Below are 113,213 nucleotides of genomic sequence, written 5' to 3'. Positions count from 1 at the left end.
CTGCGCAACAACCTGCGCCTGGCGGGCCTGGCCGGCGAGGCGATTGACGGCGCGCTGGCGGCCTGTGGGCTGCGTCCCGATGTCAGGGCCGAGGACGTGCCGCTGGGTAACTTGCGTGACATGGCCGTCAAACTTGGCGTGGTACGGTAGGCGCACGCGCTCAGCCGCACCACACGCTCTTTCCCAGAACAGGGGCCAGCCCGCGCCCTTGGAGGTTGAATGAAGTTCTATGTCATTGGCGACGTGACTGTCGACCACCTGTATCACCTCGACCGCCTGCCCAAACCGGGCCAGGAGGTCACGCCGACCCAGGCCAGCATGAAGCCGGGCGGCGCAGGCGGCACCATCAGCGTGACGCTGGCTCGCCTGGGCCACACGGTCACCCTGGCGGCCCGCGTAGGTGCCGACCCCTTTGCCGACTATGCCCTGAGCCACGTGCGCGGCAGCGGCGTGCAGGACAGCGCTATTCAGCGTGACTCGCAGTACCTGACCAGCACCATCACGGTGATGCAGACCGCCAGTGGCCAGCGCGCCATGATCAGCGACGGGGCGGCCAACCGCCAGCTAGACCCGGCCCAGCTAAAGACGAAAGACATTGAGGGCTCAGACGCGCTGATTATCAATGCCTACGCCCTGACCGAGGGCCCGCAGCGGGCCTACAGCCTGGCCGCGATTGCCGCGGCCAAGGGTGCCAAGACGCCTGTGCCTGTGTTTATTGACCTCGGCACAGGCGCCGTGAACAAGGCCGGAACCTCACTGCTGAACGATGTGATTGCCGCCGACTACCTGATGCTCAATCAGCACGAGTTGCAGGCACTGACCGGCACCGGGTCCATCAGCGCGGCCCTGGCTGATCTGGGCGCGGCAGGTGCTCAGCGCGTGGTGGTCAAGGTGGGCAAGATGGGCTCGATCACCTGGACCCCCACCGACACCGAACTGGTGGACGCCATTCGCCCTGACGGGCAGGTCGTGGACTCCACGGGCGCGGGCGACACCTTTACCGCCACCTTTGCCCACGCAGTCCTGAACGGCGCGGGGATGTCCGAGGCGGCGCGCGCGGCCAACGCGGCAGGTGCCCTGGCGGCCACAGGGATTGGGGCCCAGGAACGCCCGATCACGCCCGCTGACCTGGCCGACGTGCTGCCCGGTGTGGCCGTTCCTCAAGTGGCCGCGCCAGCGCCAAAAGCGACGCGAAGCCGCAAGACGCCTGCCAGCTAACGAGGGTCTAGACACTGCCCGCCCGTCCTGATGACGCGGCGGGCAGTTGTGTTGGTGGGAGCGAAAGGTCTTATTCCGGCCAGACCACCTTCCTGGCCAAGGCGCGCAGCGGGACGAGAAGAAATCGAACGACACTTCATGTAAGGGGTGGGCCGACCGCCCGAAACCAGGAATGCGACAGGACAGCGGGGTTTTGCTGCTGACTCAAGGGCAGGCCCCCCTCTTCACTTCAACGGAGCCCCTGTCTACGCGCCGCTTCTTCCAAGATGACGAGGTGCGCCTGACTCTGATCGAAGAGCCGGTGGTGGGGAGTCGTTTCAGCGGCGCAAGCTGACGGAGACACCCGCCTCTCCACGCTGACTACCTGGGGCCTCCTTTTTCCCGAACGCGCTAGCCTGCCGCTGTGACCTACACCCCGGACTTTCCCACCGTGCGCCGTCCTGTCTACGCCCGGCGCGGCATGGTGGCCACCAGTCAACCGCTGGCGGCCCAGGCTGGACTGCGCGTGTTGCAGCAGGGCGGCAACGCTGTGGACGCCGCCATTGCTACCGCCGCCGCGCTGACGGTGGTGGAACCTACCAGCAACGGGATTGGCGGCGATCTGTTTGCCCTGGTGTGGGCAGATGGGCAATTGCATGGGCTGAACGCCAGCGGCGCGGCTCCAGCGGCGCTGAGTCTGGACGCCCTCCAGGAGCGCCACGGGGGCCTGTTGCCGCGTCACGGCTGGACACCCATCACCGTGCCCGGCGCCGTGCGCGGCTGGGCGGACCTACACGCGCGGTTTGGCCGGCTGGACTTTGCCCAGGTGCTGGCCCCGGCTGGCGAGTATGCCGAAGAAGGCTATCCTCTCTCGCCCGTGCTGGCTGGCAACTGGGCGCGCGCCGCGCAGATTTACCGCCGCCTGAACCTCCCTGAACTGGCCGAGTGGTTTCGCACCTTCGCGCCGGACGGCTTCACGCCTGCCCCCGGTGCCTTGTGGCGCAGCCCGGCCCACGCCCGCACCCTGCGCACCATTGCCGAAACGCACGGCGCCGCCTTCTACGAGGGCGACCTGGCCGCCCAGATAGATGCCCACGCCCGCGCGGAAGGGGGGCTGCTGCGGGCCGCCGACCTGGCCGCGCACCGCAGCGAGTGGGTGACGCCCATCCACACCGATTGGGACGGGCACCGCGTCTACGAGATTCCGCCCAACGGTCAGGGTATTGCGGCCCTGATTGCCCTGAACGTCCTGCGCGACCTGCCTTTGCCAGGGCGCTGGGACGACCCGGACAGCCTCCATCTGCAAATTGAAGCCATGAAGCGTGGCTTTCTGGACGCCCACCGTTTTGTGGCCGATCCCCGCCAGGTGCCGGTGGATGTGGCGGGCCTGCTGTCGGAGGCCAATGCCCAGAGCCACCGCGCCCATCTGGGCGAACGAGCCCACGATCCTTCAACCCACGCCCCCAGCACCGGCGGCACGGTATACCTGGCCACTGCCGACGAGGCCGGGGGCATGGTCAGCCTTATCCAGAGCAACTACATGGGCTTTGGCAGCGGCGTGGTGGTGCCCGGCACCGGGATTGCCCTGCACAACCGGGGCCACAACTTTCACACTGACCCCGCCCACCCCAACGCTCTAGCCCCTGGTAAGCGGCCCTACCACACGATTATTCCGGGCTTCTTGGCCCGCACGGACGGCACGCCAGTTGGTCCTTTTGGCGTGATGGGCGGCTTCATGCAGCCGCAGGGGCATCTACAGGTGGTCCTCAATACTGTGCGCTACGGCATGAACCCGCAGCAGGCCCTGGACGCCCCGCGCTGGCAGTGGCTAGACGGCACCCGCATTGAGGTTGAACAGGCCCTGGGGGAAAGCCTGACCCGTGAGCTGCTGCGGCGCGGGCACAGCGTCACCGTGCAGCCGGACGCCGGGTCTTTTGGGCGGGGGCAGATGATTCGCCGGCATCCGGAAACTGGGGTGCTGGAAGGCGGCACCGAGAGTCGCACCGACGGCCATATCGCGGTGTGGTGAGCTTGCCGACTCTAGCTGACAAAGGCAACCTCGCTTGAAGCTATGTGGAGGGCGGGGCAGACTGGCGGTCATGCGCCGCGCCGTCTGTCTGTTGTGTTCTGCCCTGATCTCTGGAGCGTCGGCGGGTGGAACAGACCTGATCACCCGCAATGAAGTGCTGCGCTGGGTACCAGGCAGTTCAGGCATAAGGGTGACGCCGACGGATGACCTTGGGTTCACGCCTTACACGGCTAAGCTTCAAGTCAATGTGCGCGGGACGAGGGTTCAGGTTTATCTCACCACGAGTGCTGGACTAAAGGCTGTGAATTCAAATCTGGACCGCATCGATGGTGTCATGGCCTGGGTCCCGGTCCCTGTGCCCAGTGCCGCGCAGAAAGAAGCGGTGGTGAGGGTGGTCCTGACTTATCTGCGGGTCTGTAGCCGCGTCACGCCGGGGCAGGTGGCCCAGATTCAGGGCCTGAGTGGGCAGGACTGGCAGGCCCAGCTGGGGTATCAGGAGCGCTGGATCGGTCTATTCAAGCTCGGCTGGGCGGACGGGGACGGCCTGAACGTTGCTGGCAGAGACCGCGCGGGCATGGATGTCAGCTGGCCTGCTGTCCAGAGCCGCTGCACCTTTTCCACGCCTACAGCGCCCTGGTTGTAAAGACCATCACGTCGCTGCTCGCTTCCAGCGGGCCCCCTTGAAACGAACCGCTGACGCGCGGGCTCTCGAATCCAGCAAAGCGCAGCAGCCACTCCACCTCGTAGCGAGTGTAGTAGCGCTGGGTCAGAGTGTAGTGGCGCCGACTCAGGGTGCCGTCCGGGGCCGTGGTATCTACGTGGTATTCAGTGGTGATGTGCTGGCGCGGCTTGTCATGGCGCTGCACCAGAAAGACGTCGGTGCGGCCGCCGTCCGGCGCGTGAAAGGTTTCGCCCTCGTGGCGCACGGTATTCGGTTTGCCAAAGCGCGGCACATACAAGTCAAAGGTAAAAGTGCCGCCCGTGTGTAGGTGCGCGTGAATATTTTCCAACGCCTGCAACTGTTCGCCCGGCGTGTACAGGTGCATCAGGGCGTTGAAGGGAGCGATGACGGTGGCAAAGCGTGTCTCAAATTTGAAGGTGCGGGCGTCCCCCTGCACAAAACGCACCTTGAGGCCGTCCTGTGCCGCCCGCGCCTCGGCCCGCTCAATCATGCGGGCGCTGGGCTCCAGGCCCACGACATCCGCACCGCGCCGGGCCAGGAATGCTGTGACCCGCCCAGTCCCTGAACCGATTTCCAGCAGTGGCCCCGCTGACCGCTCGGCCACCCGCGCATAGTAATGCAGGTCGTCGCGGTAGACGTCGTACTGGTGGTCGTACAGGTCAGCGAAATCGTCGTAGTTCACGGCCTGTAGGGTAATACGAGGGACTTGTTAGAAGTGCTGGGGCGGAGGCTGGGTCTGGTTCACTGGTACGACTTGGCGTTGGCTTCTGCTCGCTGCAACTGTTCAACTCTGTTTGCTTCCCGACCAGCCAGAATGCCATCAAGCCGAACAAAGCAGGGAAAGGGGGCTAAGGACGTTGGCCGCCGAACACTTCTCTGGCGTTGTGACCAACATCTGCCCCTATCTGGCAGGACATAAAAACGCCCCCACCACAGGGCGGGGGAGAAGAGGGCAAGCGCTCCGGTTAGTTCACGCGGACGCTGTTGGTCAGATTGCGGACCACTGCTTCATTCTTTGAGTAGTCCTTGACGTTGCCCGCAATCGTGACCACCAGCATGCGCCCGGCCACGCTGGTGACCATCAGTTCGCGGCGCAACTCGTCCCCCTGGCCCGGCGTGGTGAACACGAACTGCGCCCACGGCGAGCCGCCCAACTGCACCAGACTGGCCTTCAGGGTCTTGACGTTGGGCACCTGCGCGCGAATCACACCAGGAAACTGCTCGACCAGCTTGGCCACTTCGGTCTGGGCCAGTTTGCTGGTGCGCCACTCGAAGGCCACGCTGACCTTACGGTCCTCGGTCATGAACACGGCGTCGGGGCGCCCAGCGGCCGAAGGAAAGGCCGTGCGGATGCCAGCGGCGCTCAGCGTCAGGAGTTTCGCGTTGGGTTCAACCGTGACCGGCACGCTGCCCAGCTTTACAGGCACGGCGCTGGCGGCGGTGGCCGCCGTCAGAAGGGCGGTCAGCGTCAGGGCAAGAAAACGGCTCATGTCTGTGCCACCCTACCCGCCCGGCCCCAGGTGCTCATGAAGCCGACATGAGGAACGTGCGAGGCCGCGTGATTTTCTTCTAAAGCTGCTGGGCAAGGTGAGACCTTTGAAATGATGCCTGTGCCAATCAGCTTGAGAGGGAAAAGCGGCGCCCTCCTCAAAGCCCAGCTTCCACAAATTCGGCGGCTCGGGCGCCAATCATCATGGCGGTGGCGTTGGTATTCGCGTGGATGATGCGGGGCATCACACTGGCGTCCCCCACCCACAGGCCCTGGGTACCTTGCACCGCTAGCCGGCGGTCCACCACCGCGTGCTCTCCGTCGCCCAGCGCCGCCGTCCCGACCGGGTGGTACAGGGTCGAACACTCCTCCTGCACATACCGGCGCAGAGCGGCCTCGCTGCGCACGCCCTCGCCGGGCAGAACCTCAGCGCCGCGCAGGCGGGCCAGCGGAGGGGCGCCTGCAATCTCGCGCGCCTGCCGCACGCCGGCCACCAGGCTTTGCACGTCCCGCTCGTCGGTCAGGTACTGCGGGTCAATGGTGGGCGCCGCGAAGGGGTCGCGTGAGGCCAGCGTGATCTGGCCCCGGCTGTGGACATCCACCAGCACCGGCCCTACCGAGAAGTGCGCGCCACGCGCCGTCTGAAAACCGTGGTCGCGGAAGTACGCCGGGCCAAAGTGAAATTGCAGGTCGGGGTCGCCGGCTGGGTCCAGGCCGGGGCGGGCATGAGAAAAGGCGGCGGCCTCGGCAATGTTGCTGCTGAGGGGCCCGCTGCGGTTCCAGGCGTACTGGGCCAGGGCGGCGGCGGGGTGCCCGCTGTCCAGCGACGCCACGCGCGAGCGGCTGATGACGGGCACAGCCAGGTGGTCCTGCAAGCCCCGTCCAACCCCATCCAGGGCCACGCGCACGGGAATATTCAGGCGCGCCAGTTCGGTGCGGGGTCCCACGCCCGACAGCATCAGCAGGTGCGGCGTCTGCACGGCCCCAGCGGTCAGCAGCACGCCGCCAGCGGGGGCGTCCAGGGTGCGGCCCTGCCAGCGTAGGCGCACTCCAGCGGCGCGCGGGCCGTCCCACAGCAGTTCTAGAACGTGGGCGCCGGTCAACACCGTCAGGTTCGGGTGCCCCAGGACTGGTTGCAGGAAGGCGCGAAAAGCGCTGTAGCGCTCACCGCGCAGGTGGTTGCTTTCCAGCAGGCCGGCGCCGTCCAGTACCCCATCGTTGAAGGTGTCCACGGCCTTCAGGCCCAGGCCCAGCGCCGCTGAGGCCACGAAGGCATGGCTCAGGTCGTGGGATCTGTCGCGCGCGCCCACGGGCAGCGGGCCACCTGTGCCGCGGGTCTCGCCGGCTTCGCCCCGGTAGTCTTCCAGGGCGCGGAAGGTCGGCAGCACCTCGGCCCAGGTCCAGCCCTCGCCCCAGCGGTCGTAGTCGCGGCGTGAGCCCCGAATCCAGATGGTCGCGTTGATGGCGCTGCTGCCGCCCAGCACCTTGCCGCGCGGCCAGTAGAAGGTGCGGCCGGCGGCGCCCGGCTGCGGCGTGGTCGTAAAGTTCCAGTCCAGTGGGGTGCGGAAGAGCTTTGAAAACGCCCCAGGTGCACGGATCAGGGGGTGGCGGTCCGGCCCGCCGGCTTCCAGCAGCAGCACCCGCAGGCCCGCGTCCAGCAGCCGGCGCGCCGCCACGCAGCCGCCAGAACCGGCCCCCACGACCACCACATCTGCTCCAGTGCGCTCTGTTGTCATGCCAGGCGAGTATAGGCGGCGCGTTCAGGCGGCTACACTCCTGGGCATGAGCCTCACCTTTCCCCTTGGCTTTACGGCGGCGGCGATGGCCGCTGGCATCAAACCCAGCGGCAAGACCGACCTGAGCGGCGTGACTTCGGCCAGCAACTGCACCTGGGCCTTTGCCGGCACCCGCTCGACCACTGCCGCCGCGTGCGTGACCCGCAACCGCGAGTTGTACGCAGGTGGACAGCCGGTGCGCGCCCTTCTAGTCAACGCCGGTAATGCCAACGCCGCCACAGGCCGGCGCGGCGCCGCCGATAACGCCGACATGGCCGACGCTTTTGGCAGTGTGCTGAACGTGCCCGCCAGGGGCGTACTGACCGCCAGCACCGGCATCATCGGCCACCTGCTGCCCATGGACCGGGTCCTGAGCGGGATTGAACACCTGCCGGACGAACTGACAGAGGGCGCCGACGCTTTTGCCAGCGCCATCATGACCACCGATACCCGGCCCAAAACGGCGCAGGCCACGCTGAGTACGGGCGCGCGCATCGTGGGCACCGCCAAGGGCAGCGGCATGATTCACCCGGATATGGCGACCATGTTCGCTTTTGCCTTCACCGACGCGGCAGTGGAGCAGGAGGCCCTGCGTGCCGCGTTTCCGCCCATCGTTAACCGCACTTTCAATGCAGTTACGGTGGACGGCGATACCAGCACGAACGACATGGCGCTGGTGCTGGCCAACGGCCAGGCAGGCGAGGTGCCCCTAGAGGAGTTCCTGACGGCTCTGGAAGGCGTCATGCGCGACCTGGCCCAGCAAATTGCCGCCGATGGTGAGGGCGCCACTAAGCTCCTGACCGTGCAGGTGTCGGGCGCCCGCACCGAGGCCGAGGCCCTGGCGGCAGCGCGCACCTGCTGCGTGTCCCCCCTCCTTAAAAGTGCCGTGCACGGCAACGACCCCAACTGGGGGCGCGTGATTATGGCGGTGGGCCGCAGCGGCGCCGCCGTGGACGTAGGGCGCCTCACCGTCAGCGTGCAGGGTCAGCCAGTCTTTGCAGGCGGCCCGCTGCCCTACGATGCCGCGCAGGTGAGTGCCAGCATGAAAGCGGAAGAGGTGCGGTTTGTCATTGACTTGGGTGTGGGCAAGGCGAGCGGTGAAGCCTGGGGCTGTGACCTGAGCGCCGACTACGTCCGCATCAACGCGGAGTACACGACGTAAGGCAGACTCTGAAGTGCTCTGAGAAACGTGTCGGTGCAGGTTACTGACGCAGCAGGACAAGACCTTACGGTCTGAGCGACGAGGCCGACTGCGGATGGGGCGCGTCGTGGCTAAGGGGATGAGTGGAGCCAGGATTGCCCATCGGGCGTCGCCTCGGCCGCATGACAGCAATGGGCCGCCCACCTGGGCGGCACATCGTGACCGAGTTGCCGGATGACCTCTATACTCTTAGCTTTGCAATTCGCGCAGGATTCGCGCAGTCAGTTCAACGTGCTCTGTAAATTGATTGAGGGCGAGGGTCGCAAGGTGACGACCTTGCTGTTCAGCGAAAGTCTTTTCGTTTGGCACTGTGTTGCTCAAGTAGGCCGTAGCCAGGTCACGTAGAAAAATGTGATTCTCGTGCTGTGCGGTGATATAGGCCAGGTCAAATTCACGCCCAGGGGCGGCAGACTGAATTTTAGTCAGAGTCGCTTTTGCTTTTGCATCCATAGGCGGAACTGGTGTACCGAGCTCCTTCAGCACTGTCGTGACAGCGACGGCTTCACGAAGTTCGAAACCGGCAAATTCTTTGGCATTGGCCTGAGTTGCACGACTGACTGCGATCCGACTCGTGATGAGTGAGAGTTCGGCAGGACCAATGACACCGAGACGAAAATCCCGTTCGGTCAAACCCATCTTCATTGGTGCGCCAGCACCACCGGCTTGAGCGGTCGAGTTTACATTCAAGAACCCTATCCCGATTCCTGTTGCGGTTAGACCGGTAATAAGTGTGCGGCGGTTCAGCTGAGTAGAAGTTTCACTGTCCTGAGTCATATAAGTTCTCCTAGATCTAGTTTAAGTCATCTATTAATAAAAATTGAGTAGATGCCTTCTGCGAAGATAGGCCAAATTTTGCAGATGTAGGAATGGGTTATATTTTTAAAAGCTAACCCTCTCCTTATAATTCGCTAGCTCATCTATAAGCTTTTAGACCAGCGCTGAGGGCACAATCCTAGCCCTCTTAAGCGAGAGCGGAGTCAGTCTGAACTCAGCGCAGGCGCGTCCCTATACGCGGTATGGGCAGACACCGACCATGTCGAAAAACCAGGTGTAGACCGTATGCACGGAGACACCGAAGTCATCTTCACTGTCTTGGTTGCGCTGCGTGCCGCACATGATTCATTCGAGGGCAGCCAAGTAACGCTCCTTCCATTGACTGCGGGCGAAGTGGTTGGGCTGCCAGCCAGGCACACCGCCGACGTCTCAACTCAGACTCACACTGCTGTCAGTGAGGGAACTTCATATGCTCTCGGCGCTTGAGCGTGTCTTGAGGCTTGAACGCGGCCTCGCCCGCCTGCGGGTACGGTGCCGTATGGCTGCTCTGTCTCCCTCGGCGCTGGCACGTCCCCTGGATTTTCGGTATGGGTCAAATCGGCTGGCGGCGTTGGGCCTGCTGGGGGTCACGTTGCTGGCCCGGCGCCGGGGCCAGAGTTGGCCCCAGGCTCTCAGCGCAGGCGGCGCCGCCTTTGCCGCCTGGGCCACGGCACGCGAGCTGGACCCCGATTACCCCCAGACCGCCAACGCCGCCCTGCCCGTGGCGGCGGCGCTGGTCCTGCTGGGTCGGCCAGGCACTCTGGCAATCCTGCTGCCCAGCCTGACCGCCCTCAGTGGCTTGCGGGTGATCGCCGGCACCACCGGCCAGGCGGCCACCCAAAGCGACCTCACCGGCCTGTTGGTGCAGGGGCTGCTGACAGCGGGCACAGGCGGCCAGGTGGGCGCCGCAGTGGCAGGAGCAGCGCCGCTGCTGACCCCCAGCGCCCGTAGCGCCGTGCCGCTGATGGGGGCGCTGCTGCCCACCCTGACGACTGGCGGCCGCTGGTCGTGGTTAGGTGCAGGTCTCAGCCTGGCAGCCCTGCCCCTGACGGGCACCCTGACGGCCCCCGAAGCGGTGCAGAGTGTCTGTGACCGTGCCGGGCGCCCGGTGCGCGCCGCTGAAGTGCAGCGGGCGCGGCAGGTGGCAGCGGCGGCGTTGATGGTCGGCCTGCTGACGCGGCAGACGCGCGGTCTTTTGCCGCTGGCAGCGGCCTGCCTAACCGTGGCGGCCCGGCGAGAAGGGGCGAAGCTCAAGGCCAGCTCAAGCCGACCGTTGCCCAGCTGACATCTTGGGCGGCTTCCCGCTGCTTACCGTGGAGCCATGACCGGATTTGCGCGACAGGTGACTTTGCTGCTGGCCACGGTGCTGACGCTCGTCATGAATTATCTGAGCAATGCGCTGCCACTCTTTGGGAACAGCAACAAGGCGGTGAGCGATTCGCTGCCCAACGCTTTTACCCCGGCGGGCCTGACCTTCGCGGTGTGGGGACCTATCTTCCTGGGGCTGCTGGTGTTCGCGGTGTATCAGGCGCTGCCGGCCCAGCGCGCCCCGCGCTACGACCGCCTGTTCTGGCCCTTTCTCCTGGCTAACCTGCTGAACAGTGCGTGGCTTCTGGCCTTTCAGAGCCTGAATATCGTTCTGAGTGTCCCCATCATGCTGGCTCTGCTGGGCAGCTTGGTCTGGCTGTACCTGGCAGTGCACGATCTGCGCCCGCTGGGGGCTGAAGCCTGGGCCCTGCAGGTGCCGACCAGCCTCTACCTGGCCTGGATCAGCGTGGCCACGATGGCGAATATCACCGCCTTTCTGGTCAGTGTGGGCGTGACGGCCGGCGCCTTGGGCCTGAGTGCGCCGCTGTGGTCGGCGCTGCTGGTCGTGATTGCGGCCGTGGTGGGCGTGTTTTTCCTGATGCGCTTTCATGACTACGCTTTTGCGGCGGTGCTGCTGTGGGCGTTCTACGGAGTCTATGTGGCCCGCACAGAAGTAGGCCTGGTCGGCGCTGGTGTGGCCTTGGCCGGCGCGCTGGTCGTGCTGGGCGGCCTGGTCAGTGTGCGGGGCCGCCGAGCCGCCCTGTAAAGTAGAGGAATCTCTTCAGCCCCTTCTTGTTTAAGGAGGGGCCTTTTGCTGTCAATTTAAGGCGGACGCTCGAAGATCAAATCGACTCTGAGCTGTGCTGGCCGTTTTCTATAAGCCTTTCAGACAGATTCGGCTCAATTAGGGCACAGCGGGCACCTTGCTGGCTGGGCCTCCATAACGCAGTGTCTGTCTGCTTTCTCGCTCGTTCTGCCCGGACTTCATCCGGCGTTCTGTTGGATTCAATCGGAGTTCGTATCAATCCCACTCCCAGGTGCGCCAGTCACTGGGCTTGGCGGTGCTGCCCTTTGGCGGTCGGTCGTCCGACTTGCTGCCATCTGGATGGGGATACCAGGGATAGACTGTCGCCAGCGCCTCATCCAGCCGGCGGCGCAGGCCATCTGCTAGGGTCGCGCGCTCTCGTTCAGTAAGTGGGGCCAGGGGCGTGGCCAGGTGGTCGAGGGCGGCTTCCAAGCCCGGCAGGTAGGGCGCGCGGGCCAGCCGGACGGCGCCCTTCCGCAGCGGCTGGGGCTGCACCACCGGCACGAAGGACGCAGCGGCGGCGTCCAGCGCCTCGGCCCGGACCTGAGCCCGCTGGGCGCGGGTGCGTTCGGCGCGCTCACGGGCGTCGGCGGCGCGGGCCTGCGCGGCCAGGAAGGTATCTTGGCGCTCCACCTCGAACACCCGTATTTCCCTGTACAGCTTGACGGGCGGCAAACGGCGGCGCCCCATTTTCAGGCCGTTGGGCCGGGTCTGGTCGTGTTCACCCAGAAAGCGGCGAATCAGGGCCGGGGTCCAGCCCCGCTCCTTGAGGTCCTGGGTGGCCAGAAAGCCGGGTGGATTGACTGGGGGTCCATCGCTGGCGGTGCGCTTGGCCATCGGGTGCTAGGCCTCCTCGCCGGGCCACTCGCGGCGCAGCAGGTCCAGTTTGACGCTGTCAAAGCGCTCGCCCCGCACCAGGCGTGCTTCACGGACCCGCGCACTTTCACGGAACCCCAGCCGCTGCGCCGCGCGGATCATGCGTTCGTTGCCGCTCCAGGTGCTGAAGGTCAGGATGTGGGCGTCTGTTTCGTCCAGGGTGGCCTGGACCCACTGCCGCAGCGCCTCGGTGCCCAGCCCGCGTCCCCAGTGCTGCGGATCGTAAATCAGGATGCCCAGGTCCCACCAGCCGCCGCCGGCCGGGTCTTCCTCGGCGCGGTTGACCATGCCAGTGCACTGGCCGCCCAGGTCAATCACGCGCTCGTGGGGGCTGGGCGGGGTCTGCGCCAACGTGTCCACATAGCGTTCCAGCGCCTCGGTGGTCGTGCCGGCGTGAAAGTAGGGCGCGTCCCACTGGCGCCACGCCGCCTGCGGGTCGGTCAGCCAGCGCCGCAGCACCGGCAGATCACGGGGCCGGCGGCCACGCAGGGTCACGGGCAGCGGCTCCAGGAAAGACGCACTCACGCCGCGCATCCTGCCACGGGGGCCGCGCGCAGAACTGTGCGCTTTATGGCAGCCCGCCCCGCAGCACTCCCAGGAGCGGGGGCCCCAGCACCACGGCGCCTACCCCCAGCGCGCCCAGGCTGGCCAGCAGCACGGCGGCGGCGGCGGCGTCTTTGGCCACCTTGGCCAGCGGGTGAAGCTCTGGGCTAGCCAGGTCCACGACCGCTTCCAGCGCAGTGTTCAGCAGTTCCAGGCTCAGCACCAGGGCGCAGGTCAGCAGAATGGGGGCCAGAGGTGCCCCCAGCACGGCGGTCAGGCTCAGGGCCAGCGCGGCGGCCCAGCACTCGATCCGGAAATTGGGCTGGCTGCGGTAGGCGTGGCGCACCCCGGCCCAGGCAAAGCCCGCCGAGCGCAGAAAACGCCGCAGGCTCAGGGCTGAGCCGCCGGTCATACCCCGGCAGGCAGCGCGGCGCGGGCCGCGTCCCACGCGGCGTGAAACACCGCCCACTCCTCGCCGGTGGCGCCTTCCTCAAAACCCAGACCCTCGGCGTGGGGGTGGTCGTGCCCCACCAGATGCGTGACGCCGTGGCTGGCCAGCAGCGCGACCTCGCGCGTCAGGCTGTGGCCCCGCGCCTCGGCCTGGCGCGCCGCCGTGTCCAGACTGATGATGATGTCCCCCAGATGCGGCGGCATAAACGGGTCGCCCGGTTCCCAAGTGGGAAAACTCAGGACATCGGTGGCGGCGTCTTCGCCCCAGTGTTCGCGTTTGAGGGCACGAATGGTGCGGTCGCCGACCAGCACCACCGTGATCTCGCGCTCCTGGACCCCAAAGTGCGCGGTCACGGCCTCCAAGCTGGCGCGCAGAGCGCCCCTGAGGCCCGCTGGCGGCGTCTTGCGAACAATCAGGTCAATCATGGGGCCTCCAGCGGCCAGCAGGTGCCGGTGGTCTGGTCCGGGGGGAAAGAAACACACTTCTCTTCACACGTTGCAGGGTAGCGGCAAAGAAAAGCCCCCGCCACTGGGGCGGGGGAGAAGGGCCTAGCGGGCCGCGCTGGGCGGGTCCCCCTCAGCTTCAGGAATAGAGGCGAACTCGCCCCGGCGTGCGGCGCGTTTGTCCTCCTCGGCCTGCTCGGCGGCCTCGTAGGCCTTGATGATGCTGCCCACCAGGGGGTGACGCACCACGTCGGCGTCGGTGAATTCGTGCCAGGCGATGCCCTCAATGCGGCTCAGGACACGCTTGGCCACCGCCAGGCCGCTGGTGATGTGGCGCGGCAAGTCAATCTGGGTCACGTCGCCCGTCACCACGACCTTGCTGGAAAAGCCCATGCGGGTCAGGAACATCTTCATCTGCTCGCCGGTGGTGTTCTGAGCCTCGTCGAGAATGATGAAGGCGTCGTTCAGCGTCCGGCCGCGCATGAAGGCCAGCGGAGCAATTTCAATCACGCCGCTTGTCAGGTAGGACTCGAACTTCTCCTGTTCAAGCATGTCCTGCAAGGCGTCGTACAGCGGGCGCAGGTAGGGGTCAATCTTGGCCTGCAGGTCGCCCGGCAAGAAGCCCAGTTTCTCGCCCGCTTCCACGGCGGGGCGGGTCAGGATGATGCGCTTGACCTTCTTGGCTTTCAGCGCCTGCACGGCCATCGCCACGGCCATATAGGTCTTGCCGGTACCGGCTGGGCCGACGCCAAAGGTGATGTCGCTCTTGTCGATGCTGTCCAGATACAGCTTCTGGCCGGGTGTTTTGGGTTTCAGACCGCGCGGCAGGCTCAGGCCTGTGACCTGAGTTTCGGCGGCCAGACTGCGTCCTTCGCCGCTGAGGCGAGCCGAGCGCAGCAGACTGTCGGGGGTCAGTTCGCCGCCGGTTCTGACCACGTCCAGCGCGTCGCGCACCAGTCGCTCGCCCTGCTGCACGTCGGCCTCGTCGCCGCTCACGGTGACGGTCTCGCCGCGCGCGACCAGCTTGGCTCTGGTCAGTTCCCGCATGCGGCGCAGGTTGGCGTCGCCGGGGCCCAGCAGGGCGTAGGCCTCACGGGGGTTGTCCAGGGTAATGGTGGCGGTCACGGTGGCGGGGCTACCTTGGGAATGCTGTGTCAAACGGTCTCCAGTCGTGCCAAAGCACAGCCCTCCCCCGGCACGGGGCCGCAGGAGGGAAGGGGGGTGTTTCGCCTCAAGTTCGCGTTTCATTCTGTGCGCCTCTGGGGGGGTGCGGCGTGTGCCGGGGCACATTTGCCCTGGGTGCATTGGCGTACCGGACCTCTGTGCCATCTGGCGGGGGGTCAGGGCGCTGCGTGGCCTCTGACGCAAGAGAAAACCGCAGGGCTGCACAGGGCCAACTGCCAGGGAATGGTGCGGGCGGCGGCCGGACGCCCTTGAGCGTTCGTTCAGAGACAGGCTGGCGGGGCAGCTTGGCCCCCGGCAGCGGACATCGGCGCAGCGCGGGTAGACTGGCGGCGTGAGCCTGCCGGACGCTACACCTCTGCGCGCCTTCCTGTTTGCCGACCCGGCCGCGCATTCCCTGTCCCCCGCGATGCACGGCGCGGCGTTCCAGGCGGCTGGCCTGGCGGGCACATATGAAGCCCGGCGCGTGCCGGCCGCCGACCTGCCAGCGGCGCTGGAGACCCTGCGTCAACCGGGGGTACTGGGCGCCAACCTCAGCCTGCCGCACAAGGAAACGGCGCTGGGGCTGCTGGATGACCTGACGCCTGCCGCGCGGGCCATCGGAGCGGTGAACACCGTGGTGCACCGAGAAGGGCAGTTGACCGGCGACAACACGGACGCGCCAGGCTTGTGGCAGGCGCTCTCTGAAGAGGGGTACGCCTGGGAGCAAGGCGGCAATGTGGTGGTCCTGGGGGCTGGCGGCGCCGCGCGGGCCGCCGTGTACACCGCCCTGATTCTGGGAGAGCAGAACGTCTGGGTGGTCAACCGCACCTTTGGGCGGGCCCAGGCCATCGCGCAGGCCTGGGCCAATCCGGACGCAGAGTTTCAGGTGGTCGCCGCCGAAGCCCAGGCGGTGCCCTGGCCAGAGGTCTCTCTGGTCATCAACGCCAGCAGCGCGGGCCTGAATGCCCCCACAGAGACCCCGCTGGACGCGGCGTGGCTGGCCCAACTGCCTGCCCACGCCCTGGTGTACGACATGGTCTATAAGCCGCTGGAAACCTGCTTGATGCGGGACGCCCGCGCCCTGGGGCTGCGCGCCGCCAACGGCCTGGGGATGCTGGCCCATCAGGCGCGGCTGGCCTTCACCGCCTGGACCAGCGCCGAGGTGCCGGCCCAGGTGTTTCTGGACGCGTTGGTTCCCCAACCAGCAGCACCTGGGGATCAGGCATGAGACGGCGCCTGCGCGCTCCCCAGGCGCCGCTGGTGGTCATGGTGCTGGTGCTGGTACTGACCCTGGCGGTGGCGCTGGTGGTGAACGCCTTAGTCCGGGAACAGCAGCGCAGCCGCTTTGAACGGGAGGCGGGGGTCTACAGCCAGTCGCTGCGGGGCCGCTTGCTGGTGTACGAGCGGCTGCTGGAGGCCACGCGGGCCAATTGGCAGGCCCAGGGCGGCACCCTGAGCGAGGCCACCTTTGCGCGGTACGTGGACGGCGTGGACCTGCCCCGGCGGTATCCCGGCGTGCAGGCGGTGGGGTACGCGGCCTGGGTCACGGCGGCGCAGACCCCGGCGCTGGTGCAGGCCCTGCGGGACGCGGGCAATCCGGGCTTTCAGGTGCGTCAGGCCGACCAGCCGCAGGCGCAGCGGGCCGTGATTGCCCTGGTGGGGCCGCTGAACACGGAAAACAGCCGCGCCCTGGGCTTTGACATGTACAGCGAGCCCATCCGCCGTCTCAGCTTTGACCTGGCCCGGCAGCAGGGCCGCGCCCACGCCACAGGGGTCTTGCCGCTGTTGCAGCGCGACCGCCAGGGCCAGCCGCTGCGCGGGTTTCTGGTGATGCTGCCGGTGTGGCGCGGCGCGGTATCAGGGGGTGACTTAGAAGGTTTTCTGTATGTGGCGGTGCGCGCCGACCACTTTTTGCAGGAGCTGGCCCCGCTTCAGGGGGGGCGACTGCTGGTGGACGTGCGCCTGGCGGGCGCCTCGCTGGTGGCGGCACCGCCCGATACGGCGGGGCAGACCTTTACCGTGCAGGTGCCGCAGCAGATCGTGGGTCAGGACTGGGTGATGGCCTTTGGCGCCGGCCCCGATTTTGCGCGTGACATGGCGGCGTGGGTGCCGGCGCTGGTGTTTCTGCTGGGCCTGCTGATCGCCGGGGCGTCCTACCTGCTGGTCAAGTCGCAGGTGGACGCCCGGGGCCGCGCCGAGGCCCTGAACGTGTCGCTGGCCCAGGCCCGTACCCGGCAGGAACAGGCGCGCGCCGAGTTCGAGGCCATCTTTCACGCCATGCAGGACGCCGCCGCCTTTACCGACGAGGACGGGCGCATCCGCATGGTTAACCCGGCCCTGACCGCGCAGTTTCGCACCACAGCTGAGGCGCTGACCGGGCAGCGGCTGGGCAGCCTGCACCTGGACCGCCGCCTGGACGGGCGCGCGACCTTTCAGGCCCTGACCACCCCCTACGCCCGCGTGGACGGCACCCAGTTCTCGGGCGAGACCCAGCGCTCCGAGGTGCTGGGCCGGGCCGGTGAGCGGCTGGGGGTGCTGGAGGTCATCCGGGACGTGACCGAGCGTGTGGCCGCCGAGCGCGCCCTGCAGGCCGAGGAACGGCGTTCGCGCAGCATTCTGGACGCCATTCCGCACATCGTTCAGGTCAGCGATTCCAGCGGCGAGGTGACCTTTGTCAACCGGCAGCACGCCGCGCGGCTGGGGGCGGGCAATCTGCTGGGCCACGTGGCGGCCAGTGACCGCGACGCTTACCTGGACATGTGGCGCGGCGCTGTGGCCGCCGAGCAGGGCGCGCAGACCGAGGCGCGCCTCAGTCTGGACGGCGAGGAACGCTGGTTTGTGCTGAAACTGGTGCCCATGACCGGCGAGCAGGGCCGCGTGACCGGCTGGGTGACCACCGCCACCGACATTCATGACCGCCTGCACGCCGAGCGGCTGGCCCAGCGCAACGAGGAGCGCTACCGGGGCGTCATCGAAGGCATGCCGCAAATCGTGTGGCTGGCTGACCCGAGTGGTCAGGCGCTGTATTTCAACCGGCAGTGGACGGCGTTCGTGGGCCAGGACCGCGCGGCCCTGGGCTTTCTGCCCCTGCTGCATCCCGATGAGCGCGAGGACTATGGGCGCCGGTGGCAGGTGGCCCTGCGCCAGGGCCGGCCCTTTGAAGCCGAGCACCGCCTGCGCGGCGAGGACGGCGCCTACCGCACCTTCGTCACGCGCGGCCTGCCGGTGCGCGACGCCGCAGGGCGCGTCATTGAGTGGGTGGGCACGAGCACCGACGTGGACGACTCGGTCTATGCCGAGAACGCCGCCCGCTTGCTGGCCGACGTGACCGAGGAACTGACGGCCCGCAGCGAGGACGGCGACCACATTCGCCATGACCGCTACCGCGCGGCCCTGGCCCGCCTCAGCGCCCGCGTGGCCGACAGCGGCGCCCTGTGGACGGTGCAGCCCACCCGGCTGGTGGCCACGTCTTCGCCGGGGGCCACCTGGCACGCGGCGGCGCTGCACCTCGTGGCGGCGCAGGCTATCGAGCGGGTGCTGCAGACCGAAGACCCTGTATTTATTGACCACGACCCGGCGCTGCACCGCGTCAGCGCCACCGGCGCCGTGTTCTATCCGCTGGTGGGACGCGGCGGGGTGCTTGAAGGCGTGCTGGGGCTGCTGTACCGCCAGACCATCACCAGCCGCGACTCGGACCTGGCCCAGGAACTCGCGCAGCGGTTTGCCTCGGCGCTCAGCAACGACCGCCTGCAGGAGCGGGTGCTGGCGGCCCAGGCCGACCTGCAACAGCTCAACCAGTCCCTCGAAGAGCGGGTGGCCCAGCGCACCCTGGACCTGGAAGGCGCCAACCGCGAACTCGAAGCTTTCAGTTACAGCGTCAGCCACGACCTGCGCACGCCGCTGCGGCATATCGTGGGCTTTGCCGACCTGCTGGGCAAGGACCTCGGCGAGGGGCTGCCGCCCAAGAGCGGGCGCTACCTGGGTGTCATCCGGGACTCGGCCAGCCGCATGAGCCAGCTGATTGACGACCTGCTGTCTTTTTCCCGCATGGGCCGCCAGGAACTGCGCCGGGTGCCCGTCAATCTGCGTGACCTGACCCTGAGCAGCTGGCGGGGCCTGGAGCCCGACCGCGCAGGCCGCGACGTGGCCTTTGAGCTGCCAGGGGCGATGCCCCAGGTGCAGGGGGACGAGGCGCTGCTGGGCCTGGTTATGACCAACTTGCTGTCCAACGCCCTGAAATACACCCGTGGCCGTGACCCCGCGCGCATCTGGGTCACGGCTGACGCTCAGGGCGGCCAGGTGCAGCTCACAGTGCGGGACAACGGCGTGGGCTTTGACCCCCGTTACGCGGATAAACTGTTTGGTGTGTTTCAACGTCTGCACCGCGCCGATGAATTTGAAGGCATCGGCATTGGCCTGGCGAACGTTCGCCGCATCGTTTTGCGTCATGGGGGCGCCGTGAGCGCCGACAGCCAACCGGGCGAGGGGGCCACCTTCACGGTCACGCTGCCGGTGGGTGGGCCGGCGTGACCGCGCAGACCCTGCCCGGTGAGGAAGGCCAGCTCAGAATTCTGCACCTCGAAGACAACGAACTGGACCATGAGCTGGTCACCATGCACATTGACGACCTGCCCTGGAGCGTCGAGGTCACGCGGGTGGAGGACGAGGCCGGGTTTGTGGCGGCCCTGGACGCTGCCGCGCCGCACCTGATTCTCAGCGACTTTGCGCTGCCCAGCTACGACGGCCTGAGCGCCTACCGCGCCGCCAGCGCCCGCTGGCCGCAGGTGCCGTTCATCATCGTGACCGGCGCGATGGGCGAGGAGACGGCGGTGGACACGCTGCGCGAGGGCGTCACGGACTACATCCTCAAGCAGCGCCTGGAACGCCTGCCGTCCAGCATTCGCCGCGCCATGGCCGAGGTGGAATCCCAGCAGCAGCGCGCGCGCGCCGAGCAGGAAATCCGGCAGCTGAACGAGAATCTCCGGGCCCGCCTGCAAGAGGTCGAGCGCCTGCGCAACACCGCCGAGCGCCAGAGTCAGGTGCTGGAGGTTCAGGCCCGGCAGCTGGAAGAGGCCCTGAACCTGCAAAAGACCTTTCTGGCCGAGACCAGCCACGAACTGCGCACGCCGCTGACCGCCCTGCACGGCTACCTGCGCCGCGCCGAGCGCGAGGCCGGCGGCTCGCAGACCCTGATGGACGCCCAGCGCGTGGCCGAGAACATGACCCGCCTGGTCAACGACCTGCTGCAACTCTCGCGCGGCGAGTTGGTCCAGAGCATCGAAATGCACTTCATGAATCTGGGACAGCTGCTGCGGCAGGTGGGCCGGGATTACGGTGTGCGGGCCCCAGAGGGCGCCTACGAGATTGTGGGAGACCCTGGGCGCCTGACCCAGGTGTTTGTCAATCTGGTGACCAACGCCGTGCGCGTCACTGGCAGCGCCGAGCTGGTGGGGCTGGAGATCGAGCCGCGCCCCGGCGAGCTGGAAGTGAGGGTGGTGGACCACGGCCCCGGCGTTCCCGACGCCGTCAAGCCGCGCATCTTCGACAAGTTTTACCGGGGCAAGGAGGCGGGGTCGGCGGGCCTGGGCCTGACCATCGCGCAGCAGGTGGTCACAGCGCACGGCGGCACCATTGATGTCGTGGACACGCCGGGCGGCGGCGCGACCTTCCGTGTGCGCCTGCCACTGCCCGAGGAAGACGATGACGCCGGCCTGGACACCGAACTGAGCCCTGGTCTGGACGGCGACCTGGACACCCCGCAGGAAACAGGCCCTGGGGGCGCGCTAGCGTAGAGGGCATGAAAAAGACCCTGAATGTGACCTGGCTGGGCGAGCAGCGCTACCTGGGCGTCAGTGAAAGCGGCCACCAGCTGCTGATTGACAACAGTGCCGTCAAGGTGGGCGTGTCGCCCATGGAGGCCCTGCTGGGCGCCCTGGCCACCTGCACCGCCTACGACGTGGTGGAAATCATGCAAAAGCGCCGCACCCCGCTGGCCCGCTACCGCATTGAGGTCGAGGGCACGCGCGCCGAGACCACCCCGAAGCGCTACACGCAAATTACGGTGCGTCACATTGCCAGCGGCGCGGGCATCACCGAAGAGGCGCTGCACCGGGCCGCGCATCTGAGCCACGAGAAATACTGCTCGGTGGCGGCCTCACTGAATAGCGACATTGTGGTGGAAACGCGCGTGGAAAGTGAAGAGGCCGGGGAGGCCTAGCTCACAGGCTGATCAGGTGGTCCCCCGGCCGCCGCATCCGCCATCTGGTCAGGCCGATGGGGGCAGCCCTAAGCCTGCCTCACCCCGTAGACTGGGCGTCCGGGACTCCTACGGACACCGATGAACTCCGGGTGAAGCGAGAAGGAGAAACGGCGGATTTCGTGCTCTGGAGACGCAGACAGCGCCTTCCCAGCTGTGCCGGAATGAAGCGAAATCCGTCTCACTGGTCGCGCCGCCCAGACACCGGGGCGGGAAGGGCGGGCGATGGCACACCTCCAACTCAGTCCAGTTATTCCGCGGCCTCTGCGCGGTGAACTGCCGCGCGCCAGTGTGGCGGCCACGTTGGCCGAGGCCGAGACCCCGCTGGTCGTGCTGGTCGCGCCCTCCGGGTACGGCAAGACGACGGCGCTGGCCCAGCATGCACGCCAGACTGCCCGCGCCGTGGCCTGGCTGACCGTGCAGGAGGATCACGCCGAGAGCGGCGCCCTGGAACAGGCGGTGGTCGCGGCGCTGAAGGCGGCCCTGCCAGAGGTGCAGGTGCCGCAGTGGCAGGCGGCCCAGCTGTCGCCCGCGCCTGCCGCGCGCGCCCAGGCCCTGGCCCGTGACCTGGACGGCGCCCCGGCGAACCTGGACCTGGTGTTGGACGGCGCCGACCTGCTGGGGACTGCCGCTGGCCGCTGGCTGGACGTCCTGGTGGGCGCCCTGGGCGAGGGCCACCGCCTGCTGCTGAGCGGCTGCGAGCGCCCACCTCTGCAGCTGTCGCGCCATCTGGCTGCCGGAACGGCGCGGCTGTTGGGCGCAGAGGATCTGGCATTTTCTCTGCCCGAAACCCAGACGTATTTTGCTGGTCGGCAGGCCGCTCAGTCGCCCGAGGCCGCCCATCAGGCCCTGGAAGGCTGGCCAGCGGGCCTGGCCCTGGTGGCCAGCGGCGCCGCGCCCCTGCTGCTGCCCGATGACCTGCTGCGCGATGTGCTGGGCCGCCTGCCGCCCGAGGTCCGTGTTCGGCTACCCGAAGCGGCGGTGGCCGACACCTGGCATGAGGCAGGGCTGGCGCGGCTGGGCGTGGCCCTGCCCACAGGCTGGCTGCGCGTGGCGCGGGCAGTGGGCCTGCCCCTGACGCCGCTGGGGGGCGAGGCTGCGCGGCCTCACCGCCTGGTGCTGAACCTGTTGGAAGCTGAACTGCGCGCGCAGCCAGAGCGCCACCAGCAGCTGCATCTGGCGGCCGGGCAGGCGGCCGAGGCCGACGGCGAGGAGGTGCGCGCCCTGGGGCATTACCTGAAAGCGGGCGCGCAGGACACGGCGCTGGCGCTGGCTGAGCGGCTGGTGCGCCGGTACGAGGTGCGCTGGGAACCCCGGCTGGTGCGCCAGGTGGTCGAGCAGTTGCCCGAAGTCCACCTGACCCCACAGCTGCGCCGGGCCTGGGGCCAGGCCCTGCTGGAAACCGGAGAGGCGGCGCGCGGCGAGGCGCTCTTGCGAACCCTGCGGGCCGAGGGTCACCGCGACCGCCGCCTGTTGTTTGCCCTGGGCACGCTGGCGGCCCGCAGTGGGCGCTTTCAGGAGCAGCTGGCCCTGGCCGATGAGGGCCTGGCCCTGACCCAGCCGGACGAACCGACCCTGAGCCTGCGGCGTCTGCGCGCCAGTGCCCTGCTGGGTTGTGGCGAGCTGGCCGCGGGCTTACAGGAGGCGCTGGCCGCTGCTGAGCAGGCCGAGGCTGAAGATGATCTGCTGGGGTTAGGCGCGGCCCTGGCGCTGGTCCATGAGGCATACATGGTGCTGGGGCAGCCGCTGGACAGCGAACGGGCGCTGCGCCGGGGGCTGGAGGTCTATCAGGCGCTCGGGATGCCCAGCCGGGCGCTGGCACTTCAGAACGACCTGGCCTGTCTCCTCCAGGGGCAGGGCCGGATTGACGAGGGGCTGACAGTGGGCACGCAGGCGCTGACTCTGGCCACACAGGAAGGCAGCATCATGCAGCCGCTGCTTCAGGCCACGCTGGGCGACCTGCACCGGGCTGCAGGGGAGTACGAGCAGGCCAGGGCGCTGTACGGGGCGGCGCTGGCTGGCAGCGCGGCTTTTAAGCTGGACACTCTGCCGCCGCTGATCTGGCCAGGGCTGGCCGAAGCGGCGCTGCGCTGCGGTGACCTGCCGGCCGCCAACGAGGCGCTGACGCGGGCGCGGCACGCGGCGCCGCACGGCGCCAGTGAATCCGCCCATCAGCTGGCGCTGTGTGAGGGGCTTTTTGCCTTTGAGCAGCGGGACTGGGCAGCGGCCCAGACTTACTTTGCTCAGGCCGCCCAGTCCAGGGCGGCGTTCGGCGTCCAGGAACGGGCGCAGGCGTATCTGGCCGAACTGGCCCGGCAGGTGGGCCGCGTTCAGGCGGCCCACCTGGCCCCTCTGCGCCTTGCCCTGCAGCACCCCGAACGCAGCGTGCTCCGTGCCGACGCGGCGGTGCTGACGGAGTTGTTCGCCCTGTGCCAGGGAGCCGGTGAAGTGACCACTGGGCACCCGGCCTACCCCGCTGCGCCGGGCGTTCCCTGTTTGCGGCTGGACCTGCTGACCCTGGGCAGCCTCCGGGTCCAGGTTCAGAGCGAGCCTCTGCATCTTCCCAGGGCTAAATCTGGCGAGATTCTGGTGTGGCTGGCCCTGCATGGCCCCGGCACGCGGGAGCGCATTGTGGACGCCCTGTGGGACGGCTCGGCAGAACGGCGGCACGGTGAACATTTCCGGGTGGCGGTCCGGCAGTTACGCTGCGCGCTGGCGGCCCATCCGGCGGTCACGTTCAATCCTCTGCCGTTCGAGGCGGGACTGTACCGCCTGGCCGAGGAGTTTGAGGTGTGTTTGGATAGCCGCCTGGCCCGCGCTGCTCTGGCGTCTGGAGAGCCAGAAGCGCTGCGCCGCGCTGCAGAAGCTTACGCCGGCCCGTTTCTGCCGCAGCAGGACGCTGAATGGATCGCCGAGCTCCGGGGTGAGGTGGAAGCCGAGACGCTGGCAGCGGCCCTGACCCTGGGGGCGCAGACGCAGGCCACCGATTCGGCGCTGTCACTGTGGGCGTATACACGCGCAGCCGACTTGGACCCCATGAATGAACAGGCCCAGCGCGGCCTGCTGCGCGGTCACTTGAGGCTGGGTGATCAGGGGGCGGCTGACCGTGCCTACGCCCGGTACGCCCGCCGTCTTCTAGATGAACTGAACGAGGCCCCCGGCTTTACCCTGCGCGACTTGTAACTTCAGAACTCAAGCGGAAATAGATTCGCAGCGGTCTTCCGGTCCAATGATGCTGGGATAGTGCCGCCACCGAGTCGTTAACAGTTGTTTTGTGACATTGCTCTGTAAAGTTACTCACCTCAAAGCAGTTGAGGGGTAAAAATCAGGGTCGCTCTGAGAGCCGTCTGGAGCAGAAGGCTTCAGAGGTTGTCGATCAGCTAGGCCTCTGGCGATTACAAAGTCTGTCAGTGGACTCTTTGGCAGGCCTCAATATCAGAATGGTCTTGTCTGAACGCGGCCATTGGTCTCACTCTCGCAGGGCACCAGGCCCCCTGTTCCGATCTGTTACCGTGACGGACAGAAGCCGTGTGGCACAGTAGAAGAGGGCGTTGTTCCTGCTCTGTTCCTGTGCTCGGTCCATACTGCAGGCGCTTCGGCCAGAGACGCCGAGAAGAAGGAGCTGAATCTGTGAGGAAAGCCAAGAAAGGTCTATGGGTCATGCTGGTGGTCATGCTGACGGCGTGCGGTGAAGCAGTAACGGAAGTGCCGGTCAATGCAGCGCCTCAAGCCGCGCTGTCAGCGGCGGCGCTGCCCTCCTGCCCAAGTCGCTGCGACCGTGGCCCCAGCTACCGGGCGGCCCTGGAGGAACTGAACCGCGTGCGCGAGTACATGCCCAACTCGGGCGTCATTATCGTGCCGGACGGCGGAACAGTGAATCTTGAGGCGGGCGCGATGGGCCGCCTGTCTCAGGCCCTGCTGGACCAGTTGCGGCGGGGCCTGACTGAAGGCTTCTGGGATTCGCCGGGCAGCGAGCAGGCCCGTGGGCAGGGTCTTTCTCTGCTGACTGGCTTTCTGCTCAAGGCCCAGGCCCGAATCGTGAACGACCAGCCTTACATCGTGGTGCTGCCTTCGCAGGTCAATGAGCTGTATACCGCCCTCTCGACCCTGAAGTAAAAGTTTCTCTCTCGAACTGGAGGCCGCCCAGAATAACGCCTGGTGTGGCCTCTGGTTCTTCGTGCGGTCTACCGCTGCCAGATGACGTTCCCGTTGTGGTACACGACCAGATTGCCGTCCACCTGCACCGCCAGAGCGGCGCCGGGGTGGCCGCCCGTGCCGGTGTCCCAGATCTTCGCGCCTCCGGCGTCCAGCAGCACCAGATTGCCGTCCGCCTGCATCCGCAGCTGGTGGCCGCGTCCGGCGGTGTTGGTGGTCCACAGCACCCCGCTGGGACCGTACAGCGCCAGGTTGCCGTCGCTCTGCAGGCACAGGTGATAGCGCCCATCACTGGAATGAAAGCAGTCGTCGGTGGCGCTCAGGCCCTCGCCGCTCGTCAGCAGGTCGTCGCCGTTATGGGTTGGTGGCGGTGGGGTCGGCGTGGGTGACCCGCCCGGCCCGCTGCGCCACGCGACCTGCGAGCCGTGCCACAGGACCAGGGCGCCGCCGTCCTCAATGGCCAGCCAGGCACCCGCGCGGCCGGAGGTGTTCGTGGCCCACAGCGCCTGGTTGCCCGTGCCGTAGATGACCAGATTGCCGTCGCTCTGCATGATGAGGCGGTGAACGGGTTTGCCGTAGGTGCCGGTCGGGATGATGCGCGGGCTGCCGCTTGCGCTGTAGAGCACCAGGTTTCCATCGGCCTGCATGGCCAGGCGGTACTGCCCATTGTTCGAGAGCACCGAGTCCCCATTGGCCATCAGGCCTTCGCCCGCCGTCAGGTCGCCGTTGCCGCTGTGGGTCACCGTGGGGAGTGGTGAGGGCGGCGCAGAAGTCACCGCTTTGGAGCGCAGCAGGTCGTACTCGCCGCCGTATTGCACGATGGTGTAGCGGCCGTTGGTTAACTTGCGCAGGGTCAATTCTGAACGGATGGCCTTGCCTGCCCCACCATTCTCCTCGTAAGCGATGAACACGCGGTCATTCGGCTTGTTGACCTCATTGGGGGTCTTCCATTCCACGAACAGCACGACATGGCCGTCGTTGCCTGTCCGGGGGTTGTTGACAGCGTCGCCGGGCAGCAGGTCGTTATAGCCAATCTTGTCGGCGTACCCCGGCAGCGTGGCCGTGTTGGGGCCGCCCCAGGTGCCTGCGGTGCTCAGGCCCCAGGCCATGCTGACCAGGCCCGAGCAGTCCTGGCGGTAGCCGTCGCGCAGCGTGGTCTGGCTGTAGGGCACGCGCGCCGCCACCCACGCTTTGGCCCGGTTGACGATGTCGGTGCGGTTGCTGATGGCCTGGGCCGAGAGCAGCGTCGGCTGCGGCGCCGCAGCCGAGACAGAGGCGGAAGGCAGCTCGGCGGTCTGGCTGCACGAGGCAAGGGCGCAGGCGCCAGCCAGCATAAGGGTAACAATACGGAAGACGTTCAAGTTCAGCACTCCTTGGGGGAAAAGGCGGCAGGGGGTTTGGGAAAGGGCAGAGGAAAACCACCCGAGCAGGGCCGGATGGTCGGTGAGTGCAGGTTGGGCTTGCTGAATTCAGATGGCGTTGATGCCGCCCTGAGGGCTCAGGTCACTGGGGCGACCTGCTCCTTCGGTGGCTGCACCCGAGACGTCGCTGGGCCGCGTGGCACCGTCCGGGGCTTCACTGGGGCGGGTGACACCGTCCACCTGCACCGCTGCTGTGCGCTTGGGAGCGCCGCCAGCCCAGGACTGGTAAGAGGCGAAAGCAGAGCTGCTCAGGAGCAGGGTGGCCAGGACAACAGCTTTTTTCATGTAGTTCCTCCAGGGTGCAGGCGGTGGCCCGGTGGGGGCTGGTTCCGCCGCCTGCGGGGCGCACTGAACCTGCACTGACCTTAGCCGGGCCCCTGGGACAAGCCAGGAACAGAGGGTGCTGTTCCTGCGCTGCGGCGAATGCCTGGTCAGGAACAAAGAGAAGCAGGCCCAGGTGCTCCTCGTGGCAGAACTTGGAGCCGCTTCGACATGAACCTGAGGTGGTTTCAGGACGGGCAGACGTGTCAAACGGCTTATGGGTGCGGAGCTAGCCACCTCACTGGGACAGAGAGGGACTGTCCACCTGTGCAGGAAGGCGACAGCCCTTGGCTGGGCAGGGTCGGCGTATTTTGTTGATCCACCGGCACCTGTCTGGCTCTGTTCATGTCACGCCAGTCATCCCGCTCTGCGCGCTTCCCTATAGAACTGCCCCCGGCTGCGGCGTTGCTCTTTGACTCCGTTTGTTAATGGGATCAGAAATTGCTCAAGATGGCGTTTTGCCAGTTAGCTGCTCGCCGCAAGGTCAGTGGATGCTGACCTTCGCCCGCACACCGTAGAGGCCACGCCTGGAAAAGCGCCCTGCCTCCGCTCACTCAGTCTCACTCGCTGTTATCAGCAGCGGAAGAACGAGCTGCAGCGCTGGTGCGGCAGAGTCGGCGCGCCCACGCTTACAGGCTCAGCTGGACCACCAGGCGTTCCATGACCGTGCCGGCGTCCTGTCCGCGCTTCATGGCCAGGTCGGCGGCCAGAATACGCTCCAGGTGCGTGCGAATCCTGGCTTCATTGAGGCGGCGGGCCACCTCCAGTGCCTTCTTGGCGGGGTAGGGCTTGACGCCCAGGCGCTGCGCGGCCACGCCCTCACTGACCGGCCCTCCTTCCTGCTGCAGCGCCACGCAGCGCGCGACCAGGCTGTACTGCCACACCACCGCGCCCATCAGCTTAAAGGGGTCCTCGCCGGCGGCCAGCAGGCGGCGCAGCTGGGTCACGGCCTCGGTGACGCGGCCAGCGGTGGCGGCGCCCAGCATGGCAAAACTGTCGCCGGGCGGCTCCAGGCCCACCACGCGCTGCACAGCCTCCTGGGTAAAGGGGCCGTCCAGCAGCGCCAGCTTATTCAGTTCGGCGGCGATGCCCGCCAGGTCGGCGCCGTAGACCTCGGCCAGGTAAGCGCAGGCCCCCTTATCCAGCGGCACCTTCTGGGCGCGGGCCCGCTGGGTGACCCAGCCGGTCACGTCACCCGGCTTGCTGGGCGCGGCCGAAGGAATCACCTCGCCGCGCGCCTCGTACAGTTTCAGGCGCGTGGCCGGGGGCGCCTCGTCCAGCAGGGCCACCGTCACGGCGGCGCCCGCCAGGCGCTCCAGCAGCGCCTTGTCGGGCTTGACCCCGGCCAGGTCCACGATGACGCCGCCGTCGCCAAACAGGCCCGGTTGCAGGTGCGCGTCCAGAAGGTCCGGCGTCACGTCCTCGCCGCTGACGCGCGGAAGAGAGCGGGGGTCTATCGTGCGGGCCCGCAGGGTCAGGCGCAGCGTTTCTTCCGCCAGAAAGGGGTTGCCCGTAAAGGCTAGAAGGGGCACAGGTCCTCCGGCACCGGGGCCAGCCCCAGGGCCACGCGCGCCGCCTGAACCTCGGCCAGCATGGCGCCCGCACTGCTGGGGCGGTCGTCCGGCTGGCGGCCCAGCGCGGCGCGCAGGACGCCGTGCAGCTCTGGCGGGCCAGGAAGGGCTGCGCGCCGCTCGTGAATCCCCGCCAGCCAGCCCAGCGCGTCCTCGTAGGGCGGGTGCCCGGCCAGGCAGTCGAACAGCAGCACGCCCGCCGAGTACAGGTCGCTGCGGGGGTCGCCGCGCAGCCCCAGAAACTGCTCGGGCGCCATGAAATGCGGCGTGCCCATGCGTGTGCCGCTGTGGATATCCAGCGGCAGACCTCTGGCGTGGCTCATGCCAAAGTCAATGACCCGTACACTCTGGGCACTGGGCTCCCCCCCGGCCAGCAGCACATTCTCCGGCTTGAGATCGTGGTGGGTCACGCCGCGCGCGTGCAGGTGGGCCGACGCCAGCAGCACCCCCGCCGTGACGGCCGTGGCTTCCTCGACATTCAGCTGGCCCTGTTCCAGCCGGTCGCGCAGGGTGCCGCCGGGGACAAAGGGAAAAATCAGGTGATCTGGGGTGCACTGGAGCGGCGAGACAATCAGGGGGCACGCCACGCTGGCCGCCACCTGACCTTCGTGGACAAAGCGGCGCTGCACCTCGGGGCTGTCCACCACCAGGGTCTTGACAAAGACGCTCTGGCCGCGCCACAGCGCCTGCTCGCACAGCACGCCGCCGTGTTCCGTCAGGGGCACGCGGGCCTCTAGCGTCCCGGCCGCGCCCGTCACGCTGGCCTCCAGACAGGCAGCGGGGCGGCGCCGGGGCAGACACAGGACACGAACAGGGGACGGGAGAGGGCGGGCAGGCAGCTCACTGGGGTTAAGTCTTTCACACTCGGCCGACTCTGGGCCACCTCCGCCCCACAAATGGGCTGAGGCGGCGGCGGAACCTGGCATTTGAGAAGCGCTCTGGGGCCGCTGCGCCTCGGCATTCCTGACCTATTCGCCGCTGGGAAAGGTGGCCGGCTGCTCCCCAGCTTCTGCCTGCTCGGGCAGTTCGCCGGGGCTGTCCAGCGGCACCAGGGCGCCCGTGCGGTCCAGGTGCAGCACGGCGTCGTACTGTTCGGCCAGGCGGGTGTGCAGGTAGTGGCTCTGCCGCTCGGTAGCGGGCCGGTAGAGGACGCCGATAAAGCGCTGCAGGCGCTCGCCCTGCAGGGCAGGCGGCACCTCGCCGCGCAGGCTCAGCCAATAGTGAGAGGGCCGCAGGGCGTGCAGCGCGGCTTCGACACTGCCGCTTATGGCGGGGCGCACGGCCTGGTGGCGCGCGGGCTGCCCCCAGTCGTCGGCGGCCGTCACGTGGCCCTGAAAGGTGGTCTGGCCCAGCACAAAGGTTTGCCCAGGGTGGCGCTGGCGCAGGTACTGGCCCAGATTTTCCTGATCCTGGCGCCACCCCACCTCGGTGGCCCGCGCGTCGCCCACGTGAGAGTTGTGCGCCCACACGACCAGTTTGCCCGCCTGACCCTGGGCCTCAAGATGCCCGGCCAGGGCGTCCACGGTATCGGCCATGTGGGTGTCGCGCAGATTCCAGGTGTCCTGCCGTCCCCGGAACAGCTCGCGGTAGTAGCGTTCGGCGTTCAGGGCCAGGCGGGCGTTCTGTTCGGCGTAAAAGCGCTCGTCTTCGGCCAGGATGTCCTCGCCTGCCCTGCGCAGCGTGCGCGCCTGCAACTCCACCAGCTGGGCCACTGCGGCGTCCTCGCACGGTTCGGCCACCCCGTAGCCCGTGGCCAGGCCGTAACTCTGCGGGTCGGTGCCGTACGGCTCAAAGCAGCTGTACCGCTGCCGGGCCCGCTGGGCGGCTGCCGGGTCCACACCCTCCAGGTAAGCCACCACCGCGTCCATTGAGCGGTGCAGGCTGTAGAGGTCCATGCCGTAAAAGCCAGCCTGCGCCTGGGGACGGCGTGCATTGTGCGCCCGCAGCCAAGTCACGAAGTCGCGCGTGGGCTCGTTGCGCCACATCCAGCGTGGAAAGCGCCCAAAGTCACCCAGGGCAGCCTCGGCGCGGGTGTCCGCCGGCGCCTGCCCACGCACGAAGCGGTTGACGCGGTAGGCATCGGGCCAGTCGGCTTCTGCGACCACCGCCTCAAACCCGCGCTCCTCAATCAGCCGCTGCGTCAGGCGGGCGCGTTCCTTGTAAAACTCGTGGGTGCCGTGCGAGGCCTCACCGATCAGCACGAAGCGGGCGCCTGCCATCTGGGCCAGCAGGTCGTCGTAGCACGCAGGGTCGTCGGTGACGGGATGCAGCTGGGGCGAGGGGGTCATGCCCCCCACCATGCCGGTCAGGGGCCAGAAGCCGGGTCAAGTGCACATGAACGCCGCTCCAGGCTTTGGAAGAAGAGGCTTCAGGAACAACGGCTGTCCTGAGCCCCGACGATCAGCCAGAAGTGGGGCTTACACCTGAAGATCTGGAGCACAGCCGTCTCCTATCTCTCTGATGGCGGCGGCTGTCCTCCAATGAACAGGAGGCCGCCGCCTTGCCGCGGGGCCTCGTTCTCCCCAGCCAGTGGTGCTGGGCTCAGGCCTGCCCCCTCACCCCTCTACCCCTTTTCTCTCAGTTCTGGCCGGCCAGGAACGCCGCCTGATTGCGGTAAAACGCTTTCACGTCGCGGAAGGACAGGTTCCCCGTGATGTCAATGTGGTCGTAGCCGCTTACCCGGCCCAGCCGTGACCAGCTGCCCGGCGCAGTCACACCGCTGCTGTATGCTGCGCTGGTCTCATTCAGGGGCGCGTTCATGGATTTGTTGGGCACCAGGCCGTCGTTGGGCCACCAGCTGCGGTCGTAGGTCACGGCCCCCGCTGGACTGCGCCCGCCGATGTTGCCCAGACCGGGGCTCAGGGGCGGCGCGTAAGGAAAGGCCACCACCGACATCACAGGATTCATGGTGAGGGTAGGGTAGTGCCAGCCGCTCAGCAGGCCCGGCGTGGTGGCGTTGGTTTCCCACGAGAAGTACCGGGTGGTGCGGCTACGCCCGACCCAGCGGTTGAGCGCCGCCGCGCCGTCGGGGCTCAGGTCGTAAGCGGCCTGGTCGGTGCTGGTCCAGATTCTGGAAGCAAATACGCGGTTCTGGTAGGCGCTGAAGCGCTCGCCTGGCGCGCGGGTCAGGCCCCAGTGACCCAGGTCAAAGTTGTAGACGAAGTTCTCGGGGTCGGCGGCGCCCACGCTGGCGGCAAAGGCCAGAATCAGGTTCTTGAACATGGGAATGGCGCCCTGCAGCGTGTCGGCGGCGGGGCTGCCGCTGTTGGGGCTGCTGACCGTCATAACGCTGCGCACCCAGCCGGCACGGCCTCCGGAGTACAGGCTGCCGCTGGCGTTGGCCCCATTGGCACTGTGACCGTCGTCCAGCAGTTTGACCAGCGTGCGGGCCGTCTGCCCGCCCATCGAGTGCCCCAGGAGATTCACCGGATGCGCGGCGTCCCAGGCCGGATAGAAGCCGGCGTAGCACTTGGCGGGGTCGGTGCGGGCGTGCCCATGCTGCGCGGCGTGGGCGGCGCCGTAATCCACGCAGCCGCCCTTGATCTGCGCGTACAGTTCGGCGGCGCGGTCCCAGTTGCTGCTGACAGGCCCCATGCTGGCCGTAAAGACCCGGTAGCCCTGGGCACGTAGGTCCTGTTCCACGTCCAGCAGGCCCCCCCAGTAGCGCAGGCCCAGCGCCTCATCCCGCCCAAAACCGCCCAGGCCATGCACCAGAATCAGGGGCACGCTCTTGTCCAGCGCCTGCGCGGTCATGGGCTGGCCCCCCGGATAGGTCTTGCTGAGGTCGGTCGTGGGCGTGGGTGCGGCGGTCGGTTCTGGGGGCGTGGGGGTGCGGGTGGCTGCAGGGGCCAGCATCGCGTCGGGCGCTGGGGGCTGCGTGGGGGCCGTACACGCGGCGAGCAGGACAGACAGGGTCAGGGCAGCAGGCAGGGCAGAGCGGCGAACAGTCATAGGGCTCCTGGGGCCACCCCAACGGCCAGACTGCGCCCCGCCCACGTCAAGGCAGGCGTGGGCCTGAGAAGCGCGCCGCGCGGCGGCAAACTGAATTTTTGGTACAGCCTGAACTGTGACAGAGTGCAGAATGTATATCTTGACCCGGGTCCAAAAAAGCCGGTCACTGGGCTTGTGGTGCGGGTTAAAGCCCATCATGGACTGGCACATCATTCCGTTTGATAAGAAAAGCCGCAGTTTTCAAGTCAAACTCACGCTGCCGAAGGTCAAAAGCGGCATGATGGGGTCATGACTGTTCCCGAACTCCGCCCACAGACGATGGCGGAAAAGATTCTGTCCCAGCGCGGCGCGCAGCGGGTGTATGCCGGCGACCTCGCCGTGGTCGAGGTGGACCAGGTGATGGTCGTGGACTCTATCGCCCAGAGCTTTATTGAGCGCATGGAGCGCGACCTGGCGGCCCTCCCCAAATATCCTGAGCGCGTGTCCATCGTGATTGACCATGTGGCGCCGGCCAGCACGGTCAGCGTGGCGCAGGCGCAAAAAGAGGCCCGCGAGTACGCGGCCCGCACCGGCGTGCGCCTGTTTGATGTGGGGCGCGGCATCTGTCATCAGGTGCTGATGGAAGAGGGGCTGGCCCGGCCCGGCTGGATTGTGCTGGGCTCCGACAGCCACTCGACGACCTACGGCGCGGTGGCTGCCTTTGGCAGCGGCATGGGCGCCACCGACATCGCCCTGGCGGCGGCCAGCGGCAAAACCTGGCTGAAGGTGCCTGAGAGCGTCAAGGTGACGTTCACTGGCGACCTGCGCCCTGGGGTGGGGGCCAAGGACGCCGCCCTGGAGATGATCCGGGAGCTGGGGGCCGACGGCGCCACCTACCAGAGCATCGAGATGCACGCCGGAGACCGCTTTACACGCGGGGAGCGCATGACCCTGGCCAACCTGTGCGTCGAAGCGGGCGCCAAAGTCGGCCTGGTGGTGCCGGGCGGTGAAATCCTGACCGGCTACGGCTACGAGGTGCCTGGGTGGGTGTACCCGGATGAGGGCGCGACCTATGTCCGGGAACTGACGCTGGATCTCTCAGCGCTGAATCCGCGCATGTCGGCCCCCAGCGAGGTGGACAACGTGCATGACGTGGCGGCGCTGCGGGGCTTGCGGGTGGATCAGGTGTTTATCGGGACCTGCACCAACGGCCGCATTGAGGACCTGCACGCCGCCGCCGAGGTGCTGCGCGGGCAGCGGGTGGCCGCCGGCACACGCCTGCTGGTGATTCCCGCCAGCAGCGAGGTCATGGAGCAGGCGATGGCCGACGGCACCCTCCTGACCCTGCAGCGGGCCGGGGCGGTGCTGGGTACGCCGGGCTGCGGGCCGTGTATGGGCCGCCACCAGGGGGTGTTGGCCCCCGGCGAGGTCTGTGTCAGCACCAGCAACCGCAACTTTATTGGCCGCATGGGCGACAAAGACGCGCAGATTTACCTGGCCAGCCCGGCGGTGGCGGCGGCCACGGCGGTGCTGGGCCACATCGGCTTGCCACAGGACGTGCAGAGGGACGTGGCATGAGCGGCGGTGTGAGGTTCCTTCAGCCGTCGGGCCTGGCCCCGGCTATGGGCTACACCCCGGCGGTCGAGGTGAGCGGCGGCCAAACCCTGTACATCTCCGGGCAAGTGGCGCTGGACGTGGCGGGCGCTCTGGTGGGTGACCGCGACTTTGAAGCCCAGGCGCGGCAGTGTTTTCAGAATATCGGCCACGCCCTGGCTGCCGCTGACCTGACCTTTGGCCATGTGGTCAAGCTGGGCCTGTACGTGCTGGACATCTCGCAGGTGGGCACGCTGCGCCGGGTGCGCGACGAGTTCGTGACCACGGCCCAGCCGCCCGCCAGCACGCTGGTGCAGGTGAGCGCCTTCTTTCGCCCCGACCTGCTGGTCGAAATCGAGGCCATCGCCGTGGCCCCTATGCCCCAAAGGACGCCCTGACATGCCCCGACTCTGGAAGTTTGGCGACAGCGTGAACACCGACGACATCCTGCCCGGCAAGTTTGCCCCCTTTATGGCCGGCGAGGACGTGTTTCAGACCTTCGCCTTTCATTACATTCGCCCCGAGTTTGCGGCGCAGGTGCGCCCAGGCGACGTGCTGATCGGCGGGCGCAACTGGGGCCTGGGGTCCAGCCGCGAATACGCCCCGCAGGCCCTGAAGAAATTACAGATTGGCGGCATCGTGGCGCCCAGCTTCGCGCGCATTCATTACCGCAACCTCCTCAACCTGGGGATTCCGGCCTTCGAATACGACCTGACCAGCCTGCTGGATGACGGCGCCGAAGTTTCGCTGGACGTGAACACTGGCCTGCTGACCCACACGGGCGGCACCGTGCAACTGCCCCCGCCTCCCGAATTTCTGCGTGAGGCGCTCGCAGAGGGCAGCATCCTGGCGTTTTTCAAGAAGCACGGCCGTTTTCCCGGCGAGAGGGCTTGACCCTCAGAGTTGCCACGCTCCTTACACTGGGGTCATGGCGACCCTGGAAGTAGATTGCCCCGTGTGCGCGGAAGTGCTGGAACTCACCGACGCTGACCGAGCCGAACTGGCAGTGGGAGACGTAATTGTCTGCGCGGCCTGTCACAGCGAGATGGAAGTCACGCGCAACGGCGGCGGCGAGGATTTCGAGCTGGAACTGCTGGGGGCCATGACCACCTGCCCCCACTGCGACGAGGAATTTGAGGTCACGACCGAGATGCTGGCGGCGGCCCCGACCACCCGCGCCCAGGACGGCGTGGAGGTCAGCCTGATGACCTGCCCCCACTGCAAGGCCAAATTCGAGCTGGAACTGGCCGACGATGAAGTCGAGACCCGTTAAGGTTGTCTAGTCAGCATCGTTTGCCAAGTAGAAGATCGTTTAACCTATCAAACGCGAGGAGATAAAGATGACTATCATTCAATTTGAAAATCCTGATACGGGTGCCACCATCGAACTGACCAGCCCCGAGCTGGGCGAGCTTGTGATTGATGACGAAACTGGCGTGGAGTACGAGGTGGTCTCGGTAGACCCCCCCCGCCTGGAAGCGGCTCCGCAGGAAGCGGAGGACTGGGGCGAGTAAGGCGGCCTCAGGGCGGTCGGGTGGGGCCCCGCTGGCGCCTGCACCTGACCGCCCGCCGCTTTGCCTGCCCTGGACAGCGCTATGGCTGATCTTGCCGTGCTGTATGACCGGATTCGTCCGGATGAAAAGATGCTCTTTGAGGCCCTGGACGCGCTGGGCACGCCCTACGACAAGGTGTATACCCCGCACCTGAAGGTGACCTTCGATGACCAGGGCCGCGCGGCCGTGCCCTGGCGCGTGGCCATCGAACGCTGCGTCAGCCAGAGCCGGGGTCACGGCGTGACCCGCGCCCTGGAAGGCTTTGGGGTCCAGGTGATCAACCCGGCGCACGTCATCGAACTGTGCGGCGATAAACTGGCCACCAACGCCGCGCTGCATGCCGCCGGGCTCCCGACCCCGCGCACCGGCGTGGCTTTTGACGGCGAAACGGCCCTGGCCCTGATCGAAGACCTGGGTTACCCGGTGGTGCTCAAACCCACGGTGGGCTCCTGGGGCCGTATGGTCAGCCGCCTGAATGACCGCGCCGCCGCCGAGGCCGTCATCGAACATAAGGAAGTGCTGGGCGGCCCCCAGCACGGCATCTTCTATGTGCAAGAACTGGTGAACAAGCCGGGGCGCGACATCCGCGCTTTTGTGGTGGGCGGCCAGTGTATCGGCGCCATCTACCGCACCAGCGAGCACTGGATTACCAACACGGCGCGGGGGGCCAAGGCCAGCAACTGCCCGGTCACGCCTGAACTGGCCGACCTGGCGGTGCGCGCCGCCGCCGCCGTTCACGGCCAGATTGTCGCCATTGACCTCGTTGAAGACCCGCAGGCCCAGAACGAGTGGGGCGGCCTGAAAATTATCGAGATCAACCACACGATGGAATTCAAGAATTCGGTGGCGACCACGGGCGTCAATATTCCGCGCCTGATGGGCGAGTACGCACTGTCCCTGCTGTAAAGAAAAGAGGGAAAAGGCCCGGTCGGATGTGGCGGCCGGGCCTTTTGCCGTAGGTGTTCAAGCGGCCTGGTTCATGGCCCATGAGCCGCAGAGGCGTCCCTCTGTTTCGTGGACGCCGCTGCCTGCTCACTTGATCTGGGTTCTGTGATCAGTCCATCACTTCAATGCCGGTGGCCTGCACGCGCTGGCGCACGTCGCTTACTCCGTCGCCGTTGACCCGCATCACGAAGCGGCGGCGGCCATTTTCCCCGCCAAATGTTGCCACGCTGATGATGTTGCTGGGCAGGATGGCACCAGTGGCGCGCTCCAGGCTGCCGGGCACATCGGGCATGTCCAGGGTCAGGCGCTTGCCCCCCTCGCGCATGCCCAGAATGCCAGTAAAGGCGCGCAGCACGTCCATTGTGGTGATGATGCCGCTCAGCTGCCCGGCGTCATTGAGGACCGGCAGGCCGCCCACATGGTGCTCCTGCATCCGCAGCGCAGCGTCTTCCATGTATTCGCCTTCGGCGGCCGTGACCACCGGGCGGGCCATCATTTCTTCAACGGTCAGCTTGCTCAGCAGGTAGTTCAGTTCCCAGACGCTCAGGGTCGTGGCCTTGCTGGGCATGGCGTCTTTGAGGTCCTTGCGCGTAGTAATCCCGACCAGGCGGCCATCCTGCACCACCGGCAGGCGGCGAAAGCCCCCTTCTTTCAGCACCCGCAGGGCGTCCATGACAGGTGTGTCGGGCGTGACAGTCACGGGGTCACGGGTCATCCAGTCGCGTACAAGCATGACCCCCAGTCTAGAGGCTCAGGTGCGGGCCAGTTGCCCTGACCGCCGCCTGATCCCACATGTGAAGCGGCTCTGAGGACCTTCATTCGGCTCAGAAACATGCGTGCTACGTTGCCGACCATGAAGATTAGCGCCAAAATTGCTGCTCCCCTGGCCCTTGCGGCTGCGTTCGGCCTGGGCACGGTGGCACCCCACGCCCAGACGACGCCTCAGAAAGTTGGTTTTGTCGACGTGGCCAAACTGCTGGCCGCCCACCCCGCCGACAAGGAAATTCAGGAGATTCAGAAGAAGGCCGACGCTGAACTGGGCGCCATTGACAAGCAGATCAAGGCCATTGACGCCAAGGGCACGGCGGCCACCGCTGCCGACAAGCAGACGCGCGAAACGCTGGTGAAGACGATTCAGTCTAAGGCCGACGCCTACGACAAGCAGATGCAGCCCAAGATCGCGGTTGTCGAAAAAGCCGTGGACACGGCAATTAGTGCCGTGGCCAAGAGCAACGGGTACGGCATCATCATGGACCGCGACGTCGCGTCCAAGAGCGGCTTGGTGATCTACGCCGACGCCACTGCCGAGATTACCGACGCCGTGGCCAAGGCCGTCAAGTAACCCGAGCTGGCCCCGCCTGCCCCGCCTGGTGGTGCGCGGGGCCTTGTTGTTGCCCCACCTACAGGAGGCCCGCCGCATGACCCGATTTCTGTTTCTTCTGCCTCTGGCCCTGCTGGCCACCGTGCCGCACGCCCAACAGACCAAATCCCGCCTGGGCATCGTGAATGTGCAGCAGGCCGTCAAAGCCCTGCCCGAAAGCAAAGCGTACCTGGACCTGAACAGCAAGGTCGCCGCCGACCTGGCTGCCAAAGAAAAAGCGCTGAGCGAGCTGAATGCCAAGGCTGGTGCCACCCGCAGCGCTGCTGACCGCGCGGCACTGACCAAAGCGCAGCAGGCCTACAGCGCGGCCCGCGCCGACTACGCCAAGCGTATTGACACCACATTTGCGCCGCTGGCCACCAAGCTGAATGCGGCGGTGGCCAAGGTCGCCAAGGCCAACGGCTACAGCGTGGTGCTGGATGAGCAGGTAGCTGCCCAGACCAGCCTGGTGGTGTACGCCAACGAAAGCGCAACGAACCTCACTCAGGCTGTGATCAAGAGCCTGAAGTAAGACGGGAGTAGCGGGCTTGAGCCTACTGCTGACCGCTCAACAGCACCGCCCCCGACGCCAGAGTGTCGGGGGCGGTGCCTCTTGTGTTTACAGATTGACGGTTTCGTTCTCGCCCTGCTTGGCTTCCTTGCCGGTCAGCAGGCCCTTGGCCAGCCCAATCAGGCTGCGCACCTTGCCGTCGCTTTCCCAGTATTCGGCGCCATCGGCTTCAATACGAATGAGCTGAATGTTGGGGTCATCAATGCCTTCGGGGAAATACGCCTTGTAGAAGTCGCTCCAGACCTCTTCTAGCTTGGCGCGGTTCTCGACCAGGCTGGCGGCGCCGCGCACGCTCACGTAGATGCCTTTGTCGGGGCGCGAGTAGCTGACATTGACCTGGGGCCGGGCGCCCATGTTGCGTACCTGCTCAGTGTCCTTGCCGCCCAGGAACCAGATGTCGCCGTCAAATTCAACGTCCTGCGTGGTCATGGGGTGGCCCTTCAGGTGGCCGTGTTCGTCCGTCACGGTCAGCATGGCAAACTTCACGTCTTTAATCAGCTCGCCCACTTTGTTCAGGGCTTCTTCGCGGGTTGTGGTGGTCATGGCGTCACCGTCTCATGGGGCAGGGCAGCGAAATTGAAAGGTGCCCCACCGTCTGAACGCTGCCCCAAGATGTCCTGAAGAAAGGTGCGGTCGCCCGGTCGAGTGCGCCAGGACGCCTGCGGCCTCAGGCCGCCGCGCGGGCGTGGGCGCGCTCGGGGACGTTTCTGACCAGCACCACGCCCAGCACAAAAAACAGCGCGGCAATGCCGAAAACCAGGGTGTAGCCCAGGTTGCCGCCCTGCGCGTTGCCCCAGTCCAGCAGGGCGCCCTGCGGGGCACTCGTCATCTGCGGGCCCACGAACGCAACGTGCCAGATGCCCATGTCACGGGCAAAGCTGCTCTGGCTGGGCATGGCGTCGCTGCCCAGCGCCCAGTCCACCGAACTGAAGGCGCCGTAGCCCAGACCAAAGGCCAGCGCCAGGGCCAGCGCCGCGCCAAAGCTGGGGGCCACCAGCAGCAGCAGGGCCGCCCCAGCCATCACGCTGCCCGCCACGTAAATCACGGGTTTGCGCCCAATGCGGTCGCTGATCCGCCCCCCCACCAGCGCCGAGGCGATACTGCCCACGATGATGCACGCCAGCATGATGCTGGTGCTGGTGCCGGGGTCACTCTGACGCAGCACGTCTTTGTTGTAGTACTGCAAGAAGGGCTGCACCGAATACTGCCCCAGCGCAAACAGCACCCGCGTGACAAAGACCCAGAGGAAGGGCTGGTGGGCGAACAGCTGCTGCCAGCTGAGAGTGGGTGCGTGTGGATCGCGGGCCACCACCGTATCGGGTTCAGGGACGCCGCGCAGGGTGACCAACGCGGGCACAAAGAGCATGGCGGCAATCAGGACGAACGAGGCCAGAACAGGCAAGTGCAAGGCGCCCACCGCAAACGCCGACACGGCCGCCAGTAATTGCCCCAGCGCCTGCAACATGGCCATGACGCCGCTGTAACGCCCCCGCGCCTCGGGGCGCACCAGTTCGGGAATCAGGGCGGAATACGGGGCAGTGGCGTAGTTGTTGCCAAACTGCACCAGCAAGAAGCCCAGCAGGTACACCCAGAAGCCCGGCAGGCCCGGCACCAGGGTCACAGCCAGCGCCATCACCCCCAGACCGGCCAGATTGACGCCCAGCCCCAGTTTCAGGTACGGCAGCCGCTTGCCGGTGCGGTCGCTGTGGGCGCCCACGAGCGGCGGCAGCACGAGCGCCATGATGGCCCCGATGCCGGCCAGCAGGCCCAGGTACGTGCCTTTGCGCTCGTCCCCCACAAAGGTCACCACGTTGGCGGGCATCAGGATCAGCAGCAGCAGCAGCCAGTGAAAGGCGGTGCCAAACCAGAACGCAGACAGCACCCACGGGCTGACGCGCGGGCGTTCGGGGGACAGGGCAGTCATGTGCGGCGAGTATACGGGGCCGCTGAAGTGGCGGGCAGCTCAGGTGACCTGGAGGGGTGTGGGCGCTGCCGTAGGTCTCCGTAGCGTATTGGGGAGAGACCAGGCGCCAACCAAGTTACGTCGAGGACACTTTTTGGCGCTGATCGCCGCACTCAGGTCCTCATGCGGCTGCTGACCCTCTTGCGGCAACCACGATTGAAGCTGAGTGGCTCTAGACAGAGGGGTCACAGGCTGAGCCAGCACTGTAAGCAGGCGGGCAGAAGACAACGTGGACCTGACGGGCATGGCGTCAGCTCACCGACTCTCCCCTGATGTGTCAACAGGCCGAAGCTACAGAACAGCAGCAGTCTGGCGTGACAGCAGTCGCCTGAGCCTCGGCGGCGCCCTTACTCCAGCGGCAGCGCGTCCCAGTACGCCTGAAGGTCGCTGGCCAGGGGCACCTGCGCGCTGAACTGCGTGCCCCCCCACGGAAAGGCGATGCGCACGGCATGCAGCGCCTGCCGGGGCAATCCCAGACGGGCCGTGAGTTCCGGGGTCTGGCCCACCTCCATGAACTCCAGAAAGACACTGGGGTCGCGGCCATAGATCTTGTCCCCCACCATCGGCAGGCCCAAGTGCGCCAGGTGCGCGCGAATCTGGTGCAGGCGTCCACTGCGGGGAAAGGCTTCTATCAGCGCGTGGCCGGCCCGCCGCTCGACCACCCGGAAGTCCGTGACCGCCGGGCGGCCGTCCGGCACCACCGCTTGCCGAATGGCAATCCGGTTGGCGCCGCCCAGTCCCAGGTCGCCCAGGGGAGCGTCCAGGGTTCGGCGCTCCCAGTCCGGCACGCCATGCACGATGGCCAGGTACGTTTTGCCCACCAGATGCGTCTTGAACAGGGTAAAAAAGCGCTGCGCGGCTTCGCGGTCGCGGGACAGCACCTGCGCGCCGCTGGTCTCGCGGTCCAGCCGGTGCGGTGGGGCCAGGTCAGGCTCGCCCGTGGTGCGGCGCAGATAGGTCAAGACATCCGGCACGTCAACCCGCGCCCGCACCGGATGGGTCAGCCACAGCGCGGGTTTTTGCACCACATAAAAGTCGGGGTGCTCAACCACCACACGCGGCTTTTCGGTGGGGGGCAGCAGCGGCGCGCGGGAGGCATTCATAGTCACAGTTCCCACACGCTGCGGTAGGGGCGGCCGCGCAGGCGCCCGGCCAGGTCCACGCCCCGCGCCACTGTGCGTTCCAGCCGCGCGGCCAGCCACTCGTTGGGTATCCCCGGCGCGGTCCAGTGCGCGCCCGTGGCATACACGAAGTCCGGGTTGACCACGCAGCGGAAGTCCACCATCAGGCCAAAGGCAAAGGCGCCGTGGCTGAGGTAGCCGTGGTCCAGGCCGCCCGACACCAGAAAAGTCACGGGCCGGTCAAACCAGGCGCCGTGCAGGCCGCGCGCCTCGTCGCTGCTGCCCGTCAGTTCCACCAGCGCCTTGACCCCCGACCCCAACCCCCAGTTGTAGACCGGCACCCCCAGAAACACGCCGTCGGCCCCGCGGATGGCCTGGTGATACCGCGCGGCGTGGGGGTGGTCGTAGCAGCCGCCCGGCCCCTGCACATTGTCAAAGGGCGGGAGCGGCTGGGCGCGCAGGTCCAGATGCGTGACCTCATGCCCGGTGCGGCGCAACTGCGCGGCAGCCAGGTCGCAGAGCCACGCGCTGCGGCTGTCCGGGTCCAGGCTGGTGGAAAGAACCGTCAACTTCACCGGGTTAGCCTAGAGCATGGGCGCCGGTTCACCGCCGCTTCCCGTGCCGGCTCTGTCTGTTTCGTTCACATATCCGGAAAGGGCCAGTGGACTGACGAGCTCACGCGGTCGCCTCCTCGCTCTCTTGCAAAGCTGTCCAATTCTGCTTGGCTTGCCCCGGTGGGGTCGGCGTCCACCCTACTTATCCAGCGATTTGAGCAGTTCGATGCGTTCCTCGGTGACCGGGTGAGACCGCAGCACGTCCAGCAGCGAGGCGTCTTCTGACCCCTGGTCGTCTTCCTCTTCCAGCCGTCTCAGGATGGCCTGAAGCGGCGCCGTGGTGCCGTAGGCGCGCTCCATGTAGGCCGCCGCCACCCGGTCGGCCCCAGTTTCGGCGGCGCGTGAATAGCCGCTTTGCAAGATGGCTGCTGGCACCGCTGCTGCAAAGGTGCTGGCGCTCACCAGGTCGCCCGTCAGCACAGTCACGACCAGCGAGATACCCAGCGCCTGATACACCGTCGCCACCCCATGCCGCCCGGTGACATGCCCGGTTTCGTGGGCCAGCACGCCGATTAGTTCGCGGTCACTGCGCGCCAGCGCCACCAGCTGGTCGGTCATGACAATGGTGCCGTTGGGCAGGGCAAAGGCGTTGGCTCCCAGCCCGGCCTTATTGCCCGGTTCGCCGTCGCGCAGCAGCAGGCGGTAGGGGTAGCCGCCCCCAGCCCAGTCGCGCACCGGGGCAAAGGCGGCCTGCAACTGGGCCTGCCGGGCAGCGCTCAGCTCGGACGGTCCCAGCAGGTCCTCGTGCTCCAGCAGCTCCAGCGTTTCGCGATCGAAGGTGGCCAGGACGCTGCGCGGGGTCACGTTGGCCGCCTGCGCCGCCAGGGCCGGAATGCCCCAGACCACAAAAGCGCCCATCAGGGCGCCGGCCACCACCAGGGCGCCCAGGGCGCTGCTCCAGCGGGCCTCCAGGCCGCGCACACCGCTCAGGACGCGGTTGCGGCCGGTCAGACGTTCCCAGCGGCGCACGGCGTCGTCGTCGGGGGTTTCAAAGCGGCTGCCGTCGGGAAACTTCAGGCTACGGCGCACACCGGGAATGGCCGGGTCCACGCAGACCTGTGAGGCGGCCCAGCGGTATAGCCCCTGCGGCCCTTCGCCGCTGAGGGTCAGGGCGGCGCCTCCGGCGCTCAGCTCGGCCTGGGCCGGGTGGGGGCGGCTGCTGCGGCCATCGAAGTACACGCCACTGACGCGCATGACCGTCGTGCCGGTCATCTCAGAACCCCACCTGAATGTCCAGCAGCTCAGAGGCGGCCTCACCCAAGGCGGATTCCTCGTGCGCGGCCTGGCCGGTGAAGGTGTCCAGCGGCACCAGGCTGCGCACCCCAATGCCTTCAAGGACATAGCGCGTGCGGCGAATGGTCGCCCAGGGAGTAGCCAGCCCCAGGGTCAGAATCTGCGCGGCCGTGTTGGTCACGCCAATCCACACCAGCCGCCACGGCGAGAACGTCGCGCCGGTACGCACCACGCCGCCCAGCTCGGCGTTGTTCAGCACATAAGCCATCACAGCGGCGCGCACATATTGCCAGGCCACGGCGTACAGCAGCAGGGCGCCCAGATAGATGGCTCCGGCCGCCACGAAGAAGGCCGCAGGCGGGGTATCGGCTTCAAACAGGTCGCTGATATCCCCCCAGTTGCCCAGCCCAGCGACCAGCGTGCCCACGATGGCGACCAGCAGCAGGGCCACCAGGCCGCCGCCGATCACCAGCCCCACGCCGGTCAGTCCAATCATAAAAAAGGGCGCCACGTCCCCGCGAAAGCGGGCGCGGGCCGTGCCGTAGGCCAGGTTGTTCACCTGATACTGCCGCTGCATGAACCACGCCCAGGGGAGGGCCAGCCCAAACAGCCCGGAGACCACGTTGGCCGCGCCGTAGGCGACGTAGGCCTCGCCCACCGACCCCTGAAACGAGAAGCGCAGCCCACGGTGAACGGTGTTGACCGCCTGAAAGCGCAGGGATTGCCTGACCAGCCAGGGATAAAACCCCGCGTAGACCAGCAGCAGCACCAGGCCCAGCACGATAAAAACGGTGTTTTCAGAGCGCAGCGCCAGGCTGTACAGCACCGCCAGCCCGCTCACCAGCAGGTAGCCGCGCAGCAGCGCCCAGGGGTTGGCGCGGTACTCGAAGTTCTGGCCGTCCAGCCAGGTATGCCCGTACATGTACTGCCGCGTGCGCACCCGCGCCCAGGGCATGTACAGCCCCAGCGTCACCAGGGTCAGCGCCACGTTGACAATCCAGACCCGGAAGTATTCGCCGGCCTGGCCGGTAAAGGACAGGGCGTGGTGGCTGACTGCCGGCGTGGACAGAGACGCTGGCTCTGGCCGGGGAGAATTGAGGCCGCTGAGGGCCGCGTGGGCGTCGGTCATGGCTGCATCCTATCTGGCCGGGGCCAGGGCGCGGGCCGCATGTACGGGCCTGAGCGCCGCGCAAAAGAAGAGGGCCGGCGCCCAGGGGCCGGCCACCAGGAAAGAGAAAACCTACCAGCGGCTGCTGCGGGCCATGTCCCCACCAGCCGGAGCCGGCGCAGCCGTGGTCACCACGACATTCTTGGCCTGGGGGCCCTTGCTGCCCTGCCCGGCCTCGACTTCAAAGTCCACTTCATCGCCCTCGTTCAGCTTGCGAAAGCCGCCGCTCTGGATGGCGCTGTAATGCACGAACACGTCCGGGTTGCCGGGATGCTCGATGAAGCCGTAGCCCTTCTCGACGTTAAACCACTTCACTCGACCTTGCGCCATAACTCTCCTTGCATCCCAGCCTGAAGCGGCCAAATTCCTGTCCTCTGGACGGAATTTAACGGCGGCGCTTCAAACGGAGACGGGGCGATTATCGCATGTTTATGATGACCGGATGTGCAGGCCTGTGGGTCAGAGGGGGTGCCGGGGTCAGTTGACCAGATGAGGCTTGCCGGCTCAGTCCCCGGCCTGAAGCGGCCCTGAGCGGCAGGCGAGGGCGGCGAAGCCGGGGCGCAGGGACGTGAAGTTTTCTGGGCGGCTCAGCGGGCGTCGCCCACCAGACAGCAGGGCGCTGGGCGCGGCGGCGCGTGCTACCCTGGGCGGCAACTCAACCCCTGCCCCGAGTGCGTGTGGACGCTGCGGCCCTGGCCTGCCCCGCCCGTGACTGTGGCCCCCGGAGGAAGTCATGCCCCGCTACGCCCTGGACGGGCACGTCCCCGACATCCACCCCTCTGCGTTTCTGGCGCCCAGTGCCGACATCATCGGTCAGGTGACGGTCGCGGCGCAGGCCAGCGTGTGGTACGGCGCGGTGCTGCGCGGCGACCTGGAAGCCATCACCGTGGGGCCCGGCAGCAACGTGCAAGACGGCGCGGTCCTGCACACCGACGCGGGCTGGCCCTGCACCCTGATGGAGCGGGTCACGGTGGGCCACCGGGCCGTGGTTCACGGCGCCACCTGTGGGCCGGGCAGTCTGGTCGGCATGGGGGCCATCATGCTCAGTGGGTCCAGCCTGGGCGCGGGCGCCATGCTGGGGGCCGGGGCGGTGCTGCCCGAGGGCGCCCATGTGCCAGACGGCATGCTGGCGGTGGGGGTGCCGGCACGTGTGGTGCGCCCCGCCCCCAGCGGCGGAAACGCGCAGCGCTACATCCACAATGCGGCGCGCTTCCGGGACGGCGCGCGGCGCCTGGATGACGGGGCCAGCGAGCTGACGCTGGGCGCCGCGCCGCTGCCCGAGGCGCAGTAAAATGCTGTCCTCAGGGCTGTTGACGCTCCGGAGTGGAGGATGCGATGACTGACGCCAGCCTGCCCCCCCAGGACCCGGCCCGGCCAAAAGGTCGCCCGGCTCAGCCGCCCTCCACACCTGACCCCGAGCCAGAACTGGCCGAGCTGATTGCCGAACTGCCGCCCATGTTTCCGGGCGCCGCCCCTTTTCTGGCGCGCTTCTTGCCCCAGGCCAGCGCCGCGCACGCGGGTCTCAATCACAGCTTTTGCGACTTGCACGCCTTTCTCAAATACCTGCACGAACAGAGTTGGTACGGCTACCTGTCGGCTGCCCTGGGCGACCACAGCGCCTATGTGCTGCTGTTCGAGGGCCGAGCGGTAACGGCCGCCGCTGGGAGCGCCACGGGCGAGCAGGCCCTGGGCGAACTGCTGAGCCTCTATGAACAGGGGGCGTCTCTCAATGCTTATCCCCTGGACGCCCCGCTGGCCCACGTCCTGAGCGGCATCGGGTCGCGTGCCTGGAAGTTCAATCTGACCGAGGACTTTACTGGCCTGCATGCCCGGCCTACCGGCGCCATCTTCTATGTGCGCGGCGAGATTGTGGCGACCATGCCGGCCACCCTGCCCTACGAGGGTGCTTTTCCCGCCCCCCTACGCCCCCAGACCCTGATTCTGCCCCGCAGCCTGGCCGGCTGGGCGCACCACCAGTACGCCCTGACCCTTAGGGGCAAAGACGCCCTGAACGCCATTACGGGTGTTCACCAGGCCTTCCGCACGCGGCATGGGGCGCCTGGCCTGGCCTTCCTGCGTGCCCTGGGCGAAGACCTGAGTCCGGCTGAGTACGCCATGCGCTCAGACGAGGCGCTGCACGACCTGGAACTGATGGTGCAGGAGTTTTTGCAAAGCGGCCTGGTCCGCGAGAAGTAGGTGAGCATGCCGCTCTGTTCTCGGGGTGGAAAGTGCAGAACTGGCAGGACGGCGCTTCTGGTCATCCCGGTTCACGGTGTCCAAGAGCGCTGATACGGCGTTCAGGGATGACGTTCACTGCCTGGGCATGAACTGGCTTATCCACACTCGACTTCCCTTCTACGCATCCCTGGGTGCCAGTTCGGCGAAAACTGGTCGGAGTGGAGACTCTTCACGGCCCTATTACTTTGCTTTGAGGACTCCAGTTTGCTGCTGTTGAGCTGAAGCCGACAGGCGGGCTTGGTTCAACTGGAATCCTGAATCACTCGCCTGATACAGAAGTGCTCGGAAGACAAGGCACACCCACGGGACAAGCCGACGCCCTACTAACGCTTCTGTCACTGTCATTTGCTCTAGCCGCCTTGCTCAGAGATTGTGGCGGTCATGCCGCCCACTCACCGCCATGCCGCCTTACAGGTCTGCCAGATATGCCTCACTCAGACTCCACAGCCTCAGGGCGGCGCCGTCATCCTGGGCCTGGGGGGCTGGGGTCGCCTCGCGCCTGCTGCTGTAGTACCGCCCGGACGCAGCCAGCGGCGCTGTGGCCGCATGGAGGGTGGTCTGGGCGCCCTCTTCTGGTGTCAGGGCAAAGCGGTCAATGAGGCGGTAAGCCCGGCTGAGCCAGCCGCCGTTGTTGTGGGCAAAGCCGGTGGCGACCATGCCGGGGTGCACACTGCTGCTCAGCAGACCGGGTTCACGCCGGGCCAGTTCGCGGGCAAACAGGATGTTGGCCAGCTTGCTCTGGGCGTAGGCCGCCCAGCCGCCGTAGCCCCGGCGGAATTCGGGGTCGTCCAGCCGCAGGCGCCCGAAAGCGTGCGCGGCGCTGGCCACCGTCACCACGCGCGGCGCGGCCGACCGGCGCAGCAGCGGCAGCAGCTCGCGCGTCAGCAGAAAGGGCGAGAGGTGATTCAGGGCCCAGGTTTGCTCGATGCCCTCACGGGTTTCCTGGCGCTGGCTGTACAGGGCGCCGGCATTGTTGACCAGCAGGTCCAGTTGGGGGAGTTGCGCGGCAACCTCCTGCGCCAGCCGCCGGACCTGCCCCAGTTCCGAGAGGTCCGCCAGGAAGGTCCCGGCCGCGCCCGTGGCCTGCGCGGCGGCCTCGGTGCGACTGGGGTTGCGGCCCACCAGCAGGACGCGGTGCCCCTGCTGTGCCAACTCGCGCGCCGTGACCAGGCCAATCCCGCCAGTAGCCCCCGTAATCAGAATCGTGCTGCCAGCAGGCAGGGCAGAGAGGAGGGCCGCCTGAGAGGAGGTCACAGGCCTCTCCCGTCAGACCAGCATGTGCCTGAAACGGGGCCCAGCTGCGGGCCAGTCGGCGGAGCCCCAGTGGTGGTGTCCTGCGCTTCGCCTGCGTGCGGTGTCATGTGCGCCAGCATAGGGCAGAGGCTGGGGGCCAAAAAAGGAAGCCAGAGGGGTTGGGCCTCTGGCTCCGTGCGCTGCGGACTTCACCCGGCCCGCCCCTGCTTTTAATTGTGCGCTGATGGGGTCAGTCTACGTGACCTGAGTCACAGGAGTGTCACAGGTTGCGCGCGGGCCCACCTTCATCGTCCAGCCCCTGGAGACCGGCGTTGATAAAGCGTTCCAGCGTACCGGCCAGCTGCGCGGTCTGGTCCGGGCTGAGGCCTGCGGTGACGGCGTGGGTGGCCGTAGCCTGAAGCAGCAGGGTGACGCAGGTCAGCAGATAAGGCGTGCGGGTGCGGCCTTCGGGCGGGTGCAGGCTCTGGGACAGGCGCTCCTCTAGACCCGCCAGCACGGCCAGGCGCCGCGCCGCGAAGGTAGGGCCGCTGCCGCTGCCCAGCAGGGTCAGCAGGGCCCGCTCCCCGACCAGCAGCTGAAAAATAGCGGCCAGCGGCCGTTGGGCATGCGTGCCGGTCAGCAGCGGCACCAGCCGCCGTTCCAGGTCGGCCAGGTGGCCTTCCAGCAGCTCGGACAGCAGGTCGGCCGTGGAAGCGAAGTAGCTGTACACCGTGGGCCGCGAGATGCCCAGGGCCGCAGCGATGTCCCCCATGCTGACGGCCTCAAAGCCGTGGGCTGTAAACAGCGCTTCACTGGCGCTCAGCAGCTGCTGGCGGCGGTCAGCAGAGGGCAGGCGGCGGGCGGGGGAGGCGGTCACCTGCACAGTCTACCCCAAGATGACAGAAAGTCACTTGACACTTTGTCAAAATGTGTCAAGCTAGGAGTTGTTGACAAGGTGTCAGCACCTTGATCCTCCGGTTGCGGCTCTTCGGTGATGGAACAGACATCAATTCGTTTGCCAGCCGAGCCCTCCCCAGCACCGTTCTTCTTTCCAGTTGCCACCTTTCCTCCTTGCCCTGAGGCTGCCTATGACCCGACCGCCTGCCCGCTTGACCGTCCGCACGGATTACCGCGCCCTGACCCCCGCCGAACGCTCACTGTGGCGCGCGCCTCTGATGTGGGCGTCGGCGGCGCTGTTTCTCTTTATTCCCATCATTTACGTCACGGTGTATCTGCTGGGCGTCTGGGACCCAGCGGGGCAGTTGCCCCAGCTGCCAGCTGCGCTGGTCAACCTGGACCAGGGCACTGTGCAGCGCGGCAAGCGGGTCAACGTGGGCCACGATCTCGTGACCGAACTGCGCCGCGACCCTCCTGTGGACTTCCGCCGCTACCCCACCCAGGCCGCCGCCGAGGAGGCCGTGCGCCGGGGCGAGGTGTACTTTGCCCTGACCATCCCCGCCGAATTCAGCCGCAAGGCCGTGGGGGGGCGCAGCAGCGAGCATGGCCTGCTGCGGCTGTACCGGGCGCCGGGCCTGAATGCCTACGCCAGTGCGGTGGCTGACCGGGTGGCCGGCGAACTGGCCGAGACCCTGAACCGTGACCTGGGCGAGCGCCGCTGGGAAGTGGTGCAGAGTAGCCTGAAAGACGTGCAGCAGGGCTTTGCCGACCTGCGTGCGGCCACTGGTGACCTGGCGGCGGGTGCAGAGCGGCTCTCGGACGGCGCTGAGGAGTTACAGAGCGGCGCGGCCACCCTGGCGCGAGGCGCAGGGCGCCTGGCCAGCGGCTCGGCTGACCTGGCCACTGGCGCCGGGAAGCTGGCCGGGGGCGTGAGCACCCTGACGGGCGGCGTGGGCCGGCTGTCGGGCTCGCTGCGGCAACTGGAGGCCGCCGCTCCCACCAGCGCAGAGGTCGCCCCACTGAAAGAGGGGGCGCGGGCGCTCTCGGCCGGCACCGGTCAGCTGGCCGGGCAACTGAAGAAACTGGCCGCGGGCAGCGGGGACCTGGCGACCGGCGCGCGCACCCTCTCGGGCGGGGCGGCGCAGGTGGGGACAGGCAGCGCCCGGCTGGCCAAAGACCTGCCGGCGCTGGCCGGCGGCCTGAGCGAGCTTCAGGCCGGTGCTGCTGAACTGGGTGGCCAGTCCGGGACCCTGCGCCGCGCGCTGCCAGCTGGACAGCCAGTGACGGCGGGCGCCGCCCAACTGGAGGCCGGTGCCCAGACGCTGGCCCAGGGCCTGACCGCCGCCGGGCAGGGCGCCCAGCAAGCGGCCACGGGCGCTGCGGCCCTGGCCAAAGGCGCGGCCCAGGTGCAGGGCGGCGCGGCCCGACTTCAGCAGGGGACGCAAACGCTGGCCCAGGGCAGCCGCGCGGCGGCGACGGGGGCCGGGCAGCTGGCCGGCGGCGCCGCCAAGGTGCAGACTGGTGTCACCAAGCTGGCCGACGGCAGCGTGAAGCTGGGCGCGGCGCTGGGGCAAATCAACCGCAAGGTGCCGGCCCAGGCCGAGCTGACAAAACTGAGCAGCGGCGCTGACCAACTGGCCCAGAGTGCCGGGGTGCTGGCGGCCCGCACGGGTGATCTGGCGGCAGGCTCTGAGAAGGTGCAGGCTGGGGCGACTGATCTGGCCAGTGGTGCCGGGCAGCTGGCGGACGGCCTGGCCCGGCTGCGCCGCGAAATCCCCGCCACCACCGAGGACCTGGGCGGCGACCCTGAAGGCCTGGCCCAGAGCGTGCAGGTGCGTACCCAGACCTTTGCCGACGTGCCCAACAACGGCAACGCTTTCGCGCCCTACTTTGTGGCCCTGGCGTTGTGGGTGGGGGCCACCATGACCACCTTTATCTTTCCGTATCTGCTGCTGCCCGCCAGTGGCCGGCAGACCTCGCAGGCGGCCCGCGTGCTGCGCAAGCTGGCGCAACCTGGCCTCATCGTGCTGGGGCAGGCGCTGCTGGTGGTCGCGGGCCTGCACCTGCTGGACGTTCATCTGCTCAGCCCGGCGCTGGTGGTGCTGACGGCCCTGGCAGCCAGCCTGACCTTTCTGCTGGTCGTGGTCGCTCTGAACCTGCTGTTTGGCCCGGCTGGGCGCGTCCTGGCCTTGATTCTGCTGATTGTGCAGCTGGCCGCCAGTGGGGGCAGTTACCCCGTTGAACTCTCTGGCCCGGTGTTTCAGGCTATTCATACAGTGATTCCAGTCACGGCTGTCGTGAACGCCCTGCGCGCGGCGATGTTTGGGGCATTCGAGGGACAATACTGGGTGTTTATGGGCCATCTGGCGCTGGTGGCCGCTGTCAGTCTGGGGGTGGCCCTGCTCAGTCGCCGCCGCTGGGTGTACACGCCCGACGACCGCTTCCGTTCACCCATCCTGACCGACGTGGGGTAAGTGAAAAGGTGTGAAGTGAGGTTGGGGGAGGAAGCGGGCTCACAGCGGTCTTCTATGAGGTTGGAGTCTCCCTGTTTCCGCAGAGGTGGACGTTACTGGCGGGAGCATTGAGGGGCGTCTGGTTGACCCTCAATGCTCTGCCTACCTTTGTTGGAGGCGGGGTTTCTCTTGAGTGCAGACGGCACTCATAGCGGAACCCAGAGCAGATGCGGGGAGGGGCCCCTTGGCCGAAAGAGGTAGCGGTGTAGGCGGAATTGAACAGCCAATAACGCTCCTGAGCGTCACTGGCCGCCACTCTCAGTCGAGCGCAACCTCAAAGAGGTCGCGGGTAGAGGGGCGGGCCAATGACGGTGGCGAGAGGCGCAGGCCCACGTCCCGCACGACGCGCAGCCAGGTCGCTTCCAGTTGTCCGGCGCGGCCCAGCTGCCGTGACTGGGTTTGCACGCGGTTCACGCGCGCCTGCCGAAGTTGTTCGTAACAGGCCAGGGCGGCGGGCGCCTCGGCTACGGCCAGCTGCCCGCCCAGCACCCAGGCGTCTTCCAGGCTCATGGCCGCGCCCTGGCCCAGATTGGGGGTCATGGCGTGGGCCGCGTCGCCCAGCAGGGCTGCCCGGCCCCGGACCCAGCAGGATAGGCGCACCTCATGGATGTCAGTTCGGATGACCGGCAGGTCGGCACGCAGCTGCGCCGTTACAGCCGGGGCGAGCCCACCAAACGGGCGGCAGAGGGCCTGCAACTCCTGCATAGTATCGGTCTGACCAGAGGTCGGCCTTTCCCTTTCCGGCGCATTGGCCGTGACATAGCCGTAAAGTTGCCCCTGACCTATGGGTACCAGACCCAGCCGGCAGCCTCGGCCCCACATTTCCACCGCGTAGTCGTGCGGGCCGGTTTGAGGTACGTCCACCAGGAAGCGCCAGCTGGTGTAGCCCGCGTAATGTTTCGGAACGTCACCAAAAACCAGCTGGCGGACTGACGAGTGCAGCCCATCGGCGCCCACCACGGCATCAAAACGTCCCTCTGAACCGTCGCTGAGACCGACTTCCACACCCCCAGCATCCTGATGAAGGGCGCGAAGAGTGGTTCCAAATTGAATCTGGGACTCCACGCCCCGGCTGAGCAGGTCTTGCAAGGTGGCGCGGTGTAGGGCAACAGCGCCGCCCGCACTGCTCTGGGGGTAAAGGACGGTCTGAAGGGGGCGGCCTGCTGCGTCTGTAACCTGGGCCGAGGTGAGCCGCTGGCCCCGGTGCGCGGCGCCTTCGGCCAGGCCCAGCCGCTCCAGCACCCGCAAGGCATTGACACTGAGAATCAGGCCGGCGCCTACTGGCCGCCACGCCGGTACCTTTTCGATGAGCCTGACCTGGATGCCGGTCTGAAGCAGCCGCTGCGCCAGGGCCAGCCCACCAATCCCCGCCCCCACAATCAGCACTGAGCGGGTCATGCGCCGTCCTCTGGGGCGCTGGGGCGAAGTGCCCGGCAGTGCAGGTGAAGCAGCGCGGCGAGCTGAGCGCGCGCAGCTTCCAGCGAGGTTCCACCCGTCAGCCAGCCCACCAGACAGACCTGATACAGCGCAAAGATGGCCAGGGCAGCAGTCTGAAGATTCAGGTCTGGCGCCACCTCGCCAGTGGCCTGCCGGTCCCGGAGAAGAAGACCCACCCGGTCCACAAAGTCGCGTGCCTGCTGCATCTCCCGGTCCCGCCAGGGGCTCTGGTGAAACAGGGTCAATCGCAGGAAATCCTTTGAGAGCACCTGATGCTGCTGGTAAAACTCAAAAAACGGCTCGAACAGTTGGGGCAGGACCTCGGGAAGCGGGCCGTCCAGCTGGCCTGGCGCCAGCGCGCGTTCGGCGGTGCGGGCAATTACGTCATGGAAAACCATCAGCAGCAGGTCGGCCTTGTCGGTGGCGTAGCGGAAGACGGTCCCTGTGGCGAGGTCGGCCTCATCAGCGATCTGGCGAATGGTGGTGGCTTCGTAGCCCTGTTGGGTGAACAGATGGAAGGCCGCCGCACGGAGACGTTCCTGCTTGTCCTGTTTGTGCCGCTCGCGGCGGCTGACCCCTGGCAACGCTAAATCTTCCGTCATCTGGCTCCTTTACTTCCGTGGGTAGCACCGGCAACTGAGCAGGAAATGCGCAACTCGACACGCCTACTTATGAACACGGTCAAAACTGAACATGTTCATTATTTGCCTGTCCTGTTGGTGATTACCAAGAAGAATGTCCTGGGGGTGGCAGTCCAGAGCGGCCGTTGGTAGTCAAGCGGTCTATGCTTGGCTTTCTGAGGCCTGCCGTCCTGCGCTCATTAGCCCTGATCTCAAGAAGTCGCCTGACCAACCCTGGAATCGCAGAATCTAGACGAGCCGCAAGCCCAGAGCTGTCGTAGACAGACTGGCTACCCTGTTGGAGAAGACCGCTCTAGATCAGCGCCCGCCTCAGCGTTCTTCAGTGGGCTCGCTTAGGGACAGAGGCCTGGACAGCCGCGCCCGGTAAGAAGCCACGGTCTCGCCCTCACAACTCAGCGGATGCACCTGCACCAGGCGCCGCCAGGTACTCACGGGCTGGTCGTCCAGCATGACCTGGGGTTTGGGCAAAAAGGCCGTGAAAAGAGCTTCCAGGCCAACTTCGTGCGCACTCTCGCGGGCGTAGGCCGCGCCGCCCGAACTCCAGCAGTACAGCTCGGCGCCCTGCGTGGCCAGATCGCGCACATGCTGCACGGCCGCCGGAATGGGAATACGCGAGCGCCCCACATTGCGAATTAGGGTCTCGTCTATGTCCACATAGACAACGAGCGGAGGAGCTTTATGTATTAAAGCCTGTGCTTCCATCCGACGTGCCTCAGCGCTGCGCTCAGCCAACCTGCGAAAGTAACTCGCGACATAGAGGTCATAGAGTTCTTGGAAGAGAGGAGCCACCCAAGCATCTGAGAAAGAAGGATTGCGGTGGAGTAGCTCTTCTAGAGCTGCTTTGGTTTCGGGAACGTAGGTAAAAGTCCCGTTCGATAAAGCCATTCGAAGATTGGTCATCCATGCCGATTCCTTAGAGAAGTCTTCGACCTCGCACCAATGGTCGTAGACCCCACAGAGGATAGAAACCGCCGCTCCCTGGCGCAAAAGGTCAAAGTCGAGGAGATGGTGTTCCGAAAGGTCTGCGGCTGCAGCAGCATTGACAAAGTGGAAAGGGTCAAATGCAGACCTATCGCAGCCATGACCGAAGCCACCATGTGATTAGGCTAGGTCAACATACAGGCGCAGAATCTCCTTGATGATTTCCTCTCCAATGCCAATGTTAGTGAAGTTTGCAATGTACATCAGGTACCTCTGAAAGGGTCTGCTGCTAAATCACTTCCCTGTACGCCACGCTCTGGCTGCGGTTTTGCAGTTCGCTGCGCAGGTACTGGAGCCGGGGATGTTCCAGTTTTGGGTCGTGGGCCAGGATGTGTTTGGCCAGGGCGCGGGCCTGCTCGATAATGTCGGCGTCGTTGGCCAGGTCGGCCAGCCTGAGGTCGGGAATCCCGCTCTGGCGGGTGCCGCGCAGTTCGCCGGGGCCGCGCAGCTTCAGGTCCGCCTCGGCAATCACGAAGCCGTCGGTGCTGCCCTCAATAATTTTCAGGCGTTGGCGGGTTTTCTTGCTGTGTTCGCCGGCAATCAGGACACAGTAACTCTGCGCGCTGCCACGGCCCACCCGCCCCCGCAACTGGTGCAACTGGGCCAGGCCGAAGCGCTCGGCGTTTTCAATGACCATGACTGTGGCGTTGGGGACGTCCACCCCCACCTCAATGACGGTCGTGGACACCAGAATGTCGAACTCGTGCGCCCGGAAGCGGTCCATCACGTGGTCTTTTTCAGCCGCCGGCATCTTGCCGTGCAGCAGGTCTATGCGGGCTTCGGGCAGGATGGTTTTCAGGTCGTCGGCCAGCTGGGTGGCGGCCAGCAGTTCCAGGGTGTCGTTTTCTTCAATCAGCGCCGTGACCACAAAGGCCTGCCGCCCTTCCCGAATCTGGCGCATGACAAAGCCGTACGCCTGCTGCCGGAAGTTGTCCTGAATCAGCTTGGTTTCAATCGGCGTGCGGCCCGGCGGCAACTCGTCAATGATGCTCAGTTCCAGGTCGCCGTAAGCCGTCAGGGCGAGGCTGCGTGGAATAGGTGTGGCCGACATCACCAGCACGTCGGGGCGTCCGGCCAGTAATTTGCGCCGCTGCTGCACCCCAAAGCGGTGTTCCTCGTCTACCACGGCCAGGCCCAGGTGGTCAAAGCGCACGTTGTCCTGAATCAGGGCCTGGGTGCCCACCACCACGTCCACCTCGCCTTCTGCAATGCGGGTCTGCATCTCCAGCTTGGCCCTGGCCGTCATGGCGCCAATCAGGAGGCCCACGCGCACATCCAGCTGCCCCAGGTAGCCGCGGAGGTTCGCGTAGTGCTGCCGCGCCAGAATCTCGGTGGGGGCCATCAGGGCGCCCTGGTAGCCGTCGCGCACGGCGAGGTACAGCGCGCAGGCGGCCACGGCCGTTTTGCCGCTGCCCACGTCGCCCTGCACCAAGCGGGCCATCTGGCGCTCGCTGCGCATGTCGTCGGTGATTTCCAGTAGCACCCGCCGCTGCGCGTTCGTGAAGCGGAAGGGGAGCGCCGCCTCAAAAGTATGAATGTCGTCGCCGCTGGCCTGAAAGCGTTTGCCTTGCAGCACGGCGTCTTCGCCCTGCAGCAGCATCCGCAGTTCCAGAAACAGGTATTCGTCAAAGCGCAGCCGGGTGTTGCCGCGCCGCAGATGGTCTTCATCGTGCGGAAAATGAATGCCCCAGAGGGCGTCGGCCAGGTCGGTCAGGCTGTACTGCCGCCGCCAGTGGGCCGGCAGGTAATCGTCAGGCGGGGCCGCCTGCAGGGCGCGGTGCGCGGCGCGGCGCAGGAACTCCTGCGAAATGCCTTCCTTGCTGTCATACACGCCCACGATGCGCCCGGTGCTGAGGCTGTCCTGCGCGCCGTCCAGCGTTTCCAGGTGTTCCACGCCCAGCTGCACCGAGCGGCCAAACTTTTTAACGCGCCCCGTCAGTACCAGCTGCGCGCCCTCCCGCAGCTGCTTTTCGACCCACGGCTGATTAAACCAGGTGGCCTTGACGCGGCCGCCTGCCGGGGTTTCCAGCGTCACATCCAGAATCATCATGCCGGGCTTGGGGCTGCGGCGCGACTTGGCCACCACGCGGCCCGCCACCGTGACCTTCTGGCCTTCTTCGACCTGCGACAGGTCCGGCAGGGCGCGGCGGTCTTCATGGCGGTGGGGGTAGGCGTGCAGGACATCGCGCAGCAGGTGCAGGCCCAGCGACTGCAATTTGCGCGCGCCGCCGGGGCCGGTGTCCAGCCGCGCCACCGGCGTGTCGGGGGCCAGGCGCTCGCCCGGCTGGGCGGTGGGCACGGCCTGACGGGCGGCTTTGGGGGCGCGGGCGGCCGCTTTCGGTGTTTCAGTCAGGAGGGCCAGAGCGCGTTTCAGGGCTGCTTCCCGGTCGGGCTGGCCCAGCTCGGCGTAGCCAGTCAGCTCTTCGCGTACTTTCGGGAACGGATTGCCCAGCGGCGAGGCCAGCAGCTTGTCCACACCGCCCGCCACCACGCGGTTCTGGCAGCCCGCATTCAACTCCGCCAGGAGGGGCCGCCGCAGTTTCTCCCGAAGTTCCGCCACGGTCGCCATGCGGGGCACAGGCTACCAGAGCCGGGGGCAGGGAGACCGGGCCGCGCGGCACTTTCGCGGGGTCAGGCCGGCTGAAGGGACGTTTTCTGACAGTGACCTGGGTGGCAGGGAAATGCTACGGTCCAGTTCGCGTGCGTCACCACCTGATTGAGGAGAGTCAGCCTCATAGGGTGGTTCGCCCCAGTGTTATCCGAGCTAGGCGCCGGGTTCATTGACCTGGCTGGCTGAGGTCTCGGGATGGCACCAGAACCTCCCTGCGGTTGCAGAGCGGGCGCTTTGCCTTTCCCCTCAATCCCCTCTGGCTCGGAATCAATCTTTGATACAGATTCCATCTATTTCATTTCCAAATTGGGCGAGCGCCGATTTGCACACGCTACACCCAGAACCCGTTTTGCTCCCGCTGCGGAACAGCTTTTCAAATCCGCTTGGATTCAAGCGTTTTTCTAGACGATTCAATCTGAGGCTCTACTAATTCAGCAGTTTGGCTTGCTGAGGCACCTGGGCCAGCAGGAGGTCCAGGCGGGCGCGCAGAGTCGGCGCACGCAGGGCCGCCTCGCGCTGGGTGGCGCTGAGAGGCAAGTTGGCGGCGGCGTAGCTGCTCAGCAGCAGCGGGTCGTCCGGGGCATTCTGACCCAGAGCGTCGGCCCGATCTGGATTGAGCCGCAGCAGGGCCGACAGCAGCTCACGCGCCAGCCCGTCCTCTGCACCGTCGGCGGGCAGCGGCCAGGGTTTGACTTCGGCCGACAGGTAAGGAGTACCGAAGTCAAAGCTCTGCACCTCAAAACGCTCGCCGCCGCCAACCAGAATGGTGCTGGTGCCGTCCTCGTGGCCCTGGGCCTGCTGAAGGTGGGCCAGCGTGCCCACCAGCGAGACCCGTTCATGGAACGGTTTGGAGGATTCCTGCGCCGACTCCAGAATCCGCACGATGCCAAACGGGCCTCCACTGGCTTGCACGTCTGCCAGCAGGGCGCGGTAACGCGGCTCGAAGACGTACAGCGGCAGCAGCACCCCTGGAAACAGCACCAGATTGGGAAGGGGAAACAGCGGCACGCGCATAGGCGTCATGGTGCGCCCAATGGGCACAGGCAACTTGGGTACAGACCACACAAACGCTGCCGGAATGCGGGTTTTCTGACCATCTGGCGCTCAGAATTCATCAGAAAGGTGCTAGTCCGGTTGGACAGGACGCTTTGGCCTGCGCTGGCGTTTGGGAACTGGCGGTGGCGGCGCGCCCCAGGCGGTCAGCTGCTCTGGCGTGACCCCCAGGCCCAACAGCACCGCGCTGTCCTGTGGCGTCAGTGGGGCGGCTGTCAGGAGGTCGGGTCGCCGGGCCAGGGTACGGGTCAGCGCCTGCTCGCGTCGCCAGGCCGCCACCGCCGCGTGATGCCCACCACGCAAAACCTCGGGGACAGGCTGGCCACGCCATTCGGGGGGGCGGGTGTACTCCGGGTAGTCCAGCAGCCCCGAACTGAACGAATCCATCTGGTGAGACTCGGGGTCGCCCAGCACGCCTGGGCGCAGACGCGCCACCGCTTCGAGTACGCAAGCGGCGGCGGCCTCCCCACCCATCATCACGAAGTCGCCAATGCTCAGCTCGCGCGTGACGAGCGTCTCGACCCGCGCGTCAAAGCCCTCGTAACGGCCACACAGGAAGACCAGGTGGGTTTTCTGGGCCAGTTCCTCGGCCACCGCCTGCGTAAAGCGCTGCCCCGCCGGGCTGAACAGAATCACCTCGTCGGCGGGGGGCAAGCTCTCCAGCGCGCGCCCAGCGACATCGGCGCGAATGACCATGCCGGCGCCGCCACCGTAGGGCGTGTCGTCCACCTTCAGGTGCTTGTTGGCGGCAAAGTCGCGCAGATTGACGAGCTGTACCTGCACCAGCCCTCGGGCCTGGGCTTTGCCCACAATCGCCTCGGCGGCAAAGGGGGCCAGCAACTCGGGAAACAGCGTCAGGAAGGAAAAGGTGAGGGGCGAGGTCGCCAGGGGCTCACTCATGCCCGGTGTCGTCCTCATCCTCATCGCCCAGCAGCCCAGCCGGGGCATCTTCGGTCAATGTGACCGACTCGGGGCGCTGCGCCGCATTCAGGTTCACCACCACATAGGGCGCCTGGAGCGGCACGAATGACTCGCCGCCAGCATGACGCACCACCAGCAGGTCCTGGTGCCCGGCGTCCTGTGCGTCCGTCACCTCACCCAGCTCGGTGCCGCTGTCGTCCAGCACCCGCAGGCCGCGCAGTTCGTGGTAGTAGTACACCCCCGCTTCAGGCACAGGAAGTTCGGCGTCGGCGGCGTAGACATTCAGGCCCCGCAGGTCCTCGGCGCCCTCCCGGGTGGTCAGGCCCGCCAGATGCAGCGCCACGCCAGGGGACAGAGGCTCGGCCTTCAGCACCCGCAGCCAGCCCCGGTTCTCCACGTATACCCGGCCCAGGGCAAGCAGCTGCGCCGGGTCACCCAGCACATACACCTTGACGCCGCCGCGCACGCCGTGCGGCCCCAGAAAATACCCCAGGCGGGTGCGGTTAGTGCTGCCCGTCACGCTTTGCGGGGCGCGTCCAGATCGACATTCAGGCGCTCGCGCGGGTCAGAAGCGGCGCGCACCAGCGTCCGGATGGCCTGAATCACGCGGCCCTGGCGGCCAATCAGGCGGCCTTCCTCGCCGGGCCCCACGCGCACCACGACCGTGGGGCCGCGCCGCGCTACGCGCACCAGCGCCGGCTGGTCCACCACGCTCTGCGCGAGGTACAGGGTCAGGTCAACAGGGTCAGTTTTCATCCTGGGCATTGTACTCTGCGCGCCACAGCACAACAAAAAAGACCCCCGCAGGGGTCTGTGGATGACTTGGGTAGATGACGTGTCGCGGCTCTCCGTTGCGGGACTGGAGCGCACGGCCTTCCAGTCTCTTCACTTCGGCCGCTTAAGCCACGGCTGCTCGCTTCGCTCGGGCTGGAAAACCAGCCCGCCGCTTAGGCGACCTTGACGCCCTGGCTCTTCAGCAGGCGGCGGGCGGTGTTGGTGGGCTGGGCGCCCTGGGCAATCCAGTACGCGGCGCGCTCGGCGTCCACCTTCAGGTAGTTCTCAGTCGTCTTGCGGGGGTCGTAGTGCCCCAGGTTCTCGATGTAGCCGCCGTCGCGGGGGCGGCGGGCATCGGTCACGACGATGCGGTAGTGGGGGTTATGGGTGGAACCAAAGCGGGACAGGCGAATCTTAACCATCTGAAGAACCTCGGATTGGGGGAGATGAGGGTGCAGCGCCCGTTAGGAGTACGGGGGTCATGCGCCCGTCAGCAGCCAACCGGGGAACGCACCGAAGGAGGTTATCAGACGGGCCCGCCTGTCGGCAAGAGCGCTGCCCAGCCGGTCGCCCTTCAGTGCCAGCAGCGGCGAATGGCAAGAAAAGTCCGTCTCTGCGGGAGCGGAGTGACTTGAGTGCGTTACCGAAAACAGCCGGGACGGCCTGAGGCGGCGGCCAGTTTTATCCTGGGGCCAGGGGCGTCCCCACCGGCGCTGCTGCCTGCGACGGCCCCCGCGTTCGTCAAGGAAGCGGCCAAAGGACAAGCTTGGTGGCCGCTCCGGGTGCCGCTTTCAGAACGTGGGCGCGACGGTGACGCCGCCCCGGCGTACCTGAAAGGCCATGCTGCCCGGTCCAATCACCGAACTGCCGCCCACCGTGCCCAGCGGCGCGCCTCTGGCCACGCGGTCCCCCACGCCCACCGAGAGGTCGCGCAGGCCCATGTACACCGTGACCAGTGGGCCGTGATCCATCAGCACGATGCCGCCAATGGAAGCGTAGTAGGTGGCGCTCAGGACGTTGCCGTCCAGGGCCGCGACCACCTGCTCGGCCCCAGAGAGCACGGTCCAGGGCGTGCCGCCGGCCCCGTAGGGCGCCGACACCCGGCCCCCCGGCAGGGGAAAGCCCAGGGCGCCCGTCTGCGCGGGCAGCGGCGCCAGCTGCACCTGCACCTGAGCCTGCGCGGCCTGCACCTGTTGCTGGCGCTGCGCCAGGGCGGCCTGCTCCTGGCGCACCTGGGTTTCGCGGGCCTGGGCCTGCTGGGCGCGCAGCTGGGCCTGCCGAATCTGCGCCTGACGCTGCTGCGCGGCCAGGCGGCTGGCGGCCTGCTGCCGGGCCAGCCGCTCCTGCTCGGCGCGCACGCGGGCCAGCCGCTCGGCTTCCAGGCGGGCGCGCTCCTGCGCTTCACGGATACGGCGGGCCTCTTCCTCTCGGCGGCGGCGCTCTTCTTCCAGGCGGCGCTGCCTCTCCTGCTCCAGGCGGGTCTGCTCGGCCTGCACCTGCGCCACCAGCGTGTCGATGGTGCGCGCCGCCAGCGCCTGCTCGGCCTGCCGCTGCGCCGCCAGGGTGCGCTGCCCGGCCTCGCTGGCGCGCAGGCTGGCCAGCAGGGTGTTTTGCTGGGTGCGCTGGGCCCGCAGCGCGGTCAGCTTGGCTTGCCGCTGGCCCTGTAAAGTCCTGAGCTCCTGGGCCTGCTGCGCCTGGACGGTGCGCTGGCGTTCTAGAATCTTGACCTCGGCGGCCAGCGTCTCGATAACGAGGGTGTTGTACTCCCCAGCGCGGTTGGCATATTGCAGGCGGATAAGCAGGTCAGACAGGCTGCGGGCCTGCGACAGCAGTTGCAGGTAGCGCCCGCTGCGGTCCCGGTACTGGGCGCGCAGAATCTGGCGCACGTCTCCCTGGAGCCGGGTCACGCGGGTCTGGGTGACCCCCAGCTGGGTGCCGGTGTCGGCCAGGGCGCGCTCGGCCAGGGCCACGCGGGCCGTCACCGTCGCCAGTTCGTTTTCCAGTTGCCCGGTGGTCCGCGCCAGGCTTTCCAGCCGGGTCAGGGTAGCCTGCTGCTGGGCACTGAGCCCGGCAATCCGGCTGCGAATCTGCGCCAGTTGCGCGGCCTTCTCGGCGCTCAGCTGGCGCTGCTCACGCAGGTCGCGCTCCAGGGTTTGGAGCCGCTCGCTGGTGGTCTGGGCCAGGCCAGACGCAGTCAGGCCGCCTCCCAGCAGCGCCGCACATAGCAGCCAGGCGCGGGCGCTCATTCCAGTTCCTTGAGATAGCGCCGGGTGGCAAAGACGCTGCCCAGCAGCCCGGTCAGAATGCCCAGCAGGGCCACGCCGCCCAGCAGTGGAAGCAGGGTATCGGCGTCGCGCGTGACTGGAAACACCGGGGCCAGCCGCTGCACCCGCTCGGCCAGGTTGAGGTAGGTCGGGGTCAGGATACCCACGGCCAGCGCGGCGGCCAGCGTGCCCACCAGCAGCCCCTCAATGACGTGCGGCATGCGGATAAAGCCGCGTGTGGCGCCCAGCAGCCGCATCACACTGATTTCGTCGCGCCGGGCGTACATGGCCACCCGCACAGCGTTCAGGATGTTAAACAGCGTGCCCAGAAACAGCAGGCCCACCAGCGCGTAGCCCGCTCCGCGAATGGCGGTCAGGGTGCGCACCGTGGGGTCCACATAGTCGGCGCCGTATTCCACGTCTTCCACGCCGGGCAAGCCGGCCACCGCCTGCGCCACCACCCGCGCGTCCTCGACCCGGCCCACGCGCAGGCGCAGCGTGTCGGGAAAGGGGTTGCCCACCAGTGCCACAGCGTCGCGGGTGTAGGGCGAATCCTGGGTCATTTCACTCAGCACCTGCTCGCTGGTCACCAGCGTGGCCTCCCGCACCTGGGGCAGCGCGCGGGCCTGGGTCAGCACGGTCTGGTCCTGTGCGTTGGCCGTCAGGAACGCCGCGACCTCGACTTGCGATTCCAGCTGGAACAGGGTGCGGTTGACATTCAGGGTGAGCAGCAGCACGAAGCCCAGCATCAGCAGGGTCAGCGTCATGGTGACCAGCGTGGCCAGCGTGGCGGTGACGTTGCCACGCATGGCGAGCAGGGCCTGGCGGAGGTGGTAGGTCATGGCTGGCCTCCAGCCAGGGTGATGGGTGATGGGTGATGCTTGGTGGTGAACAGCCCTATTCCATCAACTCTCAACCGTTCACCATCAACAGGCCCCACAGCGCCCTTCGCGGCCCTCACAGCGCATACCCCCCATACGGGTCGTCGCGCACCAGTTTGCCCTTGCGCAGGGTCAGGGTGCGGTGGCGGAAGGTTTCGACGAGGTCGCGGGCGTGGGTCGCCACGATAACCGTGGTGCCGCGCAGGTTCACGTTTTGCAGCACCTTCAGCACCTCGCGGCTGTTGTCGGGGTCGAGGTTCCCGGTGGGCTCGTCGGCCAGCAGCAGGGGCGGGTTGCCCACGATGGCGCGGGCAATCGCCACCCGCTGCTGCTCGCCCTGCGAGAGTTGCAGGGGCAGGGCGTATTTCTTGTGTTCCAGGCCCACAGTGCGCAGGGCCCCTCCCACCCGCTGCGGCCACTCGCGCCCCGGCACGCCGGTCACCCGCAGGGCAAAGGCCACATTGTCGTAGGCATTCAGGTGCGGCAGCAGCAGGTTGTCCTGAAACACGGTGCCCATGCGGCGGCGCAGCAGGGCGGTGCGGCGGCCCCGGTAGCGCGCCAGGGCCTCGCCCGCCACCTGCACCTCGCCCCGGCTGGGCAGCGCGCGCTTGAGGACCAGGCTCATGAAACTGCTCTTGCCGGCGCCTGAGTGGCCGACCAGATACACGAATTCGCCCTTGCCGACATGCAGCGACACGTCGTCCAGGGCCAGGGTGCGGGTCACGGGGTACTCCAGCGACACGTTTTTAAAGTCAATCACGCGCTCTCCTGCTGGGGCGCGGTGAGAAAAGGGGCAGCTTGGTCATGCTCGCCGCCCAGCATAGCCCCTGAGTGTATGGGCGCTATGAAACTCTGCGCGCTCCCCTGTAACAGCTCTCCCGATTGGTCTCATCTTGGCGCACTATCTTGGCAGGCGTGAACGCCAAACGTCTGACTGTCACGCTGGCCGCGCTGGGCGCGACCGCCGCCGTCGCCTACGCGCAAATGGGCGGCTACACCCAGGCGAACCTGAGCAGCACCGCCGAGGGCCGCACCTTCTTGCAACTGCTGAGCGACCTCAACCGTCTGTACCTCTACCCGGTGGACCAGAAAAAGGTGCTGCGCGGCGCGATTACAGGCGCTCTGGGCAGCCTGGACGATGAATTTACCTATTACAGCGAGCCTGAAGACAACGCCATTGACGCCGCCAACCTGCAGGGCGAGTTCTTCGGCATCGGCGTGCAGCTGGTCGCGGCCAACACGGACGGCTCAGGCGGCAAGATTGACAACGTCTACAAGGGCGGCGCAGCGTCGGGCGCGGGCGTGCAGATTGGCGACCAGTTCCTGAAGATTGGCGAGACCGACGTGACCAGCGCCAAGCTGAACGAGATTGTGCGGCTGGTTCGCGGCGAGCGGGGCACCACCGTCACCGTGACTTTTGCCCGTGACGGCAAACCCTACACCGTCAAGATGGAGCGCCAGCCGGTCACCATCGTCAGTGTGGAATCCACTGTGCTGCCCGGCAACGTGGGCTATATCGCCCTGAACACCTTCTACAACGAGAAGGTCAGCGAGCAGTTCAGCGCCGCCGTGGCCGATATGAAAAAGAAGAACGTCAAGGGCCTGATTCTGGACCTGCGTGACAACGGCGGGGGCCTGCTCAACGCCGGCGTGGAAGTGGTGGACCAGTTCCTGCAAAGTGGCCCCATCGTCAGCCTGCGTGACCGCAGCAAGGCCACTGAGGTCTTTGGGACCGCCCGGCGCCAGACCACCGACTACACCGGCAAGCTGATGGTGCTGGTGAACAAGAACAGCGCCAGTGCCAGTGAAGTCGTGTCGGGGGCGTTGCAGGACACCAAGAAGGCCACCATCGTGGGCGAGCAGACCTTCGGCAAGGGTGTGGCCCAGATTCCCGTCAACCTGCCGGACGGCGGTAAGGCGGCCATCGTGAACAGCGAGTGGCTGACGCCCAATGGCCGCCAGATTCACAAGAAGGGCATCACGCCCGATGTAGTGGTTAAGGACACTCGCTTTACCACGCCCGTCAACTTCACCGGCAGCGGCGTGAAGCCCGGCGAGAAGATCACCCTGACTGTCGAGGGCAAGCCAGTCACCGTGACCGCCGACAAGGACGGCAAGTTCACCTACACCGGCGAAATCAAGCGGCCCACCCGCAGCGCCCAGCAGGGTGAAGCGGTGGTTGACCTGCAAACCGACGCCATTCTGAAAAAAGCCTACGACCTGCTGAAGTAAGCCGCAGAGTCGGGGTAGGAGGCGTCAAGGGTCAGTCCCATGGCGCCTCCCTCTCGTTTGGCAAAGTGACGTGGCTTAGATAGACCGCTGTTTGGTTGATGCTTGGCATAGACGCGGCTGCCCGGAGAAGGCCGCGCCGCTCTATCGTTGAGGGGTGCCGTCCAGGTCAGGTCAGTGGAGCCGCCGCGCGTGAGTGCGCCGGGGGTGGCCAGCGGCGTCCGCTCGGCGGTCCTCAGGGGAGAGCCGCAGCAGGCCTGGGCCGAGTTCACGCGCCTGACAGCGCCCACAGACAGCGACCGGCTGTGGGCGCTGCGCGCCCTGATGCTGCTGCGCCGCGAACATGAGGCGCACCGCCCCGTGCAGGTGCTGGCCACCGCCGGGGTGTCGGGCGCCGCCGCCGAGCTGGCGCGCGTGCTGCTGTTTCTGGGGCGCCCGGATGAAGCGCTGGCGCGGCTGGACGCCGGGCGTTCAGACCTGCGGTCGGCGCTGGACGGCGCCCTGTGGTGGCGCACCCGCGCCCGCCTCCTGGCCTACACCTCCTCGTACCGGCAGGGGCTGGAGCACGCCGAGCGGGCCTGGGAGCACCTTCAGGACGCGGCCCAGGATGAGCTGGCCTTTTACCGCGCGCCCCTCTTGATCCAGGTCGCCGAGTTTCAGATGTACACCGGGGACCTGCCGCGCGCCCTGGTCACGCTGGGGCAGGCGCGGGCGCAGCTGGACCCGCAGTCGGTCACGCGGCTCTACCTACACGCGATTGAACTCGAAGCCCTGCTGTCGCTGGGCCGCTGGAACGACGCGCTGGTTAGCCTGCGGCGCCTGGATGCTCTGCCTCAGGCGCGCGCACAGTATCAGCTGCGGTATCACTGGGCGCGGTATTACCTGGCGGCGGGCCAGCTGTCTCAGGCGCTGCGCGAGTTCACGCTGGTGGCGTCGGCGGCCTACGAGCGGGCGAATCAGGACCTGGAGTTCTGGGCGCGCCTGGGCACCGCCACGCTCCTGGCCTGGCAGCAAGACGAGGCGGGGTGCCAGGCCGAGTTGCTGCGCGCCGCAGAACTGCTGCACGCCCTGAAGTCCAAGGAACACCAGCAGGGCTTCGCGCTGCGGCGCGCAGCTTGTCTGCTGCGCCTGGGCCATCCAGTCACGCCAGAGCTGCTGGACGACCTGACCACGGCGCGTGACGTGCATCAGGCGATGGATTTGCCGCTGGACGCCGCCGCCGCGCAGTTGCAGCTGTGCGAGGCCTACCGCCGCCGGGGCGACGAGGCCGGGCTTCAGAGTGCCGCCTTGACCCTGAAAACGCTGTGTGCGCGGCTGCGCGGACCGTATCTCCTGGCCCGGGAGTGGCCGCTGCTGCCCGAGCTGCAGGCGTGCCTTGCTGGCCACCTGGAAGGCGGGGACCTGGGGCGGCCGGTGCTGGAAGTCGTGACCCTGGGGGCTGAGCGGCTGCTGGTGGATGGCCAGCCGGTGCACGTGCCCATGCGCCGGGCTCTGGAATTGATCGCTTACCTGATGCAGGCCCGCTCGGCGTCGCTTGGCCGCATTCTGGCAGACGTGTTCGAGGAGATGCCCGCCGCTGCCGCGCGGAACCAGTTTCATCAGGTGCGCCATGAAATTGGGCGGGTGGTGCCGCAACTGCATGTCCTGTATGACCCGCGCAGCCGGGAGTACCGCCTGGAAACCACCTTTCGCCTCCAGTGGGACGTGCAGCGGGTGCGGGCCGGGGCCGAGCCGCTTGGGGGGCGGCTGTTTTTGCCCAGCAGCGGCTCCTGGTGGGCCGAGCAGGTCAACGAAGAACTGAGCCGCCAGGCCCAGGCACCGGAAGGGCACTGAGGTCGGCATCCAGCTCGGTTGAGGGCCATGTCATTCAACCGACGAGGGGAGTGACCGAAAGAGGCAGCGGCGCCCACGGCACTAAAGGGCGTGTTGTTCTCCCTGGGGTGGAGTGGGCAGCTGCCATGAGGTCAAGCCTGCAAACGACAACGGCAGCAGGACGCTCGCTGCTCAGGATTGCTTAAGCGCTGCTCCAGACCTTGAGGTCGATCCTCGTCAGCTGCCGGGGACGGGGGTATTTGGGGGCCTCCCTGGGGGGAAGCTGTCTAGATTGCCCCCAGACTCCCGATTTTCTCCCCCTAAGTGTAAGTCAGACACTAAACGGACGCTACACAGCCTCCGCCTACACTGAATTCACACCTTCTTCTCCTTTTTTTGAGCGTTTCCAACCTGTTCCACCCGGTCTTTCCCTCTGGCAGGCCGGGTGGGTGGCCCCCACCTTTATCTCTTTGGAGGTTGTCATGAGACCATCCCACCTGTTCACCGCCCTGACCCTCAGTGTCCTGCTCGCCGCTTGCCAGACAGGCCGCACCCCGGACGTGCTGACAGTTGACGGCACCACCAATCTGGCGGCCACATTGCCAGCGGGCGACTGGGCCTTTGCCGGAACGGCGGCGCAGTACAGCCACCTGCAAATTGTGCCGGGCAATGGTCAGGCCCAGGTCACGGCGACGGTGCCTGGTGACTACCTGCTGCGCGACGGCGAGCGCACCCTGACCTACCGCGCGGCGGGGCCGGTGACGGGGGCCCTCAACCTGACGGAAGTCAACCTGAACCCTGAGGCCGATGCCAGCGGCTGGGTGGAGCTGTACAACGGCACTGGCCAGCCGCTGAATCTCAGCGACTATGCGCTGCGCGCCCCCAGCCGTGACCGCGACGCCCAGACGGGCGGGGGCCAGACGGTGACTTTCGCGCTGCCCTCTCAGGTGCTGGCGCCCGGCGAGTACGTTCTGGTGACGGGCCGCCTTGACCCCAATGCTGCCAACGGCCCGCAGGCCGTCTTTATTGCCAGTGGTGACCGCGTGCCCTACTGGCAGCGCAGCGCCACCGTGGAACTGCTGCGCGCCGGGCAGGTCACCGATAGTCTTCAGTTCGGCTCGGGCCTGGCGGCTTCGGGCAGTGGCCTGCGCGTGCAGGTGGCGGAGGTTGACCCGCAGCTCATCAGCTCGGTGGCGCGCACGCCCCGTCAGGGTCTGGCCGGTGCCAGCGCCGACGGCTGGAGTCAAACCGTGCTGCCCAGTCCCGGTGCCCCGAACAATGCACCCGCCCCGGCCACCAGTGCCCAGGGGCTGGGGGCGCTGGCGGCCGGCGACACCGACAACGACGGCATTCCCGACAGCTACGAAACCTCAACCTCTGGGGCGTACAACGGCCTGTACGTGTACAACCTGGGGGCGCGGCAAAATCAGCGCGACATCTTCGTGGAACTGGACTGGATGAACTCGTCCTCGGCGTTTATTCAGCCTCAGCGCAGCGGCCTGGACAAGATGGTCGCCGCGTTCAGCCGCGCCGGCTACGCGCTGCACCTGGATGTCGGCCCTGCCTTCAGCTCGACGTTCTCGCTGGCCAACTACAACATGGGCGGCGGCAATCAGGTGGGCTACAGCGCGTGTATCGGCCTGGGCTTCAGCACCTCGTCGTGCAGCGGCGTCCTGAGTTACAAGTACGGCAGCACCGGGTCGGTCAAGAACTTTGCCATCAACCGCCTGAACCTGTTCCGCTACGCCGTCATCGGGAACTCGCAGCAGACCAACGGCAGCAACGGCAGCAGCGGCGTGGCCGAGATTGCGGGCAACGACTTCGTGGTGACGATGGGCGGCTGGAGCTACAGCAACCTGACCCAGGTGGGCAACCAGCAGGGCTCGACCATCATGCACGAATTCGGCCACAACCTGAACCTGCGCCACGGCGGCTTTGAGAACACCCACCGCAAGCCCAACTACTACAGCATCATGAACTACAGCTACCAGCTGGCTGGCTTGGATGACACGGCCGACCGCGTGTGGGAGCGCGCCAAGCAGTGGAAACAGAGCTGCGCCGACCTGACCTACAACGACCCCTGCACGACCAGCTTCAAGATGGACTACTCCTACGGGCAGGGGGGCCGCATAGACGAGGGGGCTGTTAACGAGAACAGCGGCATCAATCGGGGTACCGCCTGGATTGACTGGAACAACAGCGGCGCGGTGAACACCAGCGTCCGGGTGGACGTGAACGGCGACGGCACCGTCTCGACCGGCTCGTACTACCTGGCTGACTACAACGACTGGGCCAACATCCGCCCCACCTTCGGCTATGTCAACCCGAACGACTCCTCGACCGACCGCAATGGCGCGCTGCCCCGCCTGGACGTGGCGTCGAACGACACGCAGCCCAGCGTGCCCGAAACGGACCACGCCGAGTAAAGCCGAACCCATCCGTTTCTTCAGGGGGTGGCCCGCCGACACTGGCAGGCCGCCCCGTTCTTGTTCGTACGGACTTTGATGGAACCGAGCAGAATGCTGGGTGAAATTCCAATGGACTCGCAGACGAGGAGGAGAGCGTGCAAAGTGCCGCGATCTGGAGGCGCAGATGGTGCTCTCCCCGCTGCGCTGCAATCAAGCGGAAGACGGATCAGTCCTGCAGTGGCGTGGTCTCTTCCTGCCACCAGTCGTCAAAGGGCGTAACTGGCAGCGCGCGTTTGTGGCGGGTTTGCCAGAACAGTGCCTCTAGGCGCCGGCTGACCTCATCAGGCACCGGCTGCCCCTCTAAATAGGCGTCAATCTGTGCGTAAGTTACGCCCAGTGCCACCTCGTCGGGGAGGCCGGGGCGGCTGTCTTCCAGGTCGGCGGTGGGCACCTTCTGCCAGGTGGCCGGCGGAGCGCCCAGGCAGGCCAGCAGCGCCGCCCCCTGACGCTTGGTCAGGCCGGTCAGGGGGGTGAGGTCCACGCCGCCGTCGCCGTACTTGGTGAAAAAGCCGGTCAGCGCCTCAGCCGCGTGGTCGGTCCCGACCACCAGCAGGCCCAGTTGTCCGGCCAGTGCATACTGCGTCACCATGCGCAGCCGGGCTTTGACATTGCCGCGCACGAAGTCGCGCAGAGGCTCGCCCAGCGCTTCTCCCGCCGCGCTGGCTGCCGCGTCGGCGGCCGCCTGGATGTTGACCGTCACGACGCGGTCCGGCTGAATAAAGGCCAGGGCGCGCTCGGCGTCGGCCTCGTCGGCCTGCACGCCGTAGGGCTGGCGCACCGCCACACACTGCGCCTCAACCCCCTGTGCGCGCAGACGCTCGGCGGCCAACTGGCACAGCCGCCCCGTCAGGGTGCTGTCCTGCCCCCCGCTGACCCCCAGCACAAAGCCGCTCGCTCCGGCGGCCTGCAGGTAGCGGTACAAAAAGTCCACCCGCCGCTCAATCTCGGCGGCGGGGTCAATGGTAGGCTGCACCGCCAGAACGGCGCGGAGGTCGTGCGGAGCGGTCATCCGGCGCAGTATGGCATGGGGGATGACGGGGCCTCCTCCTGCCTGCTCTAGACTCGGGCGGTGCCCCCAGGCCGCACTCTAGCTGTCCTCATTGGCCGCTTTCAGCCGCCGCACGCTGCGCATCTGCACCTGATCGAGACGGCGCTGGCGCGGCACAGCCATCTGCTGGTGCTGCTGGGCAGCGCCAATCTGGCGCGTAGCGTGGTCAATCCCTGGACGGCGGCCGAGCGCGCCCGCCTGATTCGGGCCAGCCTTCCGCCCACCCACCGCCTGTCCCTGGCCCCGCTGGCCGATGAGTTTGACGCGGCGCGCTGGGCGGCCAGCGTGCGGGCCGCTGTGCAGCAGAAGGCGGCCCAGGTGGGCACCCAGAGCACCGTGCTGACCGGCTTTGAAAAGGACGCCAGCAGCACCTATCTGCGCTGGTTCCCCGAATGGACGCTGGACCCCGCCCCGGCCCACGGTGACCTGAACGCCACTGCGGTCCGTGCGGCGCTGTTCGGACAGGGACAGGTGCCGGGCGACCTCCCTGACGGGGTGACAGCGGCCCTGAATGATTTTTTGCACACCCCCACCTTTTACCGCCTACAAGCCGAGTTTCAGGCGGTGCAGGCCGAGCGGGCCCGCCTGAGCGCGGCCCAGACCCCTGTGCCCAGGACAGAGGTGCTGCATCTGCACCAGCACGGCGGGCAGGTGTGGCTGGTCCGCCGCGCTGGCCCGGTGGGGGCTGGACTGCTGTCCCTACCGGGTGAGGTGCAGCCGCCTGGACACCCACTGCTGCCTCCTGTCGCCACCTTCGCCCATCCGGCCCGCTCACTGGTGTGGCCAGCGGTGGCCCAGGTGCAGCTGGACCCGGCGCCTGTGCCGGGCAGTCGGCCTTACCACCTGGCCACGGTCCTGCGCCGGCCACGCGCTTTTTTCGAGGATCACCACGTCATCCTGCGCCGCCTGTGTGGCCCGGCGGCCGACCGGCCCGCTTGACACCCCAGGGCGCCGCGCCGCAAGCTGCCAGCGGATTTCCCCAGCGAACCTGCCCCAAGGAGGCGCCTATGCCCTGGACAAGAGACGAGATGGCGGCCCGCGCCGCCCGCGAACTGAGTGACGGCTTTTACGTGAATCTGGGCATCGGTCTGCCGACCCTGGTGGCCAACCACATTCCCGAGGGCGTGTCGGTCATGCTGCAAAGCGAAAACGGCCTGCTGGGCATTGGCCCCTTTCCCACCGAAGCGGAGGTGGACCCCGACCTCATCAACGCGGGCAAGCAGACGGTGACGGCGCTGCCTGGCGCCAGCTTCTTTTCCAGCGCCGACAGTTTCGCCATGATTCGGGGTGGGCACGTCAACCTGGCCATTCTGGGTGCCATGCAGGTGAGTGAAAAGGGCGACCTGGCCAACTGGATGATTCCCGGCAAGATGGTCAAGGGTATGGGCGGCGCTATGGACCTGGTGGCCGGCGTGCAGCGCGTGGTCGTGCTAATGGAACACACTGCCAAAGGGGACGCCCACAAAATCCTGCGTGACTGCACTCTGCCGCTGACCGGCCAGGCCGTCGTGAACCGCATCATTACCGATCTGGGGGTGCTGGACGTGACGGAAAACGGCCTGCATCTGGTCGAACTGGCCCCCGGCGTGACGCTGGATGAATTGCAAGCTAAAACCGGCGCGCCTGTCCACGCCTGAGAGGATAAAACTGCTCCCGCTAGGGGCGCAGTCGCACTCTGAAATGTTCTGAGCAGCAACTTCCAATGACCATGCCGGGTGAGAGCGGCCCGGCACCCCTCCTAGTGCACAGTCGCCAGCACTGGCCCGTCTGGTTTGAGGGTCAGGCCTGCGGTGAGGCCTCCTGGACCACCGCCCGGCACCTCCAGTGTGAAGTCGCGCAGCACCAGCGCGGCAATCAGGGCCGCTTCCAGCAGCGCCAGGTGGTTGCCAATGCACATCCGCGCCCCGGCGCCAAAAGGCAAGAAGGCCTCGGGAGTCCGGCCCACCTGTGCCCAGCGCTCGGGACGAAAAGCGTTTGGTTCGGGCCAGAACCGTCCGTTGCGCTGAATCAGGAACACGTTCACGCTAACTTCTGCTCCGGCGTCCAGCGGCACGCCGCCTACGGTCACCGGCGCCGTCGCCTGCCGGGGCAGCAGCCAGGCAGGCGGGTACAGCCGCAGAGTCTCCTGCAGGCAGGCGTGCAGCAGGGGCAGCGCTCGCACCTGCCCGGCTGACGGCGCCGCAGTCCCCAGGGCGCCGCGAACCTCGGCCTGCACGGCGGCGCGGACCTGGGGATGCTGGGCCAGACTCAGCCACAGGAAGGTCAGCAGCGTGGCGGTGGTTTCGTGGCCCGCCAGAAACAGGGTCATGACCTCGTCGCGCAGTTCGGCGTCGCTGAGGCCGCCGCCCTGTTCGTCGCGTGCGGCCAGCAACTGCCCCAGCAGGTCGTGGCCGCCTGGCCCAGCCGCTCGCCGCCGCGCAATGATCCCGTGAACCAAGGTGTCCAGCGCCCTGGTGGCGGCCTGTTCCTGCCGCTGGCCCGGTGTGGGTAGGCGCCAGTCCACCGGCGAGCGCACCCGGTCGGCAGTCCGGGTCAGCAGTGGAGGCAACTCGCGCTCCACGACCTCCAGTTCCTCCTGGGCCAGCGCGGTGCCGAACAGCACGGCCGCCACCGCCCGCAGGGTGACATGCAGCATCTCGCGGCCCAGATCCATCGGCTCACCCGTGCCTGCTGCCGCCCGCAGCCGCTCCAGCAGGGGAGAGGTCGCCGCCACGATGTCGGCCGCCATGCTGTCCAGCGCCGCGCGGTGAAAGGCTGGCTGCATCAGGCGGCGGTGGCCGCGCCAGGCGTCGCCCTCGGCGGTCAGCAGCCCGCTGCCCAGAAACGGCTGCATCTTCTGAATGCCCCGGCCTTTGCGGAAGTGCGCGCCCCGCTCTATCAGCACTTCGCGCGCCGCCCCAGGGTCGGCCACCACCAGCACGTCACGCGGCCCCAGCCGTATGCGGAACAGGTCGCCGTAGGCCGCGCGGCTGTGGTGCAAAAACCCCAGGGCGTCGCGGCGCAGGTCCGGGATGTGGCCCAGCCAGGGGGCCAGCGGTCCACGGAGGCGCGGCCCGGCAGGCCAGCCAGCAGGAAGAGTCATGCCGCAGTATGGACCTGTCAGGCGGCATCCACTTCTCCTAACGGGCGTTTGTTAGACTGTCCTCAGCAATGACCCAGCCTGAGACCAGCGCCCCCTCGGCGCCGCCTGCCCCCTGGCCCGACGCCCTGGCCCGCCTCGCTGCGGACCAGGCGCGGGTGCGGGCGGGCGGCGGCGCCAAAGCCCAGCAGCGTCAGCATGACAAAAACCGCCTGACGGCCCGCGAGCGCATCGCCCGTCTGATTGATGAGGGCACCCCCTTCGACGAGCTGATGACGTTCGCCGGCTACGGCATGTACGAGGATGTGGGCGGCTGTCCGTCCGGCGGCACCGTCACGGGCATTGGCACCATTGGGGGCCGGCCCTGGATGATCGTCGCCAACGACGCCACCGTGAAAGCGGGCGCCTTCTTTCCCATCACGGCCAAAAAGGTCATCCGCGCGCAGACCATCGCTTTGGAGAATGCGCTGCCGGTCGTCTATCTGGTGGACAGTGCGGGCGTGTATCTGCCGATGCAAGACGAGATTTTCCCCGATCAGGACGACTTTGGCCGGGTCTTTTACCTGAATGCCCGCATGAGCGCACGCGGCATTCCGCAGATTGCGGCCATCATGGGCAACTGCGTGGCGGGCGGAGCGTATCTGCCCGTCATGTGCGACACCCTCATCATGACCGAGGGCTCGGGCCTATATCTGGCCGGGCCGGCGCTGGTCAAGGCGGCCATTGGGCAGGTCGTGGACAGCGAGGACCTGGGCGGGGCAAGCATGCACGCCTCCATCGCCGGCACCGTGGACTACAAGGAGCCCGACGACGAGGCCGCCCTAAAGCGCATCCGCGCCCTGGCTGACCTGTACGCGCAGGGCGAGGTCGCCCCGTTCGCCCGCCGCCGCAAAGAGCTGGTGCCGGCCCCCGAGCGCGACCTCACCGACCTGGTGGGCTTTGACGGCAGCAAGACCTACGATGTGCGCGACCTGATTGCGGCCCTGGTAGACGGCGGCGAATTCCACGAGTTCAAGCCCGAATACGGCGAAACGCTGGTGTGCGGCTTCGCCCGCGCCGGCGGCTATCCCGTGGCCTTTGTCGCCAACCAGCGCACCGTGATCAAGAAGAAGCTCAAGGCGGGCGGCGAGCCGGGCCTGCGCACCCGGATTGAGGTGGGCGGGGTCATCTACGGCGACAGCGCCGACAAGGCCGCGCGCTTCATCATGGACGCCAACCAGGCGGGGGTGCCGCTGGTGTTCCTGAGCGATGTGACCGGCTTTATGGTGGGCCGCGACAGCGAACAGGAAGGCATCATCCGCCGGGGCGCCAAGTTGGTGAACGCGGTCAGCAACTCGGTGGTGCCCAAAATCACCATCATCACGGGCGGCAGCTTTGGGGCGGGCAACTACGCCATGAACGGCAAGGCGTATGCGCCCCGTTTCCTGTTCGCCTGGCCCAGCGCCAAATACGCTGTCATGAGCGGCAACGCGGCGGCCAAGACCTTGATGGACATTCAGCTGGCGGCCCTGAAGCGTGCGGGGCACCAGCCCGACGACGAGGAACTGCAGCGCCTATACGACGAGGTCAAGGCCAAGTACGACACCGAGCTGGACCCCCGTTACGCCGCCGCCCGCCTCTGGGTGGACGAGATCATTCCGCCGAACGACACCCGTGACCGCCTGATCCGCGCCCTGGAAGCCTGCGCCCAGAACCCGGTGCAGGAGGAGTTCCGGGTGGGCGTGTTCCAGGTGTAAACGGGCGGCCAGCACCGCCCCCAGTCCAGTCACCTCTCTGACCGCACCGTTTCCCGCTTCCCCCTCCACAGGAGCCCCCCATGACCAGTACCCTTGACCGTCCGGCCAACGCCAACACGCAGCCCATGAACGACGATCAGCGCACGATTATCAGCGCGCTGAAAAGCTTCCTGAAGAACAAGGTCGAACCCGGCGCCGCCGAGCGCGACCAGACCAGTGAATTCCCCTTCGACATCGTCCGTGAACTGGGCGAGATGGGCATCATGGGCGCCCAGACCCCCGAGGAATACGGCGGCGCGGGGCTGGACACGGCCACCTTCGCCATGATTATCGAAGAGGTGGCGGCGGTGGACGGCAGCCTGTGCCTGACGGTGGCCTCGCACAATAGCCTGTGCCAGGGCCACATCCTGATTGGCGGCACCGAAGCCCAGAAGCAGAAGTTTCTGCCCGACCTCGCCAGTGCCCAGAAGCTGGGCGCCTGGGGTCTGACCGAGCCCGGCAGCGGCAGCGACAGCGGCGGCATGCACAGCAACGCCAAGGAGCAGCCCGATGGCAGCTGGATTCTGAACGGTTCCAAGAACTTCATCACCCAGGGCAGCGTGGGCGGCACCTACGTCGTGCTGGCGCGCACCGACGCGGCCCGTCCCGGCAAGGGCAAGAACGACGGCATCAGCGCGTTCGTGTTTAACCGCGACGAGGTGCAGGGCTTTTCCATTGGCCGCAAAGAAGACAAGCTGGGCTTGCGGTCCAGTGACACCGCCCAGCTCATTTTCGAGGACATTCACCTGCCGGCTGACGCCCTGCTGGGCGAGCGCGGCAACGCCTTCAAGGACGTAATGAAGGTGCTGGACGGGGGCCGCGTGGGCATCGCCGCAATGGGCCTGGGCCTGGGCCGCGCCGCTTACGAATACGCCGCACGCTACACCATGGGCCGCGAGCAGTTCGGCAAGCCGATTGCCCACAACCAGAACCTCGCCTTCCGCCTGGCCGACATGGACACCAAGCTGGAAGCCGCCCGCCTGCTCATCCGCAAGGCCGCCGACCTGAAAGACGCGGGTATGAATTTCACCGTCCCGGTGGCCCGCGCCAAGCTGTACGCGACCACCGTGGGCGTGGAAGCCTGCGACGAAGCTATTCAGATGCTGGGCGGCTACGGCTACATCAAGGAGTACCCCGTCGAGCGCTTCTGGCGCGACAACCGCCTGACCCGCATTGGCGAGGGCACCGACGAAGTGCAGCGCCTCGTGATTAGCCGCGACGTGCTGAAACGCTTCGCGGAGTAAGACAAAACGCAGATGTGAATTTGAGGCGCGGCGCCCAGCATGGAGGGGTGCCGCGCCTCAAAACCATTTCTCTTCATACCCTGCTGACCGTGCGGAACAAGTTGCCTTTGCGTCACGATGACCGGATTGAACATGTGCTGGAACGCTTCCGGGTGCCTTTTGATGCCTCGCGGGTGGGCAAGGGCGTCTTTTACCTGATGCGCGGCAATCTCGTGTTCTGGTTTGTGGACAGCCAGCTGAGCAGCCTGGAACTTACGGCGCCCCACGAGCCGTCCGACCTCATCAACTGGTGCGGCTTCGATTGGGTGCCAGACAGAGACCGCTTGTTGCGCTGGTGCCAGGCCGAGGGGATCGCCGTCACGCTCCAGAAAGAGGAGGACGGAGGACAGCTCTGGCAAGCGCCGTCTGGGGCGCTCATTGCGGTTCAGAGTGGGCAGCTCTGGAACCTGACCCTGGACCTGTTCACACTGGAATCTCCACCCTCGGCCGGATCGGCACCTCGTCCCGGTGGCGTTCAATGACCAGGCCCACGTCCGACAGGCTCAGGGTGTCCAGCATCGGCCGGTAATATTGAAGTCGCCGGGCGACGGCCCCCAGGTCATACGTCCAGTACAGGCCCATCAGCGGGTTAATCCACAGTTCGCTGCCGTGAGTGCGGGGGCTGGCATGGTGGTCGCCGTATCGCCCTTCGATGGCGCTCAGAATGCTGCTGTTCACGATGCTGGTGTACCGGGGCATCATTTGAAAGGCGGCCTCGCAGGCGTCGCGGTAGCGCTGCACCGGGGCCATCTCCGGCGTGAGGCTGAAAGCCCCCAGGTAGGCACCGGCCCGGGTCAGCTCGGCGGTGGCCTCCAGGTAGTGGGCGTGGCAGACCCCGTGAAAGGCGTCAACGCCAAACCCCAGACAGGCCAGCAGTGTTTTGACGCCGCGCAACTCATTGACGGCCACCAGACTGGTCGCGTCTTCATGCGGCGTGCCCAGGCCCGACTCATCGCCGCGCATCAGGGAATCGGTGCCGCCGTCCACCAACAGCACGGTGTCAATGGTGAGGTGATCGCACAGGGCCTCGTACGCCGTCTTGAGCGGCTGCACACCTACCTGGCGAAAGGCATACACAGTGCTGGGCTCGCCCTGCGTCTGGAGCCACCGGCTGAGCCAGTATTCAGGACAGTAGTCGCCAGGCGTCACTCTCTGGTCCGGGGTCACGGTCACCACGGCAGGTGCCAGGTCGCGCCCGAGAGTGGGCAGAAAGGACGTGAACGAAGAGTTTGCCAGAAACACCTGTTTGCCCTCGGCGCGCAGGGCGAAGTACAGGGGCAGGCCGCAAAACACATCGAACCCGCCGCCCATGCCTGCAATCAGAATGCGCTGGGATGAGGCCAGCTCCTGAACAAAGCGCGGCTGAAGAGCGGGCAGCATGGGCCTATTCTCTCAGGTTGGGTCTGACCCGGACGAGGCATCTGCGGCTTACCCTGAAGCCTATGGGCAGGCGGGTGACCGAATTGGTGGCGGGGCTGTGCGGCGAAACGGCCCTGCCCCTCGCGCCGCCGCTGCTGGCCTGGGCAGAGGCCTCACGCCCTTTTCTGACCTTTCTGGACCACCACCAGAGCAAGGTGCGGCGCAAACTGCGCCAGGCCTCAGGCCCGGAGGAACTGGCCGATGTGGCCGCCGAGCTGGGTCTGGCCGCCTGGCTGCTGGGCGAGCGGCGCTGGACGCTGGTCTATGAACCCCTGGCCGCCTCTGGCCGGCGGGGGCCGGACTTTCAGGTCGCCTCGCCGGACGGGGGCCCCGGCTTCTTTGTGGAAGTGACCCGTCTGCGCCCCGCCAGCACGCAGGCGACGTTGGTCCTGAAGCTGGCCCGCACCGTGGCGGACAAGGTGGGCCAGCTGCCAGCTGGGGCCGTCAACGTCCTGGCAGTGGTATTGCCCCCGGACACCGATGGCGCGCCCGTGTGGTCAGCCGCGCTGCGCCTGCTGACCGCTGGGGCCCCGGCCGCCTCTGGACTGGACAGCCGCGCCTTTGCGCGGGGCCGGGCAGGCCTGGCGGCCCTCCTGCTGTTTTCTTCAGCGCCGCCGCAGGCGCCTGGGCTGCTGGTGCCGTTGCCGGGCGCCCGGCACCCCCTGCCCGCTGCAACGGTACGCCGCCTGCGCGCCCTGGCCAGGTATACGGATTCCAATTGAGTCGTTATTTATAACGATTCAATCCGAGCGAAGCGAGCAGGAAAAAACGGGTTCCGGACGTGGAGTTGGTGAAGCAGTGGGGTGCTGCTTGGAGGGCGGAAGAAACGGAATCCGTATTAGCCGCCCGCCTGGCCTCCGCCCGCGCGCCACTCGGCCAGCCAGCGGGCCAGGTCGTCGGCGGGCATGGGGCGCGCAAAGAGAAACCCCTGCACCTGGTCGCAGCCCAGGGCGCGCACCATATTCAACTGGCGCTCCGTTTCCACCCCCTCGGCCACCACGGCCAGATTCATGGCGCGCGCCACGGAGGTAATCGCCTGAATCAGCTGCTGTCCGCCCTCGTGAAACTCGGCGTTCTCCACGAATTCGTGGTCAATCTTCAGAGCGCTGATGGGCAGCTTCATCAGCGAACTCAGCGCGGAATGGCCCGCGCCAAAGTCGTCCAGCGACACCAGCACGCCCAGGCGGCGCAGCTGCCGGATTTTGTGGGCGGCGGCCTCAATGTCGCGGACGACCAGGCGCTCGGTGACTTCCAGTTCCAGCCACTCGCCGCGCAGGTGGTGGCGCGTCAGCGTGCCCTGCACCCGCTCGACAAAGTCACTCTGGGCAAATTCGCGGGGCGAGACATTGACCGCCACCCGCAGCGGCGTGCCTGCCGCCTGCCAGCGCGCGGCCTGGGCGGCGGCCTGGTCCAGCACCCAGGCGCCCAGCGGCAGGATGATGGCGCTGTCCTCGGCCACCGGAATGAACTGGTCGGGCGGGACTTCCCCGAGGTCGTGGTGGGTCCAGCGCAGCAGCGCCTCCACGCCGGTCACGGCGCTGCCCCGCACCTGCGGCTGATAGTGCAGCGTAAACTCCCCACGGTCCAGCGCGCCGCGCAGGGCCGATTCAAGGCGCTCCTGGGCGTGGACGGTGGCTTCCATGTCGGGGTGAAAGACGCGGTAGCTGTTCTTGCCCTGGGTTTTGGCCTGATACATGGCCAGGTCGGCGCGGCGCTGCAGGGTGCTGGCATTCGGGGGTAGCCCCGTCTGCTCAGTTGGCGCGTGGCCGTCGTACACGCTCAGGCCAATCGACGCCGTCACCACCGCCAGGCCACTGTCCTGGCCCCCTTCGCCGGCCAACTCGAAGGGCTGGGCCAGCGCCCCAACCAGGCGACCAGCCACCAGTTCGGCATCTTCAGGTTGCCCCAGATGCGTCAGGATGACCGTGAATTCGTCGCCGCCCATGCGCGCCAGGGTGTCACTCTCGCGCAGGCAGCCCCGCATCCGGCCAGCGGCCTGCACCAGCAACTCGTCGCCCGCCGCGTGGCCCAGCGTGTCGTTGACCAGCTTGAACCCGTCCAGGTCGAGGTACAGCACCGCCACCCGCTGGCGGTAGCGGGTGGCGGTGGCCAGCGCCTGCTCCAGTCGGTCACGGAACAGGGCGCGGTTGGGCAGCCCGGTCAGGGCGTCGTGAAACGCCTGGTGGCTCAGCAGATTGCGGCTGGCCTCCAGCTTCTGCGCAAAGGTGCGAAGCTCTTGATTCAGGCGGGCGTTTTCCACAAACGACACAGCTTGACGGCACATCACCAGCGCAAACAGCGCCACTGTTCCCCAGGCCACGCCGCGCGCCGCCGGGGTTGAGGTGCCGAAGGTCAGGAGCAGCAGCCCGCAGGACAGCGCCACCGCCAGGTAGGGCAGGGCGCGCAGCAACCTCCGCAGGCCTGCGGGGGGAGGGGCGCCCGTCTCTTGGAGGGGCGCGCGGCGCAGCCACCACCCCGCCAGCGCCTGGGCTGCGGTGCCCAGCGTCCACAGGGCGTCCAGCCACTGCCCGGCCTCGTAGTGGCCTCGGCTGCTGTATAGGGCGTAGGTCAGGTCGGCGGCGGCGTAGGTGGCCAGGCCTGCGGCCAGCAGCAGCACCGGAAACCGCACGTCGCGCCCGCGCACCGCCAGCAGCACCAGGGTCAGCAGGCCCAGGTCCAGTGTGGGGTAGGCCAGGGCCACCAGGCGCTGGGACAGCGGGGTGCTGGTGTCGGTCGCCAGCTCGCCCAAAAAGCCGTACCAGGCGTAAATGCCCACCACCCCCACGATGATGGCACTGTCCAGCAGCAGCCCGGCCGTTTCCAGGGGCCGCAGGCTCACGCGCGCCAGGCGCAGCAGGGCCAGGCCCAGCAGCACGTAATACGCGCCGTACAGCAGGTCCGCCACCGAGATGGGCGGCACGGCCGCTGTCAGGAGTTCGGCCGCCACCCACACGCCCTCGCCCAGCGTCAGGGCCAGCAGGGCCAGGGTCAGGAGGCGCAGCCCCCGCCGTTGCGGCGCCGCGCTGCGCCGCCAGGCCAGGCCCGCCAGCGCCGCCGACAGCGCAATCACCAGCAGGTAGGGCAGGTTGATGTACCAGGCCGCCTGCTCGGGCGGGCCCCAGCGCCAGATCAGCCAGGCCACATGCAGCCCCGCCGTCAGCAGGAGGGCCAGCAGCAGGGTGGCCGGCAGGGCAGAAGCGCGCAGGGCAGGCATCGGGTGAAGCCATCGTACAGGGGCGCGGCGCGGCTGGCGGCGCGGGTGCCCCTTAGCCTCCCTCCATGAATAAACCCATCGTAAGCCCCGTGCCATCTGTGTCAGACGCGGGTCTCTAGAATAGGTCCATGAAGGGCCTGCGCGAATTTGTCGAGTGGCTGCGCGAAGTGCTTCAGGGCAATCCGCAACCACAACCCGTGCCTGTGCCTGTTCGCGTGCGCGAGCGCCGCTAGCAGAAGCAGCCGACCACCACACTTCACTGATCCCCGGCACCCACCGCCCCCGGTGGGTGCTGTGCTGAAAGGTGCGCGCCGCAGCAGCCCCTGCGCGGTCAGGCGCTATTGTGCGGGGCGTGGTCGCTGGCGAACATGGAATGGGAGAGCTGCGCGCCCTGGTCGCGTCGCGCCCGGCAGAGGACGGGGCGCGCATCGAGCGGGCCTATGAGTTTGCGCGCGACGCCCACGAGGGGGTCAACCGCAAGAGCGGCGAGCCGTATATCACGCACCCGGTGGCGGTGGCGGTCGTGCTGGCGCGGCTGGGCATGGACACCGAGAGCATCATGGCCGGGCTGCTGCACGATACGGTCGAGGATGTCGAGGGCGTCACCTTCGAGGGCATAGAGGGCCAGTTTGGCCCCGACGTGCGCCGCATCGTGGAAGGGGAAACCAAGGTCAGCAAGCTGTCCAAGCAGGGGTCGCAGACCGCCGAGGTCAGCGAGACGGGCCGTGACGTGCAGGCCGAGAACCTGCGCCAGATGCTGATTGCCATGACGGGCGACATCCGCATCATCGTGGTCAAGCTGGCCGACCGCCTGCACAACATGCGCACCCTGGGGTCCATGAAGCCCGAAAAGCAGGTGCGAATTGCGCGAGAAACGATGGACATCTTCGCGCCGCTGGCGCACCGGCTCGGGATAGGGCAGATGAAGTGGGAACTGGAAGACCTGAGTTTTCAGTATCTGCATCCCGATGATTACGCTTACCTCCAGTCGCGCCTGCGCACCCGCCAGGAAGAGCGCGAGGCCCTGATTACCCGCGCCGTGGCCGACCTGCGCGCCGCGCTGGAAGACGACCTGGAACTGCCCGAATGGGTGTCCGACATTGACATCGCCGGGCGCAGCAAGCACCTCTGGAGCATTCACAACAAGATGAAGCGCGAGGGCAAGGCCCTGGAGCAGATTTTTGACCTGCTGGCCATCCGCGTGATGCTGACCCCACGCGACCTTGTGGTGCCGCCCGGCACCGATGAAGCGAGGCGCGAACGGGCCGAGGCCACCCGCGAAAAGCGCATCTGTTACCACACGGTCTCCATTGTGCATTCCATCTGGACGCCGCTGCCGGGCCGTTTCAAGGACTACATTGCGGTGCCCAAGCCCAACGGCTACCAGTCGCTGCACACCACAGTGATCAGCCAGAGTGGCCAGCCGATTGAGGTGCAGATTCGCTCGCGGCGCATGCACGAGGTCGCGGAATACGGCATCGCCGCACACTGGATGTACAAGCAGGGCAGTCAACTGGCCCAGAAAGACCGCGAAAACTGGATTGCCCAGCTGCGCGAGCTGCAAAACGAGATCAACGACGCCTCGGACTACATGGACGCCGTCAAGGTGGACATCCTGTCTCAGCGGGTGCGGGTCTTTACCCCCAAGGGCCTGGCCATCAGCCTGCCGGCGGGCAGCACCCCGGTGGACTTTGCGTACCACATTCATACGCGCATCGGGGAAACCACGGTGGGGTCGCGGGTCAACGGCTCGATTGTGCCGCTGTCTCATAAGCTGGGCAACGGCGACATGGTGGAAATCGTGACCAGCAAGAACGGTCACCCCAGCAAGGACTGGCTGAACTTTGCAGTCACCCGCAGCGCGCGGGCCAAGATTCGGCACCACTTCCGGCAACAGGAACGCAGCGAGGCGCTGCAACACGGCCACGACCTGCTGGAACGGTATCTGCGTAAGCGCCAGCTGGCCGTGCGGCAACTGATGCGCACCAAACTGCTTGAAGACGCCACCCAGAAGTTGCTGGGCACCCGCAACCCCGACGACCTGTATCAGGCGCTGCACGCAGGCAAGCTGACCCCCAGCGGCGTGGGCCGTGTGCTGTCGCCGCAACTGGCCCAGGAACAGGCGGCGGCCACCAGCCGGCGCGTGCCGGTGCCCCGCACCCCCGAACCGGGCGGCGTGTACGTGGAAGGCTTTACCACGACGACCAAGCTCAGCCAGTGCTGCAACCCCATTCGCGGCGACCAGGTGATGGGCTACCTGACGCGCGGGCGCGGCGTCTCGGTTCACCGCATCGACTGCCCCAACATGATTCGCCTGCTCAAGGACGAACCCGAGCGCTGCGTGGCGGCCTCCTGGGAGGCGGGTACGCCCGGCACCACACTGGTAGATGTGGACGTGATTGGCCCTGACCGCGCCGGCCTGCTGGCCGACGTGCTGGGCGTGCTGGCCCGCGAAAAACACAGCCCCACAAAGGTCGAAGCGGTGGTGGGGCAAGAGGAGGTCGCCGTGATTCACCTGCGCCTGCACGTCACGGGCCAGAGCGACCTGGAGGCGGTGCGCCGCGCCATCCTGGGCGTGCCGGGCGTCAGTGACGTGGTGCGCGTGGGCGGGCGCAAACGCAACGGGGCGGGCGCCTGACCGTGCTGACCCTGGTGCCGGACCTGGGTGACCTGCTGCGCCTCCAGCCGCAGTTCAATGCGGGCACCGTGGTTGAAGTGCTGCGTGAACTGGGTGCCCCTCAGGTGCTGTGGGCCTCTGGCCCCGACCCGGACCACCCGCTGCGGGACGCGCTGCCGGCGGCCCGCATTGCGGTTCAGGACGGCCTGGCCCCCGAGTGGCACTGGGCTGACGCGGAACACGAAGCGCTGGTGGGCTTTCTGAGCCAGTACCCCCAGGGCCGCGAGCGGCTGAGGGCGGCGGCGCAGGCCCAGTCGGCACTGGCCGCCCTGGTCACCGCCCCGCTCAGTCTGTCTGGTGCCCTGGCCCCTGACTTTCTGGCCCAGCTTCAGGCGCAGGCCACGGCCGAGCGCGCCGCTCTGGATGAAGGCCCCGGCACCCGCTGGCGGGCACGTCGCCTGACTGAACTGGCCGCCGCGCTGGCTGGCCAAAGCGGCGCCGTTCTGGTGCCTCTGGATGATCTGCCCGACCTGCTGCGCCTGCTGCCTCAGGCCAGCCTGCCTGACACCACCTCGTTTGTCCCCGGTGACCTCAGCCGCCGCCGCGCGCTGGCCGACCGCGCCTGGCAACTGCGCGAGGAGGATGACCTCTCGGCCTTGCTGGCGGCCCTGGAACGCGAGAGCGGTGACGAGATCACTCCGCGCGCCGAACTGGACGCCGCCGCCGCTGGGGTGTATCTGGCCGTGGGCGAGCTGGCGCCGGCCCGCGCACTGCTCGAACAGGCCGCCCATGCCCTGACCGACGACCTGCCGCGCAGCCTGGCAGGGCTGGTGCTGGCCCGGCTGGGGCAGGTGCGCGACGCCCAGGGCAACCGCGAACTGGCGCAGCGCACCTACCGCGCCGTGCTGGCCCTGAACTACGCTCCCCAGGTGGCGCGGGAAGCGGCCCAGGCTGGCCTGGAGACGCCGTTTGCGCTGACCCTCCACTGAGACAGGATTAGGGCGCATCGAAGCCGCAAGCCACAGAGTGTATGAACTGATGAGGCGGCGAAACAGACGGGTGAGCATCCAGATAGGCCACTGAGGTGGCGCAGTCCTCCGACTAAAGGCGCGCCCGCTAAGGGCTGTTCTCCTTGCAAAGGAGGGCTCCCTCGTTCTCTATGCCGCCAAGGCATCTGTTTCCAAGCAGGCACTTGCCTCCGCATCGGGGGTTCTTCCTGGCGCTGGGTTCTGCTATGGGGCCAGAGCAGCACGCCCTTCTGAACGGGTCCTCCGATCTGATCGCTAGACAAGGTTCCCTTACTCCTCGCCCTATGACGTCAGCTGGTCTCGCCACCATGCCCGCACCTCAAGGCGCTCGGCGTACAGGGCATGAGGCGAGCCGTCCAGGGTCACGCCCAGCGGCTGCGCCAGTGTGTTGACGCGCACCTCAGCCTCGGCGCGGCGCAGGGGCCAGGGGTGGTGGTGAATGCGGCCCCGGTACAGGTGACCCGCACGGTCGGCGCTGAACAGCCGCAGGTGGTCGGTCAGCCAGTGCTCCAGACTGTCTGCGGCGGGCCTCAGCGGTTCGCCCACCGGGCGGTAGGCCCCAGCAAAAGCCCCGGCGCCTGTTCGCTCATCGGTGCGGACGCTGGCATAGCGGGTCACGTCGCCTTCCCGGCTCACCCACATGCGCGCCTCGCGGTAGGGCAGATGAAACAGGCGGCGCGCCAGGGCGGCGGCCAGCGGCTGCGTCACGTCCAGACTGTAAAACCACACGCCGCGTTCGCCGTTCACCTTCACGTAGGTGCGCAGGTTCAGCTCAGGAAAGGCGCTCAGGCCCGGCACCGCCGGCCAGCCACGCGGGGCCACGTCTTCCATTCGGAAGGGCACCACGCCCAGGTAGGCCTGACCCTGCCAGGTGTCGACCTCCACCCCGGCCGGCAGGCTAGCCTGAATGGTCTCAGCTGGCACCGCCCAGTGCAGAAAACAGAGGTCCAGCCAGCGCATTCTCAGAAGCCAGGGCGTCATAACGGCAGCAAAGCATGTCCGGCGGGGCGAGATGTGAGATGGAGCAAGCCTGCGTCAACTGACGGTAAAGGACGCCTTGGCCGAACTGTCAGGTGGCAGGCGGGGCCGCCCCCTACGCTGGGGCCGTTCAACCCTGCGGCGCCTGAGCAAGCCGCGCGGCAGACCCCATCACACCCCCATATCAGCCTGGAGGATGCACCCATGACCATGAACAACGAGACCGTGCTGGACAAATTGCAGTACCTGCTGGGCACCCTGCGTGACGGCGAGAAGGGCTTTAAAGATGCGGCCGAACACGCCACCGACGCTGGCCTGCGCAGCCTCTTTATGGAGCGCAGCGTGCAGCGGGCCCAGATGGCTGGCGACGTGGAGTCACACATCAGCCGCCTGGGCGACAAGCCCCGCGAGAGTGGCAGCGTGGGCGCGGCCCTGCACCGCACCTGGCTGAACGTGCGTGACGCCCTGACCGGCCGCGACGACTATCAGGTGGTGGCCGAGTGCGAGCGTGGCGAGGACGTGGCTGTCGAGAACTATCAGGATGTCCTGAAAGAAGCCGAGCTGCCCGCCGACATCCGCTCCTTCGTGGAAGGGCAGTACGCTCAGGTCAAGGCCAGTCACGACCAGATCCGTGACATGAAGCACAGCATGCAGGCCAGCTGAGCGTCATCACAGCAAAGCGTTGGGCCGCCCTTTGCGGGGCGGCCCAGTTTGCTGTGTCGCTTAACCCCGGCGGCGGCGGCGCAGGCGCTCCATCGCCGAGTCCAGGCTCAGGCGCATGCGCTCCAGGGCCTGGGCCAGGTCACCGATTTCGTCGTTGCGCTCGGCCTGCACGGGGCGCGACAGGTCACCCATGCTGATGGCGTCGGCGATCTTCACCAGTTGCTCGATGGGCTCTACCACGCGGCGGGCGGCGCGCAGCGCCAGGTAGGCGGCCAGGCCCAGCGCCAGCAGTGACACGAACAGCACCAGGAAGATGGTGTTGCGCAGCTGCGCCTGCTGCTGGGCATTGGACACGCCCACGGCCACGGTGTAGAGCAGGTTGTCGTTGCCTTCGACGTTGCGCCCGGTCTCCACCACGCGGCGCCCGTTCTGCTCCGAGACGGTGATTTGCTGCACGATGTAGTTGATGGCCGTCTTCTGCTGGTTCTTGGGGTCGTTGGCTTGCGCCTGCAACTTCTCCACGTCGTTGGCCGTGCCGCCCAATTCCTTCAGTTCGTCGGCGCGGGCCTGGTAGACGCTGGCCGGCGAGATGCTGCCCACGTAGTTGTTCTTGGTGGGGTTGTCGGTCAGCCAGTTGCTGACTTCGGCGTTCAGAATGTCGTTGATATCGGGCGTCTGGCTGGAGAAGAAGCGCGAGCCGTCGCGCAGTTCCACCTGCACAAAGCCCACGCTGGAGCTGTTGACCAGCGACTCGATTTGCGGCGCGATGTTGCCGTACCCACGGTTGGGGTCAATGTTACCGCTGACGGCCACGGCCACGGCCTGCGCGTTGCTCTGAATCTGGTTTTGTTGCAAGCGCGGCAGGGTCAGGGACAGCACGGTCAGGGTCAGGAGGCTGGACACGCCCAGCGGCACCAGCGCGCCCAGGGCCATGCGCTGCCCCAGGCTGGTGCGCCGGGCGCTGGCCTTGGGCGCCTCGTCGGTCAGGGGCGTGACCACCATGGTGTCCAGGGGCTGCTGCGGCACCTCGGCGGCTGTGGCCGTTTTGGTGGGGGTCGAGTCGTGAATGGTCAGGGCGCCGGTAAAGTCCGACCACACGTCGGCACCGGCCTCAGGCGCCGCCGGGAGGGGTGCGGGCGCCACGACCGGGTCAAGCACCGCTGTTCCCGCGCCGCCGCTGCTGCCCCAACCGCCCGGGGCAGTGTCCAGATTCCCCAGGGCGCTGGCCAGACTGCTGTCCATGCCTCCCGCGCTGGCGCCGGGTGCCGCAAACGGGTCGTTCAGGGCCGCAAAGGGATTGGCGGCGCTGGCGTCGTCAGCGCCAAACGGCACGGCGGGCCAGATGGCCGAGGCGCGCAGGTCGGCCATGTCCTGCGAGGCGGTGGCCTGCGTCTGCAGAGGGGCCAGCGGCGCGTCGTCGGCGGCAAAGGGGGTGGGCGCCGGGCGGCTGGGGGCAGGGGTGACGCCTTGAAACGGCTCGCTGACCAGGTCGGTTTCGTCGCGCACCTCTTCCAGGGCCACGCTGGCCCCCACCTGCTGAAACATGGACATCAGCAGTTCGGCGCGCGGGCGCCCCGTGGGCTTCATCAGCCGGCCCGAACGGCGGCTGCCCAGGCGCTGCGCCTGCTCGGCGTTGAGCCCAAACCGCTCCTGCAACAGGGCCTCAAGCGTGGCCCGTTTGTCCTGCGCGACAGCTTCTCGGATGACAACGGTGTACTTCATGTGTGGGCTCCCAGGGTGAGGGGGGTCGTAGGGCGGCGGGTCAGGGCGGCGCAGCGGGGCCGGGCGGTCATGCCAGGCCCCTGGCGCGGAGGTTGCGGGCAAACTGCTGCACCCGTTCAGGCGTGAGCTGGCGGGCCACATGAGACAGCAGGGCGTTCAGGGTGGCGCCGTCTCCCAGGTCGTCCAGGGCCTCGTCCACCATCACGGCGGCCATCGGGCCCACCACGGGGGTCAGGCAGGCGGTCACGGCGTCGGCGGTGTCGTCCGAGACCTGCTGGTGGTTCTGGTTGGCGCGCTTGACCCACTCACCGGCAGTGCGCAGGCGCTCCTGGGCGTCAGGCACCGTCATGCCGGCCAGGCGCGCCACCTCGGTCAGGTCGCGCAGACCGTCCACATGCGTCATGACGCGCCAGATGTTGAATGGCAGCGGCGTCTGGTCGGTCAGGCCGTCGGGCCAGGTGGGGGCAGTCAGGGTCATGAGGTCTCCAGGCCAGAGGCGGCCCACTCGGGGCGCTGGCGCAGGGCGTCCAGCGGCAGGTCACCCAGCCGCACGCCCAAGCGGGACAGGCTGGCGCGCAGGGCGGCGTTCAGGGCCGGCCGGAATTCCCGGACCGGCACCCCCTCTTCGATAGTCAGGACGCCGTCACGGAAGCTGACATCCTGGGCAAAGGGGTCCAGGCAGGGGTGGTCGCCCACCAGCCGCACCGTGACCTGCTGCCAGACGGTATCCAGCGGCTGGGCGCGGTGAACAGTGGTCAGCAGCTCCTGCCAGAAGCTGGCAAACTGGGCGCGGTTGTCCTCGGCATTGGTGGCGAAGAGCGCGCACGGTGCCCCCTGGTCAGGCAGCCCGCCCCCGATAAAGCGGCCGTACGACCAGAAACTGCAGTTCAGCCCCGAGACCAGCAGGCCGTGGAAAGACTCCTGCTCCAGCAGGGGGCGCAGCGCGGGCCAGGGGGCCGGGGCCGCCTGGCCGGGCGCGGCGCGCGTGGCCCACAGCAGCTCGGCCAGATTCGGCTGCAGCGCCGCCAGGCTCACGCGGGCGCGCGGCACACCCTGCATCGCCACGTGCCAGGGAACGGCCTGGCCGCCGTGCGTGTATCCGCCCAGCAGCGCGCCGCGCGACCACACAAACCGCACCCAGCGTCCTTTTTGCCAGGCGTCGAAGGTGCCGGTGAAGCCCTGCGTCTGCCGCAGGGTCAGGTCCGTCATGACCTCGGTCCAGGGATAGTGGTCCGTGCTGAGGCCGGCGTAGACAGCGTCACCTTGCGGCACGGCAACGGCGTGGTTCAGGGGGGGCATCTGGGGGGCTGTGGGTTCTGGCATGGAGGTTCCGGTGAGTCTAACGTGAGGGCGCGCAGAGCGTGCAGTGGGCAGGGCGAAGCTCGGGAAACACCCCCATGACACCCCATACCCTCTTACGGGCCGCTTACACAAATGCAAAACCTCACGCGCAGGGCCCGAAGGCCGCGTGAGGTTGGTCTGAGAAAGGGGTCAGAGGGTCAGGAATTACAGTTCGTCCAGCAGCGCCTGAACGCGCGCACCCAGGTCACCGCGTTCCTGCGGCGCGCCCAGCTGGTGCAGGCCGCCGTGGTAGGCGTCGGGGTCGCCGAACAGGCGCGACAGCAGCTCGAATTCGCGCTGGCTGCGCAGGCTGGCGTCGTCACGGAACAGATTGATGTACTGGTCCTGAAAGGCCCACTCGCTCAGGGTGCCGTCCAGGTAGGCGCGCATCAGGCGGCGGTAGGGTTCCACGTTGTCGTCGGTCGCGACGCTGGCCGTGCCCTGGCGGGCCGGCACCTGGGCCTGAAACACCGGGGTCAGGGCTTCTGGCGTAATGTCCCAGTTGTTGACCTCGTACTGCGCCTCACCGTCTTTGAACAGAATGAACTGCGGGCTGTGGTGAATCAGGCCGGTGCGCTGCGCGACGTGGTTGCTGGCCGGGCGCCAGTCCACCACCCGGATGTACCCCACAGGCAGGTCAAAACGCTGGAGGAAGGTTTCCAGCACCCCGAAGCCCTGCATGGTCTTGTGGCAGGTGCCGGCCTTGAAGACGGCGGCCAGCGGGTACTCGGTCAGGAACTGCTCGACTTCTTCGGGGGTGGTCAGGGGAACAAGCACCTGGGCCTCGGCCTGAGCGGTCTGCGGGATCTGGGTCATGCCCACAGCATACCGCCTGCTTTAGAAAATGAAGTGAGGCGACCCTTAGTTGTCCGGCTTACCCGGCTGCCCGCGCCACAGCATGACGGCCCACGCGGCGGCGGCCAGGGTCAGGCACAGCAGAAAGACGCTGCGGTAGCCAAATGCCTGGGCCCACGCGCCCGCCGTGACGCCGCTGAGCATGCCGCCCAGGCTGCTGGTGTTGGCAAACAGGGTGGTGGCGGCGGCAAACCGTCCCGGCATCAGTTCCTGAAAGTAGGCCATCCCCAGGCCCGCCAGCAGGGCCAGGACGACGGCGCGCAGCACCTGGGCCGCCACCAGCAGCGCCTGGCCCTGGGCCAGAAACAGCAGCGCGAAATGCACGGCAAACAGCGCCATGCCCGCCGCCACCAGCCAAGCCACCGGGGGCAGGCGCCGCCAGGTGACCAGGGCCAGCATCACGGGGATTTCCAGCAGGGCGCACAGGCCCACCAAGAAGCCCACCTGACCCCCCGTGCCGCCCAGCGTGCCGGTCACGAACAGCGGAAAGACGGTCATGCCCATGCTCATGGCCATGCCGTACAGCACAAAAGCCAGGGCGCCCCAGGCCACGGCGCGGCGCGGCGCGCTGGCGGGCGCGGTGGCCGGCACACTGGCCCTGGGGGTGCGCCCCGGCACCCGCAGCAGCGGCGCCGCCGCCAGCACAAAGCAGGCCGCTGCCGCCGCGAAGACCCCCACAAAATCAAACCCCGCCAGCACCGCCGCCCCCAGCCCTGGGCCCACCACCCACGACAGGCTGAACACCGCGCGCAGCACGGTCAGCGCGCGCTCGGCCAGTTCGGGCGGCACGTCCTGCAACGTGGCGCGGGCAAAGGAGAACACCTGCGGAAAGGCCGCCGCACCTGTAGCCAGAAACACCGCCCCCGTGACCAGCAGCGCCGGATAGGACCGCGTGATGCACAGCAGGCCGTAGCCCAGGCCGCCGGCCACCAGGGTCAGCAGCACCAGCGGCTTGCGGTTGGTCCAGCGGTCCGACCAGCGCGCCAGTCGCGTGGCGATCAGCACGGCGGCCACCGCGTTGCTGGTGAGAAATAGACCCAGTTGTAAGGGAGTCAGGCCGACCTCGCCCACGGCAAACAGCGCCATATACGGCACGGCCAGCGAGAGGCCAAAGCCCAGCAGAAAGACGCTCAGGGCTAGCCCTGCCGCATGGGGCAGCCGAAAGACGGCGGGCAACACCGCCGCCGGGGACAGGGAAGAAGTGCTCAGGGGGGCCGGGCCATTCATGCCGCTCCACTGTACTGCGCGGGCGACTGAATCGGTTCAGATGCGGCCAGGAATGCTAGCCTCCGGTATGACGGCCTCACAGTCCAGCGCACCATCTCCCGCCGCCCTGCCCCGCCGCGCCGACGCCCCCCGTGAACAGACCTGGGACACCGAGGCCCTGTTTACCACCACCGATGCCTGGATGGCCGAGGCCGGCGCGCTCCCTGCCGCCATTGACGCCCTGGCCGAGTACGCCGGCCAACTGAACACCCCCGCCGGCCTGCTGGCCTACCTGAAGGCCGCCGATGAAGTGGAGCTGCGCCTGACCCGCCTGGTGTCCTACGCGGGCATGGGGGCCAGTGTGGACGGCCGCGACGCCGAGGCCGCCGCCCGCCGCGACCAGGCGGTCAGCCTGACCTCCCGCCTGAGCAGTGTGACGGCCTTTTACCGGCCTGAGGTGCTGGCGCTGGACGAGGCCACCTTGAAAGGCTGGCTGACCCAGCCCGATTTTGCCGAGCAGCGCGTGCGCCTGGAACGCATCGTGCGCGGCCGTCCCCATGTGCGCAGCGCCGAAGTTGAAGCCCTGCTGGGCGCAGTGCAGGCCCCCTTCGCCGCCGAGCGGGGCATTCACCCCGCGCTGGCCAACATGGACCTGCGCTTTGGCACGGCGGGCGGCACGACCATCACCCAGGGCAATGTGGACCGCCTGACCGCCCATCCTGACCGCGAGGTGCGGCGCGAGGCCTGGGAGCACTACGCTGACGCCCACCTGGCGGCCCAGCACTCGCAGGCGGCCATGTACGCGGCCAACGTGCGTCAGAACGTCTTCCTGGCCCGCGCCCGCCATTACCCGGACAGCATCACGGCCAGCCTCTCACCTGACCGCATTCCCACAGCGGTCGTGACCACCCTACTGGAAACTTACCGCGCCAACACGCCCGTCTGGCAGCGCTACTGGAAAGTTCGCCGCGCCTGGCTGGGCCTGGACACCCTGCGCGAATACGACGTGAAGGCCGCTCTCGTGCCGCCGCGCGCCGTCAGTTACGAGCAGGCCGTGGACTGGATTGTGGCCGGTATGGCCCCCCTAGGTGACGAGTATGTCCGGGAGATGCGCGCCGGCCTGACCACCGAACGCTGGGTGGACTATGTCGAAAACGAGGGCAAGCGTCAGGGGGCCTACAGCAATGGCGGCGGGCGCGTCAAACCCTTCATCTTCATGACCTGGAACGGCACCATGAACTCGTACTCCACCCTGGCGCACGAGATCGGCCACTCCATGCACTCGCTGCTTTCACAGCGGGAGCACGCGTACTCGGTGCCGCGCTACACGCTGTTTCACGCCGAGGTCGCCAGCAATTTCGATCAGGCGATGGTCCGCCAGCACCTGTTGCAGCAGGCTCGTGCCGAAGGCGACACTACTTTTGAGGTGCAGATTATTGAAGAAGCGCTGTCGAACTTTCACCGCTACTTTTTCATCATGCCCACCCTGGCGGCCTTTGAGCTGGAAGCCTACCGCCGGATTGAGGGGGGCGGGACTCTCAGCGCCCCTGACCTGAACACCCTGACCGCTGACCTCCTGGCCGAGGGCTATGGCGACGGCGTGACGATGGACCGGGAGCGCAGCGGCATCCTGTGGGCGCAGTTTTCCACGCACCTGTACGCCAACTTCTATGCCTATCAGTACGCGACCGGCATCAGCGCGGCCCACCAGATTCTGGAGCAGTTTGCCGCTGATCCGGAAGCCGCCCGTGAGCGCTATCTGCGCTTCCTGAAATCCGGCGGCAGCCTGGACCCCATTGACGCCCTGAAAGAAGCCGGTGTGGACATGCTGAGCCCCGAGCCGGTGCAGGCCACCTTCCGCACCCTGGAAGGCTACGTGGCCCGCCTGGAAGAACTGCTGGCTCAGCGGCAGTAGGGCAGATCTGCTGGCGCGTGCAGGGGACGGCGGTCATGCTGACAGGATGACCACCGCGCCCCTTCCCGCTCTGGCCCCTGAAGCACCGCCGCAGGTCCGGCCCTGGCCGCTGTGGCGGCGTTTCATCTTGCATTTTGGTGCGGTGTACCTGGCCCTGTACTTTCTGGCTGGGGTGCAGGGCTTTCTTCCAGCGGAGACCGCCTGGCCCGTGGCCGATGCCGTAAGCCGCGCCCTATTCGGCGCGCCGCTCCCGGCTCTGGGTGAAGCCACCGGCAGTGGGGACACCGCCCTGCTGTGGGCCTGGACGCTGTGCCTCCTGCTGGCCTCCCTGATGGCGGGTGGGGCGTGGACGGCGCTAGCCCCCTCGCTCCTTCGCCCGCAGGTGCTGACGACGCTTGGCCGGTTCCTGCGTGTGGTTTTAATCGTCTGGCTCACGGTCTACGGCATGGCCAAGTTCAATCTTGGGCAGTTTGACCTGCTGTCGTCCACGCAACTGGCCACCACTTACGGCGAGTCCAGCCCGATGGGCCTACTGTGGCGTTTCATGGGTGCCAGTCCCGGCTACCAGTGGGTGGCGGGTGTGGCCGAGGTACTGCCGGCCCTGCTGCTGCTGCACCGCCGGACGGTGACGCTGGGCGCCCTGATCGCCGCTATGACCCTGAGCAATGTGCTGGCCCTGAACCTCTTTTACGACGTGCCGGTCAAGAATTTCAGCGCCCATCTGCTCCTGGCAGCTGTGGTCCTACTGGCGATGGATGCCCGCCGCCTGCGCGCCCTGGTGACAGGCGAGGCCGTACCGGCCTGTTCGGGGCGGCCCCAATCGGGGCTGACGACTGCCGCCGCCTGGGTGATGACTCTGCTTCTGCTTGTGGCAGTGGCCTTTAACGTCCGGACTGGTCTAGCGGCCCTGAACACGGACCGCCAGCGTACCCAGGTCAGCGGGGAACCGCTTAAAACGCGCGGCTTTCATTGGGTCAACGAAACGCCGCACAACAGATAAAGCTGTATTCCAGAGGTCCAGGCCAGAGGTGATAAGCGATTTCAGGCTCTGTACCGCAACGACATGAAGCCAAAAAGGGGAGAGGCGCCGCTGTGGACGCCTCTCCCGCTAGGTTGAGCTTGGCTTACGCCTGCTCGACTTCCACCATTTCGCTGGCTTCGATGATGTCGCCTTCCATCACATCGTTCCAGTCCAGGTTGATCCCACACTCGTAGCCTGTCTGCACTTCACGGACATCGTCCTTGAAGCGCTTGAGGCCCACGACCGTACCCTCATAGACGACCTGCTTGCCGCGCGTGACCTTGGCTTTGGCGTTGCGCTTGAACATACCGTCGGTGATGTACGACCCGGCGATGTTGCCGCTCTTGGGGTGACGAATGACCATGCGGACTTCGGCGCGGCCGAGGTATTTCTCCTCGAACACCGGCTCGACGTTACCCTTGATCAGGCGGTCCACTTCGTCAATGAGTTCGTAGATGATGCGGTAGGACTTGATGTCCACGCCCTTGCTGTCGGCCACCTTCTTCACGCCGCCCGAGGGCGTCACGCTGAAGCACAGGATGGTCGCTTCGGCGGTGGACGCCAGCAGCACGTCGCCTTCGGTGGGGGCACCGATGCCGGCCAGCATGACGTTGATCTTCACGTCGTCGCTTTCCTTGCGGGCCAGGATGCCCTGCAGGGCTTCGACGCTGCCCTGGGTGTCGGCGCGCAGAATCAGGTTGACGGTGCGCACGCTGCCCAGCGGCCCCATCATCTCTTCCAGGGTCAGGCGTCGCTGCACGCGGGCGTTCTCGGCGTCGCGGCGGGTGTCCACACGCTGCGCCACCACCTCACGCGCGGCGTGCTCATTCTTGGCCGAGCTGACCGTTTCGCCGCTGCTGGGCACCTCACTGAAGCCCAGAATCTGCACCGGCGTGCTGGGGCCCGCGTCCTTGATGCGCGCGCCTGCGCTGTCACTCATGGCCTTGATCTTGCCGTAGCCTTCGCCCACGACCAGGAAGTCGCCCACATGCAGCGTGCCTTCCTGCACCATGACGGTGGCCAGCACGCCGGCCTGCTTGTCCACCTTGCCTTCAATCACCACGCCGCTGAACTTGCCCTTGGGGTCGGCGCGCAGGTCTTCAAGTTCGGCGGTCAGGCTGATGTATTCCAGCAGGTCTTCCACGCCCTCGCCGGTCTTGGCGCTGACCGGCACGACCACGAGGTCCCCGCCGTATTCTTCGGGCACGAGGTTGAGCTGGGTCAGGTCGGTCTTGACGCGCTCGGGGTCGGCCTGGGGCAGGTCCACCTTGTTGATGGCCACGATCATGGGCACCTTGGCGGCCTGCGCGTGGGCAATAGCTTCGCGGGTCTGGGGCATCAGCGAGTCGTCGGCGGCAATCACGATGATGGCGATGTCAGCCACGTTGGCGCCGCGCGCCCGGATGGTCGTAAACGCTTCGTGGCCGGGCGTGTCGATAAAGACGATCTTGCCCTTACTCGTCTTGGCTTCAAAGGCCCCGACATGCTGGGTAATCCCGCCGGCTTCCTTGGCCGCGACCTTCGTCTTGCGGATGTAGTCCAGCAGGCTGGTCTTGCCGTGATCCACGTGACCCATGATGGTCACGACGGGCGCGCGGTGGGGGACTTCAGATTCAGCCTCGGGCTCGGCCACAGCGGTCGAGGCTTCGGCCGCCTTGGGCGCGGCACTGGACTGGGCCGTGGCTGCCGGTGCCGACTGAGCGGTGGTGGTGGCTTGGGCGACTGCTTCTGGCTCAGCGGCGGCAGGAGCCTCGCCGTCCTGCTCCTCGGCCAGAATCTGCTTGATCAGCTCGACAGTGTCTTCTTCGATGGTGCTGCTGACGCTCTTGTACGACACGCCCAGGCCATCGAGAATTTCCAGCATTCTTGCGTTTTCGACGCCAAGGTCCTTGGCGAGGGTATAGATACGAACTTTCGACATGCTCACCTCCGGTGAGTCCTGCTCTGCGCCATAGGCGCAAAACGCATTATGAATCGGGGGCGCCCGGCGTGACCGTGCGCTGTGCCAGTTCGGCCACAGTCGTCGCCTGAGCGCCAAAAGCCCGCCGCAGCCGCTTGTCTTGCCAGCAGGTGGGTGTATCTGCGCACAGGTAAGCCCCCCGGCCCTGTCTGGGCCGCTGCCCCAGTTGCCACGCGCCGTCCACCTTGGTCAGGCGCAGGAACTCGCCTTGCGGCCGTTTGCGGCGGCACGCCACGCAGGTGCGCTCGGGGATGTGACGCGGGGTCTGGGGGCCGGTCAAGGGTTACTCCACGTCGTCCGGGCTGGCGGTGGCCACCGACTTGCTGTCTTTAAACAGCGCGTCGAAAGCCGACTGGGCCGCGCCGCTGCTCTGGCCGTCCTGCTCGTCCTGCAGGGCCTGCTGCATGGCGGCGTCCAGGTCACTGATGGCGGCCGTTTCGCGCAGGTCAATCTTGAAGCCGGTCAGCTTGGCGGCCAGGCGCACGTTCTGGCCACCCTTGCCGATGGCCAGGGACAGCTGGTCTGGGGTGACAGTCACGGTGGCCTCGCGGCGCTCCGGCTGAACCTCAATCAGGCCCACTTTGGCGGGGGACAGCGCATTGCGAATGAAGTCGCGGGTGTTGCCGTCCCACAAGATCACGTCCACGCGCTCGCGGCCCAGTTCGCCGGTCACCGCCTGAATGCGGTTGCCACGGTGCCCGATGCAGGCGCCGATGGGGTCCACATTGCTGTTATGCGAGAACACGGCGACCTTGCTGCGCTGCCCGGCCTCGCGCGAAATGGCCTTGACCTCCACGATGCCGTTGGCCACTTCGGGGATTTCCTGACGCAGCAGGTAGTCCAGCAGCCGCTCGTCGGCGCGGCTGGCCAGAATGGTCGGCCCCTTGGGCGTCTTGCGCACTTCCTTGAGGTAAATCTTGACGCGGTTGCCGGGGGTCAGCTTCTCGCCGGGAATCTGCTCGCGGGGCGGCAAGATGGCCTCGCCGGCGCCCAGTTCCACGAACCAGTTGCCCTTGTTGTCGCTGCGAACCACCTGGGCCGTCAGCACCTGGCCCTCGCGGTCCTTGTACTCGTTAAAGACCACGTTGCGCTCGGTCTCGCGCATCTTCTGGGTCAGGGTCTGCTTGGCGGCCTGCAGGGCGATGCGCGAGAACTTCTCGCGGTCGACCGGAAACTCCATCTCCATGCCGATTTCGACGCCGGGGTCCAGCTCCAGCGCGTCGGCCAGAGAGATCTGCAGGTGCTCGTCCTCAACCTTTTCCACGACCTCGCGCACGACCAGCACTTCCAGTTCGCCGCTCTGGGGGTCCAGGTGCACTTCAATGCGCTTGTCGGGTTCGACGTTGCGGGTGTATGCCTGCGCGAGGCTCTGCTCGAACGCCTCAATCAGTTGCAGCTCGTTGATGTTGCGTGCCTGCGCCACTTCGCGCAGCGCATCGGCAAAATTGAATTCTGGTTGGCTCATCTCACTCTTCCTTTGCCCCCGCCCTGGGGGTGCAGCCCTGATTAACGGTGACGGTCCGGGAACTCGGCCAGGTTGGCCTGAAAGGTGCCGACCGTCAGGGTCTGTGCCTCGCCGCCTACCATGAAGGTCACGCGGTCACCCTCAACGGCCTGAATAGGGGCTGTGAAAGCCACGCCGCCCTCGCCGCGCACCCGCGCTTTTAACCCCAGCATGCGCTCGAAATGGCGCGCACGCAGCAGGGGCCGCTTGGCGCCCGGCGATTCGAATTCCAGGCGGTACTCGCCGGCAATCGGGTCGGCTTGGTCAAACTCGACCTCGGCAGCGCGGCTGGCTTTCGTCAGGTCGTCCACCGTGACCGGCTGCTCGTCGAGGCGGTCAATGCGAATCAGGACAATCGGTTGTCCGCCCAGATTCTGCACCTGAACTTCCAGCACCTCATATCCCAGGGGATCGAGGGCTGTGCGGGCCAGTTGCTCCAGATTGTGTGTTGCGTTGTTATTCATATTGTCTCGGCCAGCGCAGAGCCAGCCTGTTCAACCACCCCCTCCACGAAAAAAGGTGGGTCTGTTCACCCACCCCTCGTTCGAGGAACAGCCCCCAGTATACCCCAGCAGGCGTGCCAGACCGGCATACGCTTACAAAGCCTGCCCGGCCGCGTCCCTCCCCCTTGCGCCGGGCGCCCGGAGCCTTTAGGATGTCAGGCCGCGTGGGCGGTTAGCTCAGCGGTAGAGCTTTCGCCTTACAAGCGACGGGTCGGGGGTTCAAATCCCTCACCGCCCACCACAGAAAACCCCCGCGCCAGGCGGGGGTTTCTCTTTTGGCTGTGGGGTGCTCCTTACTCCCCGAATTCCAGCAGCATCCGGTGGGCCAGCCCGCGCCCTGAAGCGACCTGCCAGGCCCGGCGCGCATCCCCGGCCGCAACGGCCGCCATGAACCTGGCGTCGGCGGCCAGCGTGGTCAGCAGCCAGAAGTCGCCCCAGACCTCCAGGCCCCACTCGCGGCGCATGGCGCGGGCAGCGGCCGTCCACACCGGCTCTGAGAGGTGTTCCAGCGGGGCAATAAAGTGCAGTTCGCCGTCGGTGCCGGGCGTGCGGGCCACCTCGCGGCGGTACTCGGTCTGCTCGCGGCGGCTCATGCGCTCCCAGGTCTCGGCTTCGCAGTAGTGGGCCGGAAAAGCGCTGTAGGTGTCGCGGCAGCGCGTGGGCCGCGCCTCATAGCGGCTGCAACTGCCGGTCTCGCGGTCCAGAATGGGGCAAAACCCCAATTCCAGGCGGTGGCGGCGCACATATTCATCGTCGTCGCGCGCGGTGCGGGCGTTCTGAACGGCGGCGCGGGCGTGGGTCTCGACGGCGCTGGCCTGCGCCTCGTCCACTGCTCTGGCCATCAGCAGCGCCTCGGCCAGGCTCACCCGGATAGGCATGGTGCAGCACGCACTGCACCCCGCGCCGCAAAACACCCGTCCGCCGCGCTGTGCATAGCCAGTCAGCCAGCTTTTAGCCTGGCGCTCGTAGCGGGCATAGGCCTGCTGAACGGGCGCCGTAACCGACTCGTGGGGAAAGGGAGAGGCCGTCATGCGGGGCAGGGTAGCGCGGGTATACTACCGGCAACGTGTTCAGGCGCCCCCGCACCCCCCAGCAGACGCCCAGCCCTGCCGACCCGCGCGGGTCCGGTACGCCAGCGGGTGAGAGCCTCGACGCCACCAGGGTCATCGCTGACCTGCTGGCCCGCCCCAGCCAGGAGGGCATTCTGGAAGGCGCTCTGTCGCACGCCGCAGCCCTGATGGGCGGGGGCGTGCAGGGCTTTGCGGTGGTGCGCCGGGGTCAGGACCGGGTGGCGGCGGTGCTGGGCTACCCCAAGGCGTTGCTGGGCGTGGCCCTGGGTGGGCCGTGGGCCTCTATGCGCCCGCGCATCCTGGCCGACGGCGCCCGCGAACTGTACGAGGGCAGTCCGTCTGAGGTGACGGCGCTGCTGGACGAGGCGGGCATGCGCGCCGTCACCGTGTCGCTGGTCGTGCCGCTGACGGTGCGCGGCCGCAATCTGGGCGCCCTGGTGCTGGACCGCACCGGCCCCGAGGGCCTAGCCCCCGCCACCCAGGAAGCCGTGACCAAATGGGCGGCGGCCGTGGCACCCTTGCTGGGCGTCCTCGAAAGCCGCGAGGAGTGGCGCGCGGCTTCCCGGCACCTGACGAGCGCCCTGGTCGAGGCCGTCGAGAGCGGCGAATTTGACGCCCTGGGGCACTCTCAGTCGGTGGCGGACGTGAGCGTCAAGTTGGGCAAGCTGGTCGGCCTGACCGAGCGCGAGCAGGAAGAGGTCTGGTACGCCGCCATGCTGCACGACATCGGCAAGATTCACGGCGAGCAGGGGCACGCGCAGGTGGGGGCCAACTTTCTGCATGGGGTGCCGCACCTCAGTGAAGCCATGAAGGCTGTGCGACACCACCACGAGCGCTGGGACGGCCAGGGTGAACCCGACCGCCTGGCCGCCGAGGACATCCCGCTGTACGCCCGCATTCTGGCGGTGGCCAACGCCTACGTGCGGCTGGGTGACGCGGACCGCGTGCGCGCCCAGGCGGGCAAGGCGCTTGACCCCCGGCTGACGGGGCTGCTGGAGAAACTGCCGCAGTGAGCGCGCCGCTGTGGGGGGGGGCGTGACCCTGCGGCCCGCCCAGCCTGGTGACGCGCCCCCGGCCCGGTTTCCGGTGCTCGAAGCGCAGTACGGCCCGCTGACCCCGATGGATTCGGGGATGCAAAGCCGCGTGTATGCCACGGCCGACGGGCAGACCGTGGTCAAGGTTTACCGCAACCACCAGGGCGACCACCGCACCGAGGCCCGCAACATGCGCCGCGCGGGCCTGGGGGCCTGGGTGCAGGACGCCACCGAGGCCGACGGAATTGAGGCCCTGATTCTGCGCCGTTTTCCCGGGCGGCCTCTGCGCGCCGCAGACGTGCCGCGCGCCCTGCCCCAGCTGCGAGACCAGTTGGCCGGCCTGCACCGCGAGCAGGCCGGCCACGTAGACCTGCGGCGGGTTCAGGAGCGGCTGCGCCGGTTTCGCAGCGCCCTGGCCGCCTACCCGCTGGGTGACCTGTTTGACGCTGTGGAGGTTCCGCTGGAACGCGGCCTGCTGGCGGGCCCGGCCGCCTTTTGCCATCTGGACCTCTGGCACGACAACATCCTGATGAATCCAGAGAGCGGCGAGGTGCTGGTCATTGACTGGACCAAAGCCGCCTGGGACGACCCCCTGCGCGACCTGGCGCTGCTGAAAACCGGCACCCTCGACCTCCTGCCCCCTGACGAGAGCCTTCAGGCGGCCCTGTCCCTGTTGCCGGACCAGGACCGGGCCACGCTGACCCGGTACCGCGCCTACCTGGCCATGACGACCCTGCATGACCTGTACTGGTTTCTGATGAACGAGCCGTATGAATTTGAGGGCCAGCGTGACGCCAAGGTGCCGCGTGCCCGGCACGTCCTGGCCCGGCTGCCCGGCTAGGCGTACGGGCGCGGGGCGGCGGTATGGTGGGGCACATGGTTACGGTCGTGACTCATCCCCTTGTTCAACACAAGCTGTCCATCATGCGCGACGTGCGCACAGGCGTTAAAGAATTCCGCGAGCTGGCCGGCGAACTGAGCCTGCTGCTGGCCTACGAGGCCATGCGCGACCTCGACCTGGCCCCCGAGCGCCTGCACACCCCTATCGTTGAAGACGATTTTCCGATGCTCAGCGGCAAAAAGCTGGCCCTGGTGGCCATCTTGCGCGCCGGGCTGGTCATGACGGACGCCATTGTTCAGCTGGTGCCGGCCGCCAAAGTGGGCCATATCGGCCTGTACCGTGACCCCCAGACCCTCGCGCCTGTGGCCTACTACAACAAGCTGCCTGCAGACATTGCCGAGCGCCGCGTCTTTCTGACCGACCCCATGCTGGCCACAGGCGGCAGTGCCAGCGCGGCCATTGCCTTTCTGAAGGAGGCTGGGGCCACCACCATCAAGCTGATGTGTATCCTGGCGGCCCCTGAGGGCATTCAGGTTATCGAGCGCGACCACCCGGACGTGGAGATCGTGGTGGCGGCAGTGGACAGCCACCTGAACGACCACGGCTACATCGTGCCGGGACTGGGCGACGCAGGCGACCGCATCTACGGCACCAAGTAGGCTGCAGGACATAAGCGCTGGCATTCAGTCACAGCTATAGGGGTGAATGCCGATTCCTATCCAGACAATCCAGAGCCACTTCGGGATGAATCCGAGGTGGCTCTGGGTCAACTGCATATTAGACCATTGGTTTGTGAAGACAGGCTGTCCAGCTGGCTTTCTACGTCCTCGTACTGCAGCGGGCGCTTCGTCAAATCCCCTGACTCTTCTGTTGGTGTATTTCGGCCTCCGCTCCGATGCTGAGGAGGTGCGGTCCTTAAAGCAGCCAATCCACTGGCCATCAACCTTGCATCAGGCGGCGACTTAGACCCTCGCGTTGGTGCCGAAACTGTGCGAGTACGCCGAAGCCCGTCTGTAGAGCAGCTGGCCATACGCGCACAGCAGCGCTGATGTTGCTGTAGGTGACCCCGGACAGTTCGCCGCTGGTTCTACTGTCGGCCGACTGCCGGAAGGAGCCGCGGCCCCCGGCCCAACTCGTAGCGAAAATCGTAGAGCCCTGGATGGCGGTGTGTTGCTCAGCGCGCCGCACCCCTCCTTCTGGTTGACGTCCCCCCATGTTCCAGCCGTTACACTTGGGGCCGTTTATGGACGCATTGCAGGCGCTGGCCGCACAACTGGGAATAGCCGACCTCCGTGGCCGGGGCTTTCTCAGCGTACTCATTACCTTTCTGGCTGCCGGGGTCTTTACCTGGTTTTTCATTCCGCGCCTGCGCGCCTTCGCCATTCAGGCGGGTTGGGCCGACCAGCCCAACGAGCGCCGCCTGAACAAAGAGCCTCTGCCCAATGCCGGCGGCCTGGCCATCTACGGCGGCTTTCTGGTCAGCATCGTCCTGGCGTGGGCGCTGCGGCCCATTGCCGTAGAGATCGTGAATATTCAGGTGCTGGCGATTTTACTGGGCGCCACACTGCTGGTGCTGGTGGGCTTTATTGACGATCAGTACGGCTTGTCGCCCCTGGCCCGGCTGGTGGTGCAAACGCTGGCCGCCGCGCTGCTGCTCGTCAACGGTCTGCGGGTGGACCTGAACGCCATTCCCTTCTTGCCCTCGCTGCCCGAAGCGGTCAACCAACCGCTCAGCTCACTGGTTACGATTCTCTGGGTGGTGGGCCTGACGAACGCCGTCAACCTGCTGGACGGGGTAGACGGCGTGGTGGGCGGCGTGGCTTTTGTCGCCAGCTTCGTGCTGCTGGCCACCGCCGCCCAGTTTCCAGATCGTGCGGCGGCCGTGGTGCTGCTCGCTGGGCTGTCGGGCGCCGCCCTGGGTTACTTGCGCCACAACTTTAACCCCAGCCGCATCATCATGGGCGACGCGGGCAGCACCCTCTTTGGCTACACGCTGGCGGCCGTCAGTCTGTTGGGCACCCTGAAGGTCAGCGCCGGGGCCAGCCTGCTCGTGCCGCTGATCGTACTGGCCTTGCCGCTTCTGGACACCACCCAGGTCGTGATTGGCCGTCTGGCACGCGGGATTCGTAACCCACTGCGTCACCCCGACAAGACCCACATTCACCACCGAGTGCTAGCCCGAACCGCCAGCGCCCGGCAAACAGCCGTAATTTTATGGCTGGTGGCCCTGGCCTGCGGCGCCGCAGGCATGTCGCTGCAAGGGCTGCGGCCCGAAGCCATTGGGGGCACCGTCCTGGCGGCCTCGTTGTGTCTGTTTTTTGTCGCTTACCGCCGCATTCGCGCGCGGAACCTGGAAGCGGCGCGGGAAGGACAAGTCTGATGCATACCACCAAACACGTTGTTCTGGCCTTTGGCACCCGTCCCGAAGCCACCAAAATGGCCCCTGTGTACGCCGCCGTTCAGGCACAAGCCGGGCTTCACGCGTCTATCCTGTCCACCGGACAGCAGCGGCAAATGCTTGACGGCGCGCTGGCCGTCTTTGGGCTGACGCCCGACCGCGACCTGAATGTCATGACCGACCGGCAGACCCTGGCCGACCTGACCGCCCGCATCGTCCCACAGGCTGGGCGCGTGCTGCGCGAGATGGGCGCCGACATGGTGCTGGTTCACGGCGACACCACCACCTCCTTTTGCGTGGCGCTGGCCGCCTTCTATGAGGGCATTCCGGTGGGTCACGTTGAGGCCGGACTGCGCAGCGGCAGCCTGAAAGAACCCTTTCCCGAGGAAGCCAACCGCCGCCTGACCGGTGTCCTCTCCACCCTGGATTTTGCCCCCACCGCCGGCAGTAGGGCCAATCTGGTGCGTGAAGGCAAGTCCGAGGCGGGTATCTTCGTGACGGGTCAGACGGCGGTAGATGCGGTGCGTGAGGTCGCGGGCCGCGTCCCTCTGCGCGCCGGGTGGCGGGCGCGGGTAGAGGCTGGGCAGCCACTGGTCACCGTGACCATGCACCGCCGCGAGAACCAGCCCATGATGCGTGAGATGGCGCTGGCCCTGGCCCGCGTGGCCCAGGCCCACCCCGACCACCACTTTATTTACCCGGTTCACCTGTCGCCTGCTGTGCAGGAAGCGGTGCGCCCGGCCCTGTCGGACGTGCCCAACTTCGAGCTGGTAGACCCGCTGGACTACAGCGACATGGCGCCTCTGATGGCGGCGTCTCGCCTGCTGGCCACCGACAGCGGAGGGCTTCAGGAGGAAGGCGCGGCCCTGGGCGTTCCCGTGGCGGTGCTGCGCAACGTCACCGAGCGCCCCGAAGGCGTGGAGGCTGGCGTCCTGACCCTGGCCGGCAACGATCCGGCAGGCTTGGAGGCGGTCCTGAGCGGCCTGCTGGGCAGTGCAGAGACCTTGCAGGCCATGCGCCAGGCCCGCAACCCTTACGGCGACGGCCACGCTGGAACACGGATTGCCCAGGCGATTGCCTGGCATTTTGGCCTGACCGAGCGCCCCGCCGACTGGGGGTAAGAGGAGAGAGGCCGGTCGCCCTGGCAAATGGGGAGAACAGAGCGAGATTCGGGTCTTCTCTGCCCAGCTTGGTCGTCCTTCTGGTCTTTGCGTGGCCTTTCTATCTAAAAAATGGACTTCATACCGACTTCGATTGAATCGAGCAGAATGCCGGGTGGAATCCGAGCGGACTTGGAAAGCTGCGCAGCAGAGCGAGCAGGAACAGATGCGGATTCCGCGATATGGAAGCGCAGACGGTGCTTTTCCGGCTGTGCTGCAATGAAGCGGAATCCGCATCAGGGGTTGAATTGGCCACCCTGCGCTCTGCCCAGACGCAGGCGTGAAAGCCAGCAGCCATCTCACCGTGGTCCTGCTGGTCAGCCGAGCTACACTGAAACTCAATGCCCGCGTTTGACACGCCTCTGGCCCTGATTGGTTACACCACCCACGCCGCCCGCGCCCTGCGTGACCTGGGCATCATTGCGCTGTCGGTGCCGACCGACGACCTGGGCAAGGTGCTAGACGCCTGCCGGCCGCTGCGCTTTACCGGCGCGCTGGTCCATCCCAGTCAGGAGGCTCATGTGTTCGAGCAGGTGTCCCCTGATGCGGCGGCCCGCCGGGTGGGCCGGGTGGACGCAGTGGCGTTTTCTGGCAGCTTGCACGGCACCTTCGCCCAGGCCGACGCCCTGACGGACTTGCTGAACGACTCGGGCTACGCCTCGCGGGGAGCCAGTGCCGTGCTATTGGGTCAGCATGCGGGCGACCTGGCCCTGGCTCTGCCCCTGGCCCGGCTGGGCTTTACCGAGCTGGGCGTGGTGGCTGCCAGTGCGCCTGACGCCGAACGGGCGGCGCGTGACGTGCCGGCTGGCGTGCGCGTCTATCCCCTCAGCCGCCGCGACCCCAGCGTGAACGACCTGGCCGGCCGCGCCGACCTGATCGTGCTGACGGCCGGAGAGTTGCCGCCCGGCCTGGTTCAGCCCTACCACACCGTCATTGACCTGACCGGCCACGCCAATGTCAGCGGCACCGGGGCAGGCAGCCTCGATCTGCGTCCCCTGCCTCTGCGCCGCCTGGCCCGTCAACTCGCCCACGCGACGGGCCAGCGCTTTCACGCGCAGGACCTGGAGGGAGCCTTACACGCGCTGGATTGAGGGTGCGTAAGCGCCACAGTAAGATGGAGCGGCTCACTGGATGACGCCCTAGTCAGTTGGTCGCATCGAGATCTGACGGCTATCCAGCACCGTCCTCATACCAGCAAGAAGGGCGAGACCACGCGGCTCGCCCTTTTATAAGCCCCTTCCGCTTACTGCGTGCTTCTGGGGTCCAGCACGTCCCGCAGGCCGTCGCCCAGCAGGTTAAAGCCTAACACGGTCAAGAAGATGGCCAGGCCCGGAAACACCATCGTCCACGGCGCGTCAATGTAGTACTGGCGGCTGTCGCTGATCATGGTGCCCCATTCGGGAAGGGGTGGCTGCGCCCCAATGCCCAGGAAGCCCAGCGCGGCGACCTCAATGGTAGCGGTGGCGATGCTCAGGGCGCCCTGCACAATTAGCGGCGAGAGGCTGTTGGGCAGCACGTGCCGGAAGATCATGCGGCCCTGGGTGGCCCCCAGGGCGCCCGCCGCCTGCACGAATTCACGCTCGCGTACCGACAGCACCACGCCGCGCGCCAGACGCAGGTACACCGGCACCTGCACCAGCGACACCGCCAGCATGGCCGTCACGAGCTGCGGGCTGTTGAGCGCGAAGAGGCGGTCCAGGCCCGCAATCAGCAGCGGTGGATTGTCTGTCGAGAAGATGCTGGCAAAACCGATGGCGAGCAGAATGCTGGGAAAGGCCAGCATTACATCCGTCAGGTAGCCCAGGGTGGAATCCAGCCAGCCGCCAAAATACCCGGCCAGCACGCCCAGCAGCGACCCTATGATGAGCGCCAGCACCGTGCTCACCACGCCCACTTTCAGACTGATGCGGGTGCCGTGGAGCACGCGGGTCATGATGTCGCGGCCCAGGTTGTCGGTGCCAAGCGGCGCGGCCCACAGGTTCACCTTGCCCGTCACCGGGTCGGTGTAGGTCTCGGCCACCCCCTTGTCCCAGAGGGCGCTGACGCTGGGGGCTTTCAGGGTCAGGCGGTAATTGCGGTCCGTGGTGGGGTCATAGGGCTTGATGACACTGGCAAAGACCGCCAGCAGCACAAAGACCGCCACGATAATGGCCCCCACCTTGCCGGGCGTGGAGCGGCGAAAGCGGCGCCAGAAAATACTGTCCTGCTTATGTTTGGTACTGGGAAGAGTGGTTGCAGTCGTCATGTCATGGCCCTCAGCTGTACTGGATGCGCGGGTCGAGGGCGGCGTAACTCAGGTCCACGATCAGGTTGGCCACGCTGACCACCAGCGCCGCGAAGATCACCCCGCCCTGAATAATGGGGTAGTCACGCTGGCTGATGGCCTCGTAAACCCAAGAGCCAATGCCTGGCCACGAAAAGATCGTTTCGGTCAGCACGGCGCCGCCGAGCAGGGCGCCGGCTTGCAGCCCAATGACAGTGACCACGGGCAGCAGGGCATTACGCAGCGCGTGTTTGGTGGTGACAGTCCGGTGCGTCAGCCCCTTGGCGCGGGCGGTGCGCACATAATCCTGGCCCAGCACGTCAAGCATGGAACTGCGGGTAATTCGGGCGATGATGGCCAGGGGAATGCTGCCCAGGGCAATGGCCGGCAGAATCAGGTGCCGCAGAGAATCCCAGGCGGCGGCGGGCTGGCCCCGCAGCAGCGCGTCCAGGATATTAAATCCCGTGATGGGCTGAATGTCGTAGTCGGTGCCCAGGCGGCCACTGGGCGGCAGCCAGCCCAGTTTGACGGCAAAAAAGTACGACAGCAGCAGGCCCAGCCAGAAGACGGGCATGCTGACGCCCAGCAGTGAAATGGTGGTCGCCAGATTGTCCCAGCCACTGTTGCGCCGCAGCGCCGCCAGAATACCTGCCGGCATACCGACCACCAGGGCAAACAGCAGCGCGGCAATACTCAGCTCGGCGGTGGCCGGAAAGCGGGCTTTCAGGTCATCCCAGACCGGAATATTGCTCTTGATGCCTGTGCCCAGGTCGCCCTGAAGCAGCGCGGTCATGTATCTGGGGTACTGGGCGTCCAGCGGATTGGCTGGATTAAAGAACCACGGCTTGTTCAGGCCCAGCTGCTCGCGCAGGGCGGCTGCGGCTTCGGCGGTGGCGCGTTCGCCCAGCATGGCCACGGCCGGGTCGCCGGGAATAGAACGGACAAATACAAACACCACCAGGCTGATGCCCAGCATGACCAGCACGGTCCGCAGCAGGCGGCGAATCAGGTAACTGCCCAAAGCAGACCTCCAGAAGAGTGAAGGGGAAGCGGAGACGGAACGTGCGCGGCGGTTGGCTCGCGGCGCACACAGACAGGAAAAGGCGTATTGGCGCACAGTGTAGCGGGAATCACAGGCCCCGCGTCCCGCTCCGGTGAACTGTGCGGTCAGACAGCCGCGCGCCTCCCCAGACCGGAGAGGCGCGCGAGTGGGCCGGTGTTACTTCTTGCCGGTAATCGTGATGGTGTTAAAGGCCTCGCTGCCCAGGGGGCTGGGAATCCAGCCCTTGACGTAGGTGCGCGCGGCGGCCAGGGGGTTGGAGTGCACCATGGGGATGCGGTACGCGGCGTTGTAGGTGATTTCGTGCAGCTGCTGGTACACCTTGGCCTTGGCGGCCTGGGTGGCGGCGGCGCGGCCCTGTTCCAGCAGGGTCTGCACGTTGGCGGGGTTCCAGTTGATGTCGTCGCTGGCGTTGCTGCCGTAGTAAGCGCCGTAGAAGTTGTCCGGGTCGCCGTAGTCGCCCGTCCAGCCGATCATGTACATGTCGAAGCCGGGTTCCTTGTTGCGGTCTTCCAGGTACTTGGCCCAGTCTTCGGTCTTCAGGTTGACCTTGATGCCAATGGCGCTCAGGTCGGCGGCAATCGCTTCGGCAATGGGCTTGGGGTTGGGGAAGTAGGGGCGGCTGACGGGCATGTACCACAGGTCCAGCGAGAAACCGTTGGCGTAGCCGGCGTCCGACAGCATTTTCTTGGCGGCGGCGGGGTCAAACTTGTAGTCGGCCGGCACCTTGCTGCTGTTGGCCCAGGCCATCACGGGCGGCACGAAGCTGGCGTTGCTGGTGCCCAGGCCGTTCCAGAAGGCGGCCACGATTTCTTTCTTGTTGATGGCCATGCTGATGGCCTGGCGCACCTTCTCGTTTTTCAGGTAGGTGTTGCGGTTGTTCAGGCTGACGAAGCCCACGTTGAAGGAGGGGCGCTTGACATCCACCAGGTTGTTGTCGCCCTGAACGCTCTTGAGGCTGTCAGGGGTCAGGTCGTTGGCAAAGTCAATGGTGCCGGCCTTCAGCTCGTTCAGGCGCTGCGAGGCGTCTTTGATGGAGCGGATGACGAGTTGGTCCACCTTGGCCTTTTCGCCCCAGTAGACTTTGTTGGGCAGCAAGGTCACGCGGTCGCCGGTGCGCCAGCTCTGGAAAATAAAGGGGCCGGTGCCCATGGGCTTGCTGGCGGGCGTGCCGTACTTGGCGCCGTCTTTCTTGATGGCGGTCGGGCTGGCAATGCCGAAGTACCCGGCGGCCAGCACGTTGGGCAGCACCGAGGAGGGTTTGTTCAGTTCCACGCGCACGGTGGAGTCGTTCACCTTGACGATGTTCTTGATCACGGCCGTGGCGTCACCCTTGTAGCCGCCCAGCAGCTCGCCCATGATTTCGAAGGTGCGGCCCTGGTCGCGGAAGCCGTAGGGGTGCGCTTTGTCCCACCAGCGGCTCAGGTTAAAGACCACGGCGTCAGCGTTAAACGCGGTGCCGTCGTGGAAACGCACGCCCTTGCGCAGCGTGAAGGTCCACTGGGTGTTGTTGGCGTTGGGCGTCCACTTGGTCGCCAGACCGGGCACCAGGTCGGTGGTGCCGTTCTTGAAGTCCACCAGGGTGTCGTAAATCTGGCGCTGCACCAGAATGGAAATGCCGTCGGTGATGTTGCCCGATTCCAGGCTGACGGGTTCGCCGTTGCCGCCGAAGACCAGCGTGGCGGCCGACGCGGCGCTGAGGGTGGAAAGCAGGGCGGTCAGAAGCAGTTTCTTCATGGAGCCTCCGCACCGTGGGCGACCGGCCAGGCTGGCGAATGCCAGGAGTGCGCGGTGCTTGCCGGTGGTGAACAAAAGGAAAACGTGCGTTTAGGGTAGGGGCCGCCCCCTGGGGTGTCAAGCGGCGGCCCCCGGACGGCCCCGGCCGCAGCAGGCTCAGCAGTCCCGCTCTGTCCTGATCCGCGAAGTGGCAACGGCTCTGGCTTGGCCTCTTGGTGGTTTCGTGCCCTCCACCGTGCAGGCCAAGGTGTTATTGGGTGTCAGTCATTGCTCGCCTGGCGGTTGCCAGTTCAGAGCCGGCAGCCGCTCAGCTCGGCCCAGGCGGCTGCGAATCCCGCCCCCCAAAAGGTCAGGCCAGCTTGGTCCGGTGCGGCCAGCTTCAGCGTCATGTTCTGTCCCGCCTGAAGGGCCGCCAGCAGCGCCGCCGCGTCTGGTTGGGTCAGCGTGAACAGGTCGGGCCAGTCTGCGCGGGTGCGGGTCAGGCTTACATTTCTGGGCGACCCGTCCCCCAGGTTCGCCACCAGGGTCAGGGTGCCGGCATTCAGGGGCGTCAGCGCACTCCAGCTCAGCCGCATCTCGGTCCGTCCACTGGCCTCGCACGGTAGCAGCAGATAATCCTCGCCCAGCCGCGATTCCAGCGGCGCCAGAAAGGCAAAGCGGTTGCCCCAGGCGGTCAGCAGGGAGGCGGCGCGGCTGCCCGGCACCACCCGCAGCGACGGCCCCCAGATGCCGGGCACCACCAGCGCCGGGTCGTGGGGCAGGTCGGCGGGGGCCGCCGTGCCCTGAGCGACCGCCCAGCTGCCCAGCCACAGGGCAATCACAGACAGAAAAGAGGTGGTAGGCCGGACAGACCGGGTGGCGAGGGCACTCTTCATGTGACTCCTTGAGGCGGGAAGACCGCCGCACAGAGGGCTGCGCGGGCCAGGGCAACAGGAAACCAGCGAAGTGAAGAAGCGGTGTGATCTGAACTCTACCGCGTCGGGGAGAGGTGTGGTGGAGGAGACCCTGTCTTTCTCTGGTTCCCAGGCCTACAGAGTCGCCCGACCCGCCTCCCGCCGCTGTGCCGTACCCTGCAGAGCGTGACCCCTCTGCCCAAGCCCGGCGCCCTGCTGATGGTGGACATTCCTGGCCCTGTGCTGGACGACAGCACGGCGGCGCACCTGCGCGAGCACGGCATTCGGAGCGTCTGCCTGTTCGGCAAGAATGTGCAGAGTGCCGCGCAACTGCGCGCCCTGTGCGCCGACCTGCGCGCCGTCATGGGCGACGGCGCCCTGATTGCCCTGGACCACGAGGGCGGCGCGATTGTGCGTCCCGACTTCTGGCCATTCGCGCCAGGGGCCATGACCCTGGGCATGGCCGACGACCCGGCCCTGACCGAAGCCATCAGCGCAGCCCTGGCCCGGCAACTGCGCAGCGTGGGCATCAACTGGAATTTCGCCCCAGTGCTGGACGTCAACGTGAACCCTGCCAACCCGGTCATAGCCGAGCGTGCTTACGGCGCCGACCCCACGCTGGTCACCCGTCAGGGCCGCGCAGCCCTCGCCGGACAGGCCAGAGCCGGGGTGGCCGCCTGCGTCAAGCATTTTCCGGGGCACGGCGACACCACCCTGGACAGCCACCTGGCCCTCCCGACGGTCCACAAGTCGCTGCCCGAACTGGACCAGACCGAGTTGGCTCCGTTCCGCGCGCTGCTGCCTCAGGCGCCCGCAGTCATGACCGCGCACATCATCTACCCGGCGCTGGACGCCCAGCACCCTGCCACCCTCTCGCATCCCATCCTGACCGGGTTGCTGCGTCAGGCCTGGGGCTATGAGGGCGTGATCGTGACCGACTCGATGGGCATGCAGGCCATAGACGGCCACTACGGCCGGGGCGAGGCGGCGGTGCTGGCCCTGCAGGCCGGCGCTGACCTGGTCATGGCGCTGGGGCGCCGTGAGGCCCAGGACGCCACCCTGGCGGCGGTGGCGCAGGCCCTGCAAGACGGCCGCCTGCCTCCCGAAGCCATCCAGGCCAGCCTGGGCCGCCTGGACGCGCTGGCCCGCCAGTACCCGGCCCAGGCCGACCCTGGTCTGGACCCCGCAGCCGACGCGGACCTGCTAGACCGCGCCTGGGCTGCTGGACTGAGCGCCTACCGCAACCCCCAAGCCCCCGTCCCTGGCTCGCGCGTGGTGCTGGTCGCACACCGGCACCCCCAGCGCCAGACCGTCAGCGAGGCGGGCGCCGACGCCGAGACCCTGGCCCGTGAACTGGGCACGGTCTACGACGTGCAACTGCATGCCTTCGAGGACCCAGAAACGCTGGACTGGCCTGCTCTGCGCGCCCTTGGCCTGCCCGTCATCCTGGCCACCACGGCCCGGCACCGGCACCCGGCCCTGGTGGGGGTCACGCCTGACCTGCACCTGGCGCTGTACAACCCCTACGCCGCGCTGGATGTGGATGCCCCGGCCCTGGTCACGGGCGGCTTTCGCCCGGAAGCCCGCCGCGCGGTGCTGGCCTGGCTGCGCGGTGAGCAGGCGGCGACAGGGCAGCTGCCGTTCTGACCGTGGTGTTCTATTTCCCCCTTGGGGTTACAGCAGGCCACTCAAGTCCACGGCGGCGGCTGTCTGGGATGCAGAACCGAGCGTGAAGCTGGCCCTACCTGCGCTTCATGCCGACGGCTCCGGGCCTCTTTAACCTCGGGGCATGACTATCAGTGCTGCCATGTCTCTTGACCCCATCCTGGCCCGTATGGGCCACCAGGCCGCCACCCTGCGGGAAGCCGAATTGATGCGCCAGGTGCTGAACGAAGCGCACGCGGGCCAGGAGATAGACGACCTCGACGAAACCACCTGGCTCGGTCTGGTGGGTCAGATGGAGCAGCTCAAGCTGGCCAGCGACCCCGGCATGAAGTAAGACGAACTCCGATTCAACCAGTTGAATGCGAGCAGAGCGAGGAGAAGGAAAACGGATTCCGGGCATGGAGTTGGCAAACCGGCTCTTTCCCAATTTGTTAGCGCTACAGACGACATCCGTCTC

General features: G+C 67.0%; 103 protein-coding genes and 1 tRNA gene (1 of these 104 running past the window's edge). 48 read left to right on the top strand and 56 right to left on the bottom strand.

Features of this window, described 5'->3' with window-relative positions; genetic code table 11:
- The 4 genes from rsmA to GO986_RS05665 form a co-directional block, all read left to right on the top strand.
- A protein-coding gene (rsmA, locus tag GO986_RS05680; protein ID WP_232337468.1) for a 16S rRNA (adenine(1518)-N(6)/adenine(1519)-N(6))-dimethyltransferase RsmA crosses the window boundary here: on the top strand, positions 1-150 show its 3' portion. Its footprint begins 786 nt before the window's first position; 150 of the gene's 936 nt are visible here — the last part of the coding sequence; its start codon lies beyond the left edge, outside the window; the stop codon is at positions 148-150.
- Between the two features lie 69 nt (positions 151-219).
- Positions 220-1,218, top strand: a complete 999-nt coding sequence (locus GO986_RS05675) for a carbohydrate kinase family protein (protein WP_157458302.1) — start codon at positions 220-222, stop codon at positions 1,216-1,218.
- Positions 1,219-1,678: 460 nt separating this feature from the next.
- Complete coding sequence (locus GO986_RS05670; protein WP_157458376.1) at positions 1,679-3,226, top strand: gamma-glutamyltransferase family protein; 1,548 nt, start codon at positions 1,679-1,681, stop codon at positions 3,224-3,226.
- Positions 3,227-3,527: 301 nt separating this feature from the next.
- A complete protein-coding gene (locus tag GO986_RS05665) occupies positions 3,528-3,869 on the top strand; it encodes a hypothetical protein (protein ID WP_157458301.1) in 342 nt (113 codons plus the stop codon).
- Here GO986_RS05665 and GO986_RS05660 read toward each other — a convergent pair.
- From GO986_RS05660 to GO986_RS05650, 3 genes are all read right to left on the bottom strand, one after another.
- Complete coding sequence (locus GO986_RS05660; RefSeq protein ID WP_369409181.1) at positions 3,850-4,590, bottom strand: class I SAM-dependent methyltransferase; 741 nt, start codon at positions 4,588-4,590, stop codon at positions 3,850-3,852. The two genes, GO986_RS05665 and GO986_RS05660, sit on opposite strands and share 20 nt — an antisense overlap.
- A gap of 283 nt (positions 4,591-4,873) precedes the next feature.
- A complete protein-coding gene (locus tag GO986_RS05655) occupies positions 4,874-5,398 on the bottom strand; it encodes a hypothetical protein (protein ID WP_157458300.1) in 525 nt (174 codons plus the stop codon).
- A gap of 157 nt (positions 5,399-5,555) precedes the next feature.
- On the bottom strand, positions 5,556-7,133 hold the full coding sequence (locus GO986_RS05650) for a GMC family oxidoreductase (RefSeq protein ID WP_157458299.1): 1,578 nt from the start codon (positions 7,131-7,133) through the stop codon (positions 5,556-5,558).
- A 46-nt stretch (positions 7,134-7,179) separates the two neighbouring features.
- Between GO986_RS05650 and argJ the strand changes: the two genes are divergently transcribed.
- Positions 7,180-8,334, top strand: coding sequence for a bifunctional glutamate N-acetyltransferase/amino-acid acetyltransferase ArgJ (argJ, locus tag GO986_RS05645; protein WP_157458298.1), 1,155 nt, complete (start codon positions 7,180-7,182; stop codon positions 8,332-8,334).
- A 228-nt stretch (positions 8,335-8,562) separates the two neighbouring features.
- Here the strand turns inward: argJ and GO986_RS05640 are convergent, their stop codons facing one another.
- On the bottom strand, positions 8,563-9,147 hold the full coding sequence (locus GO986_RS05640) for a DUF305 domain-containing protein (RefSeq protein WP_157458297.1): 585 nt from the start codon (positions 9,145-9,147) through the stop codon (positions 8,563-8,565).
- 538 nt (positions 9,148-9,685) lie between these two features.
- Here GO986_RS05640 and GO986_RS05635 point away from each other — a divergent pair.
- Positions 9,686-10,471 (top strand): hypothetical protein, encoded by a 786-nt coding sequence (locus tag GO986_RS05635; RefSeq protein WP_157458296.1) that lies wholly within the window; start codon positions 9,686-9,688, stop codon positions 10,469-10,471.
- Positions 10,472-10,507: 36 nt separating this feature from the next.
- Positions 10,508-11,260, top strand: coding sequence for a TspO-related membrane protein (locus GO986_RS05630; RefSeq protein ID WP_157458295.1), 753 nt, complete (start codon positions 10,508-10,510; stop codon positions 11,258-11,260).
- A 255-nt stretch (positions 11,261-11,515) separates the two neighbouring features.
- Here the strand turns inward: GO986_RS05630 and GO986_RS05625 are convergent, their stop codons facing one another.
- The 5 genes from GO986_RS05625 to GO986_RS05605 all read right to left on the bottom strand — a co-directional run bounded on the left by GO986_RS05625 (position 11,516) and on the right by GO986_RS05605 (position 14,770).
- Positions 11,516-12,136 (bottom strand): hypothetical protein, encoded by a 621-nt coding sequence (locus GO986_RS05625; RefSeq protein ID WP_157458294.1) that lies wholly within the window; start codon positions 12,134-12,136, stop codon positions 11,516-11,518.
- A 6-nt stretch (positions 12,137-12,142) separates the two neighbouring features.
- Positions 12,143-12,709: a GNAT family N-acetyltransferase gene (locus tag GO986_RS05620; protein WP_157458293.1), complete on the bottom strand. Its 567-nt coding sequence runs from the start codon at positions 12,707-12,709 to the stop codon at positions 12,143-12,145.
- Positions 12,710-12,743: 34 nt separating this feature from the next.
- Positions 12,744-13,130, bottom strand: coding sequence for a diacylglycerol kinase (locus tag GO986_RS05615; RefSeq protein ID WP_157458292.1), 387 nt, complete (start codon positions 13,128-13,130; stop codon positions 12,744-12,746).
- Complete coding sequence (gene ybeY / locus GO986_RS05610) at positions 13,127-13,594, bottom strand: rRNA maturation RNase YbeY (RefSeq protein ID WP_157458291.1); 468 nt, start codon at positions 13,592-13,594, stop codon at positions 13,127-13,129. Before ybeY ends, GO986_RS05615 begins: the two co-directional genes overlap by 4 nt.
- A gap of 123 nt (positions 13,595-13,717) precedes the next feature.
- Positions 13,718-14,770: a PhoH family protein gene (locus GO986_RS05605; RefSeq protein WP_232337465.1), complete on the bottom strand. Its 1,053-nt coding sequence runs from the start codon at positions 14,768-14,770 to the stop codon at positions 13,718-13,720.
- A 358-nt stretch (positions 14,771-15,128) separates the two neighbouring features.
- Here GO986_RS05605 and aroE point away from each other — a divergent pair, with 358 nt between their 5' ends.
- The 6 genes from aroE to GO986_RS05575 all read left to right on the top strand — a co-directional run bounded on the left by aroE (position 15,129) and on the right by GO986_RS05575 (position 25,148).
- Positions 15,129-16,004 (top strand): shikimate dehydrogenase, encoded by an 876-nt coding sequence (aroE, locus tag GO986_RS05600; RefSeq protein WP_369409180.1) that lies wholly within the window; start codon positions 15,129-15,131, stop codon positions 16,002-16,004.
- Positions 16,001-19,306: a CHASE domain-containing protein gene (locus GO986_RS05595; RefSeq protein WP_157458289.1), complete on the top strand. Its 3,306-nt coding sequence runs from the start codon at positions 16,001-16,003 to the stop codon at positions 19,304-19,306. Before aroE ends, GO986_RS05595 begins: the two co-directional genes overlap by 4 nt.
- Complete coding sequence (locus tag GO986_RS05590) at positions 19,303-20,568, top strand: hybrid sensor histidine kinase/response regulator (RefSeq protein WP_439648702.1); 1,266 nt, start codon at positions 19,303-19,305, stop codon at positions 20,566-20,568. The genes GO986_RS05595 and GO986_RS05590 overlap by 4 nt, the downstream gene beginning before the upstream one ends.
- A gap of 5 nt (positions 20,569-20,573) precedes the next feature.
- Entirely contained in the window at positions 20,574-20,993 is a 420-nt protein-coding gene (locus tag GO986_RS05585) for an OsmC family protein (protein ID WP_157458288.1), read from the top strand.
- A 264-nt stretch (positions 20,994-21,257) separates the two neighbouring features.
- Positions 21,258-24,215: an AfsR/SARP family transcriptional regulator gene (locus GO986_RS05580; protein ID WP_157458287.1), complete on the top strand. Its 2,958-nt coding sequence runs from the start codon at positions 21,258-21,260 to the stop codon at positions 24,213-24,215.
- 447 nt (positions 24,216-24,662) lie between these two features.
- A complete protein-coding gene (locus GO986_RS05575; RefSeq protein ID WP_157458286.1) occupies positions 24,663-25,148 on the top strand; it encodes a hypothetical protein in 486 nt (161 codons plus the stop codon).
- A gap of 68 nt (positions 25,149-25,216) precedes the next feature.
- Here the strand turns inward: GO986_RS05575 and GO986_RS05570 are convergent, their stop codons facing one another.
- From GO986_RS05570 to GO986_RS05545, 6 genes are all read right to left on the bottom strand, one after another.
- Positions 25,217-26,521, bottom strand: coding sequence for a hypothetical protein (locus tag GO986_RS05570; protein ID WP_157458285.1), 1,305 nt, complete (start codon positions 26,519-26,521; stop codon positions 25,217-25,219).
- Between the two features lie 135 nt (positions 26,522-26,656).
- Positions 26,657-26,893 (bottom strand): hypothetical protein, encoded by a 237-nt coding sequence (locus GO986_RS05565; protein WP_157458284.1) that lies wholly within the window; start codon positions 26,891-26,893, stop codon positions 26,657-26,659.
- Between the two features lie 665 nt (positions 26,894-27,558).
- The gene (gene holA, locus GO986_RS05560; protein WP_369409179.1) at positions 27,559-28,461 is read right to left on the bottom strand and encodes a DNA polymerase III subunit delta; all 903 of its coding nucleotides are present in this window, start codon (positions 28,459-28,461) and stop codon (positions 27,559-27,561) included.
- Positions 28,449-29,258 carry a serine/threonine-protein kinase gene (locus GO986_RS05555; protein WP_369409178.1) on the bottom strand — a complete coding sequence of 270 codons (810 nt, stop codon included), beginning with the start codon at positions 29,256-29,258 and terminating at the stop codon, positions 28,449-28,451. The genes holA and GO986_RS05555 overlap by 13 nt, the downstream gene beginning before the upstream one ends.
- A gap of 210 nt (positions 29,259-29,468) precedes the next feature.
- The gene (locus tag GO986_RS05550) at positions 29,469-30,788 is read right to left on the bottom strand and encodes an erythromycin esterase family protein (RefSeq protein ID WP_232337463.1); all 1,320 of its coding nucleotides are present in this window, start codon (positions 30,786-30,788) and stop codon (positions 29,469-29,471) included.
- Positions 30,789-31,077: 289 nt separating this feature from the next.
- Positions 31,078-32,451 carry an esterase/lipase family protein gene (locus tag GO986_RS05545; protein ID WP_157458281.1) on the bottom strand — a complete coding sequence of 458 codons (1,374 nt, stop codon included), beginning with the start codon at positions 32,449-32,451 and terminating at the stop codon, positions 31,078-31,080.
- Between the two features lie 139 nt (positions 32,452-32,590).
- Here GO986_RS05545 and GO986_RS05540 point away from each other — a divergent pair, with 139 nt between their 5' ends.
- From GO986_RS05540 to lysX, 7 genes are all read left to right on the top strand, one after another.
- The gene (locus tag GO986_RS05540) at positions 32,591-32,743 is read left to right on the top strand and encodes a hypothetical protein (RefSeq protein ID WP_157458280.1); all 153 of its coding nucleotides are present in this window, start codon (positions 32,591-32,593) and stop codon (positions 32,741-32,743) included.
- Positions 32,740-34,008 carry a 3-isopropylmalate dehydratase large subunit gene (locus GO986_RS05535; protein ID WP_157458279.1) on the top strand — a complete coding sequence of 423 codons (1,269 nt, stop codon included), beginning with the start codon at positions 32,740-32,742 and terminating at the stop codon, positions 34,006-34,008. Before GO986_RS05540 ends, GO986_RS05535 begins: the two co-directional genes overlap by 4 nt.
- An 8-nt stretch (positions 34,009-34,016) precedes the next feature.
- On the top strand, positions 34,017-34,421 hold the full coding sequence (locus GO986_RS05530; protein ID WP_369409177.1) for a RidA family protein: 405 nt from the start codon (positions 34,017-34,019) through the stop codon (positions 34,419-34,421).
- Position 34,422: 1 nt separating this feature from the next.
- Complete coding sequence (locus GO986_RS05525) at positions 34,423-34,917, top strand: LeuD/DmdB family oxidoreductase small subunit (RefSeq protein ID WP_157458277.1); 495 nt, start codon at positions 34,423-34,425, stop codon at positions 34,915-34,917.
- A 34-nt stretch (positions 34,918-34,951) separates the two neighbouring features.
- Positions 34,952-35,296 (top strand): hypothetical protein, encoded by a 345-nt coding sequence (locus GO986_RS05520; protein WP_157458276.1) that lies wholly within the window; start codon positions 34,952-34,954, stop codon positions 35,294-35,296.
- Between the two features lie 67 nt (positions 35,297-35,363).
- A complete protein-coding gene (gene lysW, locus GO986_RS05515) occupies positions 35,364-35,537 on the top strand; it encodes a lysine biosynthesis protein LysW (RefSeq protein WP_157458275.1) in 174 nt (57 codons plus the stop codon).
- Between the two features lie 81 nt (positions 35,538-35,618).
- Entirely contained in the window at positions 35,619-36,482 is an 864-nt protein-coding gene (gene lysX, locus GO986_RS05510) for a lysine biosynthesis protein LysX (RefSeq protein WP_157458274.1), read from the top strand.
- Between the two features lie 148 nt (positions 36,483-36,630).
- Here lysX and GO986_RS05505 read toward each other — a convergent pair whose 3' ends face one another.
- Entirely contained in the window at positions 36,631-37,254 is a 624-nt protein-coding gene (locus GO986_RS05505) for a CBS domain-containing protein (protein ID WP_157458273.1), read from the bottom strand.
- A gap of 120 nt (positions 37,255-37,374) precedes the next feature.
- Here GO986_RS05505 and GO986_RS05500 point away from each other — a divergent pair, with 120 nt between their 5' ends.
- Together GO986_RS05500 and GO986_RS05495 are read left to right on the top strand one after the other, a co-directional pair.
- Positions 37,375-37,863 (top strand): OmpH/Skp family outer membrane protein, encoded by a 489-nt coding sequence (locus GO986_RS05500; protein ID WP_157458272.1) that lies wholly within the window; start codon positions 37,375-37,377, stop codon positions 37,861-37,863.
- A gap of 76 nt (positions 37,864-37,939) precedes the next feature.
- Positions 37,940-38,413 (top strand): OmpH family outer membrane protein, encoded by a 474-nt coding sequence (locus GO986_RS05495; RefSeq protein ID WP_157458271.1) that lies wholly within the window; start codon positions 37,940-37,942, stop codon positions 38,411-38,413.
- 87 nt (positions 38,414-38,500) lie between these two features.
- Here the strand turns inward: GO986_RS05495 and GO986_RS05490 are convergent, their stop codons facing one another.
- From GO986_RS05490 to GO986_RS05460, 7 genes are all read right to left on the bottom strand, one after another.
- Positions 38,501-38,995 carry a pyridoxamine 5'-phosphate oxidase family protein gene (locus GO986_RS05490; RefSeq protein WP_157458270.1) on the bottom strand — a complete coding sequence of 165 codons (495 nt, stop codon included), beginning with the start codon at positions 38,993-38,995 and terminating at the stop codon, positions 38,501-38,503.
- Positions 38,996-39,119: 124 nt separating this feature from the next.
- Complete coding sequence (locus tag GO986_RS05485; protein WP_157458269.1) at positions 39,120-40,376, bottom strand: MFS transporter; 1,257 nt, start codon at positions 40,374-40,376, stop codon at positions 39,120-39,122.
- A gap of 386 nt (positions 40,377-40,762) precedes the next feature.
- A complete protein-coding gene (locus GO986_RS05480) occupies positions 40,763-41,518 on the bottom strand; it encodes an RluA family pseudouridine synthase (RefSeq protein ID WP_157458268.1) in 756 nt (251 codons plus the stop codon).
- A gap of 2 nt (positions 41,519-41,520) precedes the next feature.
- Positions 41,521-42,111, bottom strand: a complete 591-nt coding sequence (locus GO986_RS05475; protein WP_369409176.1) for an NADPH-dependent FMN reductase — start codon at positions 42,109-42,111, stop codon at positions 41,521-41,523.
- 177 nt (positions 42,112-42,288) lie between these two features.
- A complete protein-coding gene (locus tag GO986_RS05470) occupies positions 42,289-43,362 on the bottom strand; it encodes a M48 family metallopeptidase (RefSeq protein ID WP_157458267.1) in 1,074 nt (357 codons plus the stop codon).
- A 1-nt stretch (position 43,363) separates the two neighbouring features.
- Positions 43,364-44,512 carry a YjgN family protein gene (locus GO986_RS05465; protein ID WP_157458266.1) on the bottom strand — a complete coding sequence of 383 codons (1,149 nt, stop codon included), beginning with the start codon at positions 44,510-44,512 and terminating at the stop codon, positions 43,364-43,366.
- A 111-nt stretch (positions 44,513-44,623) separates the two neighbouring features.
- Positions 44,624-44,881, bottom strand: a complete 258-nt coding sequence (locus tag GO986_RS05460; RefSeq protein WP_157458265.1) for a cold-shock protein — start codon at positions 44,879-44,881, stop codon at positions 44,624-44,626.
- Between the two features lie 403 nt (positions 44,882-45,284).
- On the opposite strand from GO986_RS05460, the gene GO986_RS05455 reads away from it, so the two are divergent.
- Both GO986_RS05455 and GO986_RS05450 read left to right on the top strand, forming a co-directional pair.
- Positions 45,285-45,842 carry a gamma carbonic anhydrase family protein gene (locus GO986_RS05455; RefSeq protein ID WP_157458264.1) on the top strand — a complete coding sequence of 186 codons (558 nt, stop codon included), beginning with the start codon at positions 45,285-45,287 and terminating at the stop codon, positions 45,840-45,842.
- A gap of 44 nt (positions 45,843-45,886) precedes the next feature.
- Positions 45,887-46,747 (top strand): hypothetical protein, encoded by an 861-nt coding sequence (locus GO986_RS05450; protein ID WP_369409175.1) that lies wholly within the window; start codon positions 45,887-45,889, stop codon positions 46,745-46,747.
- Positions 46,748-47,197: 450 nt separating this feature from the next.
- Here GO986_RS05450 and GO986_RS05445 read toward each other — a convergent pair whose 3' ends face one another.
- A complete protein-coding gene (locus GO986_RS05445) occupies positions 47,198-48,043 on the bottom strand; it encodes an SDR family NAD(P)-dependent oxidoreductase (RefSeq protein WP_369409174.1) in 846 nt (281 codons plus the stop codon).
- Positions 48,044-48,302: 259 nt separating this feature from the next.
- The gene (locus tag GO986_RS05440; RefSeq protein ID WP_157458263.1) at positions 48,303-48,899 is read right to left on the bottom strand and encodes a TetR/AcrR family transcriptional regulator; all 597 of its coding nucleotides are present in this window, start codon (positions 48,897-48,899) and stop codon (positions 48,303-48,305) included.
- A gap of 211 nt (positions 48,900-49,110) precedes the next feature.
- On the opposite strand from GO986_RS05440, the gene GO986_RS05435 reads away from it, so the two are divergent.
- Entirely contained in the window at positions 49,111-51,393 is a 2,283-nt protein-coding gene (locus tag GO986_RS05435) for a YhgE/Pip domain-containing protein (RefSeq protein WP_157458262.1), read from the top strand.
- Between the two features lie 297 nt (positions 51,394-51,690).
- Here GO986_RS05435 and GO986_RS05430 read toward each other — a convergent pair whose 3' ends face one another.
- From GO986_RS05430 to ftsE, 12 genes are all read right to left on the bottom strand, one after another.
- Positions 51,691-52,830 carry an FAD-dependent monooxygenase gene (locus GO986_RS05430; protein WP_157458261.1) on the bottom strand — a complete coding sequence of 380 codons (1,140 nt, stop codon included), beginning with the start codon at positions 52,828-52,830 and terminating at the stop codon, positions 51,691-51,693.
- Positions 52,827-53,471, bottom strand: a complete 645-nt coding sequence (locus GO986_RS05425) for a TetR/AcrR family transcriptional regulator (protein WP_157458260.1) — start codon at positions 53,469-53,471, stop codon at positions 52,827-52,829. The genes GO986_RS05430 and GO986_RS05425 overlap by 4 nt, the downstream gene beginning before the upstream one ends.
- 348 nt (positions 53,472-53,819) lie before the next feature.
- Positions 53,820-54,212: a DUF705 domain-containing protein gene (locus tag GO986_RS05420; protein WP_157458259.1), complete on the bottom strand. Its 393-nt coding sequence runs from the start codon at positions 54,210-54,212 to the stop codon at positions 53,820-53,822.
- Positions 54,213-54,720: 508 nt separating this feature from the next.
- The gene (recG, locus tag GO986_RS05415; protein ID WP_157458258.1) at positions 54,721-57,060 is read right to left on the bottom strand and encodes an ATP-dependent DNA helicase RecG; all 2,340 of its coding nucleotides are present in this window, start codon (positions 57,058-57,060) and stop codon (positions 54,721-54,723) included.
- Positions 57,061-57,528: 468 nt separating this feature from the next.
- Positions 57,529-58,125 (bottom strand): LON peptidase substrate-binding domain-containing protein, encoded by a 597-nt coding sequence (locus GO986_RS05410; protein ID WP_232337461.1) that lies wholly within the window; start codon positions 58,123-58,125, stop codon positions 57,529-57,531.
- A 102-nt stretch (positions 58,126-58,227) separates the two neighbouring features.
- On the bottom strand, positions 58,228-59,055 hold the full coding sequence (trmD, locus tag GO986_RS05405) for a tRNA (guanosine(37)-N1)-methyltransferase TrmD (protein ID WP_157458257.1): 828 nt from the start codon (positions 59,053-59,055) through the stop codon (positions 58,228-58,230).
- The gene (rimM, locus tag GO986_RS05400; RefSeq protein WP_369409173.1) at positions 59,048-59,596 is read right to left on the bottom strand and encodes a ribosome maturation factor RimM; all 549 of its coding nucleotides are present in this window, start codon (positions 59,594-59,596) and stop codon (positions 59,048-59,050) included. Before rimM ends, trmD begins: the two co-directional genes overlap by 8 nt.
- On the bottom strand, positions 59,593-59,832 hold the full coding sequence (locus tag GO986_RS05395) for a KH domain-containing protein (protein WP_198170423.1): 240 nt from the start codon (positions 59,830-59,832) through the stop codon (positions 59,593-59,595). The genes rimM and GO986_RS05395 overlap by 4 nt, the downstream gene beginning before the upstream one ends.
- A 191-nt stretch (positions 59,833-60,023) precedes the next feature.
- On the bottom strand, positions 60,024-60,272 hold the full coding sequence (gene rpsP, locus GO986_RS05390) for a 30S ribosomal protein S16 (RefSeq protein WP_157458255.1): 249 nt from the start codon (positions 60,270-60,272) through the stop codon (positions 60,024-60,026).
- Positions 60,273-60,641: 369 nt separating this feature from the next.
- Positions 60,642-62,096, bottom strand: coding sequence for a murein hydrolase activator EnvC family protein (locus GO986_RS05385; protein ID WP_157458254.1), 1,455 nt, complete (start codon positions 62,094-62,096; stop codon positions 60,642-60,644).
- Positions 62,093-62,956 (bottom strand): cell division protein FtsX, encoded by an 864-nt coding sequence (locus tag GO986_RS05380; RefSeq protein WP_157458253.1) that lies wholly within the window; start codon positions 62,954-62,956, stop codon positions 62,093-62,095. The genes GO986_RS05385 and GO986_RS05380 overlap by 4 nt, the downstream gene beginning before the upstream one ends.
- 115 nt (positions 62,957-63,071) lie before the next feature.
- Positions 63,072-63,755: a cell division ATP-binding protein FtsE gene (gene ftsE / locus GO986_RS05375; protein WP_224571384.1), complete on the bottom strand. Its 684-nt coding sequence runs from the start codon at positions 63,753-63,755 to the stop codon at positions 63,072-63,074.
- A 155-nt stretch (positions 63,756-63,910) separates the two neighbouring features.
- Between ftsE and GO986_RS05370 the strand changes: the two genes are divergently transcribed.
- The 3 genes from GO986_RS05370 to GO986_RS05360 all read left to right on the top strand — a co-directional run bounded on the left by GO986_RS05370 (position 63,911) and on the right by GO986_RS05360 (position 69,462).
- A complete protein-coding gene (locus GO986_RS05370) occupies positions 63,911-65,227 on the top strand; it encodes a S41 family peptidase (protein WP_369409172.1) in 1,317 nt (438 codons plus the stop codon).
- Between the two features lie 189 nt (positions 65,228-65,416).
- Positions 65,417-67,057, top strand: a complete 1,641-nt coding sequence (locus GO986_RS05365; RefSeq protein WP_157458252.1) for a tetratricopeptide repeat protein — start codon at positions 65,417-65,419, stop codon at positions 67,055-67,057.
- 461 nt (positions 67,058-67,518) lie between these two features.
- Complete coding sequence (locus tag GO986_RS05360) at positions 67,519-69,462, top strand: lamin tail domain-containing protein (protein ID WP_157458251.1); 1,944 nt, start codon at positions 67,519-67,521, stop codon at positions 69,460-69,462.
- A 208-nt stretch (positions 69,463-69,670) separates the two neighbouring features.
- Here GO986_RS05360 and nadE read toward each other — a convergent pair whose 3' ends face one another.
- Entirely contained in the window at positions 69,671-70,513 is an 843-nt protein-coding gene (gene nadE / locus GO986_RS05355) for an NAD(+) synthase (protein ID WP_157458250.1), read from the bottom strand.
- A gap of 60 nt (positions 70,514-70,573) precedes the next feature.
- Between nadE and GO986_RS05350 the strand changes: the two genes are divergently transcribed.
- Both GO986_RS05350 and GO986_RS05345 read left to right on the top strand, forming a co-directional pair.
- Positions 70,574-71,491, top strand: coding sequence for an adenylyltransferase/cytidyltransferase family protein (locus GO986_RS05350; protein WP_369409171.1), 918 nt, complete (start codon positions 70,574-70,576; stop codon positions 71,489-71,491).
- 68 nt (positions 71,492-71,559) lie between these two features.
- Positions 71,560-72,189, top strand: coding sequence for a CoA transferase subunit B (locus GO986_RS05345; protein WP_157458249.1), 630 nt, complete (start codon positions 71,560-71,562; stop codon positions 72,187-72,189).
- A 101-nt stretch (positions 72,190-72,290) separates the two neighbouring features.
- Here GO986_RS05345 and GO986_RS05340 read toward each other — a convergent pair whose 3' ends face one another.
- Entirely contained in the window at positions 72,291-73,634 is a 1,344-nt protein-coding gene (locus GO986_RS05340; RefSeq protein WP_157458248.1) for a cytochrome P450, read from the bottom strand.
- Between the two features lie 68 nt (positions 73,635-73,702).
- On the opposite strand from GO986_RS05340, the gene GO986_RS05335 reads away from it, so the two are divergent.
- The 3 genes from GO986_RS05335 (at position 73,703) to GO986_RS05325 (ending at position 77,171) form a co-directional block, all read left to right on the top strand.
- Positions 73,703-75,367, top strand: a complete 1,665-nt coding sequence (locus GO986_RS05335) for an acyl-CoA carboxylase subunit beta (protein WP_157458247.1) — start codon at positions 73,703-73,705, stop codon at positions 75,365-75,367.
- 80 nt (positions 75,368-75,447) lie between these two features.
- Positions 75,448-76,650, top strand: a complete 1,203-nt coding sequence (locus GO986_RS05330) for an acyl-CoA dehydrogenase family protein (protein ID WP_157458246.1) — start codon at positions 75,448-75,450, stop codon at positions 76,648-76,650.
- A gap of 47 nt (positions 76,651-76,697) precedes the next feature.
- Positions 76,698-77,171, top strand: a complete 474-nt coding sequence (locus tag GO986_RS05325) for a hypothetical protein (RefSeq protein ID WP_157458245.1) — start codon at positions 76,698-76,700, stop codon at positions 77,169-77,171.
- Here GO986_RS05325 and GO986_RS05320 read toward each other — a convergent pair.
- Complete coding sequence (locus GO986_RS05320; RefSeq protein ID WP_157458244.1) at positions 77,113-78,069, bottom strand: DUF1152 domain-containing protein; 957 nt, start codon at positions 78,067-78,069, stop codon at positions 77,113-77,115. The genes GO986_RS05325 and GO986_RS05320 overlap by 59 nt on opposite strands.
- 62 nt (positions 78,070-78,131) lie before the next feature.
- On the opposite strand from GO986_RS05320, the gene GO986_RS05315 reads away from it, so the two are divergent.
- A complete protein-coding gene (locus tag GO986_RS05315) occupies positions 78,132-78,830 on the top strand; it encodes a hypothetical protein (RefSeq protein ID WP_157458243.1) in 699 nt (232 codons plus the stop codon).
- 116 nt (positions 78,831-78,946) lie between these two features.
- Here the strand turns inward: GO986_RS05315 and GO986_RS05310 are convergent, their stop codons facing one another.
- The gene (locus GO986_RS05310; protein ID WP_157458242.1) at positions 78,947-81,322 is read right to left on the bottom strand and encodes a putative bifunctional diguanylate cyclase/phosphodiesterase; all 2,376 of its coding nucleotides are present in this window, start codon (positions 81,320-81,322) and stop codon (positions 78,947-78,949) included.
- Positions 81,323-81,695: 373 nt separating this feature from the next.
- Here GO986_RS05310 and GO986_RS05305 point away from each other — a divergent pair, with 373 nt between their 5' ends.
- Together GO986_RS05305 and GO986_RS05300 are read left to right on the top strand one after the other, a co-directional pair.
- Entirely contained in the window at positions 81,696-83,960 is a 2,265-nt protein-coding gene (locus GO986_RS05305; protein ID WP_157458241.1) for a RelA/SpoT family protein, read from the top strand.
- A gap of 2 nt (positions 83,961-83,962) precedes the next feature.
- Positions 83,963-84,928 (top strand): hypothetical protein, encoded by a 966-nt coding sequence (locus tag GO986_RS05300; RefSeq protein ID WP_369409170.1) that lies wholly within the window; start codon positions 83,963-83,965, stop codon positions 84,926-84,928.
- Between the two features lie 321 nt (positions 84,929-85,249).
- Here the strand turns inward: GO986_RS05300 and GO986_RS05295 are convergent, their stop codons facing one another.
- Positions 85,250-85,948 (bottom strand): YqjF family protein, encoded by a 699-nt coding sequence (locus tag GO986_RS05295; RefSeq protein ID WP_232337458.1) that lies wholly within the window; start codon positions 85,946-85,948, stop codon positions 85,250-85,252.
- A 207-nt stretch (positions 85,949-86,155) separates the two neighbouring features.
- On the opposite strand from GO986_RS05295, the gene GO986_RS05290 reads away from it, so the two are divergent.
- Positions 86,156-86,608 (top strand): PA2169 family four-helix-bundle protein, encoded by a 453-nt coding sequence (locus GO986_RS05290; RefSeq protein ID WP_224571356.1) that lies wholly within the window; start codon positions 86,156-86,158, stop codon positions 86,606-86,608.
- Between the two features lie 60 nt (positions 86,609-86,668).
- Here GO986_RS05290 and GO986_RS05285 read toward each other — a convergent pair whose 3' ends face one another.
- From GO986_RS05285 to GO986_RS05265, 5 genes are all read right to left on the bottom strand, one after another.
- Positions 86,669-88,330: a HAMP domain-containing protein gene (locus GO986_RS05285; protein ID WP_157458239.1), complete on the bottom strand. Its 1,662-nt coding sequence runs from the start codon at positions 88,328-88,330 to the stop codon at positions 86,669-86,671.
- Positions 88,331-88,397: 67 nt separating this feature from the next.
- The gene (locus GO986_RS05280) at positions 88,398-88,808 is read right to left on the bottom strand and encodes a DUF8082 domain-containing protein (RefSeq protein ID WP_157458238.1); all 411 of its coding nucleotides are present in this window, start codon (positions 88,806-88,808) and stop codon (positions 88,398-88,400) included.
- Positions 88,805-89,653, bottom strand: a complete 849-nt coding sequence (locus tag GO986_RS05275) for a hypothetical protein (protein WP_198170422.1) — start codon at positions 89,651-89,653, stop codon at positions 88,805-88,807. Before GO986_RS05275 ends, GO986_RS05280 begins: the two co-directional genes overlap by 4 nt.
- 183 nt (positions 89,654-89,836) lie before the next feature.
- Entirely contained in the window at positions 89,837-90,487 is a 651-nt protein-coding gene (abxC, locus tag GO986_RS05270) for a monothiol bacilliredoxin AbxC (protein WP_157458237.1), read from the bottom strand.
- A 45-nt stretch (positions 90,488-90,532) separates the two neighbouring features.
- Positions 90,533-91,753: a sugar efflux transporter gene (locus GO986_RS05265; protein ID WP_198170421.1), complete on the bottom strand. Its 1,221-nt coding sequence runs from the start codon at positions 91,751-91,753 to the stop codon at positions 90,533-90,535.
- A gap of 67 nt (positions 91,754-91,820) precedes the next feature.
- Between GO986_RS05265 and pepF the strand changes: the two genes are divergently transcribed.
- Both pepF and GO986_RS05255 read left to right on the top strand, forming a co-directional pair.
- Positions 91,821-93,647, top strand: coding sequence for an oligoendopeptidase F (pepF, locus tag GO986_RS05260; protein WP_157458236.1), 1,827 nt, complete (start codon positions 91,821-91,823; stop codon positions 93,645-93,647).
- Positions 93,648-93,693: 46 nt separating this feature from the next.
- A complete protein-coding gene (locus GO986_RS05255; RefSeq protein ID WP_157458235.1) occupies positions 93,694-94,647 on the top strand; it encodes a hypothetical protein in 954 nt (317 codons plus the stop codon).
- Positions 94,648-94,771: 124 nt separating this feature from the next.
- Here the strand turns inward: GO986_RS05255 and infB are convergent, their stop codons facing one another.
- The 4 genes from infB to rimP are packed head-to-tail and all read right to left on the bottom strand — an operon-like array spanning position 94,772 to position 98,596.
- Entirely contained in the window at positions 94,772-96,589 is a 1,818-nt protein-coding gene (gene infB, locus GO986_RS05250; RefSeq protein WP_157458234.1) for a translation initiation factor IF-2, read from the bottom strand.
- 46 nt (positions 96,590-96,635) lie between these two features.
- Positions 96,636-96,908: a YlxR family protein gene (locus GO986_RS05245; RefSeq protein WP_157458233.1), complete on the bottom strand. Its 273-nt coding sequence runs from the start codon at positions 96,906-96,908 to the stop codon at positions 96,636-96,638.
- A gap of 3 nt (positions 96,909-96,911) precedes the next feature.
- Entirely contained in the window at positions 96,912-98,093 is a 1,182-nt protein-coding gene (gene nusA / locus GO986_RS05240; protein ID WP_157458232.1) for a transcription termination factor NusA, read from the bottom strand.
- 41 nt (positions 98,094-98,134) lie between these two features.
- Positions 98,135-98,596: a ribosome maturation factor RimP gene (rimP, locus tag GO986_RS05235; RefSeq protein ID WP_157458231.1), complete on the bottom strand. Its 462-nt coding sequence runs from the start codon at positions 98,594-98,596 to the stop codon at positions 98,135-98,137.
- 205 nt (positions 98,597-98,801) lie between these two features.
- Between rimP and GO986_RS05230 the strand changes: the two genes are divergently transcribed.
- Positions 98,802-98,876, top strand: a tRNA-Val gene (locus GO986_RS05230).
- A gap of 52 nt (positions 98,877-98,928) precedes the next feature.
- On the opposite strand, the gene GO986_RS05225 is transcribed toward GO986_RS05230, so the two are convergent.
- Positions 98,929-99,666 (bottom strand): YkgJ family cysteine cluster protein, encoded by a 738-nt coding sequence (locus tag GO986_RS05225; protein ID WP_157458230.1) that lies wholly within the window; start codon positions 99,664-99,666, stop codon positions 98,929-98,931.
- A 35-nt stretch (positions 99,667-99,701) separates the two neighbouring features.
- Between GO986_RS05225 and GO986_RS05220 the strand changes: the two genes are divergently transcribed.
- From GO986_RS05220 to GO986_RS05195, 6 genes are all read left to right on the top strand, one after another.
- Entirely contained in the window at positions 99,702-100,718 is a 1,017-nt protein-coding gene (locus GO986_RS05220) for an HD-GYP domain-containing protein (protein WP_224571339.1), read from the top strand.
- A 22-nt stretch (positions 100,719-100,740) separates the two neighbouring features.
- Positions 100,741-101,580 carry a phosphotransferase gene (locus GO986_RS05215; protein ID WP_369409169.1) on the top strand — a complete coding sequence of 280 codons (840 nt, stop codon included), beginning with the start codon at positions 100,741-100,743 and terminating at the stop codon, positions 101,578-101,580.
- 35 nt (positions 101,581-101,615) lie between these two features.
- A complete protein-coding gene (upp, locus tag GO986_RS05210) occupies positions 101,616-102,239 on the top strand; it encodes a uracil phosphoribosyltransferase (RefSeq protein WP_157458229.1) in 624 nt (207 codons plus the stop codon).
- Positions 102,240-102,823: 584 nt separating this feature from the next.
- On the top strand, positions 102,824-103,960 hold the full coding sequence (locus GO986_RS05205; protein ID WP_157458228.1) for an MraY family glycosyltransferase: 1,137 nt from the start codon (positions 102,824-102,826) through the stop codon (positions 103,958-103,960).
- Positions 103,960-105,099, top strand: a complete 1,140-nt coding sequence (wecB, locus tag GO986_RS05200; RefSeq protein ID WP_157458227.1) for a non-hydrolyzing UDP-N-acetylglucosamine 2-epimerase — start codon at positions 103,960-103,962, stop codon at positions 105,097-105,099. The genes GO986_RS05205 and wecB overlap by 1 nt, the downstream gene beginning before the upstream one ends.
- A 380-nt stretch (positions 105,100-105,479) precedes the next feature.
- A complete protein-coding gene (locus GO986_RS05195) occupies positions 105,480-106,229 on the top strand; it encodes a shikimate dehydrogenase (RefSeq protein WP_157458226.1) in 750 nt (249 codons plus the stop codon).
- Between the two features lie 152 nt (positions 106,230-106,381).
- Here the strand turns inward: GO986_RS05195 and GO986_RS05190 are convergent, their stop codons facing one another.
- From GO986_RS05190 to GO986_RS05175, 4 genes are all read right to left on the bottom strand, one after another.
- Positions 106,382-107,383, bottom strand: coding sequence for an ABC transporter permease (locus GO986_RS05190; RefSeq protein ID WP_157458225.1), 1,002 nt, complete (start codon positions 107,381-107,383; stop codon positions 106,382-106,384).
- Between the two features lie 10 nt (positions 107,384-107,393).
- The gene (locus GO986_RS05185; protein ID WP_157458224.1) at positions 107,394-108,422 is read right to left on the bottom strand and encodes an ABC transporter permease; all 1,029 of its coding nucleotides are present in this window, start codon (positions 108,420-108,422) and stop codon (positions 107,394-107,396) included.
- 198 nt (positions 108,423-108,620) lie between these two features.
- Positions 108,621-110,198 carry an ABC transporter substrate-binding protein gene (locus GO986_RS05180; RefSeq protein ID WP_157458223.1) on the bottom strand — a complete coding sequence of 526 codons (1,578 nt, stop codon included), beginning with the start codon at positions 110,196-110,198 and terminating at the stop codon, positions 108,621-108,623.
- A 290-nt stretch (positions 110,199-110,488) separates the two neighbouring features.
- Positions 110,489-111,073 (bottom strand): hypothetical protein, encoded by a 585-nt coding sequence (locus tag GO986_RS05175; RefSeq protein WP_157458222.1) that lies wholly within the window; start codon positions 111,071-111,073, stop codon positions 110,489-110,491.
- A gap of 204 nt (positions 111,074-111,277) precedes the next feature.
- Here GO986_RS05175 and GO986_RS05170 point away from each other — a divergent pair, with 204 nt between their 5' ends.
- A complete protein-coding gene (locus tag GO986_RS05170; protein ID WP_369409168.1) occupies positions 111,278-112,738 on the top strand; it encodes a glycoside hydrolase family 3 protein in 1,461 nt (486 codons plus the stop codon).
- 142 nt (positions 112,739-112,880) lie between these two features.
- Positions 112,881-113,090 (top strand): hypothetical protein, encoded by a 210-nt coding sequence (locus GO986_RS05165; RefSeq protein ID WP_157458221.1) that lies wholly within the window; start codon positions 112,881-112,883, stop codon positions 113,088-113,090.
- Positions 113,091-113,213: the final 123 nt, after the last annotated feature.

It is taken from the genome of Deinococcus arboris (assembly GCF_009755355.1).
Classification (GTDB): domain Bacteria; phylum Deinococcota; class Deinococci; order Deinococcales; family Deinococcaceae; genus Deinococcus; species Deinococcus betulae.
Note: the sequence above shows the minus strand (reverse complement) of the source record. Positions and strands in the feature narration are given on the sequence as shown.

Coding starts and splice junctions, on each gene's coding strand:
- GO986_RS05670 (WP_157458376.1), top strand. CDS start 1,679: ATGGTGGCCACCAGTCAACCGCTGGCGGCCCAGGCTGGACTGCGCGTG.
- GO986_RS05340 (WP_157458248.1), bottom strand. CDS start 73,634: ATGACTCTTCCTGCTGGCTGGCCTGCCGGGCCGCGCCTCCGTGGACCG.
- GO986_RS05620 (WP_157458293.1), bottom strand. CDS start 12,709: ATGCGCGGCGTGAGTGCGTCTTTCCTGGAGCCGCTGCCCGTGACCCTG.
- rimP (WP_157458231.1), bottom strand. CDS start 98,596: ATGAATAACAACGCAACACACAATCTGGAGCAACTGGCCCGCACAGCC.
- GO986_RS05380 (WP_157458253.1), bottom strand. CDS start 62,956: ATGACCTACCACCTCCGCCAGGCCCTGCTCGCCATGCGTGGCAACGTC.
- wecB (WP_157458227.1), top strand. CDS start 103,960: ATGCATACCACCAAACACGTTGTTCTGGCCTTTGGCACCCGTCCCGAA.
- GO986_RS05485 (WP_157458269.1), bottom strand. CDS start 40,376: ATGACTGCCCTGTCCCCCGAACGCCCGCGCGTCAGCCCGTGGGTGCTG.
- GO986_RS05625 (WP_157458294.1), bottom strand. CDS start 12,136: ATGGCCAAGCGCACCGCCAGCGATGGACCCCCAGTCAATCCACCCGGC.
- ybeY (WP_157458291.1), bottom strand. CDS start 13,594: ATGATTGACCTGATTGTTCGCAAGACGCCGCCAGCGGGCCTCAGGGGC.
- argJ (WP_157458298.1), top strand. CDS start 7,180: ATGAGCCTCACCTTTCCCCTTGGCTTTACGGCGGCGGCGATGGCCGCT.
- GO986_RS05545 (WP_157458281.1), bottom strand. CDS start 32,451: ATGACTGTTCGCCGCTCTGCCCTGCCTGCTGCCCTGACCCTGTCTGTC.
- infB (WP_157458234.1), bottom strand. CDS start 96,589: ATGTCGAAAGTTCGTATCTATACCCTCGCCAAGGACCTTGGCGTCGAA.
- GO986_RS05495 (WP_157458271.1), top strand. CDS start 37,940: ATGACCCGATTTCTGTTTCTTCTGCCTCTGGCCCTGCTGGCCACCGTG.
- GO986_RS05305 (WP_157458241.1), top strand. CDS start 81,696: ATGGGAGAGCTGCGCGCCCTGGTCGCGTCGCGCCCGGCAGAGGACGGG.
- GO986_RS05675 (WP_157458302.1), top strand. CDS start 220: ATGAAGTTCTATGTCATTGGCGACGTGACTGTCGACCACCTGTATCAC.
- GO986_RS05460 (WP_157458265.1), bottom strand. CDS start 44,881: ATGGCGCAAGGTCGAGTGAAGTGGTTTAACGTCGAGAAGGGCTACGGC.
- GO986_RS05205 (WP_157458228.1), top strand. CDS start 102,824: ATGGACGCATTGCAGGCGCTGGCCGCACAACTGGGAATAGCCGACCTC.
- GO986_RS05525 (WP_157458277.1), top strand. CDS start 34,423: ATGCCCCGACTCTGGAAGTTTGGCGACAGCGTGAACACCGACGACATC.
- GO986_RS05345 (WP_157458249.1), top strand. CDS start 71,560: ATGCCCTGGACAAGAGACGAGATGGCGGCCCGCGCCGCCCGCGAACTG.
- pepF (WP_157458236.1), top strand. CDS start 91,821: ATGACGGCCTCACAGTCCAGCGCACCATCTCCCGCCGCCCTGCCCCGC.
- GO986_RS05500 (WP_157458272.1), top strand. CDS start 37,375: ATGAAGATTAGCGCCAAAATTGCTGCTCCCCTGGCCCTTGCGGCTGCG.
- GO986_RS05595 (WP_157458289.1), top strand. CDS start 16,001: ATGAGACGGCGCCTGCGCGCTCCCCAGGCGCCGCTGGTGGTCATGGTG.
- rpsP (WP_157458255.1), bottom strand. CDS start 60,272: ATGGTTAAGATTCGCCTGTCCCGCTTTGGTTCCACCCATAACCCCCAC.
- GO986_RS05505 (WP_157458273.1), bottom strand. CDS start 37,254: ATGCTTGTACGCGACTGGATGACCCGTGACCCCGTGACTGTCACGCCC.
- GO986_RS05425 (WP_157458260.1), bottom strand. CDS start 53,471: ATGACGGAAGATTTAGCGTTGCCAGGGGTCAGCCGCCGCGAGCGGCAC.
- GO986_RS05655 (WP_157458300.1), bottom strand. CDS start 5,398: ATGAGCCGTTTTCTTGCCCTGACGCTGACCGCCCTTCTGACGGCGGCC.
- nadE (WP_157458250.1), bottom strand. CDS start 70,513: ATGACCGCTCCGCACGACCTCCGCGCCGTTCTGGCGGTGCAGCCTACC.
- GO986_RS05490 (WP_157458270.1), bottom strand. CDS start 38,995: ATGACCACCACAACCCGCGAAGAAGCCCTGAACAAAGTGGGCGAGCTG.
- GO986_RS05195 (WP_157458226.1), top strand. CDS start 105,480: ATGCCCGCGTTTGACACGCCTCTGGCCCTGATTGGTTACACCACCCAC.
- GO986_RS05315 (WP_157458243.1), top strand. CDS start 78,132: ATGGGCAGGCGGGTGACCGAATTGGTGGCGGGGCTGTGCGGCGAAACG.
- GO986_RS05255 (WP_157458235.1), top strand. CDS start 93,694: ATGACCACCGCGCCCCTTCCCGCTCTGGCCCCTGAAGCACCGCCGCAG.
- GO986_RS05180 (WP_157458223.1), bottom strand. CDS start 110,198: ATGAAGAAACTGCTTCTGACCGCCCTGCTTTCCACCCTCAGCGCCGCG.
- lysX (WP_157458274.1), top strand. CDS start 35,619: ATGGCTGATCTTGCCGTGCTGTATGACCGGATTCGTCCGGATGAAAAG.
- GO986_RS05275 (WP_198170422.1), bottom strand. CDS start 89,653: ATGCCAGAACCCACAGCCCCCCAGATGCCCCCCCTGAACCACGCCGTT.
- GO986_RS05190 (WP_157458225.1), bottom strand. CDS start 107,383: ATGACGACTGCAACCACTCTTCCCAGTACCAAACATAAGCAGGACAGT.
- GO986_RS05585 (WP_157458288.1), top strand. CDS start 20,574: ATGAAAAAGACCCTGAATGTGACCTGGCTGGGCGAGCAGCGCTACCTG.
- GO986_RS05225 (WP_157458230.1), bottom strand. CDS start 99,666: ATGACGGCCTCTCCCTTTCCCCACGAGTCGGTTACGGCGCCCGTTCAG.
- GO986_RS05570 (WP_157458285.1), bottom strand. CDS start 26,521: ATGCTGGCTGGCGCCTGCGCCCTTGCCTCGTGCAGCCAGACCGCCGAG.
- GO986_RS05320 (WP_157458244.1), bottom strand. CDS start 78,069: ATGCTGCCCGCTCTTCAGCCGCGCTTTGTTCAGGAGCTGGCCTCATCC.
- GO986_RS05330 (WP_157458246.1), top strand. CDS start 75,448: ATGACCAGTACCCTTGACCGTCCGGCCAACGCCAACACGCAGCCCATG.
- GO986_RS05165 (WP_157458221.1), top strand. CDS start 112,881: ATGACTATCAGTGCTGCCATGTCTCTTGACCCCATCCTGGCCCGTATG.
- GO986_RS05285 (WP_157458239.1), bottom strand. CDS start 88,330: ATGAAGTACACCGTTGTCATCCGAGAAGCTGTCGCGCAGGACAAACGG.
- GO986_RS05290 (WP_224571356.1), top strand. CDS start 86,156: ATGAACAACGAGACCGTGCTGGACAAATTGCAGTACCTGCTGGGCACC.
- GO986_RS05650 (WP_157458299.1), bottom strand. CDS start 7,133: ATGACAACAGAGCGCACTGGAGCAGATGTGGTGGTCGTGGGGGCCGGT.
- GO986_RS05310 (WP_157458242.1), bottom strand. CDS start 81,322: ATGCCTGCCCTGCGCGCTTCTGCCCTGCCGGCCACCCTGCTGCTGGCC.
- GO986_RS05455 (WP_157458264.1), top strand. CDS start 45,285: ATGCCCCGCTACGCCCTGGACGGGCACGTCCCCGACATCCACCCCTCT.
- lysW (WP_157458275.1), top strand. CDS start 35,364: ATGACTATCATTCAATTTGAAAATCCTGATACGGGTGCCACCATCGAA.
- GO986_RS05580 (WP_157458287.1), top strand. CDS start 21,258: ATGGCACACCTCCAACTCAGTCCAGTTATTCCGCGGCCTCTGCGCGGT.
- recG (WP_157458258.1), bottom strand. CDS start 57,060: ATGGCGACCGTGGCGGAACTTCGGGAGAAACTGCGGCGGCCCCTCCTG.
- GO986_RS05640 (WP_157458297.1), bottom strand. CDS start 9,147: ATGACTCAGGACAGTGAAACTTCTACTCAGCTGAACCGCCGCACACTT.
- GO986_RS05520 (WP_157458276.1), top strand. CDS start 34,952: ATGGCGACCCTGGAAGTAGATTGCCCCGTGTGCGCGGAAGTGCTGGAA.
- GO986_RS05465 (WP_157458266.1), bottom strand. CDS start 44,512: ATGACCGACGCCCACGCGGCCCTCAGCGGCCTCAATTCTCCCCGGCCA.
- GO986_RS05630 (WP_157458295.1), top strand. CDS start 10,508: ATGACCGGATTTGCGCGACAGGTGACTTTGCTGCTGGCCACGGTGCTG.
- GO986_RS05565 (WP_157458284.1), bottom strand. CDS start 26,893: ATGAAAAAAGCTGTTGTCCTGGCCACCCTGCTCCTGAGCAGCTCTGCT.
- GO986_RS05550 (WP_232337463.1), bottom strand. CDS start 30,788: ATGACCCCCTCGCCCCAGCTGCATCCCGTCACCGACGACCCTGCGTGC.
- GO986_RS05430 (WP_157458261.1), bottom strand. CDS start 52,830: ATGACCCGCTCAGTGCTGATTGTGGGGGCGGGGATTGGTGGGCTGGCC.
- GO986_RS05395 (WP_198170423.1), bottom strand. CDS start 59,832: ATGAAAACTGACCCTGTTGACCTGACCCTGTACCTCGCGCAGAGCGTG.
- GO986_RS05175 (WP_157458222.1), bottom strand. CDS start 111,073: ATGAAGAGTGCCCTCGCCACCCGGTCTGTCCGGCCTACCACCTCTTTT.
- GO986_RS05615 (WP_157458292.1), bottom strand. CDS start 13,130: ATGACCGGCGGCTCAGCCCTGAGCCTGCGGCGTTTTCTGCGCTCGGCG.
- GO986_RS05420 (WP_157458259.1), bottom strand. CDS start 54,212: ATGGAAGCACAGGCTTTAATACATAAAGCTCCTCCGCTCGTTGTCTAT.
- GO986_RS05470 (WP_157458267.1), bottom strand. CDS start 43,362: ATGACCGGCACGACGGTCATGCGCGTCAGTGGCGTGTACTTCGATGGC.
- GO986_RS05265 (WP_198170421.1), bottom strand. CDS start 91,753: ATGAATGGCCCGGCCCCCCTGAGCACTTCTTCCCTGTCCCCGGCGGCG.
- GO986_RS05535 (WP_157458279.1), top strand. CDS start 32,740: ATGACTGTTCCCGAACTCCGCCCACAGACGATGGCGGAAAAGATTCTG.
- GO986_RS05335 (WP_157458247.1), top strand. CDS start 73,703: ATGACCCAGCCTGAGACCAGCGCCCCCTCGGCGCCGCCTGCCCCCTGG.
- upp (WP_157458229.1), top strand. CDS start 101,616: ATGGTTACGGTCGTGACTCATCCCCTTGTTCAACACAAGCTGTCCATC.
- GO986_RS05450 (WP_369409175.1), top strand. CDS start 45,887: ATGACTGACGCCAGCCTGCCCCCCCAGGACCCGGCCCGGCCAAAAGGT.
- GO986_RS05385 (WP_157458254.1), bottom strand. CDS start 62,096: ATGAGCGCCCGCGCCTGGCTGCTATGTGCGGCGCTGCTGGGAGGCGGC.
- nusA (WP_157458232.1), bottom strand. CDS start 98,093: ATGAGCCAACCAGAATTCAATTTTGCCGATGCGCTGCGCGAAGTGGCG.
- GO986_RS05635 (WP_157458296.1), top strand. CDS start 9,686: ATGGCTGCTCTGTCTCCCTCGGCGCTGGCACGTCCCCTGGATTTTCGG.
- GO986_RS05480 (WP_157458268.1), bottom strand. CDS start 41,518: ATGAATGCCTCCCGCGCGCCGCTGCTGCCCCCCACCGAAAAGCCGCGT.
- GO986_RS05410 (WP_232337461.1), bottom strand. CDS start 58,125: ATGACGCCTATGCGCGTGCCGCTGTTTCCCCTTCCCAATCTGGTGCTG.
- GO986_RS05435 (WP_157458262.1), top strand. CDS start 49,111: ATGACCCGACCGCCTGCCCGCTTGACCGTCCGCACGGATTACCGCGCC.
- GO986_RS05295 (WP_232337458.1), bottom strand. CDS start 85,948: ATGACGCCCTGGCTTCTGAGAATGCGCTGGCTGGACCTCTGTTTTCTG.
- abxC (WP_157458237.1), bottom strand. CDS start 90,487: ATGACCCAGATCCCGCAGACCGCTCAGGCCGAGGCCCAGGTGCTTGTT.
- trmD (WP_157458257.1), bottom strand. CDS start 59,055: ATGAGTGAGCCCCTGGCGACCTCGCCCCTCACCTTTTCCTTCCTGACG.
- GO986_RS05280 (WP_157458238.1), bottom strand. CDS start 88,808: ATGACCCTGACTGCCCCCACCTGGCCCGACGGCCTGACCGACCAGACG.
- GO986_RS05360 (WP_157458251.1), top strand. CDS start 67,519: ATGAGACCATCCCACCTGTTCACCGCCCTGACCCTCAGTGTCCTGCTC.